This is a genomic window from Undibacterium sp. Di27W, assembly GCF_049340345.1.
GTDB lineage: Bacteria > Pseudomonadota > Gammaproteobacteria > Burkholderiales > Burkholderiaceae_D > Undibacterium.
On the sequence record NZ_JBMPOS010000006.1, the window covers coordinates 230,156 to 345,498 of the forward strand.

The window sequence follows — 115,343 nt, forward strand, 5'->3', positions numbered from 1 at the left end:
ACGTGCACTGTACTGTGCACCTGTGACGATAGTGCCGCTACGGTCAAAAGTCAGGCCATCGAGCATGCGGCCACCGGGCCAGTTGCCATCGCCGTCATAGCGTGCCAGATTCCATTCAGGAATTTTCAGGGTATTGGTTTGCGAATTTTGTGACAGATCAAAACGGAAATAATTGGCCGTCAAATTCAGGTTGCGCACAGGTTTGAATTGCAGCGTCAATTGCCCGCCCTTGCGTTCACGTTCCTCAGTCTTGACATCAAGATTGACCGAAGTCGGCATCATGAAATTGCTATAGTACTTGCCGCTCTGGTCGTAGAAACCAGACTGGCCCCACCATTTGGAATTCAGGCCAGACGCTGCGCCATTGACATCAACGGCGGGATGGGTCTTGTAGTCATCGGCGTACCACTGCCAGTTTTCTGTGCTGGCACCCATGGTGCGGGTAGTGCGTTTTTGCTGGGTATAACCGACCAGCACGCCCAGGCGATTATCTTCATCATGCCAGGCATACTGGCCAGAGAATTGGCCATCGACTTTTTTGCTGGTATCGGCCCAGGTGCCTTCGGCAGAAACAAAGCCGCTATTGGATTTGACTTCCAGCGGGCGGCGTGTGCGCAGTATCACCGTGCCGCCTATGCCGCCTTCGTCGAGACGCGCTTCCGGCGTCTTGTAGAGCTCGGCGCTGGAAAGCATATTCGACGGCATCAACATATAGTTGAATGAGCGTGTCGGGTCGCCGTTGGATTCTGCCGTGGCGATGTAGTTGCCGTTCAACTGGGTCAGCGTCAACTCGGACGACAAACCGCGAACACTGACATTCTTGCCCTCACCACCTTCACGATTAATGATCACGCCCGGCACGCGCTGCAATGCATCTGCGACGTTTTTATCAGGGAACTTGCCGACATCTTCAGCAGTGACGACTTCAACAATGGCATTGGCGGCGCGCTTTTGATCGAGGCTTTTCTCGATCGCATAACGATAGCCGGTCACGATTACCGAGGTGGGCTGGCTGGTGTCTGCCGATTTTTCTGCAGCCTTCTCGGCTGGCTTTGCAGCAGGATTTTCAGCGGTCGCGGTTTGCGCGTGCGCGCTGGAAAAGGCCAGCAGTGCAGCACCCACCGCCATGGCGATGGGCGTCACGCGGCAACGCCGATGGTGTGAAGCGGTATGGGTTCTGAAGCTCATGTATGTCTCCTGGTTGTGCCCAACGACGGGCTTTTTTATATGGCGCTGGCAGGGTTCTCTTCATTCGTGGAACAGACGGGTACCTTCCGCATCTGTTCGCTTTCCCGGTGAGCGTACAACGCAAACCGGTGAGAGTCCCGACGATTTACTAAACGACACAATTTGCATCTGCATGTCGTTGGGCATTGCATCGCACCCAGAGATGTTTATACAAAAGAAAATACGGCACTGAAACAAGATTTCAAAATTAGGCCGAAGTTTAGTTTGATTAGTAAACGCCGATCACATGAGGGGTGTGGTGATTCCGCCACATTTAGCAACCGCAAAAAGCGCGATTGCCTCAGCACAGCCTCGTGCGCATGGACGAGTATCAAGCCAGGACAGGCAATGCGTCATTTAGGAAAAGAAATAGGGAGCCATCGTGACTCTGGTGTCTTACTCGTATGAGCTGCTTAAGACATGTAAATTTGCATCTACCTGTAGCGCACCTGCACAGCGTTAGAAGATATCCCTGCGGGTGAGTTGAGTACTTCGAAAGAGTAGCTTTTTTGTTTAGTGAACTTTATAAACAAACATGCTTTTTGGGGATTCAATTGAAGTAAATAATTTGCCGCGATATAAATATCATCAAGAAAAAAGCCTGATGCAAACACAAAAATGGCAAAAAAACAGCGCCTTTGCGTTTATTAAACCTTGATTAAACAAGGCCATGGAGGCGATGAAGATGCAGCAAAAAAATCGCCTTCTTCATTTTGGTATGCACAAGCACTTCTGGTCCCCGCACATTTATTTTGAATATGAGTCCTTGATGTTATTTCAACATTAAGGTGCCTGTCTTTCAGCTTGATTGGAGTCCCCCATGTCCTACCAGGTTTTTGCAGTTCTGACATTTTGCAGCACTCTCTTCTGTGCCAACTCATTTGCAGTTGAGGCAAAAAAACCAGTTGAGCAAGCAGCTGAGCTAGCCATTATTCCCCAACCGGCCCAACAGCAATGGGGCCAAGGCAGTTTTAGCCTGTCTGCTAAAACCCGCTTGTACGCCAGTGATGCAGCAGCTTTGTCGAATGCAAATCTATTCAACGACAGACTGGAGCAGACGCTGGGGTTCAGGCTGGCCGTGCTGGCAGGACTGCCGGGCAAGGCTGATAGCAACTATTTGCTGTTAAAGACGGAAGCTCCGGTGCAAGGCCAGAAAAACCAGGATGAAGCCTATGCATTGAGTATCAATCCACATGCCATCGCCTTAACTGGTTCGGCAGCCGGGCAATTCTATGGCATGCAAAGCTTGCTGCAAATGCTGCCTGCAAGGGCCAGCCAGCTAGCCCATTTGCGTAGCGTCAACGTACAGGATACGCCTCGCTTTTCCTGGCGAGGCATGCATCTTGATGTGGGGCGGCATATGGTGTCGGTAGAATTTATCAAGAAATTCCTGGACCAGATGGCGTTCTACAAGATGAATACTTTTCACTGGCATCTGACAGAAGACCAGGGATGGCGCATAGAAATAAAAGCTTATCCCAAACTGACCGAGGTCGGTGCCTGGCGCAAGGAAAGCACACTGGGTCGTCATGTAGAACCTTACATAGGCGATGGCAAAGCCTACGGCGGCTTCTACACCCAGGAGCAGATCAGGGAAGTGGTGGCCTATGCGGCAGCCCGCCATATCACGGTAGTGCCAGAAATAGAATTACCCGGCCATGCCCAGGCAGCTCTGGCGGCTTATCCCGAGCTGGCTTGCACACCAGGACCATTTGAGGTGGCGACCAACTGGGGGATATTTGAAGATATTTATTGCCCTAGCGAAGCCACTTTCGGTTTCCTGGAAAAGGTGCTGAGCGAAGTCATGGCTTTATTCCCCGGGCAATACCTGCATATAGGTGGTGATGAAGTCCCCAAGGCACGCTGGAAAAACAGCGCGCTGGCGCAAGATGTCATGCGCCGGGAAGGTCTCAAGAATGAAGAAGAATTGCAAAGCTGGTTTATACGCCGCATAGAAAAATTCATCAACAGCAAGGGCAAGCGTCTGATAGGCTGGGATGAAATCCTGGAAGGCGGCCTGGCACCAGATGCCACCGTCATGTCCTGGCGTGGTGAAGAAGGCGGCATTGCCGCAGCCAGACAAGGCCATGATGTCATCATGAGCCCGACCAGCCACTGCTATTTTGATGCGGGCCAAGGGCCGAAAGAACAAGAGTCATGGCAACTGGGCGGTGAACTCAGCCTGGAAAAAGTGTATACCTACAATCCCGTGCCAGGCATACTCAATGGCCAAGAGCAAAGCCATATCAAGGGCGTGCAAGCCAATATCTGGACTGAATACCTGAGCAAGCCGGAGATGATAGAGTACATGGTCTATCCACGACTGCTGGCGATGGCTGAAGTGGCGTGGACAGCACCAGAAAAAAAAGAATATTCCGGCTTTGAGCAAAGGTTGGTGACCCATTACCCCAGATTGCAGCAAGCCGGGCTAGCATACCGCATCCCCCGGCCCATAGGCTTGCCAGCGCAAGTCAATGCGACAGATAAAACGCATACCCTGAACTTGCATGCACCTGTAGCGGGTAGCAAAATGTATTACACCGTGGATGGTGCAGCACCCGGCACAAGTTCGCCCCAGTATCTGCGCCCGCTGGTGATTACGGTCAAGCCAGGCCAGGACAGCCTGGTGCAAGTGCTGACTGTCACCCCCGATGGCAGACATGGCGCGATACAGCGCAGCGTCATCCATGGTGTGGGCGCTGTGCAGAAATAAGTCGACTGTGACCCTGCCCTGGCCTTCAGTAAGGCCCGCCCCTTTTCACCTGGCGGGCAAGCTTGCGGACGGGCTTATCTCCCTTATCCTTTCATGATCAGGATTTCAATATGAACACGTCGCGATATTCCCTCAGGCGTTTCTTGCTTGCTGCCTCATCCAGCCTGGCCCTGCTCATGCCTGCCGAGGCGGCCAGCACCCGTGTGCAGGAGGTATCCGGCACCTGGACTTTCCGCTTGCTACCCGATGATCCTGCTGCCGCTCAACATACCGGCGCCACGCAATGGCATGCGGCACAAGTGCCTGGCCATGTTCATACTGATTTGCTGGCGCATCACTTGATTGTCGACCCTTATGTTGGCGATGCTGAAGCTGGCTTGCAATGGATAGGCAATGCCGCGTGGGAATACAAACTGGAATTTGATATTGATGAAAAAACCTTCAATGCCAGACATCAGGATCTGGTGTTTGAAGGCATAGATACTTTTGCCGATATCTATTTGAATGGCAAAAAAATTGCAGCAACAGAAAATGCCTTCCGGCGTTGGGTACTACCTGCAAAAAGCCTGCTGAAAAAACGCCAGAATGAGTTGAAAATCATTCTTCATTCGCCCATACAAAGCCTGCTACCACAAGTGCAGGCCATGCACAGCAAGCTGGTGGGTAATTATCCATCGCCATTTGGTGATGAGCCGCGTGATGCCATGACCGGCAATTTCGCCCGCAAGCCTGGTTATCATTATGGCTGGGACTGGGGGCCACGCTATGTGACTGCCGGTATCTGGCGTGCAGTAAAAATCGCCAGCTATGACGATGTCCTGTTGCAGGATTTTCATATTCAGCAAGACCAGCTCAATGCACAAAGCGCGGAATTGCAAGCAAGGTTTGATGTGGAGGCCGATAAAGATGCCCAGATAGATCTGGAGTTGCGCGTCTCTGACCCGGATGGTAAACAGATCAAGTCCCTGAGCTTACATGCCAGCCTCAAGAAAGGTCTGAACCAGTTGACGCTGCCATTGCAAATCGATCATCCGCGTCGCTGGTATCCGCATGGCATGGGTGAGCAAGCCTTGTATAGTTTCGATCTCAGTTTAAAAAAGGGCAGGCAAGTCATCGCCGAACAAAAAAAACGTACGGGCCTGCGCCAGGTGGAGCTGCGCCGCGACAAGGATCAATGGGGGCAGTCATTTGGCTTTGCCATCAATGGCATCCCAGTATTTGCCAAGGGTGCCAACCTGATCCCTTTTGATATGTTCCCCAACCGCGTCAAGCCTGAGCAGATGCGTGCGATTTTGCAGTCAGCAAAAGATGCCAACATGAATATGTTACGGCTATGGGGTGGCGGTTACTATGAAAGCGATGCCTTTTACGACATGGCAGATGAAATGGGTTTGATGCTCTGGCAAGATTTCATGTTTGGTGGTGGCGTAGTCCCCGGCTATGATAAAAAATTCCGTGAGAATGTCGTCGCCGAAGCAAAAGATCAGTTATTACGCTTGCGCTCCCACCCCAGCATCGTACTCTGGTGTGGCAATAATGAAGAAGAAACCGCCTGGAAGGATTGGGGAATAGGCAAAAAACTTACGGAAGAAAACCCGATTTTTGCCGAGCATGTCTGGGCAGGCTATGTCGCCCTGTTTGGCAAGGATTTGCGTGAACAGGTTGCCCGCTATGGTGCAGGTGTCCCCTACTGGTCCAGCTCACCCAGCAATGATCTGGCTGACAAGGCCAATGATAGTAACAATGGCGATAAACATTACTGGGATGTCTGGGCTGGTTCGCAGCCGGTCGAAGCTTATTTGTCCGAGACGCCGCGCTTCATGTCGGAATTTGGCTTGCAAGCCTGGCCAGTGCAAAGCACGGTCGATGCATTCGCACCGCGTAGTGAACAAAAGATAGATGGCCCGCTGATCCGCGCCCACCAAAAGTTCCTGGCGGGGGATGGCAACCAGCGCCTGCTGCTCTACATACGCGCCAATTATCACGAGCCTAAAAGCTTTGCTGATTTTATTTACCTGAGCCAGTTAATGCATGCAGAAGGCATAGAGATGGCATCCCTGCATCACCGCAGCAGCATGCCGCGCACCATGGGTTCGCTGTACTGGCAACTGAATGACGTGTGGCCCGGAGCCTCATGGTCCAGCGTCGACTATTTTGGTCACTGGAAGGCCCTGCATTTTCATGCACGCAGGTTTTTTGCACCGTTGACTGTAGCTGCCTTGCATGACAAAGGCGTCACCCGTCTGAGTGTCATGTCTGATCTGTTGCAAGAACAAAACCTGGCATGGCGGCTACGCATCATGGATGTCGACGGCAAGGTCTTGCGCGATGAAACACAGGCACTGAAGATGCCCGCCAACAGCGCGATGGAACTGGCACAGATCAAGGATGCAGATTTACCCGCAGAGGCAAATCAAAAAACCACATATATCGTGGTCGAGCTGATGAAAGACGGTAAAAGCATAGCGCGCAGCATTGCCTATCTGCAGCCATCCAAACTCATGCAATTGCCTGACCCCGGGCTGGTAACGACCATAGTCGCTGAGGCCGACCATTATCGCCTGGACTTGCACGCGGACAAGCTGGCCCGTGCAGTCTGGCTGGATTTTGGCGAGCATGCTTACCGCTTGTCGGACAACGCCCTGAGCCTGCTCCCTGGTGAAAGTATGTCCCTGCGCCTGGATAGCGAGCAAAGCCTGGCGACTCTGCGTGCCAGCCTGCGCATACGTCATCTGGCCCAACTTCAAGCTGCGCATCCTTAAAGAGAAATTCTATGCGAGGAAAATTGATCAATCTAAAAACTACTTTGTCCATCCTGCTATGCAGCGCCTGCCTGTTGCTGGAGGTGAATCAGGTCTCTGCACAGCCCGTCGTGCAGGCAGGCAAGCTGACATCGTTCACACGCAATGCCGACGGTGTGAGCATAGCCACCGAGCATGCCCAGGTCGCGCTGACGGTGTTTTCATCCGGCGTCATACGTGTGCGCATGGACAAGAAAGCCCTGGGCCCTGATTTCTCATATGCTGTCACAGGTAAGCCAGACAAAACAGATTTCCAGCTCACAGAGCTGGCAGACAAGCTGGTGTTGAAGACGGCCACATTGCAGGTACAGATACAAAAGCAGCCATTTTCTATACGCTTTGAAACCCCGGATGGCGTGCTCATCAACCAGGATGAAGCTGGTTTGTCGAATGCCTGGATAGGCGATGAAGTCAGCAGCTACAAGAGCCTGCAAGAGGGTGAGCGTTTTATCGGGCTGGGTGAAAAGACCGGCAATCTCGACAGGCGTGGCAGTGCCTACACCAACTGGAATACCGATGCGTTTCGCTATAATGGAGACACCGATCCCCTGTATGCCAGCATCCCTTTTTACATAGGCATACATCATGGCCTGAGTTATGGGATATTCTTTGATAACAGCTACCAGACTGATTTCAATTTTGGGGCCAGCAACCGGCGTTTTTCTTCGTTCACTGCCCAGGGTGGTGAACTTAATTATTATTTCATTTTCCAGCCCCGTGTGGCCGACATTATCCGCGTCTATACAGACCTGACCGGGCGCATGCCCTTGCCCCCCTTATGGAGCCTGGGCTATCAGCAAAACCGCTGGTCTTATTATCCAGAGGCAGAAGTGATGCGCATAGCGAACACTTTGCGCGAAAAGAAAATCCCGGCAGACGGCATCACGCTGGATATTCACTATATGGATGGCTACCGGGTATTCAGCTGGGACAAGCAAGCCTTCCCCGACCCCAGGGCCATGACAGACAAACTGGCTGCCCTGGGTTTTAAAACCACAGTGATCGTTGACCCCGGCATCAAGATAGATCCGGCCTATACCACCTATGCAAGGGGCATGCAGCAGGATGTATTTTTGCGCTATGCCGATGGCGCGCCCTATTCTGGTGAAGTATGGCCGGGCTGGGTATATTTCCCTGACTTTACCCGCCCTGCGACCCGTGTCTGGTGGCAGGCTGAAGTCGCCCGTTATGCAAGGCAAGGCGTTGCTGGCATATGGAATGACATGAATGAGATATCCACCTGGGGCCAGAAAATGCCCAATAATATACTCTTCGATTATGATGGACACCCCACCACCCACAAGCAGGGCCGCAATGTCTATGCACTGGAAATGGCCAGGGCCAGCCATGAAGGCATGAAGCAGGCCACAGGTGAGCGCCCCTTCACTTTGTCACGCTCAGGCTATGCGGGCTTGCAGCGCTATGCAGCGATCTGGACGGGTGACAATACTGCCGATGAAGATCATATGCTGCTGGGGGTGCGCCTGCTCAATAGTCTGGGCCTCAGTGGCATGCCATTTACCGGCATGGACATCGGTGGCTTCACCGGCACGCCCACGTCTGGCCTGTATGCGCGCTGGATGCAGATTGGTGCTTTCACCCCCTACTTCCGCAACCATGCTGCCAGTGACAGCCGTTCTTCCGAACCATGGACTTATGGCGAGGACGTGCTCAACATCAGCCGTAACTATATTAATTTACGCTACCAGCTCATGCCTTATCTGTATTCCAGTTTTTACCAGGCCAGCACCACCGGCCTGCCCATCATGCGCTCACTGGCGATAGATTACACCCATGATGAACAAATCTACAGCAGGCATTATCAAAACCAGTATATGTTTGGCGATGCTTTCCTGGTTGCGCCTTTCGCCAGCAACAAGGAATTTGGCCGCCTCTACCTGCCTCAGGGTGACTGGTATGACTTGTATAGCGACCAGCTGGAACATGGCAGGCAAGCCAAAGCCCTGGAGTTGCATCTGGAGCGCTTTCCAGTCTATGTCAAGGCTGGCAGCATCGTCACCATGCAGTCGCTGGTGCAAAGCACGGCGCAACTGCCGGAAGACACTTTGTTCATCCATGTCTATCACGGGCAGCAAGGAAGCAGCGTCAGTTATTACGAAGATGATGGCAAATCCTATGCTTACCAAAATGGTGATTATTACAAGCGCCAGATCAGCTTCCTGCCTGAACGCAAGGAGATACAATTCGATGCCGTCAAAGGCAGGCATGCATCCAAATTCCGCGAGCTGCAAATCATCCTGCACGGTTTTCATGATGTCAGCAGTGTAGAGTTGAATGGCAAGACCCTCCCCTTACAGGCGCATCGTGTCGGTTTTCTCGGCAAGGGGGATAAAGAGTTGAACTTGCCCGCTGTGAAGATAGCCAACAGTGCCGAAAAAATCACGCTCAGGTATAGCGATGACTAGCCTCTTATCAAGCCAGTTGCTGGTCGCTGACGTGGGTGGGACTCATGCCCGCTTTGCACTTGCCAAGCTGAATGCCCATGGTGAAGCTGAACTCAGGGATTATCATGTCTTTGCCTGCGCAGATTATGCCAGTCTGGCTGCGATCATTTGCGCCTATCGCGAAATGACTGGTCAGCAATTCAATCATGCCAGTATCGCCATTGCAGGTGTGATAGAAGAAGACCAGGTGCGCAATAGTAATTTGCCCTGGTCAGTCTCTTGCAAGCAAACCATGCAGGAGAGCGCGCTTGCGCAATTGCGCTTTCTCAATGATTTTGCCGCACTCGCCTGGTCAGTGCCGCTCATCAAACCGGCGGATGCGATTATCCTCAATCAAGGCCATGCGGCAAGGCTTGCTGGTCCTGTGCTGGTGGTGGGACCGGGAACCGGCCTGGGTGCGGCGGTCTGGCTACCGGGGCCACCTAGCTCGGTACTGGCGACAGAAGCTGGGCATGCTGCGCTGGCGGCTGGCAATCCGCGTGAGGCTTTATTGCTGGCGCAATGCTGGAAATCGATGCCCCATGTTGATAATGAAATGTTCTTGTCTGGCCCAGGCTTATTGCGTCTGTATCGTACACTCGCGCTGATGCAGGACAAGGCTGCTCTTCTGCAACAGCCTGCTGAGGTGAGCGCTGCCGCCATCGCCGGGCAAGATGCCATTGCCCAGGAAGCCGTAGAGATATTTTGCGCCATGCTGGGCAGCCTGCTTGGTGACCTGGCGATTTACTATGGGGCGCAGACAGTCTATCTGGCAGGCGGTGTACCCACGCAAATCAGTGAATTGCTGCAAAAAAGTGAATTCAGAAATCGCTTTTTGAATAAGGGTGTAATGCGTGCCGTGGTGGAAAATTGTACTGCCTATCTGATACAGCCTGGCCAGCTTGCCCTGCTGGGTGCGGCGCATTGGTATTTACAAACGGAGAGTTAAAGAATGACAGGCATCATTCTGGAGATCGCTGCGAATTCCATAGAGTCTGCCCTGGCCGCCGAGGCCGGTGGTGCAGACCGTATCGAGCTTTGCGACAATCTGGAACAAGGTGGTACCACGCCTTCCCATGGGACGATTGCCATTGCGAGTGAGCGCTTGCGCATCCCCATCCATGTCTTGATACGACCACGTACTGGCGATTTTTTGTATACCGAGGCAGAACGTGAAGTCATGCTGTATGACATAGAACACTGCGTGCGCCTGGGTTGCGACGCGGTGGTGGTCGGCGCGCTGAATGCAGAAGCCAGAGTGGATACAGAATTTTGCCGCGCCATGTGCGCAGCGGCTGGCAAGATGTCACTGACTTTCCATCGCGCCTTTGATCTTTGTGCTGCGCCTGAGCAAAATCTGGAAGACATTATCGCGCTTGGCTTTGAACGTATCTTGAGTTCAGGTCTAACCGACAGCGCTGAGGCTGGTCAGGCGCAACTCGCCAGTCTGGTAAGGTTGGCTGACAAGCGCATAGGCATCATGGCAGGTGCAGGCATCAGGCCTGAGAATATTGCAGCACTGGTGGCAGCAAGCGGCGTTACCGAGGTCCACGCTTCAGCCAGCTGCCCACAATATAGTGTCATGCAGGAGCAAAGAAAATTGCCTGGGCTTGAGGCGGATTTTCTGGCAACGCAGACTCATCTGGTCAGGGCGTTACGCCAGGTTATCGATCAACTGCATCTCTAATTCACCAGCAGAAAAAAAGAAAGCAGGACCGGGGGCAGCCCTGCTTTTAAGCTTGGTGGAAGCTAGAAATTTTTACTGAGACGCTGATTAAGCATCATTCTTTAAATGGGGGGAGAGTATTTCCCCGTAGGAGCGGCTTCAGCCGCGAACAGTCTGCACAATAATGATCTCTAAATGTTCGCGGCTGAAGCCGCTCCTGTTTATCGTTTATCCAAAGCACCCGGCGGCAGGGCGTGCACACTATTGCCCCAGGACTTGGCCTTGTCATCACTGCTTAAATCCAGGCTGAGTTTGCCGCCAGCCTGTATCTGTTCCCAGGAGAGCCACACTTGCGACAAAGGCTTGCCCTGCCACTGGGCCTGGCGGATATAGCGTATGGGAGTACGCGCGGCCGCCTTGCTGTCTATGCTCAGTGTCTTGCCATTTCCCAGGTCAAGATCGATCCTGGAAAACTTGGGCGCATGCAGCAAGAACTGGCCGCTGCCTGGCATCCATGGGTAAATACCCAGGCTGCTGAAGATATACCAGGCTGACATGGTGCCCAGGTCATCATTGCCAGTCACACCATTGGGAGCATTGCTGAACAGGGTTTCGGCAGCGCGCAGGACGGTGGTGGTTTTCCAGGGCTGGCCTGCCAGGGTATACATCCAGGGTGCATGTAAATCCGGTTCATTATTGGGATTGTAGCGGTACTGGTTGTAGTAACTGTATGGCCCCACGACCCAGTCCTTGCGTACGGCCTGGTAATCGTTTTTTTCAATTTCATCAAAGGCAAAGAAGGCGTCGAGACGTTTGACGGCTGACTCACGTCCACCCATTTCAGCAAACAGGGTTTGGCTATCCTGCGGTACCAGCCATTGATACTGCCAGGCTGTGCCTTCATGAAAACCATGCTCGGCGCGCGGATTGTAATGGCCTTGCAGTTCTGTGTACCAGTCGCCATTTTCGAGACGTGGGCGTGGGAAGCCTTTGAAGCCCAGCTCTTTATCGGTGGCGTCCTTGTCCCACAGCTTGCGCCAGTTCTGGCCACGCTGGCGTAACGCGGCAGCGTCTGCCTTTTCACCGAGCGCCTCTGCCATATAAGACAGCGCAGCATCGGCAGCAGCATATTCCAGGGTTGCCGAGGCACCATGATGCGGGTCTACGTCCATGCCCTTTGCCCTGAAGCCTTTGTCGTATTGCACAAAACCATCGCGCAGGTATTGCGGATTGCCTGCTCGCCCTTCTGAGCGCAGTTTGAAACTGGGTACTTCAAAGGCATTCTGGCGCAAGGCCGCATAGGCAGTTTTTTCCTTGCCAGCCAGCGCACCATAGCGCCACAGGTCAACCAGGAAAGGTGTGACCGGGTCACCCGTCATAACATTCGATTCAAAATTCGCATAACCCCAGCGTGGCAGCCAGCCAGCCTGTTCCTGTATTTTCAGGATGGAGTCGGCAATGTCACGAGCCCTGGCCGGGCGCAGCAAGGCGATGAGCTGATTCTGGGCGCGATAAGTGTCCCACAGCGAAAAGAATTCGTAGTAATTGCCCTTGTCGACTTTGTGGATGACATCATCATAGCCACGGTAACGGCCATCGCTGTCATTGCCTGTCAGTGGCTGCAATAGGGCATGATAAAGCGCAGTGTAGAAGACAGTGCGGTCATCCTGATTGGCAGTTTCTATGCGTATGCTGGAGAGTTCTTTGTTCCACTCATCCTGTGCCTGTTGGCGCATGCTGTCAAAGCTGCGCAGCTTGCCATTGGCCTTGCCTTCTGCCCGCAAATTCTTTCTTGCACCTTCTGCATCGACATGCGAAATGGCGCTGATGGCAGTAACCGCCTTGTTGGTCTTCAAGTCAAAACTGAACCAGGCACCATGCGGCTTGCTGTCGCCTTGCTGGCTCAATTGCATGCTGGCTTCGGTACCGCCAGTTTCATCCCAGATACCATGCGTACGGAAAGCCTGGTCAAACTCCATCCTGAACCAGGTCGTGTATTGCGCTCCACCACAAAAACTGCGCGTGACTATCTTGCCTTCCACCGTATGGTCATCTATTACTTGCAGGTGGCTGCCCACCACGGAGTGGCGCTCATTTGCCTGACCAAGATTGACCAGGATATGACCTGTCGCAGTAGTGTCGTGGAAGGTATAACGCTCGGCCCCGGCGCGTGTCAGTGCGGTGGTCTCGGCAGTGATGCCACCATAATCGGTGAGCCTGACTTTGAAGTAACCTGCATGGCCCACTTCACCATCATGCGCGTAATTGGAACCATAGACTTTCTGGTCAAAACTGCCGGCTTTACTCGTATCAAAATTGCCACCAGCTTTGATGCTGCCAGTCACAGGCAAGACCGAGAGTTGACCACCTTGTTCCCAGCATCCTGCACCAGACAAGAAAGAATGGCCAAAGCCACGGATTTTAGGATCGGTATAGCGCCAGCCTGAATAGTGTTCACCGATAGGGCTGAGTTGTATCATGCCAAAGGGCGCGGCGGCACCAGGAAAGGTATTGCCATCATCCTGGGTACCGATAAAGGTATTCACCGGAAAATTCTTGTCTCGTGCTGTATCTGCATGCGCAATACCGGTAACGCTGCTGCTGGTCAGCAATGCCATCATGCTGGTGACCGCCACGCGCCTGAAGGTGGATAGTGTATTCAATTTGTCTCCTGTTTATTTGCTGCCGCTTTTATCGCGACCAGGTTTATTTATTTGTTTTATTATTTTCTATCTGCTTGAATGGATGCGCCTCTGTGTTAAAAGTGACGACATCAAAATTGATGGTCTTTTTGGGCGCGAACAGTAAATAGAAATATTTGAAGGTTTCGGCAAACACAAAGCTCTCCATCGAGTCTTCGCGGCTGCTATTGCGTACATCCTTGAGTGCGGTAAAACCTGCCTCACTGCGGCAGCATTTGACAAAGTCGAGGAAAAATTCCTTGCCCATGGCGCGGTACTTGCTGTCACCTGTGTAATGGTAGAGGTAATAGGCTGACTCAACGATCTCGGGGCGCAAGGCATATTCTGGCGAAGTGACTTGCATGGTTTGATAATTCAGTGCTTCTGGTTCTATGCCATGCAGACGCCACATTTTCAGATTGGAATCCTGCAGGCGTTTTGCTCTATCCATGTCACCACCCAGGGCCAGCAAGGCTGGCATGAAGGCATCCAGGGCACCATATTGACTGGCTTTGCGGCTACCTGTCTCCATGTCGGCATGGCCATACCAGAGTTCGCCGCGTACCTCGTCGCCCAGATACTGATTGACGCCCGGGATACTGTTGTCCCACATGGTTTTGCAATCCTGGTCGCCAAACAGCTTCCAGCATTTGTACAGGTATTCATAGTAGGAATCGATGCCGCCACCGATGTGGGCATCTTTGTTGACCCAGACACCCGCCTCAACATCAATGGCAGAGCCGACCAGGCCCAGTTTGGAACGCAGCTCATAAGTGGCGACCAGTGCGCGTTTGGCTTTGTCATAAAACACCGGATTGCCAGTTAGCTTGCTGAGCATGCCAAACTCCAGCAGCAAGGTGCCTGTTTCAGCCGGGTTACTGATCTTGCCGCGTACCTTGCCAGTGCGCAGATTGACATGGGTATAAGGCATGCCGGTTGGTGATGCAAACACCGGCAGCAAGCGCTGGCCCAGGTCTGTTGCCAGGTTCAGCAGTCTTGGGTCTTCCGTCATCTGGTAGGCAGACAGCAAGCCACCCAGCAGGCGTATGGTGATTTCAAAATTCTGGACTTCCATGTCCTGGTCGAAAGAGAGCTTGCTGGCAATCAGCTCACGCGCTTCATCTGCCTCTTTTTTCAAGCCCATGATCAGCAGGGTATCGAGTGCATCCACCGGTGTCATCAACAGCGATTGTGGATACCAGTCATGCGCGGATTTGCTCAAGGGCTTTAAGGCATCGTGGCCCCAGGCATAGCGCTTGTAGGATTGCCAGGCATGCTGGGTTTCTTTTTTTACTTGCAACGCCAGATGGGCCGCTTCTTTTTCTGAGATGCTGTCTTGTTTGGCAGCCTGGCTCAGGTTACTGATACCCAGGGCAGCCGCCAGCAATATGCCAGGCAATAATTTGATACGCAATTTGTTCTCCTCAATCACCGATATGACTATTATTTTTTGTCAGGACCGCTATTCAATTATTCAATCATTCCATCACACTGAAAAGTGCCTCTACCTGTTGCAGGCTGGGTGCCTGCGCTCCTGCTGCCAGGCAAGCTGCCGCACCAGCGGCGAGAGCAAAGCGCAGGTGACTGCGCGGCTCTCTGTCAGCATGCATGCTCAGGCTGTAGAGCAAGCCAGCGATGCTGGCGTCACCCGCGCCTATGGTGTCGGCGACTGCCACCTTCAAGGCATCGGCCTGCCATGCCAGTTCACCCATATGCAGCGACGCACCCTGCTCCCCTCGGGTGTACAAGACGGTGGCAGCGGGATTAATGGCGCGCAATTGCGTAAATGCCCAATCAGCATCCTGGCTACGGAACAGGCCACGCAGGTCATCGTCAGACACCTTGATCAGGTCTGCCAGTTGCCCCATTTCATGCAGGATGGGGTCATAGTCAGCATGCATATTGTTACGGAAGTTAGGGTCATAACTAATCCGTACACCTTGCGCCTTTAACTGGCGCGCCAGGCCCAGGAGTTTGCCAGCCAGTGGCTGGCGGGCCAGGCTGATGCCGCCAAAGTGCGCCCATTGCAAGCTTGAACTCCAGCCTGCTGGCAACTGCTCGGGATCAAAATGCAGGTCTGCACTATCACTGCCTATAAAGAAATAACTGGGTGGCGTGCTTTCGCCGACGATTGCCAGTAAGGGTGGGCGATCGTATTGCTGCAGCAGGCGCAGATCCAGCCCGGCATCGGCACTGGCGCGTACCAGTTCCTGCCCAAACAAATCCTGGCTGACTGCACCAGCGAAGCCGGTTGCCAAACCCAGCTTGGCCATGCTGCGGGCGACATTCCAGGTTGAGCCGCCAACCACGCTGCGCCATTGACCATGGCCGCAGGCTATCATGTCGGTCAGAGCTTCACCGGCACTCAGCATGAGGGGAAATTCAGCTGCCATGTTGTGCCTCCTTCAAGACGCGCAGGATTTCATAGCAGGCACCCATGGTGTGATAATCGACTTTGCCAGCCGGGCTTTTTTCATCACTGAGTTTGTGATTTTCACGCGATAAAATTCTGTACCAGGCACCATACTCGTGATCGATCATGTGTTGCCAGCTGTATTGCCACAGATGCTCATAACTATCCCAGTAGCTTTGCTTGCCAGTGCGCTGCGCCAGCAAGGCAGCGGCAGCCATGGATTCTGCCTGCACCCAGAAATATTTATCGCCATCGCAGATGCTGCCATCGGGAGCAAAGCCATAGCAGATGCCGCCGTATTGCTCATCCCAGGCAAATTGCAGGGCTTTCTGGAACAGGGTTTCGGCGGTAGGCAATAGCCATGCATGGTCGTGTTGCAGATGCCGGGCGTGGCTTTCCAGTTGCAGCAATAACTTGGACCATTCAGTAAAATGCCCGGGCTGGAATCCCCAGGGGCGGAACAGATTGGCCTTGTCTTCGAGGTTGTAGTTCCAGTCTATGTTCCAGTTGGCATCGTAGTGTTCCCAGATCATGCCAGCAGCCAGCGCGGCCTGGCGCTGGGTGATGTTATGTGCCACCGTTTCTGCGCGATGCAAGAAGTGCAGCTCACCCGTTGCCTCATAGGCAGCCAGCAAGGCTTCGCAGGCATGCATATTGGCATTCTGGCCGCGATAGCTGTCCAGCTGCTGCCAGTCTGCACTGGCCTGGTCGGCATACAGGCCATGTTGCGGCTCCCAGAAACGACTTTCCATCAAGGCCATGGTTTCATCGAGATAGTCGCGTGCTTCGGCGACGCCAGCCATCAGGGCATGGGCATAGGCCAGCATGACGAAGGCCAGGCCATAGCAGTGATTATCGCCATCGATGATGGTCTTGCTGGCGTTTTCCCAGCGCAATTGCCAGGCATAGCCGCCAGTTACCGGGTCGCGGTGCACCTGGCGCAAGAAATCGACACCATGCCTGACTTGCTGCAGATAGGCCGGATTGTCAAAATGACGGTAAGCCATCGCATACACAAAAACAAAGCGCGTGCTGCTGACCAGATGACGGCTATGGCTATCATAAATACTGCCATTGTCCTTGAAGTAGTGATAAAAGCCGCCACTGTTATCTATGCTGCGCGGATAGTAGAAATTCAGCGTGTCACTGATATGCTCAGTCAGCACAGAAATGGATTTGAAGTCAGGAAAGGGATGCATACGGATATGGGTGGTGGTCAATAAGGGCCAAAAATTTTTACGGATAAACTGTCTTTGCTGTTAATCGTCACAACTGCTTTCACGCACGATCAATTCAACAGCCAGGGTTTTTTCTACGATGTCATCGGTTTGTTTGCGTATCAGCAAATCCACACCGGTAGCGCCGAGTGCTTCCTTGTTTACTCGTATGCTGCTCAGAGGTGGAATCGATTTGGCGGCGGCACTGATGTCATCAAAGCCAACAATGGCAATGTCATGCGGCATTTTCATGCCGAGATCAAGACAGTAGTGCAGCGCAGTCAGGGCGGCGCTATCGTTGTAGCAAAATACGGCGTCTGGCGGACGGCTGAGACTCAGCAGTTCGCGCATGGCTTCGCGTACACCACCTTCAATATCACTGGGATCAGGGATGCTGACTTCCAGGCTGGGGTCTGCCAGGGTCTTGGATTCATACAGCGCCTGACGAAAACCGCGTGCCCGCTCCTGGATACTGAAGTGCGCCATTGATCCCGAGATCATGGCGATGCGCTTGCGACCTGTCTGTATCAAATGACGGGTCGCCAGAAAACCACCGAGCCGGTTGTCAGGATTGATCGAGGTGTAACCACGCAAACGCATGTCCACCAGCACAATGGGCTTGCTGGTATGCAGCAGGGCTTGCAGCAGCTCGGGCTCAAAAAAACCGGCGCACAAGATCGCATCTGGCTGGTGCAGGCGTATCTGCTCCATCACTGGTTCTGAAGGGCCTATCGCTACAAAGGAAAGGGCAATACCCTCCCTGCGGCAGGCTTCTTCAGCGCCATGCAGCACAGGGGAAAAAAACGGGCTGCTGGACAAGGTATTGTGCTGGCGGTGCAAAAGGAAAACGATGCGCCTGATCCTGCCCTGTTTGAGATTGCCAAAGTCATAGCCCAGCTCACGGGCGACTTTGCTGACACGCACACGCGTTTCTTCAGTCAGCCCACCCTGATTCTTCAAGGCGCGTGATACCGTACCTATCGACAGTCCGGTCGCCTGTGCAATATCGCGTATGGTCACACTCATGCCGTGAACTCCTTGCTGGTTAAGTCAGTTTCCATTTCTGGAAAGCGGGCATTTATCTTGTTCATTGCGCCTAATTCTACGAATAGTGCTTGTTACTTTTTTGCGTTTATCAATCCCGCTTAAAATCTCATGCCTGGCGGCTGCTGAGCTATCCTTGATGACAGGTTTAATAAACGGTCAGGCTATTTTTTACACCCCATCATTTACCGGAAAATGCTGTACTTCTCAGAGTAACTCTTTTATACAGGTGGCAAAATTGAGGGTCAATCAACTGCTGGCAAATAGTCTTAGTTTATTAATTTTAGTAAACAAGCTGGGGGAAAGATGGATTATTCGATAGCCACACGCTCTCAGGATGTATGTCGGGCGTCGTATCGCAGCGCACAAAAAAATGGCGCGCCAGGTGGGGCGCGCCATGCAAGTCAAACTTGAAGTTATCAGTGTGCTGCCGCCCCGGTTTTACCCAGTTTGATACCCTGTGCACGCAAGATGCCCTGCACTTTCCAGGCATACAAGGCCAGGTAGGCAAAACAGGCTACCCCCACCATATAACTCATTTGTATGCCGATTTTGTCCGCCACAAATCCTTGCAGCCAGCTGACTATACCGCCGCCCATGATCATCATGATCAGGTAATTACTACCCTGACCTGTGTGCCTGCCCAGGCCGCTGATCGCCAGCGTGAAAATACAGGGCCACAGGGTGCTGCAAAACAAGCCTATGCTGGTGAAGGCATAGATACTGACCATGCCCGTGGTACTCATGCCTATGACTAGGCCTGCGATGCCCAGGAGAGAAAAGATACCCAGCATTTTGGCGGGATTACCCTGGCTCATCATGTCAGCCGCGATCAGGATCAGCACGATGGCGGCATACACATAAAAATGACTGAGTTCATGCTGAGCTATTGCGTTCACCAGCAAAAACACGCTGAAAGCCAGATAAGGTGCCAGGAACTTGAGTAACTTGCTCAGCCCTGCCTGCAAATCAAAGGCCTCGACCGCGCCGGTCCAGCGCCCTATCATCAGGCTGGCCCAGTAAAGCGAAATAAACGGTGCAACATCCTTGGTTTGCAAACCCAGCTTGCTTTCCATATAGGCAGGCAGGTTGCTGGCGGTCGACACTTCCACGCCTACATACACAAAAATAGCCAGCATGCCCATCAGCAGTTGCGGGAATTGCAGTGCCGATTGCCTGCCCGAGGCATGCCCGGCATCTTCATTGCTCTGTATTGCAGGTCTATCTGGCAGGGAGGAAAATTTCAACAGGATAGCCACCAGCAAAAAGGCTGCGCCCAGCATCAGATAAGGAAATTTGACGCTTTCTATACTGAGCTGCCGATTCATGCTGGTCGGTGCACCAAAGATGGCGAAACTGACGATGAGCGGGCCTATGGTCGTACCAAAGTTATTCACCCCACCCGCCAGGGTCAGCCTTTGCGAACCTGTCTCAGATGAACCCAGGGCAATCGCCAGAGGATTGGCGGCAGTCTGCTGCAGTGAGAATCCCAGGCCTACGATAAACAAGCCTGACAGCATCAAAGGGAAAGACCCGCTATTCGCAGCTGGCAAGAACAACAGCGTGCCCGCGGCAGAAATCAGCAAACCCAGCGCCAGCCCATTCTTGTAACCCAGTTTATTGACCAGATCGACACCGATAAAGCGTGAGACCGCCAGATAGATAAGCGAACCCACGGTATATGCTACATAAAAAGCCAGGGAGACCAACTGGCTTTGTTCCTGGCTAAGCTGAAAAGCCTGCTTGAAGACGGGGATGAGAATGTCATTGCTGGCGGCCACGAAGCCCCAGAAGAAGAACACCGTCACCAGTGGTAAAAATTGTCCCCATTGTGTTTTTGTATTTGTCGCATGCATAGTGATATAGGTAGTTTAGGTTTGACTGCACATGTTGCACTTGCCAGTTTTTTGTCTCCCGCTGACTGGGTGGTGGTATCCGAGCACGATGATGGAAATGAGCATCATCGGCACTTTGATTAGGAAACTGCAGTTTGTATATATACCGCTCTATGGGCGGACGTGCAATTCCAGTTTTATATTTGGATGATGTTTATGATTTTTACTAAACTACGATCCAGGCAAGTTTGAAAAGCAGACATAAGAAAAGCAGATGAAGATTGCCTGAATTCAGGTCGGCAAATCTGCGTTGCTGTATGGATGAGGCGGGTCAATTTACAGGGTGTACTGTGCGCACCAGTCTCATTATCAAGATTTTTCAAGCAAAGATGGCTTAGAGGCTGTTGCGAAACTAACCTGGCGTTGTTGCGCCGCCTTGTCGTACTAAAGTACTGCCTGCGTCGGCGACGCCTAGCCATCTTAATTTCGCAACAGCCTCTTAGTACATTAAGGCAGGTGTTCGCGTCGAATATCCCTGAGAGTGCTACGGCTATCATTTCTGCACCCACTCAACAAGATAAATAGAATAGCTTGCAAAATATGCAGCAAACTGATTCAAGTTTCAGTACAAATCAACACACTGCTTCAATCAGGCCCAAACTGATTATTTAATCAATATTTGCGAAATATTTTTTCAAAAAATTAACATTCTTTAATGGAAACCTTTATAATTTCACACCGCAAGTGACATATTTTCACAATTGATCTTTGCCAGTCGCCTGCAGTTCCTGATGATTTCTATAGGGAGGTCATTCAAATGCTGTTACTTTTTACTGCCAAATTATCATCTTTGAAATTTAACAAGCTTTTGTTTGACATTTGTAAATAAGATAATATTACTTAAATTATACTTTTAACCTTTTATTCATACTGAAAATGAAATCTTTTCCTAAACGACTGCAACGCGGCTTTACATTGATAGAGTTGATGATTGTTGTCGCAATTATTGGTATCCTGGCAGCGATCGCTATCCCGCAATACTCTGATTACACATCCCGTACCCGTGCTACTGGTGCAAGGGCTGAGATCGAAAGCACTTTGAAAAGCATGGCTTTGTGCGTTCAAGGTGAGAATGGTGTTTGGGATAATTGTGTAACATCAGGTAGCAATGGTGTTCCTGTCGTTGCAATCAGCAAATTCATGGCTACTGCCCCTACACTTGCTGCTGGCGTAGTAAATTTCACTTCTACAGCAACAGTAAGTACTAGCGATACGACACAATTGGCAGGTGTTCTGACTGCTACTACCGTTGTTAACCAAGCTAACATGGGTTGGGATACTACTGGCACTATCTGTAACGGTAATCGCGGCCTGAAAACTGGTGCTGGCGGTTGCTAATTATTGAGTGTCGCTTTATTGAGTGTCGCTTTAAGTGAAAAATGCCCTTTAGTAAAAAGGGCATTTTTTTGCCTGTGCGTTTTTCAGACTTCTTCTACCCTCAATGACCCTCACGTTCCATCCTTGCTGCATGCCTTAGCGCATACAGTCCCTCCCGCACGTAGCATATGACGAAACAGGGTTTCTACTATAGGCAATTACCGTAGACTCTATGAATCTGGGTACACCGGATAGCAATAGCAATCAAGAGGCCAGCATTTTCCCACCTGCCCAGACCAGGCCTGACCACATGGCCAGCACCAGTACAATCTCAGGCAGATAAGTCCTGAGCGTCCAGCGGCGCCACAGCGATAGCATGGCCGCCAGCACGGGTAAAAGCAGGCATGTCTCTATCAGCAAATTGCGCCAGAATGCGTAACTGATCATGCCCGTATGCGAGGCTCCCGGCAAAAATGCCAGCGGCAAGAAAAACTCTGTAGTCACAAACGGCCATAACAGAGGCAGTGCACGGCCTACCAGCATATCAAGTAATAGATGAGAACCGGCGGCCAAAGACAAGACCCAAAACCCGGGCCGGGTACTAGGCGATGGCCAGCAGCGCCTGGCAAATAGATAGGCCAGGCTACTCAGCAGCAGGCAAAAAAAGATTGAATGGGTGAAACGCTGGACATAGCGCAGATGAAAAAACCAGATACCAAAATAATCAAAGTCAGGCGCAATCGCCAGCATGACTGGCAAAGCCATACTGGCATGCAATCGCCCGGCCTGTTGCTCTCTACGGCAAAAATGCAGCGTCAGGCCAGCGGCGACATGGGCCAGCAGTGAAGACATAGATAAACCTGGCCAGATGGCAGCTAGTGAAGATGTGCCAGCTTAGCCCTGGCGTATGAAGCCAGTATGCGTAGTGTGTGAAGCGGGCGAAAAAATTGACCATGGGATTCAACGGGCGCAAAGGATGTAGTCCGGTGAATGCTATATGGTCCAGGCTGGCCGGACAGGCTGTCAATTTCCCATATTGACATATTTCAAGAGCATCTCATCCATTTCCTGCTCGCGCAGTTCGGCCACGGCTTGCCAGATTTTTTTGGCGAGCTCCGCATGTTGTGCCGCAAATTGCTTGCTCAGTACGACGTAATAATCTTTTTTGGTAAATGCTGGCGTCAACTTGATGATGTCGCCAAAGCGCTCTTGCCTGAGCAGCAAATCACCGACTTTTTCCTGGGCGATGACGGCGGCGACACGCCCCAATTGCATTTTCTGGAAATCGTTGGAGGCCGAGGGTGATTCTTCTGCAGCTATCCCCATTTTCTTCAGATCATCAACGATGGAGTAACCCAGCGGCGTACCTATTGCGCCATACAACTGGGTAAACTTTTGTCCATCCCATAGCAAGGGTGAAGCCCGCATTTTATAGATGGCATATGTGCGGGTATCGAAACGCAGGCTGGAATCGACCTGGCCATTGAGCATGGGATAGGCCGCGTAACCTGCTCTTTCCTGGCTATAGCTGGCGACGACGACATCGGTTTTACCATTTTGCAGGGAGTTCAGGCAGCGCTTCCAGGGCATACGGGCCATGCTGACTTTGAGTTCGGGGATTTTTCTTTCCAGTGCCTGGATAAACTCGGGGATAACGCCAGGCTGTGCCAGGATGGCTTCGCTATTTCCGACGATATAGGGAAAGGCGTTTTTGTCTTCATAACAAGCCTGGAGTGGCACGGCAGCGGCATTGGCCGAGAACAGGGCCAGTGAAGACAGCAATACCGTTTTTACTGAAGACAGCATGAATAGCCCTTGGTTGATCCTGCACCTGATCAAAAAACAGGGAAGCAAACTGCGGAATTGCTTCCTGATCTCCCTTCCTACATCAGTTAGTCCAGACTTCCTACATCCTTTTCACCCAGGCTCATCCATCATACGCGTCATGACACAATTTTAGATAGTCACTTCCATACCAACAACACTTTGCATGAGGCAAAAAATGAATACGCTGACAAATACCAGGAAACCGCACCGCCGTCCGCTAAAAAAACTGCCTCCTGGCAGCATCTTCCTGACGCTGGCACTGGCGGTGTTGACGGTGCATTCATTGATGAAATTGCTGGGCTCGCATTGAATTTAACTGGGGCAGATGCAGTATCAGAGCGACCACTAATCCGCATCTCGCGGACCGGGCAGGTCGCGGCCACTCTGGTGCAAAATCACTCCTTTTACCTTGCCATCTGGCTGACGCTGGAAACTCAGTTGCGCGTCCAGGCCCTTATAGAAAAACTCATCGCGTGCCTGGGCAAACACCGGGTTACGCCCCTGAGCCGTGGCTTGCACATATAACTGCCCAGCTTCCACTGTCACCTGCAGCTTGAAGCCTGGTGCCAGGGTATAGCTGCCCGTGTAAGCCTGAAGCTGCTCGGCTGGCATCTGTATTGCCACCCGCTGGACAGGCTCAGGCACAGTAGCACTCATGCGCGGGGCAGGCATGACACGGCCATCCTGATGCAGGCTCAGTGACTGGATTTTGCCTTGTGCATCACGTTCGAAATGCAGGCTGGCGTCGACGATTTTATAAAAAAATTCATCTTTCCTGCGCTGGAAGACCGGTGCTTGTGACTGTCCTGTCACTTGCGCCAGCAAACCCTCGGGCCCGGCGCTGATATTCAGGCTGACACCGGGGGCGAGTTGATAACGCCCTACATATTCCAGCATTGCTTGCGCTGAGAGGCGAGCTTCGCTGGCTTGGCCAGCTTGGCTGACCTCAGTCTCAGGCGCAGCTGGCAACAATGCAGTCATGCCTATATCGTCGACATTCACACTGGCATTGGCCAGCACTACCACACCACGCTGACCATCTGCGCTAAAGCCGACAAAAGAGGCATAGCCGCCTGTCATACCATTGTGCCAGACCAGGGTTTGCCCGCGCACAGCCTGCACATGCCAGGCCAGCCCTATCTGCAAACCCGGCATGCCCGTGGGACGTTGCGGCTGCTGCACCAGTTGCAGGCCTGCTGGCGTACTAAGAGTTGCCCCTTGCATATGCGCCCTGACATAGCGCAGCATGTCTTGCGCATTCGAGCGCACTGCACCAGCCCCCACCAGCGTGGTGAAATCCCAGTTAGCCACTGATTTACCCTTGCCATCATGGCTGGTCGCCAGCCTGGCTTGCATGGCGGTTGTCAGGCTGATGCCAGTATCTGGCATGCCCAGGGGAGTGGTAATGCGTTCTTGCAGCAATTCACTATACAACTTGCCTGCCCGTACCGACAGGGCATGGCCCAGCAAGCCAAAGCCCAGATTTGAGTACTCATACTTGCTGCCTGGGGCACGTGTCAATTGGTAGCTACGCAAGAAATCACGTAAATTATTTTCGGAATAATCGGCATAGGGATTGTCCACCTGCCTGGGCATGAGATTGGCAGGCAGGCGTGGCAAACCCGAGGTCTGGGTCGCCAAATCCAGCAAGCTGATGGCACGACCCTGGTATTGCGGTATCTCATATCCCGGCAGCAGGCTGGCCACTGTATCATCGAGCTTGAGCTGGCCACGCACCTGCATATCCGCCAGCAATAAAGCAGTGAAGGTTTTACTGACAGAGCCGATTTCAAATACCGTGCTGGCATCTGGTAGATGTGCCGCGGTTTTGCCATTCGAGACCAGGCCGTAGCCTTGTACTGTTTGCTCCTGGCCCGTGATACGGGCCAGCACCAGGCCGGGAATAGCGCCACTGCTGACGCGTGCCTGGGCGATTTTGTCTACTCGTGCTGCCACCTCATCTGCGGCCAGCACCGGCTGCAGCAAGCTCATACTTGATGCCAAAATCAGGATAGAAAATACTTTCATTGCAGGCCTTTATCATTTGAAGCGACTGTAAACTGGCTGCTCGCCATGCTGCGTATAAAAGAAGCCAGGAGATTTATTTCATTGGTTTTTATTCATAATCATATTACAACAACCAGTCTTTGATTGCATAACGCCAACATTGTTCCCTGAGAACATGCTGACGATCTGTAGCCAGCGTCAGCGGGGTCCGGCCAACATAAAACACAGGGCATGAGCCCAGATCGCAGGCAGGTTCTGAAGGAAGCAACAGTAAACTTTGAGCTTGAAACCTGGTAATGGCATACTGCGCCCCTTCCCCAGCTTTTGATCAGGACCAGTTTTGAACCAGCGCCTTATTCACCTCTTGTCAGCTTGCCTGTTGGTCTTATGCTGTCTGCTCACGACAAATGCCAACGCCAGCGGGGTGCGGACTCAGCATGAAATTGATTGGGTCGCCGACACCAGGGCGCAAGTCAATGAAGGGGAAGCCTTGTATCTGGGCCGGCATTTGCGCAGCGAGGTATTTTTTCTGCCCTATTACATTGCAGATGAGGGTTATGTCTTGGGTGTCAAAGGCAGCCGTACTGATTATCATCCCTTGCCGCCCGAGCGAGTGGCAGAATTGCAGGCCAGCGGCATGTTGCCAAACCCGCTGCCTGACTATCACCTCAGGCTGATCGACCTGGCCATAGGCAATGCCTTGTGGCTGCCTATACTCGCTGGTTTTTTATATCTCCTGCTAAGGCAGGCACAGGCACTGCATGCACGCAAGCTGCACTGCGCAGTGACATTTTCTGAAGCAGCCATGGGGCCCTGGCTGGCCAGTTATAAAAAGAACTGGGCACTCAGCACCAAGCATCTGCGACTTTTCATGCTGGCTTGCTTGCCGCTGGGCCTGGGCTGGATCATCAATTCGCTGCCCTTACTCCTGATGGGAATGCTGTTGCAGGCCCCCTTCATATTATTGCTGATCAGTCAGTTTGCTTATCGCATTGATTTGTATGAAAAAGGCATGGTGATACTAGGCCCGCTGGAGGCGGGCTTGCTGTATTTCAGTCCGGCTTCAAGCATACGAGAAATCCATACCTGCTATAGCAGTAACAAGACCGACATATTTTCTGGCAGGCTCAATGACAGCGTGATGGTGGAAGACCTGCAAGACGGCAAAAAGATACAGCTCTGCATCCCCAGCAATATCGCCAACATGCAAGATTTGTTGCAGCGTTTGCGTCACTTGCAAGTCAGCTACTTGTTACCGCATTTCATAGCCCAACACCAGCTTGGTGCTACTCTGGATTTTTCTGGCCTGAAGATACGCAAGTCCCAGCTCATGACGACGAAACAAGTCATCAATGCCACCGATATCGACAGCATAGAATTAAAAAACACCTTGCTGGACGTGCTGCTGGTGATACGACAAAAGCAATCAAAAAAAGACTTTTATCGCGTGCGCATGGCTAACACGACTAACTTTCATGTCTTGCTGGCATTGTTGAACCTGTATTTCAAACCAGAGACAAAGCCAGCGGCAAAATAAGCCCCACCCACCTGAACAAATTTGTCCTGCCAGGCCAGGATACGAGGCCTCGCATTTTTAAAAGAATATCGCCTGCCAGCCCGCTGCCGGCATGACCAGATTATTCTTGGCAGCGACAACATCCCTGGTTGTGAATTTGGCGCAATACACCTTGTTTTTCATCATGTCGGTTTCATTACTGGTCGCTGGCAATTGGCTTTCCTCATTGCCTTTGACCAGTACCGTCTGGTCTTGCGTAGGGTAGCAAATGCCTACGCCATGGATGGTGGGCATGAACAGGCGCAGATACCACGGCACCAGTTCTTTGACAGCCAGGCGGGCAGATTCCAGGCTTTCGCTGATGTCTGCATAGTTGAAAACATCTGGTGGTAACTTGGGTAGCAACATGATGTTGGCATCCATGCTGCCTTTTTTCTGGTTGGTGACAAATTCTGCACCCTCGGCATAGGCCACGGGGTCCAGCGGCACCGTGACATCACCCGCAGCGGATATCTCCAGTTTCTTGCGCTTGTCCTTGCTATCGAGATAAATCGCCAGATTGGGGATAACGGCATGCGTCTTGGCCGCCGTGATGCGGATGATGATCTCAACCTTGTCCTTGCTGGCGGCCTTCACTTTGGTAATCATTTCATAGGCAACTTTATACGGCAGAATGGCCGGGTCTCTGATGGCTTTGACTTCCACACTTTGTGGCTCTTCAGTGGCACTGGCACTGGCGGGAACACTCGTTGTACTACCTGATACAGCGCTCTGAGCCTGAGCCGGCCCGGCGGTCAGACTCAGCGATGCCAGCATGCATCCCAGCACGGCGGCATATCTGACAGGAGTGGAAACAACAGCATGCATACATATCCTTGTTGGGTGATCTTGCCGGACAAGGATGCTCCCTGTCGGTCTGTCCAGGCTGGCAAGCAAGTGCTATCTTTGCACGATCAGGCCTGCAGTCTTGATCCCAGTGTCCTCATTTTCAGCACAAGGTGCTATATTTTTGAGCAAGGTAGCGGATATCTGCACGCAAGGTATCGCTTAACAGGACTTATTATCGATCCCAGGCAAACAAGTCAGGGCTTGCAGTATTACTTTACCTCGATCGCTTCCACCCGTATGACTTCGCAAGCACCTGCCCCGGTATCATCGCGGGTCAGCGAAGAACGCCAGTGCCAGCCGTCGGCTGCCCTGGCTTCTATTAATTGGCCGCGTATCTTGACGACCTGCCCTACCCTTACATCACGCATGATTTTTTCCAGCGCGGGCGTGGTGGGGATCAAATGCATATTGGCACTGTGGGTAGCAATTTCTGATGGTGGTCGCGGTGGTTCTTTTTCCCAGCGATAAAAATAGAAACGGTTGCTCTGCCCTATGGAAAGCTGCTCGATGACCGCCGTGTCCGACATAGAACCCCAGCCCAGCGCCAGATCAACAGGAGCCAGTTGGGCTTCGCGGTCAGAAGAATAAGTTTGCTTGGATAAGACCCGCGCTTCTATCGTGAAATCTGCCAGCGCAGTCAGCTTGTAATTATTTTGCTCATACACCGTGCCATTGCTGAGCATGGTTTGCACCGGTTCATTCGGTGCGATGCTGCCAGGCGGCACTGGCAGCGGACGATTACGCCAGTGTTGTACTGCGAAGATGAGAACGATTGCAACGAATAGCCAACGCCATGAAAACATGTTTGTACCCCGTACCATGAATCTGCAATGACTTGCAGAAAAACAATATCATAGGTCAATTTGTACGGGGTGTAAGCTCTTTATTGCGAGGGGTCCAGACTAAGAAATCTCAAACAGGGGGACATTGGCCGTATTGAACCTGTCATTGAAAATGCCTATCAGGGCAATATCTCCCGCTTGCAAACCTGTCGTGGTTGCATGGCTATACGCATACAGATAAGCGACATTATTATCATAGGCCCAGATATAACCACTGCCGGTATTACCGCTTTGTTCTGCCAGCAGAGGAGCACCCAGGTTGGCCAGCAAGGCGGAGCCATCCAGCACATTGGCCAGCACAGCCTTGTCACCAGCGATGTCAAAGCGTATCACGGCTACATCGGCATTTTTTTGCAAGATAAGGTTAACGCCACCCAGGATTTCTTGCACCTGGGCTTTGCCAGCTATGCCCACGGCGCTGGTCTGGTCAGCATCCAGACGCACATGCAAGACACCCGGGGCCAGCCATGAGTTCACAGTATCGCGGTCTGCCGCGGTGTTGATACCTGGTGTGGAGGCATCATCGGCAAAACTGATTTCCACGGTCTTCAAGCCTGAACCTGGGCTGAAGACACCAAAGACATTGATATTATCTATCCCTTTACCGCCGCGAACAAACAAGCTCCCCTCTACATTCGCAGAGGAATAGAGAAAATCATCACCATCACCCGCATCGACCCGGCTAGTGTTGACGGTCAAATCCCTGAGCGTGATGACATCATTGCCGCTACCGGCAAAAATATCGCCAGCCCATGTATAAATATAATCGTTGCCCGCACCGCCATAGATGACATCGCGCGATTCGCCGCCATAGATAGTGTCATTGCCAGCACCACCAATGATGGTGTCTGACGCTGCCGAGCCCAACACCACAGTATCATTGGCAGTTAATTGCTCGATGTAGGATGGGTTCTGCAGGATTATCGTTTTCAGGCCGGGATTATTGACCTGGTACAAACCGGATGTGCCGCCTGTCAGCACCAAAATCTCAATATTGCCAGCCGTATCTATCGTGCTCAGGCTCTTGCTGCTGATACTGTCACTGATGCTGAGTTTATCTGCACTACCCGCCCCGAGATCAATACGACCACCGGTCAGCATGCTGGTATTGACCGTCAACATATCACTGCCAGCGCTGGCAAACAGTCCATTTGCATTGTAGATGCCCTTGCCTGTGCCGGTATCAAAACCGGCTGAGATAACGCTGAGCACATTGCCCCCAGTGACGGTGGTCAGAGCTGTGCTCATCTCCTGGGCAAAATCCGGCAGGGAGGGGAATGGCTTATGGTCCAGGGCTCCCGAGAAAATATTGCTCACATTATTCAGGGAAGAAAAAATATTGACTGCATCTGCATCAATATTTTTGAGCCAGCTTTTGACTGCATCCACGCTATACGCACGCGAGTAGGCAATAATCGAATCCGCCGTATCGAGCCTGGAGGTAAATACGCTGGCAGCCGCCACTTTATTCAAGAGTGCCTGTTGATCCATGCTCGCTGCGGCGGGCCCGCTCATGATAGCCAATGCAGCTTGCCCCATGGATATGGCGCCGCTCTCCAGCTGTCCTGCCCAATATTTCATGCCCGCTACATCAGCGCTATGCCCAAACAAATTCTGGTAGAGAGCGTTAATGATTTCAGGAGTGGTCTTGTTCAGATAGACAGCTTTATATTCTTGCTGCTCACTGAAAGACTTGGCAATATCCAGTATGTTGATTTGTTTGCTTGCCAGGCGATTCTCCCAATAGTCCAGGCCTGCAGGGTCTGCGGGCCGGCCAAAATAGGCGATATAAAGTTGCTGTAATACTGTAGTGTAAGTACTCATCATCAACCTTAGCAATTTGGAACGCAAAATATATCAGCGATGTATAAAAAAACAAGTGATATTTGTGTGACATAAAACCAGGCGTGCCAGATTGCTTATTTCACAAAATCTCAAACAGCGGCACTCTGGCTGCATTGAACCAGTCATTGAAATGCCTGTCAGGACGATATCAGGGCAATGTCTGTCGCTTGCAAACCTGTTGTGCTTGCGTGACTATACGCATACAGCTACGCAAGATTATTGCCATAGGCCCAGATATAAGTACAACTGGTATTACCACCTGGTCTGCACCACCTGTCCAATACTTCAAGCCTGCAGCATGGGTAGTGTGGGCAGTATGGGCAAACAGTTTTGATACAATGCATAGACAAGGTTGGGCCTGGTCTTGATCAAGACTTTAATTTGGACATCTGATTTGGACATTTGAATACATCAACAACTTGCAGAACTACAACTAGCATTTATATAAACTGAAGCCCAGCATGCCAGACATCTTTTTTTGCGGCGACACCCATGGCAACTTCCAGCACGTGATTGATGCGGTCCTGGAAAAGCGCCCGGCTGCCATCGTTTTTCTGGGGGATGTGCAAGCCAGGCAGCCGCTGGAAGTGGAATTGGCCACCATCCTGGACTTGACCGAGGTCTGGTATATCCATGGCAACCACGACACCGACACCGATGCTGACTACGACCATCTGTTTGGCTCTGCCCTCGCCCATCGCAACCTGCATGGGCGCGTGGTCGACATCGCGGGGTATAAGATTGCAGGCCTGGGTGGCGTGTTCCGTGGCCATATCTGGATACCGCCAGGGCCAAAGAATTTTCATACCCCCAGGGAATACACCGCCAAAGCCGGTAAAGAAAACCGCTGGCGCGCAGGCTTGCCGCGCAAGCATTACAGCTCCATCTTCCCGACTGACTACAATTACCTGGCCAGCCAGCGCGCCGACATCCTGGTCACCCACGAAGCACCCAGTGCCCATCCCCATGGTTTTGCCGCCATAGATGAACTGGCCCAGCGCATGCGCGTGAGCCGCAGTTTCCATGGCCACCACCATGACCGCATCGACTACAGCAAGCAGCACGAACGCCTGGGCTTTAGCGCCTATGGGGTAGGTTTATGCGGCATCAGCGATCTCGATGGCAATGTTGTCGTGGCGGGCAAGCATGATCATGAAGTGCCCTGGGCGACGCTGCACCGGCGCTGAACAACACTGCGCTGCGCAGGAAGCCTACATCTTCCTGTTAGCCATCAAGGCTTCTATCTCTACCACCGTCTTGGGCACGGCATGGCTCAACACTTCGCAAGCGTCCTCAGTGACCAGCACATCGTCTTCTATGCGTATGCCTGTGTTCCAGTATTGTTCAGGCACGCCAGGTGCAGGCAGTATGTAGATGCCGGGTTCTATGGTCAGACACATGCCGGGGCGCAAAATGCGCCAGGGGTTTTCTTTGGCATCTGCGGGTTCCTGGTAAGCACCGACATCATGCACATCCATGCCCAGCCAGTGGCTGGTGCGGCACATGAAAAATTGCCGATAACTGCCGTTGCTGATTACATTGTCAACACTGCCGCATTGCTCACTATCCAGCAGACCACAATCAAGCATGCCTTGTGCCAGCACCCTGATGGCTGCCTGATGCGGGTCCATGAATCTTGCCCCTGGGCGCACTGCTGCAATGGCGGCCATTTGCGCCGCCAGCACAATCTCATACAAAGTCTTTTGCACCGCGCTGAACTTGCCACTGACCGGATAAGTACGGCTAATATCAGAGGCATAGCCCTGGTATTCACAACCCGCATCAATGAGCAGCAACTCACCCGCCTTGATGACGGTGGCACCGGGATTGTGATGCAATACACAGGCATTGGCACCACTGGCAACGATGGCCGGGTAGGCTGGCGCTGCTGCCCCCTGGCGATGGAACTCATGCAGCAATTCAGCCTCCAGCTGGTATTCAGTCTGGCCAGGCCGGGTAAATTGCATGGCGCGTGCATGGGCCACTGCCGATATGCTGGCCGCCTTGCGCATGACAGCAATTTCAGTCTCGTCTTTGATGAGGCGCATCTCATCCAGGATCGCATGCACATCGTGGGTGACGGCTGGCAGGCGTATGCCATTGCGTGCTTGCTGGCGCAGCTTGTGTAACCAGCTTTGCAAGCCCGCATCCAGCCTGGCATTGCTGCCTTGCGCATGATACAAAGCAGGTGCATTCGCCAGCAAACCTGGCATCTGCTCATCCAGAGCAGTCGCAACATAAGCCGCATCAAAACCAAAATGTTCACGCGCCCCTGCGGGGCCATGGCGAAAACCATGCCAGATTGCATGCTCAGGGTCTTGCTCAAGACAAAACAAGATGGACTCACTTTGCGCCCCTGCCACGAGCACGATCACAGCATTGGGCTCACTGAAACCGGACAGATAATAAAAATAACTGTCGTGCCTATAGGGATATTCCACATCGCGGTTACGCATGACTACTGCGGCATTGGCAATGATGGCGACACCACCGCCCAGGGCACGCATATGCGCCATGAGCCTGGCTCTTCTATTCGCGTAAATGTGTGTGGCTACGAGTTCTGACATACTACATCCTCCAGGTTTTACAGCAGGCTGGCTGCATGTTTTTTTGGACGCCAGGTCCAGTTCAGGTTGACGCCCAGGCTGGCCAGCACGATCAGGATCAGCCCCAGTATTTGCACCTGGCTGATGCGCTGGCCATACACCAGATAATCCACCCCAACTGCCGTCGCCGGGTAGATAAAAGTCAGCACGGCAATTGCCGTCGTGGGCATCCTGGGTAAAGCGCCATAGATCAGCACATAGGCCAGCGCCGTGGGCAGCAAACCCAGGCCAGCCAGCCATGCCCATTGCTGTATCTGTATGCCACCGGCAGGCAAGGTGATGAAGCCCACCAGCAAGATCAAACCGACCAGGCAGTGGATCAATGCAATCAAATGCGGCGGCATATTGCGCATGACGCGGGTGCTCAGGGTGACACCAGCATAGGCGCAAGCGCCTGTCAGTGTCAGCAACAAGCCCCCCAGGTATTGCCCGCTAATCTGCATGTCACCTGCCTGCAAGCCACAAGCCAGCACCAGCCCGGCAAAGCCCAGACATACCCAGGCCAGTTTATTGGCAGCGATTTTTTCACGGAACAATACCGCCCCCAGCAGCAGGACGATAAACGGCTGTACATGGAAAACGATGGTGGTGACAGAAATACCGATACGCTGTATGGCGGCAAAAAATGTAACCCAGTTCAGCACCATGAGCACACCGCCAAACATCGCCATCCCAATATTCTTGCGAGAGAAATTGCTGGCGACAAACATCCCCTTGCCAGCACAATACAAGGCCAGCGCGATGGCCGCAAACAGGCAGCGGAAGAATACTGTGGTCACCGCATCGAGGCCAGCTTCATGAATAAATATGCCTAGCGTTGCCAGCATCAGCATGGCGGCGATGTAAGCCAGAGTGGCGTGGCGCTTATATGGAATAGTGACTGGTGATGCAGACATGCTTTGCTCCCTGCTAGGCTATTGCGCTATCATGGGTTTTGTTGATGCATCAGGCAAGCTGATTAAACTGAAGTTATACATTCGAAAAACTGAATCATGAAAAGCCCGGAATTAAACCTCAGCCAATTACGCACCTTTGTCGTGGCGGCAGAACGCCTGAGCTTTATCAACGCCGCTGAAGCCGTGCACAGGTCACAGGCAGCCGTCAGTATGCAGATCAGCAAACTCGAAACCAGCCTGGGCCAGCCCCTGTTTGAACGGCATACCCGGCGCATCGCCCTGACGCTGGCGGGTGAAACCCTGTTGCCGTATGCACGCCAGTTATTGCAGACCGAGCAGGCGGCAATGAATGCATTACGCACGCAACAAGTGGTGGGCAAGGTGGTGCTGGGTTCGCCCGACGATTATGTGTCCTCGCTATTGCCTGCTGTGCTGGAGAGGTTTTCCAGGAGATTCACTGGCGTAGAAATAGAGCTGGTGTGCCTGCAAAGCCTGTTGCTCAGGCCCTTGCTGAAGAAAGGTGCCATCGACCTAGCCTTCGTCACCCGCGATGAAGGCCTCGATGGTGCCTTCATACGCCGCGAACCCATGGTCTGGGTAGGTGCAGAAAAACATGCAGTGTGGAAAAAAAACCCGCTGCCAGTCGCCCTGTACGACAAGGGCTGCGTCGCCCGCGCCCATACCCTCGCGGCACTGGAAAAAAGCGGCCTGCCATATCACTCCACCTACAGCAGCCCCAGCCTGCTGGGCATACTAGCCATGGTAGAAGCAGGCCTGGCAATCGCCGCCCTGGCCGAATGCAGCGTGCCCGCACATCTGGTGCGCCTGGGCAAAGCAGAAGGGCTGAAACCGATAGCGCCGCTGGACATCGTGCTCATCAAGGGCAGGAAGAATAATTCACCTGCGGCGGAGTGTCTGGCGAATGAGATTATGCAGGTATTGAGTGAGCGGCGTGGGGGGTAGTTCAGAGCAAAATAAAGCTATAGCCAAGGACTGTTCTATATTGCGTACCGATTAGTGAACCACGAACGCCGCTGGGCTCCTGCCTGCGCAGGAGCGACGGATTTGAGGTTGTCAGTAAAGTCCCATTATTGTTTGTTCGAGATGAGTATGCTGCGCAATATGATTACCCTAAAAATTCATCAAAACACTGAATACTAATTAAACATAAAAAAACCTCACCACTTCATCTCCCCCTTATTCACCTTCGCACCAATATCCAGAGACAAACCAGGTGGCGCATCAGGATAAGCTTTTTTCATGGCATCAATAAGCTCTGCGCCTGTCTTGGTCGCCGCAGCATTTTTCTCAAATGACAGCAAATAGCCCCGGGTATAAGTGATGGCGCTGATGTCAACAGCTGTGCCAGACTTCATGTGGCCAGGCACGACGATTTTTGGTTGCAGGGCTGCCATTTCATCGAGTTGTGCGACCCAGGCGGCACGTTCTGCCGTGGTCTGAGTGTCTGCTGTCCATACATGCAAGTTACCAAACACGCCTATGTTGCCGACGATGGCTTTGATGGAAGGTATCCAGAAGTAAGGGCGGTGTGCCAGCAAACCCTGGTTGCCGCGGAGCTCGACCACTTCACCATCGACGGTCAGGCTATTGCCACTCAAAGCTTTTGGCAGAATAGGTGTGCGTGGTGCATTCGCACCCATTTTTGCCCCCCAGAAAGCAAGCTTGCCTGCGACTTTGGCAGTGAGTTTTTCCAGCACGGCTGGGGTGGCAACAACATCGGCTTGCGGGAAGATTTCTTTGAGGGTTTCTACACCGAAGTAATAATCAGGATCAGCCTGGCTGACGAGTATGGTTTTGAGTTGCTTGCCACTGTCGAGCACATTGGCGGCGATGCGCAAGGCATCAGCGCGGGTGAAACCGGCATCGATGACCATGGCTTCTTTTTCACCATAGACCAGGGTGGAATTGACGTTAAAGCTATTGCCGTCAGCGTTATAGACTTTGACTTGCAAGGGTGTAGCTGCCTGGGCAGAAGCAAAAGTGAGGGCGAGGGTAGCAGCTAAGATGGTCGTGTGCAGCATGGTGGGCTCCAGTTTTATAACAGTTGATGAACCTTCAGCGATTCAGTGCTTGCAGTGTAATTTCAATTTTTAGTCAGATAAATTGGGTAAAATGCACATAACTGTTTCAAAATTCGAGCAAATGACAGGTGGATCATGGACAGACTGACAGCAATGCGGGTGTTTTGCGAGGTAGCGACCAGTGGCAGCTTTAGTGCAAGCGCTGACAAGCTGGACATGTCGCGTGCCATGGTGACGCGTTATGTGAGCGAGCTGGAAAGCTGGCTGAATGCCCGCCTGCTGCAAAGAACCACGCGCAGCGTGACGCTGACCGATGCCGGTGAACAATGCCTGCGCCGCAGCCAGCAAATGCTGGCATTGATGGAGAATATAGAAGAAGAAACCCGCAGCGATGATGCAGAATTGCGCGGGCAATTGCGCCTGACTTGCAGTACCTCATTTGCCTTTGGTCATCTGGCGCGTGTCATCAGCAAGTTCCTCGCGCAACATCCCTTGCTGAAAATAGACCTGCATGTCGGTGATGGCACGGTCAACCTGGTCGAAGCGCGCATAGACCTGGCGATACGTATCAGCAGCGAACCTGACCCGCTGTTGATAGCGCGGCCACTGGCGATTTGTGAGTCTGTCCTGGTGGCTGCACCGGCCTATGTGCGACAGGCGGGCTTGCCAGCGCATCCACAAGACTTGCCTGCTCATCGCTGTTTAAGCCATGCCAATTATGGCCGCAATACGTGGCGCTTTGTGCGTAGAGATGCGCGCGGGGATGAGCATGTGCAAACTGATATCGCCAGCCACTTCAGTGCCAATGATGCGACTGTATTATTGCAGGCCGTGTTGGCTGGCTCCGGCATCACCCTGCTGCCGACTTACCTGATGGCTGACCACCTCGACAAGGGTGATTTGCAAATCATCTTGCCGGAATGGGCAGCACCGCCTATGACTATCTATGCGCTCTTCCCTTCACGTCGCCACTTGTCGCCAGCAGTGCGTGCCTTGCTGGATTTTTTGGTGGAAGAGTTTGCCAGCCAGCCCTGGTAATTTGATTACTTACGTAGGAGCGGCTTCAGCCGCGAATGGTCAACAATAGTCCGCGACCATTCGCGGCTGAAGCCGCTCCTACATGCCCGTGCACGATTCTACAAGTCCGTGACTATGCCAGCGGTTCTTGCTGCGTCGTGCAATGTATGCCGCCACCGCCTGCTGCTATTGGATCTATGTTCAACTGCACGATACGCCTGCCCGGATACAGGTCAGCCAGTTGTTTTTTTGCGTAGCTGTCTGCTTCTGCATCACCAAACTCTGGCAGGATGACGGCGCCATTGCAGACATAGAAATTAATATAGCCTGCCGCAAAATTCTTGTTTTCAAATTCTGGACGCACTGATCTCGGCACGGGGATAGGGACAACCTGCAAGGCCTGTCCCTGTGCATCACGGCTATTGCGCAAGATGTCGAGATGGCGTTTGGTGACCTGGTATTCTGGCGACGAAGTATCATCATCCAGATTGGCCACTACCACGCCGGGCCGCACAAAGCGCGCATAAAAGTCAGTGTGACCATCGGTGATATCGGCCCCGGCGATGCCAGGCAGCCAGATGACTTTTTTGATGCCGAGTACCCGCAAAAGTTCTTTTTCACATTCTGCTTTTGTCACACCCGGATTGCGGTTGGCATTGAGCACGCAACTCTCAGTGATGATGGCCGTGCCCTTGCCATCGACCTCTATGCCGCCTCCTTCCAGCGTCAGGCTGCTTTGGATGTAGCTGCTGGAGGTCTGCCTGGCCATGGCGGCAGCCACCTGGCGGTCCAGTGCATAAGCCTGTTTTTTGCCCCAGCCATTAAAATTAAAACCCACCCCGGCTTTGGCCCGCTTGCTACCGAGTACAAACACAGCGCCGGTATCACGTAACCACAGGTCATCGATTTCTTGCACGATGAGTTTGATGCGCGGGTCACATTTTTGTTTTGCCAGGGCCAGGTCTTGCTGGCGCACCAGCATATTCACAGGTTCAAAGGCGACAATCGCATTGGCGATGCCTGCCAGGCTGTCACGTACAGGATTAAGCAGGCGGCGGCCCCAGATGGCTTCTGATGCACCAAAGGCCATCCAGGTTGCTGCATGTGGATCAGCTTCATCCGGCATGCGCCAGGCTTCCGCCGTCTGACTTGGTACGCTATTGTTGCCGCCCGTGGGGCTCACAGGCGTATTGGCAACTTCTGAACTGGCTTCGCCACCGCAGGCATACAGCAAGCCAGGGGCAAGCACGATGGCACTGGTGTGTAGGGTCTTGGTCAAAAAATTTCTGCGTTTGGTATTCATCATTTTCTCTGGCTTTCTCATGTTAGCGTCAAGCAGACTGGAAAATACCTGCATTAAAAGCAAGATATCTCAGTGATCTGGGCATGTACAGAATTGTCCTTGACTTTAATCATGATAAAAAGCGATATTATTTGCTCTTATTAATCAAGTTTTCTCATATCTCATCCATGTCAAAACAAAAACTTCCTTCACAGACTTTGCTGGCGGGTTTTGAAGCAGCAGCCCGGCATGGCAATTTTTCAAGAGCGGCAGATGAGTTACACCTTAGCCAATCGGCCATCAGCCATCAAGTACAACAACTGGAAGAACAACTGAAACAGCCGCTGTTCCGCCGCGTAGGCCGTGGGGTGGAATTGAATGTCGCCGGAGAAGTTCTGCTAAAAAGCGTACAGCGCGCGATGACCGTACTAAAAGCCGGGCTGGGGCAGATTGCCACTTATCTCGACCCTGGCCTGGTCGTCGTGACCTGCCCTGCCCACATCGCGCATGGCTGGCTGCAACCCCGCCTGGCCAGTCTGCAAGAGCAGTTGCCTGATCTATGTCTCATGCTCTCCACCGATATGACAGCGCGCTTTGTCGATGAAGTGGATGTCGATATCAGCATCAGTGACCGGCCCTTGCTGCAAGAAGGCTTGACTGAGTTGCCGTGGCTGCAGGATAGCTGGGTAGTGCTTGCCAATAAATCGCTGGCCGATCACATCAATGCATTGCCCGCCAGCGAGCATCACTTGCATACGGGTTTGCTATGCCTGGAACAAAGCCTGAGCAATGAAAAAACTGCGCCGCTATTCTTGCAGGAGCTGGTGCATTTCCGCAAGCTTGCCTTGTTTGATGATGCGCGTCTCTTGCTCGATGCGCTGCAACGGGGGCGTGGTATTGCCTGCCTGTCAAGCCTGCTGGCAAATGAAGCCCTGCAGGATGGCCGCCTGTGCATGCTGGACGGCTACCCGCAAACCGCGGGGCAAACCTGGTACTTGTCTGCCATGGTGACAGCACCCAGGGCCGACATCGTCAAACAAGTGTTTGACTGGTTGCAGGCTGAAGCAAAAAAATAACTCCGATATTAATGGGGGGTGGAGGTGGAGGTGGAGATGCAGGCACAGGAATTATCCTGCATCACACTCCGCACACCCTCAGCCATTCGGTAAAGAACAAACGCGCCTGATGTGCCAGGTCCAGTGCATGGCTAGCGGTCTGCTGGCGCATCTGTGGTATCGATAATTTCTCGTGCGCCATTTCACAGGCATTGCCTACATACCAGGCTTCCAGCCCTGCTGCCGTGACTTCCGGGTGGCATTGAAATGCCAGGCCATGCTTGCCCCAGCTATATGCCTGGTTGTGGCAAGCCTCGCTAGATGCCAGCAATTGCGCGCCCTCAGGCAAATCAAAGGTATCGCCATGCCAGTGGAACATATTGCAATGCCGCGCATCAAAATGCCGCACTGGCGTGTCCTTGCCTTCATTCGTCATCGTCAGCGGATACCAGCCTATCTCTTTGGTAACAGCAGGATAAACACGGGCCCCCAGCGCCCTTGCCATGATTTGCGCCCCCAGGCAAATGCCCAGCGTAGGCAAGTCTGCATGCAGGCGCTGCTGCAGGAAATACACCTCTTGCAGCAAGAAAGGATAGTTATCATCTTCATAGGCACCGATAGGTCCACCCAGCACGATGCAAATATCTGCCGCCAGCGGGTCCAGCGCGGCCCAGCCCTGGGTGCAGGCATTGACTTCCTGAATGGCAAAGTCCTGCTCTTTCAACAGGGCAAGAAAACTGCCAGCATCTTCAAAAGCAACGTGGTGGATGATCAGGGCGGTTTTCATGCCGGAGCAGCTTTCTCAAATAAAACAGTGTCGGGACCATCGTTCTTAGCTTACAAGGACAATATAGTATTGAATGCTGTCATTGACAACCACGCCTGCAGGAGCGGCTTGTGCCGGGCCTCGTAGGTTGACCGTATATTGCGTAGGTTGGGCTACGTTTTACCAGCCCAACACTGGGCGTTTAAATGACGTATACGTTGATTGAGGCCAAGTGTTGGGCTGATGACCCGAAGCCCAACCTACGCTGTTAACCCGACTCAGGTTTACTCCCCCTTCATCCCCATCTTCTCCAGCGTCAAGGTCTCGTCTGCCCGCCCCCAGCAGCCATCGCTGACTTCTTCCACCAGCCTCGTAGGTTGGGCCGGGCCTCGCTAGTATCGTAGGTTGGGCTACGTTTCATCAGCCCAACACTGGGTGTTTAAATGACGTATACGTTGATTGAGGCCAAGTGTTGGGCTGATGACCCGAAGCCCAACCTACGGGTCATCAGCCCACGATATCCCTTCACTCCCCCTTCATCCCCATCTTCTCCAACGTCAGGGTCTCATCCGCCCGCCCCCAGCCACCATCACTGACTTCTTCCACCAGTACCATGGTATAAGGCCGTACGCCTTCGCCGAAATATTCGACAAACATGGCGGTGGTGCGGTGGATGATTTCTTCTTTGCGGCTGGCATCGATGATGCCTTCAGGGAATTTAAAATTGGCAAATGGCATGATTTTTTCCTTTAAATAGGACTTACGCAAAATTGTCCCAGCAAGGCGTAGCGACGAAGACAGTACTTTAGTACGGCTAGGAGCTGCAACGCAGCTGGGGCGGTTTTGCGTAAGTCCCATTAAAAATAAATTAGGCGAAACCGCCGTTAACCCGTAAAACTTGTGAATTGACCCAGGCACCATCCGGGCCAGCCAGGAAGGCAACCGCAGAGGCGATCTCGGCGGGCGTGCCTATGCGCTCCATCGGTGCCATCCTGGCGATGTTGCTGACCTGCTCTTCGGTCTTGCCATGGAAGAATAACTCGGTACCTACCGGGCCGGGGGCGACGGCATTGACCGTGATCTCGCGCCCGCGCAATTCATTGGCTAGCACATGTACCAGGCCTTCTACCCCGGCCTTGCTGGCAATGTAGGGGCCATAGGCAGGAAAGGATTTGGCAATCACGCTGGTCGACAAGGCAATGATGCGCCCGCCTATTTCCACCTGCTGTGCTGCCTGTGCCAGTACCAAAAAGGCACCGCGCAAATTGATGGCGATGAGCTTGTCAAAGGCATCGATGTTGCTGGCATTGATCGTGGTCATGGACATGCTGCCAGCACTGTTGACGACCACGTCTATGCGGCCAAATACTTCTTTGGCGGTAGCAAACAATTGCGCCACATCCTCAGACTTGCTGACATCGCCCTGCACCGCTATCGCCTTGCCACCGGCTGCCTGTATGGCGCTGACGGTCTCCTGCGCCCTGGCGACATTGCCTGCATAATTGACGACGACGGCAAAGCCATCTGCCGCCAGGCGCAGGGAGATGGCCTGGCCTATGCCCCGCGAGCCACCAGTGACGATGGCGGTCTTAGTTATTTCATTACTCATATTTCTCTCCCTGGTGAAGATCATCCAGACTGATATGTCTGCCTGGATTACACTTTAACCATTCAACCCAGCAAGATAAATACTGATAAACTCAGAACATAATTCAACCCAGCTCAACAATCATGGACCGCCTCGACACCCTGCAGCTATTCACCCGCATCGTTGAAACCGGCAGTTTCAGCCGGGCGGCGGATATGCTGGACATCCCCAGAGCCAGCGCCACCCATGCCATCAAGCAGCTGGAAACCCGCCTGGGCACCCGCCTGCTGGAGCGCACCACGCGCCAGGTACGCACCACCCTGGATGGCCAGGCTTTTTACGAGCGCTGCGTACATATCATCAGTGAACTCGATGATGCAGAAGCATCAATGCGGCATGTGGCCGCCAATCCGCGTGGGGTCTTGCGGGTGGACATGCATGGCACGCATGCGACACAAGTCGTGTTGCCACGCATACAGGAATTTCGCGAGCGTTATCCCGGCATAGACCTGGTCGTCAGCAGTGGCGACCGCCTGGTCGATCTGATACGTGAAGGAGTTGATTGCGTGATACGCGGCGGCCACCCGCGTGATTCAACGCTGGTGGCACGCCGGCTGGCTCTGATGCCGCAAGTGCTGTGCGCCAGCCCGGCTTATCTGGCCAGATTTGGCACACCGCACCACCCGGATGATTTGATGATGCACCAGGCCGTCAGGTTTTTTTCCAGCACGACTGCGATAGACTATCCCATCGTCTTGAACATTGATGGCCAGGTGAAAGAGTTTGATGTCGGCGGCTGGATGACAGTCAATGATGCCGAAAACTATGTCACCTGCGCCTTAAGTGGTTGCGGCCTGATACAGCTGCCACGCTTCCACATCGCCGATGCCCTGCGCGATGGCCACCTGGTAGAAGTACTGGCAGACTGGCATAGCCCACCCTTGCCAGTCACCGCCCTCTACCCCTACCGCCGCCAGCTATCACCACGTGTGCGGGTGTTTGTGGATTGGCTGGTGGGGTTGTATGAGCAGAAGTTTGGGGTCTTGCCGCTTGAGGGTAAGATGGGGTAAGGATTATGCAAGAACAAGTATTTTTGTGGAGCACTGGCAGTCTTCGATTTTCGTAGGTTGGGCCGGGCCTCGCTAGGCTGCGGTTCATCAGCCCAACACTGGGCGTTTAAAGGACGTATACGTTTGTTAAGGCCGAGTGTTGGGCTGGTGAAGCGTAGCCCAACCTACAAAACCTAGCCCAGTCACCGCCCTCTACCCCTACCGCCGCCAGCTATCACCACGCGTGCGGGTGTTTGTGGATTGGCTGGTGGGGTTGTATGAGCAGAAGTTTGGGGTCTTGCCTGTGACAATGAAAGGAGAAATAAGCTGATGAAAATTCGTTTACCAGTTCTATGGGGCAGGCTTGCAGATGTTGACTACGGCGCAAAGCAATTAAAACTATCAGAGATCCTGCCAAAGACAGGGCAAACCATTAACGTCTATTTTTCTGAAGATGATAGTCCGGTTTATAAAGAAAACCCGCATGTGCTGTGGAAGCCGCCCTTGACTGAAATGAATGGCTGGTCCGAGCAACCCAGTGACATTTTGCATAGTTACATCGTGACGGGGCAGGTAAAATTTTTACGCCAAGTCCTGCGAAGTAATGACGATGTCACGCCGCTGGAAAAGATGGTAGAGAAAAGCCTGGAATATGAGTTACTCATCACGGATGTACAGCCCTTGCTCAAGATGTGTGATGCGGTGAAAAATATGTCGCCAGAGTTGTGGCAAGAACGCTATGGCAGCAAAACCCTATCAGGTCTCTTGCAAGTTCAGAATAACAGAGAGGCTTTGTTTAACTATATTAATGGCACAGAATGGGCAGAAGTGCGTTGGGCTGGCACAGCAAAGGCAGGTAACTACCTTTACCTGATTTTCAATCGCTATGAAGTTCATTACGAAACCTTGCTTCAACAGGAGGGAGAGCAACTATTTGTCCATTATTTCAGCTTTGCCACCTACCGTCAAAGCGACCGATACATCGCGCGCAAGAAACTCCTGACCAAGGAGAACGAGGGTATCAAATCATTGTTGGCAAGAGCTGCCGAGCTGAAGGATGGCTTTGGTGATTATTTGTTTGTAGATGTCTAGTCTCGTAAATTAGGCAGGGCCTCGTTATCTCGTAGGTTGGGCTACGGGTTATCAGCCCAACACTGGGCGTTTAAAAGACGTATACGTTTGTTAAGGCCGAGTGTTGGGCTGGTAAAGCGTAGCCCAACCTACGACGCCCGGCCCAACCTACAAAATCTAGCCCAATCTACGGTTCAATTTTGCATCCATTCTTCAACAAATCACAACTCCACCAACACCTCAAAGCCACCATAAATCATGCGCTTGCCGTCGCAGGGTAGAAGGTTACTTTCTGAATTCAGGCGCGGGTCTGCCATGACTTTTTCCCATGCGGCGTTGCGCACTTCTTTTGATGGCCAGGTCATCCAGGAAAAGACCACGGTTTCATCTTCCTTGCATTGCACGGCCAGGGGGAAGGATGTCAGCTTGCCGGGAGGCACATCGTCACCCCAGCATTCAACGATATTGAGCACGCCGTATTCTTTGAACACCGGTGATATTTTTTCTGAATACAGGCGGTAGGCTTCGTGGTTGGCATTGGGGACAGCAAGTACAAATCCATCGACATATTTCATGAAAAAACTCCTGGTCAGGCGCGGCTGGATGAAGGAATAAAACTGCTGGATATAAAGGCCATATACAGCGACAAAAATACACAAGCTGACTTGTCGCTTTGGCTGAATTTTAATCTACAATTTTTGATCAGGGTAAAGTTTATTTTTGCATCGATTCAAAAAATATTTTACAAATTTATCCTTTAAAAACATCAACTTACGATAGTACAAGAGCACTCTGGTGCTAGTATGATACAAGCACTGTGCAAGTACTGTACTTGTACTAAACCAGCACCATACTGATCCTGCTGATCCCTGAATCCTGAATCCTGATTATTGATTCCTTAAATCTATATCCCACCGCCAACCGGGCGATGAGGGTGAGATAAAAAAATTTGGCGTTTTTCAAAATTTGCGGCAAGATAGAGGCTGTGAATTTTGTCGTCCCTAGCAAACCCACAGCGGACGCACAAGTAATACCCCAGCAGCACTCCAGCAGCATCCTGCCCACCCCGATTTGAAAGTATCCCATGCGTCTCGCCTATTCCACCTGGCCCGAAATCACGGCTTTTCTGAACACGTCCAAAACCGTCATCATCCCCATAGGTTCGAATGAGCAACACGGCCCCATGGGCTTGCTGGGTACGGACTGGATGTGCCCGGAGATCATCGCCACTGCTGCCGAAAAAATCGCCCAGCAAAACGGCCAGGCCCTGATGCTGGCACCGACCTTCAACATCGGCATGGCGCAGCATCACCTGGGTTTTGCCGGTACGATTTCGCTGCGGCCTTCCACCTTCATGGCTGCGATTGAGGACTGGGTTTTGTCGCTGGCGCGCCATGGTTTTGACCACATTTATTTTTTGAATGGTCACGGCGGCAATATCGCGACCATAGAAGCGGCCTTCTCGCAAATTTATTCGCACTACTCGTACAACAACAAAGCCTGCCCATTGACGCTGAAGCTGAAAAACTGGTGGGACTTGCCCAATGTTGCATCGCTCTGCCATGAGATGTTCCCGGTCGGTCATGGCATGCATGCCACCCCTTCAGAAATCGCTGTCACCTATGCAGCGTACCCCGATCAGGTACGCCAGGTAGAGCTGACACCCAAAATCCCGCCAACCGGCCCTATCCTCGACGCCCTTGACTACCGCGCCCGTTTCCCGGATGGCCGCATAGGTGCAGATTCCAGCCTGGCGACCATAGAGTTAGGGCAGCAAATCATAGACACAGCTGTTGCGGGCTTATTGAGCGATATCCAGGCATATAGCGCCGAGCAAAAGCCAGCCTGAGTTTTTAAATACCCCTATGCGAGTGTTGCATCCGAGGTACTGGCAAAGTAAATACTGCCTTTATATTGTAAAACCGGCGCTCAAAGCCTACTCTGAATGTGTTGTTGCTATAAACCAAAATTGCCAGTCTGGATAAAAACACATAACGGAGACATCATGAGACAGTTTTTCAAAAGCATCCTGCTTGCTTTTTGCTTCGCCTTGTTTGCTCAGGGCGCTGCCCTTGCCGCCGACCATGCCACGGCGCAAGAGGCAACCGACATGATCAAGAAGGTTATCGCCTACTACAAAGCCAATGGTCCTGAGAAAACCTATGCCGCCGTGAATGACCCCAAGGGCCAGTTCATCTACAAGGATTTATATGTCTTTGCCGGCACGGTCAAACCTGGTGGCGTCACCCTGGCGCATGGCGGCAACCCCAAGCTTTTGGGAAAACCTCTGGGTGAAATGCGTGATGGCGATGGCAAATTTTTTGTCAAGGAAATCAATGCTGTTGCAGGCAACAAAGAAGGCAAGGGCTGGGTAGATTATAAATGGGTGAACCCGGTGACCAAGGCACTGGAACCCAAAAGCACTTATGTGGAGCGGGTTGACGATATTTATTTTGCTTGTGGTATCTACAAATAATCTACAAATAAATCTGCTTTTAAGCTTCACTGCATTCAATTTATTTTGTGAATACGATACTGGCTGGTCGTGATTTTTCTGCACGGCCAGCTACCGTAATCAGATTACAACCAAATACCTTCCCCTACCCTGCTATTTCCATCGGCAATCAATGCCGGATAAAAAGCGGTGCGCCATGCGCACCACTCTGGCTATACTGGCTATAACAAAATCACGCTCAACACCAGCATCAGCATGACCCACACAAGACTGCTGCGGCCGGTGATCAGGCTGAGGGCGACAAGCGCTATGCCGAATGTAAATGGATAAAGACTGTGCAGATTGGCTGAGAAGATGGCGCACAAAAAGACTTGAAATACCCGGCTCAGCGTGCCATACAGACGCTTATTGAGTTTGTATTCTTCTGCCGCGGTGTATTCATTGCTTACCGTAGTGGCAGCAACAGGCGGTTTGATTGTGGGCATAGCAGCCGCCTTCTTTTCTTCCTTCACGGCTTTTTTCTCTGCTGCCACTTGCTGCGTGGTTTGTTCCAGCACAGGCGCGGCGGCCTCTCTTACCTGCCACCAGTCCTGGCCATTTGCTCTTTGTGGCGTTTTGCCAGTGGCGACTTGCTGGCGTAGTGTTGGCCTTGCCACAGGTACGGGCGTATGAACTGCATGCTGTGCACGCATAGCCTTAATGCGTTGCAGCCAGGGTTGGCCCTTTACCGGGTTGACCATGCAGACATAGCGCGCATAGCCTTCCAGCGCACCCAGCACGTCGGTATTGCCATTCCAGTGATAGCCAGCCGGGCCATTTTTTTCTACCTGATGCAGGGTGGCGCGGAAGCGGTGCAGGGTCTTGGCATCAATGGTGGGACTGTGATTGACGACGATGCCGGTGACCTCTTGCTTCTGGCTGTGGCGCATGATGTGCTGCTTGTCGGGGTGCAGGGTAAAGCCTTCATCAGCAATGATATGCTTGACGCGCCACAAGAGCTTGCCGACCGGTGGACGTTCTCTTTGTTTGCTGGAAAAAGTCAGGTCATCGGCATAACGGGTGTACACAAAACCCAGCTTGGTCGCTGCGGCATGCAGGCGTTTATCGAGGGTGTGACACAGAATATTCGTGATCATGGGGCTCGATGGTGCACCTTGTGGCAGGCTACGTTTTTTACCTGCGACAAAATATTTTTGGGTATCGACACGTACTTCTTCTGTTGCCTGTTCAGTACACAGCAAACCCAGCAGGGTGGCAATCTGGTCGCCATAGCCCAGAGATTTGAACACACCTTTAACGCGCGGATATTCTATGCCGGGGAAGAAGTCTTTCAAGTCCAGGTTGATGACCACAGCCTGCCTCACATGCGGCAAGGCATTGCTGAGTATGGAATGCTGTGGCAAGAAGCCATGGGCCGCAGGATGGCATGGCACTTTGGCGAGGATATGATCCAGCACCCAATACTGGCAACGCTTGAGGCGCGGCATGGGCGCAGAAATAAAGCGCTGGCCGCCGGTTTTTTTGGGGATAGAGAAGCGTTGGTAATGGCTGACCTGGCTGACCTTGCGCTGGAAACTCATGAAGCGCAATTCTGCCAGCGGTATGCCAATTGCTGTCGCCAGGTCCAGGGATTTTTGCAGCGAGGGTAACTGATAACGTGCCAGCTTGTCGGTATTGGTGCTGCTGTAGTTCAAGCCTGTGGAAACACCCTCTCCCAGATAGCCGATATCGTTCTGGCGTTTTTCTTGCCAGGCCAGCGCCTTGGCGTGACGCAATTGCGCATGTTTTTGCTTGGTCAGCTCACGTTTTTCTTTTGCTGCCGCCATACGCTGCTTGCGCATGTCGCGCAGCGCAGCCTTGGGGTCTTGCACGCGCCGCAATTGAGCCGTCAACTCATACAATTCTTTGCTGAGTGCCGCTTCACGGTTGATAAGTTCATCGGTCACCGATGGTTTGCCACTGTCGGCAGGCCAAAAACCAAGGCGACGCATCTCTTGCAGGACTACGGCATCTTTGGTGGTCGTGCGCAGGTGGGCATACAATTCATCGCGTGTCATCTGTGACAAGGGTCTGTCAGATGCTGCGGCTGTAGTCTGTGCGGCCTGTGGCTGTTGTTGTGTCATGACGCTGGTCTCTGTTTTCTTTTGGCATGCTGAAGCATCAGCAAGTGCAAAAAAGAATTCACGTTTTCCAAATAAAGCAAAAACGGTGAGCCAGACAAAAGAAGGAAAAGCGGCAGGAAGCTCATCGAAGAGCCTTCAGACTGAGAGGCTCCACTCGACGCCGGAAACGCATACCGGCGCGATGGGGTTCACGGAATCCACATCGTCATCGCGCCGGTATGCGTTTCCGGCACAGTGAAGAGAAACTCAGTGATGCATAGCTAAGCAAAAAACATGGATGGCGATACACCATCCGGATTGCAAGAGCCTTCCTGCCTGCAATTATTCTAATCTCCGACTCACCTCCTGTAAATAACTACTATGTAAAAATTATGTAACTACTTTTACTTCAATGGCTTGAACAAAGTCATTGAAAAAGTACAGCGAACTCATTGAAACTACTTTTCCATTCCACATTTACTTCTTAATAGGACTTACGCAAAATTGTCCCAGCAAGGCGCAGCGACGAAGACAGTACTTTAGTACGGCTAGGAGCTGCAACGCAGCTGGGGCGGTTTTGCGTATGTCCTATTTATTGGCTACTTGCCGGATGGCCAGCATGTGCTCGCAAGGCCCACGGAACATGCGGTTGCGCACGTAGTAATCGCAACTGCAATTGCCTTCGACCAGCCTGTCATCATTGTCCAGCCTGATCATGGTCTTGCTGAGTTTCTTGGTATTGGTAAGGCTGGCACTGACGCTGGCCCTCCATTCGATACCGCCTTCGGCAATAACAGAAGACTGCAAATCCAGTAACAGGTTTTTATGAACGAGCTGGGCTGCCAGGGCTTCGCGTTCACTGGCAAAACGCAGGCTGGCGACGTTGATGGGTTCGCGTACCAGATCGCGCCAGCGTGCCACCTGGTCAACTGCGTCATACACCACATGGCCCGCCTGCATGAGGCCAGTCAGGGCCGATGCCACCAGTTTGCTATCGAGCTGTAACTGCTGCGCCAGGCTGGCGGTGCTGGCTGACCATTGCGATGACAAGGCATGTGCCACGGCTTGCGATGTCGTGTCATCGACATCCAGGCGTGGGGCCAGCAAATCAAATTGCCCGGCGCGTGACCAGTCATTGGCTGTCCAGCCGGACAAGCCCAGGGTGTAATTCATGTCTGGCAGATGAGCGATCCAGAAGCTGGGCAAGCCTGTGCCCATGAGCATGACGCTGAACTTGTCAGCAACTGCAATCAGCCTCTCCAGCGTCAGCAAGCGGCGGCGGCCCCAGATCCTGACCTCTGCCGCCTCTTTGCCGGTAAAGACAGAACGCTGGCATACCAGCTTGATGCCCCAGGGTTCAAACAGCATGCAGATAGGCTGGCCAGGCTCCAGGATGAAGCGTATCGAACGCGGCCCTACCCGCTCAGTCTTGCGGCGCAGGATGTGGCAAATGCTGTGCACATCCATGGGGTGTAAATCGAGCTTGTGGGCAGGCAGGGACATGGCAGTGCTGACTTGCAAAAACCCACGCATCCAGCTGTCTGGCAAATCTATCTTTGCTTCATGGTATTGCTCATCATGGCCGGTTTGTACCTGGAAGCCATCTGCCTGGATTTCAAAGCGGGTTTCTTTATAGGCGCGTATCTTTTGGAATTCTGTATACAGGTCTGCCGAATAATCAATATTCGTGGTGCCGCAAGAGAACTCGCCCAGGTGTTTGAAGACATTATGGCGACAGCTCAGGCTGGCATAAGTCGATTCATCGCGGCTGAAGCATTCAAAGAAAACCTTGTCGGGATGCACCGTGATGACCGGGTCAAGCACTATCCACATGTCGCGGTTTTCTTTGTACAGATAATCAAAGTAGGCGCGCTGTGCCGTATAAAAAGGCTTGATCAGTTCTGTTTTTTTGTTTTGCACCTTGGTGAGTTCTGCACGTACAGGGGCGATTTTTTCACGCAACTCTTTTTCCTGCGCCATGAAGTCGGCCAGCAGGCTGGCTTCATTCTCTGCCAGCCAGGCAAAGTAAGCTGTCCTGTCCTTGGGCTGGGTGCGCAGGTCAGACACCACCACATCGTGCATGGCGCTGATGGCTTCGCGGTAAGCCAGTGCCAGCGTGGGTTGCAGGGTGGCGGCAAAATAAGTGGGGGAGCGCAAAGTGTCAGGCGCGAACTGCATGCTGGTGGCATTGGCGCTGTCATTCACCTGGCTATTGCCAAAGTAGCGGTATTCAAACTTCATACAGACTCCGCAGAGATCATGGCTGCATCCTTGTGCATGCGTGGAGCAATCAGTTGCATAGGCCAGTCGGCCGCATCAGCCAGGGCCGGGTAGCTGGCCTGCAATTGTGTCAGACCGAGGATGTATTGCGCCTTGTCCTGGATCGCCACGGTCAATACCTGGCGGGTAAAAATCCGGGCAACAAATTGGGCATGGTCTGCCGACAATAAACCCTGTTCCTGCAAGAAGCGTATCACCCGGTTTTTTACGGTACGGGCCTTGTTCACATGCGACAAGACGCTGAGGAAATAGGGACGCAATTGCTGCAAGTGTTGCAAGGCCGATGGCAAGTCGCCACAGGTCTGCACACTTTGCTCCAGCCACTGGCTGACAAATAATTGCATGCTGGCCGATGGATGTTGACTCAGGCTCAGGACATATTCGGTCGCGTCTTCCACCTTGAAATGGCGGGTGATAAGCTGCCTGCCCAGCCTTTGTATGGGAGCTTGCGAGTGATCACACAGGGCCAGTAACTGGCTCAGGGCCCATTCACTGGTATCAATATTTTTACTGAAATAATCGACTGCAAAATTGCGGGTTTCTGGCCAGCGGGTATCGAGTATGCGCAGGGCATCGGCAAGATTTTGCTTGACTTCAGACAGATGCTGCCTGAAATAAGCTTGTGCCTGTGACCTGACTTGCAGCACTGCATGCCTGCCCAGGTTAGCCCACTGCAAGACCGTGAGACTGGCAGCCAGAGCGCCGTGTTCCTGGTTCAGCAACATGGCACCCAGCTCTTGCGCCCCTTTGCTGCGTGCCTGCAATAAACGCCATTGTACCTCGACAGGCAGGGCCAGCGTGGCTGCCAGCAAAGGGCCGCTGCACCAGTTGATGATATCGGTGTGCACGCTCGCTTCACCATCGGCATTGTCACTGCGGAAAATAACATCGATGAAATGGCTCAACAGCTTTTCTGAAAAGTCTGCATAGGGCGCCAGCTGGCTGATCACCGGTGTCATGGCGGCACGCACGCGGGCATCCAGCGCAGTCGCAAGAGTAGCGACCAGGTCAGGCTGCTGGCGCAATACTTCGGCTGGCAAGGCGGCAAACAAGCGGCTGCCCAGGCTTTGTCTGCCTGCATCAGCGTCTTGCAATAAGTCACGCAAGAGCGTTGGTGCAACATGGGCTATGCCTGCCGGGTGCGCCAGCAAGATATCGGTTGCCAAAGCCTGTTGCCAGAACTGCTTTGCCTGCAGCAAGGCACACCATTCTGCGATTTCCTGGTCAGGCAACAGGGCGACTTGTTTGGCCAGCAGGCTCAGTATCAGCCATTGCAAGTCCTCACGCACAGCATCTGCCTGGTGTGCGGCCATCGTCGTTTGCCTGGCCCAGTCAGACAAGTGGTGCAAGATTTGCTGCCGCGTCGCCACGGTGCTGCTATAGGCCAGCATGCGGCAAGCCGCGCGCACGGCTGATGTTGGGCTGGTGATCATGGCGACGATGAGCGCCGCCTCCTGGGCATACAGCTCTGGTGTTTTACCGATAAAACCCAGGGCAAACTCTGCCGCTGGCGGGTAATCTGCCGTCAGCAAGATCAGCAGCCAGTCCAGCCCTGGTGTTTGTCCGGCAAAGCGCTGTTTGATAATGTGAAAAGCAAATTCCCTGGTCGGCAGATAGGCGCTTTGCAGCAGGCTTTGCAATTGTTGCAGATCAAGCTGCTGGCAATAGAGCTGATTATCGCTCAGTGCCCTTGCAGCAAAGGCATGCACGCCCAGGCAAAGACTATGTTGCAACAGGTAGAACAATTTTTCTGGCGCGGCATCCCAGAGCTTGGGAAAGGCTTCTTGCCGTTTGGTGCGTAGCGGATAATCGAGATCGTCTGTCGTCGCAGGTATCCACCACTTGAGTGCAGTGCGGCTGGTCTTGACATCGCTATCATGCTGATGCACTAGCTGATTGAATACCATCCAGCTGGCATAGGGGCTGAGATAGCGCAATTCTGTCGTATAAGAGCGGCTCTGGTAATTCCAGTTAACCAGTCTTTGTATCTGCGGCTTGCCTGCATGCGCATCGTCGCAAGCCTGCAAGATGCCGGTGGCCATGTTGACGAATTCAGGGCTACCAAGTTCACCAAGACGGCGCAAGATACGCCAGCTGCGGCGGCGCAGGTAATCGCGGGTCAGGCTGGAATAGGCAACCCTGGTATTGGGTTTTTTAACTTCATCGGCATAGCTGACATAGCGCCTTTCCAGGTAGACATAACTGGTATGGGATGTCAGCAAGAACAGGGGCCAGGCTTTTTCAAAGCGCTGATGCAGGATGCCAAACAATTCGGCATCGTCGCAGAATTCTGCCGTCTTGTACAAGTGGCGGAAGGCACGGAATACCTGCACATTCACTGTCAAACTGTTCAACTGCTGTAGCAGCAAGGGGCGCGCCAAAGTCGAGATGCCGGCCCGGGCTATGATATCGAGTTGTTCCAGCCAGTCATCATGACGCCAGCCTTGCCAGCCTTTGGCTGCGGGCAAGAGCAGCAAGACTTCATCCATGCCGGCTTGCAGGCTGGTGGCCAGCTGGGCTTTTTGCCAGGCGGCTTGCAAGTCTGCTGGCCATTGCGCGATCAAGTCATGTGCATACAGTTGTGCTTCTTCTGGTGCTGCCAGTGCCAGCCAGGCTTGCAAGGCCATATGGCGGACATGCGCATCCTGCGAGCGCAGACTCAGTTCCTGCATGGCGATTTTTGCGCCGGCATCGCCGCAACGGCCTATCGCATAGGCGACGCAATAGTCGAGCATGGCATCGGCAGTGCCCAGCAATTCGACCAGGCGTGGCACGGCAGCAGGCAAGCGACGTTCACCTATGCGCCACACTGTGCGCGTGCGCTCGGCCCGCGACAGGCCTGACCAGGCGCGCGGTGGAAGCTTGTCGAGCAGGATTTTTTCTTGTTCAGACAAAGAAGTCGGTTTGCTGATCTTGTGTACCAGGGTTTGCGATGAGTGCCCCCATTGCATGGCATCACCATGCGAAGCGCTGGCAGTATCCGATCCATCCGATCCATCAGATGCACCTGATCCTGACTGCAGCGATGGAATAGAAATAGTGGATGCAGAAGTATCCACAAAACCCTGTTCCAGCTTGCTGGCCAGCACCTGAGCAAACAGACTTTTTGCCTGGCCCAGGTTGACAGGGAAAGGCGTCTTGCTGCTTTCTTGCCATTCGGCATCGGGCTGGCCTTCGCGTACATTGACCAGATAGACAGGTGTTGCCCCTTGAGCCTGAGGTGCCTGTGATAGCTCGATTTCGCAATGTCGCTCCTGGGGCTGCATGCGCACCAGCTTCACCAATTTAATCATGCCTTGCATAGCCATGCTCCGGAAAATATCGCTCGCCGGAACCACAAGAAAATTTCAGCATTTCCGGCATCATAAAGCAGAGCATTATGACATCGTTTATTTTGCCTACAATACATACTTACGTTTAGCTACAAAGATGGATTTTCCAGGTATTTACATACTGTCACATACACAAAAAAGGCACGTGATAAAATGCGTGCAGCAATCATGCAAGCATTTCCCAGAGGAACTTATGCACTATCGTTTAATCAGCCTTAATGAACAAAAAGAAATCGTCAAATCCACCGAAGCAGGTGATGATTTTATGGCGGCAGTCAGCCAGGGTGCACATCTGCGCCATGAATTGAATGCGGCCTATCAAGTCGACCTGATCTCGGTCACCCATGATGGTGAAGAGCACAAGCTGGTGCAACTCGGCGGCTTTGTCTGAAGAAACCAACTATGGCCAACCAGGATACCGTATTGATTTTGCAGGGCGGTGGTGCCCTGGGGGCCTATCAGGCGGGTGTGTATCAGCAATTGCATGAAGCAGATACCCCGCTGGACTGGATCATAGGCACCTCCATCGGTGCCATCAACAGCGCCCTGATTGCGGGCAACCCGCCAGAGAAACGCATTGCGCAAATGCGCGCCTTCTGGGACAGCCTGGCACCCGATGCGGTAAGCCGTAGCAGTTTCTGGCCGACGTTTTCTCCGTGGATGAATCTCACCAATAATTTCAATACCCTGACGGCAATAACGCAGGGCGTCAATGGTTTTTTCAAACCGCGCTTTGGTGCAGCCTGGGATATCAATGCAACGGTGCCGATAGAAGAAGCCGGTTTTTATGACACTTCCCCCCTCAAGACCACGCTGGAAAAATATGTGGACTTTGATTACCTCAACAAGGGGCCGATCAGGGTCAGCATTTGTGCCGTGGATATCGATAGTGGCCAGGGTGTGGTGTTTGACAGCAAGAGAGGCCGCATAGGTCCTGAACACATCATGGCCAGTGGTGCCCTGCCGCCCGGCTTTGCTCCGGTAAAAATCGGCAAGCGGGCTTATTGGGATGGTGGCGTGTATTCGAATACACCTCTTGATGTATTCCTCGATGAAGAAAGACATGCCGACGCCCTGTGCTTCATGATAGATCTGTGGGACCCTACCGAAACCCGGCCTACATCGATCGCTGCTGCCATGACGCGCTATAAAAGCATACAGTATGCAAGCCGTTCTGCAGAGCAATTGCTGATCTATCAGCGCATGCAAGACATGCAGCGCGCCATACGCACACTGAGCGAACGCCTGCCAGTCGCTGAACGCAACAAAGAAGACTTACAACCCCTGATCGCCATGGGTTGCGACCACACCATTAATGTCGTCCACCTCATCATGAAGGCGCTACCGGACGATAATTATTTCAAGGATGTCGATTTCAGCCTGGCAACCATGGAAGCCCGCTGGGCTGCCGGTATCAGTGACTGCAAACGCGCCTTGCGCCACAAGTCCTGGCAAAACCCCTTGCCACCGCATGCCGGGCTGGTGATCCACGAATTGCCGCAAGAGTGAATTGACTGGTTTCCTGAATGAGCAACAGGTTTGATGTTTTCAATTTGTGTTGCACCAAATGATGGAGTCAAGCATGTCAACAAGCAATCGCACTACCTGGAAGCTTCTGGCTGATACCTATTGGTATGTCACTTATCCTGACCTGCCAGCATTGCAGTTTTCAAGCAGCGACAATGTATTGAGCTGGACTGGCGACCAGACTGTCTGGCATATTTCTGGCTATAAGAATGGTTATTTTTGGGGTGTATCCTCAGCCCTGCTATTTGATCCGGAATCAAACGGCAAGACCAGGCCACCTCAACAGCGCAGCATGCTGGGTACAGTGACGGCGAATGGCCAGGTACAAATCAGTTTTATCGGCAATAAGCATTTCCAGGAAACGGTCACCGGTTTTGGCCAGATGAGCAAGGTCGATGAACAATGGGTATTCCAGATGCAGATGGCGACCTCATTCAACGGCAGCCAGACCCTGCACTGGGCCAATATGATGCAAATCACGGAGACTGATCCTGGCTGGGAGAAATTGCCAGGTGTGAATTGCTCAGTAGCAGACATGCTGGAAGGCGCGAGCTACCCGCAATTTGAGAATGCGTAAGCGAGTCGCTCTTTTGGTTTATCTGCTACATCCGGCATAAAAAATCTTGACCACGGGACCGTTGCAGGCGCAGGCGGCTGCTCTGCAAGCGATCCGGGTGTGTATGAGTTTGCTGCTTGTTGATTGTTGATTGTTGCATGCAAAGACAAATCAACTTCCGTTTTTCTTGCTGGAATATCGTTCTAGATGGAGAGCAGATTCAAAGCTACCAGCATAAAACGTGTAAAGAGTCCAATGAGTGTCCAAAGGATAAAAGACCTTCCTGTGAGCTTGGCGATGATGCCGAAGAACAAACCAAAACCAAAGAGTTTCAACAGCGACTTGTTCGCTTGTTTGAGTACATCTTTGTCGCTGCCCACATCCGCAGTGCTGGCAGCAGTGTTTTTTTCAACCGCAGGCTCGGCTGGTGTTGGGAGAGGGATGTTTATTTGAGGCTTGGCAACTGCATCACTGTCGATCAGCCCTTTTTCATTGACACGGCCAGTTTCCAACTCCATACCAGGGTCACATGTCGTGCTCTGCCAGAATTGCGATCCATCACTATGCTTGCAGTAATACGCTTTATCACCAGGGTTTGGATCCGTCGCATGCACGCTTGCCGCGCACGCAAAAAAAAGGCCCGCAAATATTGTGATGCGCGTTACTTGCTGCTGAATGCGTATATAAAAATGCATGGGAGTACGTTAGTCAAAAATAGGAAGTGGCCGAATATACCGGATTTGACATGGCTATACCAGTGGAATACTTGCAATTGTCAGCAGTCTAGCCGTGTATCAGCGTTCAGAAATTCTAAGCAGCCTGCCACGAAATAATGCTCACAGCCCTTTGAACAGATGCAGATACAGGCGGCTGACTTGCAGGCGATCCGGGCAATTGTGCAGATTGAGCATGAGCTTGCCGTTGGCCTCACGCACGGCGCTGGCAATGGCATCACAGCGCACGATGGTGCCCCGATGGATTTGCCAAAAGACTTGCGGGTCCAGCTGGGGTTGCAGTTCGCGCAAGGAAATGCGTATCAGGTGTTCGCGGCTGGCTGTTACTACCCGCACATATTTATCGGCAGCTTCCAGATAAATGATCTCCTCTACCGGCACCATGACGATGGTATTACCCGTCTGGACTTGCAGCATCCGCAAGGCTGGCCCTGGCTGTGGCGCTGCATTGCTGTCTAGCAGGCTGCGCAGTTGCTGCATCAGGTCGGGTACCGCTGGCATTGTCGATACTGCTGGATTTGTGGCTGCCCTCACCCTTTGCTGCAAGGCCACCTGCACCCGGCTACAGGTGTGCGCCATGCGCTGGGGTTGCACGGGTTTGAGCACATAATCAAAAGCCGCGCGCTCAAAAGCCTGCACGGCATATTGGTCATAAGCGGTGACAAACACGATCAGTGGGAAAGCGGCAGCTTCGTCAGGCCAGTCTTCGGCCAGTGCTTGCGCCACTTCCAGTCCTGTCATGCCTGGCATGTGGATATCCAGGAAGAGCACATCCGGCCGTAATGCCAGCGCCTGTTGCAAGGCGGCTGTGCCATGGGTGACATTGACCAGCACCTGCAAGTCTGGCCACAGCTGCGCCAGTTCTGCCTGCAGGTTGGCTGCGAGCAGGGGTTCGTCTTCAGCGATCAGGGCAGTGGCTTTCATAGGCGATAGGCGATCTATTGCTGGTTCGGGCTGGAGTAGTGTAGTGGCAAACGCACGATGGCCAGGCTGCCACCCTCGGCATCATCGACAGTCCTTAGTTCAAGGCTACCCGCCTTGCCATACAGGGCTTGCAGGCGTTCGTGCACTTGTTGCAGGCCAAAGTGGCTGCCTTGCTGTTGCCTGCCCCCTACGCCTACACCTAAGCCTACGCCTACGCCCGTATCCCGCACGCTGAGCAATAAGACATCGGCTTCGCGCCGTGCACTCAGTACGATATGCCCGCCCTCCAGTACCGGGTCCAGCCCGTGTTTGATGGCGTTCTCTACCAGCGGTTGCAATAACAGAGGCGGCACCATCAAGTGCGCAAGTTCAGCTGGCAAATCGAGCTGATGTTGCAGGCGGCTGCCCATGCGTATTTGCATCAGGCCAAGATAGTCGTCGATGCGGGCGAACTCAGCCGCCAGCGTATGGGTATTGTTGCGCGAAGCTTCCAGCGTGGCGCGCAAAAAATCCGTCAGGCGATCCAGCATTTCCTGGGCGCGCGGCGGGTCCAGCCCTATCAGGACACGCAGATTGGCCAGGGTGTTGAACAGCATATGCGGTTCTAATTGAGACTGCAGCAGCTTGAGCTGGTTTTCGGCCGCAGCCCGCAAGGCAATTTGTGTGCGCATTTCCATCAAGGCGATGCGCCCGCGCGTATAAATCAGATACACCAGGCCGGTGGTACTGACCAGCACCACCGACATCACCAGCGTCAGTGTGCGCGCATTGTTCAGGATGTCGCCAGGCTGGCGGTGCTGGCCTGTGAAAAGATTAGCCAGCAAGGTGCCAAAATAAAATCCTGCCACGCCCGAGACAATGATCCACGGCCCCATCCAGATCCAGCCCGGCCAGTTATACTTCGCCGCAGCATGTGCTGGCTGGTATTTACGTAAATACCAGACCATGCCGTGACGGCCAGACTCCAGAAAAACCTGTATCAGCACGCCTATGCACCCGACATACACCAGCGTAATCCCAAAAGGATCGCGAAACATGATGCTGAAATAGCAGGCCGCCCCCAGCATGGCTGGAATACTGATGCGCAATTCACGCCACAGCCAGTGCAGGCGACGGCGTAAATCATGTGTAGGTGTGGACAGAGGTGTAGGCAGAGGCGCAGACATGGTAGGCAGATTATGCGTCAATTATGCGGTGATGGAAACAGGGCTTGCACCGGTTTTTGCTTCTGCTGCTGACTATGCACCTTATTCAGTTGTTGATCCTGCGGCTGATCTTGACCAGCGCCCTGCTCACGCGCCTTCAGCTCCGCCGTGGTATTGCCAGCCCCGTCTGGTACCCAGCCCGGCGGCATCAACAAATAACCAAAGAGCGCCCGCAAGCTACGCACTTTTGCCAGATCGCGCACCAGGTCCCACCATGGGCCAAATTGTATCTTGAACGGGTTATAGCTGGTGACGGGATGTACCAGGCCGTAGCGGCAAGGCAGGTCTTCGCGCTCCGCCACATAAGTCCCGAACAGGCGGTCAAAAATCACCAGCACACCACCAAAATTAGCATCCAGGTAAGCCGTATTGGCGGCATGATGGACCCGGTGTGCAGATGGTGTGTTGATGATGCCTTCCAGCCAGCCCAGCCTGGGTATCCAGCTCGCATGTATCCAGAACTGGTACAGCAAATTCAATGTCAACACAGAAAACACAGTACGGACATCAAAGCCCAGCCAGATCAGCGGAGTAAAAAACAGAGCCGTACCAGACAGCTTGCTGAATATGCCTATGCGCACTGCTGCCGACAAATTCAATTCATTCGGCGTATGGTGCACAGAATGCGTGACCCAGAACCAGCGCACCCTGTGGGCAGCGCGGTGATACCAGTAATAGCAAAATTCCTGCCCCAAAAACAAGAGCAGCAAACCCACACCCGTATTCAACTGTATCGTCGTCAACCTGTTCATATATGCCCAGCTTACCAAAGGCGCGGCTATCGACAGGGGCAAGAGGATATTGACCGCAATCCGGCTCACCAGGTCTAGCGCTGACACAGCAAAGGCCCGCCAGTCATAAGCATGACGACGCGACAGCACAATACCCTCGATTAGAGCCAGCACCAGTACGACAGGTACGGCAACAAAGAGCAGGTAGTAATCTAAAGACTTCATGGCGAGGCTTTCACAAGAATGACATAGACAAAATCGGGGCCCCTGGCCAGCCAGACCTCTGCGCATGCTGTCTTGCAAGTTTCAGCAGAAATGAAGGAAGACCATGAACCGTCCCCTATGTTTGATCAAAGCACCGGCATCTGCCACAGGCATGCGACGAAAAAAGCCGGGCCGGGCGCGAAATGACAGAAATGCGGCGTCAAATTTTGCCGTCAGCAGATACCGTCACAATGAAGCACCAGCTATACGCCCTGTAGGAGCGGCTTCAGCCGCGAAAACCTGTCATGAGCAGAAATAGCCGCCACGGCACAATGTTCGCGGCTAAAGCCGCTCCTACAGAATGAAGGAAGCTTGCCTGTACTATAGTCATACTGAAAGCGCCTGGCCGTTAACACGATGGATTCCTGCCTGCGCAGGAATGACGACATGAGGGGTCAGGTTTATTGGGAGTGTGCCAGCTATTGCGTTTGGCGGACGCGGGAATTACCAGATAGTGGGACTCGTCAGTGCACGTCAACATCCTGGTAGGGTGCGCTACACGTATCATTCGTCGATAGGCGCGGCAAGTTTGTCTGTCATTTTTTCTATGAGTGACAGGCGATATTTAACTGCATGGCCTCAAGTACCTGCTTAAAATAATTCAAAAATCCGCGTTTCCATATATTTTTCAGCCGCGTTAGGATTGCAGCGCTCAAACCATACACTGGCTTGCTGTAAATCTCTGTGCACACCCAAGCCATTCTTGTACAACATACCCAAGCACTTCATGGCTGGGCCATGTCCTTGCTCTGCAGATTTGTGGTACCAGTCGATCGCGATCTTAAAATCATACATTACACCCATGCCCGTCATGTACATGTCGCCCATGCGACATTGGGCCATGGCATCGCCTTGCGCTGCGGCCTTGCCATACCAATACACCAGGGTACTTTCATAGTATTCCCATACATGGGGGAGAGGGAAATCCTCGCTCGGTTTTGGACTTCTGTCGTTGCTGATATTAGCCATCAATAACTGGGCATCGAGGTTACCACCATTTGCAGCCTCCGCCAACGCGGTTTCATCCAAACCATCCAAGTCAGGCCGTTTTATATCCGCCAGCAATGCTATGGCAAGCTCTGACTTCCCTTGCAATGTCAGGATTTTTTCGCGTATCTGACGCACGGAAAAGAAATTTTCCTGATTATTACATCGCACCAACTCCGCCTCATAGGCATGCACATACGCACTCAGTGCCTCAGCATTCTTTCCTTGCAAATGGCAAATATCACCTCTCACCACCTCTACTTTAATCAGATTACATTCTGACCAGACGAGATTATTTTTACTAAATATTGACACCGTTTTCCCGATCAATTCTTCAGCAAATTCAAACTGCTGCATCTCTGCGGACCATAGTGCAAACTGCAATAGTGACAAAACATCTTCTGCGCTAAACTTGGGGCATTCTGCAAAATATTTTATTGCACGTTCAGAAATAACACGAAATGGCTCAAAACGATATTGGACGCGATAGACTCTTGCTAACTCCAGTAAAATTTCTTTGATGCAATCACTCTGAGCTCCATATTTTTCTATATTAGAAAATGCTTGCTCGGCAATATGTTGAGCGTCTGTGATCAGACCAAAATCAAGTAACAAGGATACGAAGACCTTGAGGTTATTACTCAACGCACGACTATCGAAATCTTTATTGTATTTGGCATACAAAAACTCCGTTGTAGTCTTGTACAGTTCTAGAACTTTCGTAATATTGGATTCTTTTAAATAGAGCTTGGCGAGTGGGTCGGGAAAAGGCTTATCACGGTTAAATCCAAGCAAATCTCTTTCAAACTCTATCTCTCTGACTTTGATGAGTTGTTCGAAAAGGCGATCTCCGGGACCATAAGTCACTTGCAAAGGACATCTTACCCAACCATAAAATGCTGGGTTTTCAGTAAAGTTGGCACGCATTTGATAACCAGTTTCTGGATCGTATGGTGCGGGGTTATAGGCGAGTTCGAAGTACAAGTCGCAGTCTTGTTCAAATGGTCTTTGCCCCATAAATTCGTAGGGGAAGGTCCGAAAATACTGTTTACGTGTACTTTCTTCGTGGCCGCCATGACGAAACCACTGGTAAAAAACTTCCAAGTGAAAATAGAGGGCAAAATATCTCTTCTCAGAACAAACGGTATAACGGTCTATCCTTAGTCCATTCAAGAGACGTATTATTCTAGAATTTCCCCATTCGCAAGGTGCTTGCTCAAACAAGGTGAAACGCACGGTTGGATACAAAATCGACAGGGTTTCCAGATAATTTATATGGTAATCATTTTTCCTTTGATAGGTATAGACCAAAGCGTCGTCTTTTTTCCAGCAATTACAGGCACGCTTACGGGCACTATAGTCATAGTGGAGCAAGAGCGAAGGCAGTTCCATCGTATCGTCGATGTTTTCTGCCATGATGATGATATTCTGTTCGAAACCCATATGTATATCAGGAAGGTAAATACTATGATGCAGCCTTGATGTGAACTCGCTGGCCTATTGGGGATTTTAACATTGCAGTCAAATCCCGTGACTGGCTGTTATTCTTAAGGATAAACCTGGTGCCAGCGCATGGCGCTTAACACCATGGATTCCTGCCTGCGCAGGACTACCGACATGCGGGGTCGGGTTTATTGGGGAGTGTGCCAGCTCCTGCATTTGGCGGATTTGGTATACGCGGGAATTTGCAGACAGTGGCACTCGTCCGTGTGCTTCAACATCCCGGTAGGGTGCGCCGTGCGCACCACTCATCGATAGGCGCGGCAAATAAACTGGTGCGCATGGCGCACCCTACAGAATGGTGTTTTTACACTGTACGCTTACGTAAATGATGCAGTGCTAATGCCAATTGCGTACCGACGACGGCATTGTTTTTGACCAGGGCGATATTGGTTTCCAGGCTGCGGCCTTGTGTCATTTGTTTGATGCGATTGAGCAGGAAAGGGGTGATGGCTTTGCCGCTGATGTCCATCTCGTCAGCCAGTTTTAAAGCTTGCTGGGTGATGCTTTCGATTTCTTCTTTGGGCATGGCAGATTCCACTGGCACGGGGTTGGCGATGACGATGCCGCCGTTTAATCCCAGGGTCCATTTGGCGTGAATGAATTCTGCCTGTTGTTCTGCGGTGTCGAGCTGGAAGTCTGCCTTGTAGCCGCTGTCAGTGGTGAAGAAGGCCGGGAAAGCAGCTTGGCCCACACTGACGACGGGCACGCCATGGGTTTCCAGGTATTCCAGCGTCAAGCCTATGTCGAGTATGGATTTGGCACCTGCGCAAACCACGGCAACGGAAGTGCGTGCGAGCTCCTGCAAATCTGCCGAGATATCGAAACTGGTTTCAGCACCGCGATGGACGCCGCCTATGCCACCAGTGACAAACACTTCTATGCCTGCCAGGGCGGCGCAAATCATAGTGGCAGCAACGGTGGTCGCGCCGAGTTTGTTGTTGGTCAGTGCATAGGCCAGGTCACGGCGGCTGACCTTCATGGCCTCGGGTGAGTTGCCCAGTAGCTCGAGTTCTTCGTCACTTAGGCCTATGTGGATTTTGCCATTCATGATGGCGATGGTGGCAGGTACGGCACCGCCATCACGGATGATTTGTTCCAGCTCGCGGGCAGTTTGCACGTTTTGCGGATAAGGCATGCCATGCGAGATGATGGTGGATTCCAGCGCCACCACAGGTTTGGCGGCCAGGCGGGCGGCGCGGACTTCGTCGGATAGAACCAAGTATGATTGCATGATGTTTCCTTTTTTAGAGATACAAGAAATATCCTGTATTAGTCGTGTACTAAGCTTCTTCAAAAATAGTGGGGCTAATTGTTGCAGCCACAGTCGCATCGCTTTCCAGCGTCAATTTTGCCAGTTTCAAGCCATATTCACAGGCCAGGCCCAGGTCATCTGGCTCACGGTATAAAGACCAGGCCACGCCTGCGGCAAATGCGTCGCCTGCCCCGGTGGCATCACGCACTGCGGCAGCGGGTGCTGGCAAATGCCGCATGCCTTGCCCGGCATCACTGCTGGTGTAGCTCACACCGTCCACACCCATGGTGACGATCACATCTTGCACGCCGCGCTGCTGCAATTGCTGGCAAGCTGCAGCCATTTCGGCATCGCTATTAATGCGATGAGCGACGGCAGCTTCGAGTTCCCCCAGGTTCAGCAATAACAGGCGCAAGCCGCGCAAGTCTTGCGGCAGGCGTGCCATCTTGGGTTCTGACACAGCCACCATCATCAGCGGCATGGCTTGTTGATGTGCTTCTTGCAATAACAAGCCTATGCTATCCGTGGGTAAATTCAAGTCGGCGATGGTGAAGGCGGCATGGCCGCGCTGTGGCTGGCGGCTGTGCAGATAATCTGGTGTCAGGGCTTCGCAGCATTCCATATGGGCCAGGGCCAGCACCATGTCGCCCTCATCATTGAGCAAGGCAGTATAGCTGCCGCTATGCATGCCAGCAGCTTGCAGGCATGCCTTGATATCGATGCCGACGGCTTGCGCGTGGGCCAGCAGGCTTTGCCCGGCAGCATCGTCACCGACGGCACACAGCAAACGTGTGGGCAAGCCCAGGCGTGCCAGGTTCTCGGCAATATTGCGGGCAACACCACCAAAGGCTTCATGCTGGCTGACAGGGTTGGAGGTGCCCATCTGCACCGGCCCCAGGGTACGCAGCTTGCGGTCTATATTCGCGCCGCCTATGCACACCACAGGGCGCTGGTCGGGCAAGACATAGGCACGGCCCAGCAGGCGCTTATCGCGGATCAGGGCTGCGATATGCCCGGCCACGGCAGAACGCGACAAACCTAGCTGGTCTGCCAGTTCTTGCTGCGAGATAAAGGGCTGGGCAGCAATGAGCTGGTAAAGCTGTTCTTTTTTGGAGGCGTGCTGTGTCATTTTCTTGCTGGACCATATCGATGCTTAAAACAATTGTTTTTAATAATAAACATTTGTTTTTACAGAGTCAATGAAGAATTTACCGCTAGCCTCAGCAAATCAGCTGCTCAGGGGTAAAATTATTTATTAGCCACTAGAAAAGACCCGATATGGAAGACCTCGAAGCCATACTCTTATTCGAAACCCGTCATGGGCAAGTGAATGACTTGCTGGGCGGCTTGATCAGTTTGCGCTCAGCGTACTGGGCTGAGCAATATCATGCAAAGGTTCCCGATGAAGCTGAAATCAAGCGACTTGAAGAGGAGATGTTGTTTTTTTCAGCCCTGCGTAGCCGTGCACTACTCATGTCCATAGAAGAAATAACGCTGGTGATCGAACAATACAGGCCGCAGTTCAAGGAAGAAGACAGGATAAGAAGAGAGTATGAAGCAGCCAGGGGCGGTACATGAGATCGCCCAACTGCGACCTATTGAGCTAGAAGGCAATGAGCAAATTGCCGCAATAAACCTGGCATGACAGGCAGAGACCGCATCCAAACTGCGGAATGGAAGACTGCCGAGCCTGACACCCAATTGCCCCTGATGCCCGCTGACATCACTCCTCTCACGCATAACTTCTTCCCCTCCAGCAATAAGTGATCTGGCTTTGTCGCATCTGTGCACATGCATGGGCAGACAATCTTTAATTATTAATAAATTTACTAATCTTATTTGCAACTTAAGATAAATAAATGTTAATCTTTACTTGGCAGATCAGGCCTCAGTCCAGGATAGCTCTGCTACTTCAATCTATTGCTTTTCTGCATCTTACTGATGTTGGGCGCAGCATAAACCAGACCAAATCCAAATACGAGGGAACCCATGAACAAGCTCAATTGCCACCAGGCCCTGCCTGGTTGTACCGTGAAAACCGCAAGCGGCTTCGCCTTATTGCTGGCAGCCTGCCTGGCACCGCTGGCACAGGCGCAAGTCTTGCCGACAGATGTCAAGCCTACCTGCACGACGTCCACCCCACCCTCCGCCGGTGCACCGCCTGCGCCAGCTTTTGCGCAATGGTTTGAACCGGCAGGTGTGCGCGTTGATGGGCTGGTCAAACCGGCTGACAGCGTCAATTTCCCGGATGCATCTGCCTGCAGCTTTTATCAATGGTCAGAGCAAATGTTTTTATGGCTGGTGTCGCCTACGCCCAAGAACCTGAGTGGTGGCGACCGGATATTTTTGTCTTCGGCTTTTTATGGGGTATCACCAGAAGTCAGTGTTGGCGGCAAACCCACCCGCACTTTCATTCCGCAAGATCAAAAGCATGCGATGAAATTCAGCCCCATGCTGACGCAACTGGGGCCACATAACTTGCCGATTGGTTTTGACAAGAGCGGCAAGTTAGTTGAAGTGCTGCCACCGCCAGCGGGTAACAAAAGACTGCTGCAACTGCAAACCCAGTTGAAGAATGGCAGCCTGGGAGAAAACGCCGTGCAAAGCATCAAGGCCAATGTCAACGGCGGCTTAAAGTATCAGGATGCTGCTGGCAATGATGTCGACGTCACCATAGGCCAGGCTGGCGGCAATGTGCTGATGGCGCAAAATGGCTCGCTGGTGTATTACTCTATCGTCACCAATGATTTGTACGCATACTTTTTCACGCAAAATGCGGCGGCTGATCCTAGCAAACTGCAATACCCCACCACGGCAGAAGAGTTGGCCAAGGTGGCTGACTATGCCAAAAAATCGAAATTCAAGCCTTTGGCTGCACCAGAAGCCCTGGCCATGGAAATCAAGATGTCATGGATAGAAACCACAGGTTTTGATGATGCCACCAAAAAGAAATTCATCACGATCAAGGCTGAGGTGCCCAAAGTTGATACGAACAATATCAAGTCGGCCAATCTGCAAAACAGCCCAACACGCAAGGTGGAATTAGCCCTGGTCGGCATGCACGTGGTTGGCAGTGCCAAGGGTAACCCTGAACTGATCTGGGCGACCTTTGAACATGATCACAATACGCCGAATGCTGAGTACTCTTATTTCGACGTCAATGGCGCAACCAAGACTGTGCCGCAAGATACCAAGGGCAAATGGTTGTTCAGCCAGGATGGTGCAACTGGCCCTTTTGATCAAAGACTGTATGACACTTCCAGCACCACCATCACCTGTCTTGATAAAAGCAATCCCTGCGTCGTCAAACCCAATAACACCCTGCGCTGGAAACCCTGGGGTGCTGCCGCCAACCAGAATCCCCGCCAGGCCGACCCCACTCATCCTGGTCCTGTAATCACGCCACCAGAGTCGAATACCGATATCATTTCCATCAACCAGAGCATCATCTCGCAACTGGCTGACGGCGATGTCCGCAAAAACTATCGCATGATAGGTTCAACCTGGACCACAGGCGGCAGAGCCCCCGACAAGGCAAGCGCAGGCGCCATCAACCAGGTAGGCACCAGCATGCTGGCCAACACCACCATGGAAACCGTGTTCCAGGGTGTCAATGTCGACTGGCTGGGTGATGTCAGCGGCAATCCCAAATACCCCAGCCTGAACTGCTTTGCCTGCCATTCGACGAATACAGTCAACACCAGTCATCTCTGGACTAAATTGACGCCGTTGCCGACTGCGCACTTAAAAGCCAAGAGCAAATAAAGCTTGCAGGCAGCGCCACGGAACATGCAAGTTCCAGTGGTGCTGTTTTCATGTAAAAGCACGCCTGCAAAAAAACAATTGCCCATCTCCCGGGCAATTGTTTTCATTCTCCGCTCGTGAACAACTGAACCATCCCGACTTGAGCCTGCTTCTGACTTCGCGATTGCTTAACTTCTTCCTTCATCTCTTTTCTTCATCTCTTCCCAGGCTCACCCGTCAAACGCGCATACATGTGCATGGTCGCACCCTGCAATTCTGGCGCCAGCTCAGTCAACATATCTGCCCTATCTTCAAGCGCCGCTTCGAAGGCCAGTATCAGTGGGCGTGCATATTTGTCGTAACCAAGCTTGCGCATTTCATCCAGGACGCGTGTAGCAGATGCTGGGATTTTTAATAGCGACGCAAGATATTTTTCTACAAATTCTGTACTGACCAGGAGATCGATATTTGCCGTCAGGCTTTCGAGCGTTTCTTGTACCCCAGCTATCTCCAGGGTGTTAAAGGCTTGTAATCCGGCAGCCTGTGGCTGGCCAGACTGGGAGGCATAGACGTGTTCGGTCGAGGCCACACCAGGAGCATTTTTTTTCTGAACAAACACACTACCCGCACTACTCTCACTACTCTCTTTCAACTTGGTTCGTAAATCATCCTGGTCATACATGGACTCAAAAAACCTGGCCAGTGACATCACGTTTTGCCGTATGCGCCACGTTGCGCGCATTTGCAACCACAAGCGGAACATTTGTTCGGCGATGCGGTATTGGGTGCGGCCATGGGCGGGGGACTTTTCTACCAGGCCCTCATTTTCCAGTATGCTCAACTGGGCAGAGATGCTGGTGGTGGGCAGATCGGTATAATTTGCGATTTCTGCCGCGGTATGGCCAAAGCGCAAACCCAGTTTGGCATCGTGTACGGCCAGGGCATGCATGATGACCTGGGCTTGTTCTGACAAGTCTTCTATACGGGCCTTGTAGTAAGGCGTGGTGATGTCCATCAGGCGTTCAAAGTCTTCTACTGCGCGGCTATTGGGGCCACTACGCAGCAGCTCAAATATCAAGCCGAGTGCGCGTGGATTGCCGCCCGTCAGTTCAAACAGGGCTTCTACACGGGCTGGATTGCTGTGCAGGCGTTCTTTGACTTCTGGCTGGTGTTGCGCATCCGCCAGATGTTCCAGCACGCTGCGTACTTCAACCAGGCTAAGCTTGCCCAGGCGCTTGGGTAAAAAGAAATCATAGAAAGCCTTGTCGTAGTCGATAAAGGCATCAGACAGGCGCACCGAGCCACCGATGACGATGGGGGAGGTACTGGTGGAGAGTGTTTCGCGCAAGGCCCAGTAAGCGGGGGAATGCGGGTCTTTGAGTTTGCGACCAGATTTGTCGATGCGATCAAACACCATGTCGAGATTATCGACCAGCATCACAGGGCGCTTTTGCAGCCTGGCACAAGTGTCTTGCAATAGCTGGAAGCCAGCATCGGCAGCCAGCGTATTTTTGTCAATATGCGCTCGCGCCTGCGCTATGGCTTGCTCAAGTTTTTCTGCTTCATGGTCTTGTTCAAGATGGTCGAGTTCATCAACCAGGGCATCACAGGCTGCCCACCAAAAGTCTGCCAGGTTTTTAACCTGGTATAACTCTTCTGGAAATGACAGGGCGATCAGGTGATCACGCAAGTCCGGGTCACGCCGTATGGCGATGGCCAGGCGTTTTAATAAAGTGGTCTTGCCTGCGCCACGCACGCCCACCAGCAAATAGTGCTGGACACTGCCCACCAGCGGTGCCCGGGCCAGTTCTGCGCGCATGAAAGCAAAGTCGTTCTGGCGCGCCACAAAGCTGGCCAGCAAGGCTTCTTCTGTGAGCCAGTCGGGATTGTAGTGGTGGTTCATCATAGCGAGCTCATTACAGCGTGTTCCTCCTGATCCACCAGCGCCTCAGGGGTTCAAGATGAAAGCGATAACGTTTATTGTCCGAGCTTTCATCTGGCCACCAGTAAGCATCTCTTTGCAGGATGTCGCGCAGATTGATAAAGACTTCTCTTTGTTTTTCCGCACTGTCGTTAGGCATGCGGCCCTGCAAATGGCTCAGCAAATTTTCTGGGCGGGCACCACTGGCATCTTGTGCCGCCAGACCCAGCAAGGCAATCGCATGTGCGGCGTCACTGCTGCTCAATTGTTGCACCAGTCTATGTTCCCAGTGATGAAAATCATTGTCCGACCCTGGCTGCACCATGTCATTGATGGCGGGCTCTATCTGGCTGGCGATATCGACATCAGCATTGCTGCTGACGCGCTGGCGCAGATAGTGAAAGGCTTTTTGCAAATAATAAGGTTGCGCCCATTGCACGGCAGCCACCAGCTTGGCGGCAGAGTCCTGGTCAAGTGCCAGTTGATAGCGGTCTGCCAGTTTGAACAGCATGGCAATCGCCACCTCAGCTGTAAAGGCGGCCAGGTTCTGGTGATTCAGGCTATTGATGGTATCGGCCATGCCATGTTGCTGGACCAGGGTATCGAGCCCGACCGAACCCGATACCAGCCATCTGACTGAATGGGAGTCTGGCAGTGCCCGCACATCATTGCGAAACCAGTCCAGGAAGCGGCGCACCCGCTTGACGCCGGTCGCCGTGTCATTGCGTATCATATTGAAGAGCATGATGGGCAGCTCATCGATATAGATCAGCCAGTGCTGATTGGCTTGCACCAGCAGGCGCAAGACTTCATTGCCGACGGCTATCCAGTCTTCTGCGGCACTCTCAGCCAGGTCGACACTGGCGGTGCCTGCACCGGGGATAGGTATCTTGATGGACTTGATGCGGGCGCTGATGGCATCGAAGGTGGCGATGAAGCCATCTTTGATCTTGCTGCTGAGGGAAGCCATTTCTGGTGCCAGGGCGGTATGTAGTTTTTCGAGGAAAGCCAGCTCGTCCTGGCAGGACGCCACATTGATTTCTATCGCATGCCAGCTTTTTGACCTGACATGCGCCATGACGGCACGACAGATGGATGTCTTGCCTATGCGACGCGGACCCAGCAAGAGTATGTCATCATTGTCAAGAATCTCGGCCAGCCGCACCACTTCTGCACTGCGGCCAAAGAAGTTTTCACCTTCTACCGGTGTTCCTGCAATGTTGTCCATGGAGTTTGCCTTTCATTTGCAATGGGTTTGCAAGTATTTACAAGAACGGATCAAATACTAAGAAAATTTAGTGATAAATAATCTTAGTACTAAAATATCTTAGTGTAAAGGCATATTTTTTAACGCCTTATTGCAATATTCACTGCAATGAGCAAAAAAGCCGCAAACCCTGGCAGGCTTGCGGCTTTTCTTGATCTTCTTTAATCCACTTCTTCACATTCCTCAAACGCATCAACTTGCCGCTGCTGATGAGGGTGAATCGAATGTCGACATTCACTTTGTATTACCGGTATAGCTAATATAAACCTGAAAAATTTTGCCGTATGTTCGTCAGCGTACCGATGCTTCAATTAAATAAGCGCATGCTTTATTTGTATCGCGTATTTGTAATAGCGGTGCATGCAGCATCAGCATCGGTATTGAACTATTTCACTATTCCACTGAAATCAAAAAAGGCTATCCCCATGAAATTATCCATACTCACTTTGGCAATTGCTACTGCACTGGCAACCAGCGCCTGCGATCGCAAACCTGCTCCACCAACTGAAGTCGCCGTGCCTGTTGCAGTGCCAGTGCCGGTTGCAGTCCCAGGCCCAACTGTTGTTGTGGTCCCTGACCCTGCCGCAGCGTCTGCCGCCAGCGCGCCAGCAAGTACTTCAGCAAGTACGCCGGCTTCCACTAGTGATTCCATGCCTCCAGCACAAAAGTAATAAGCACTGATTTTTAAGGCAAGAAAACAGGCAGCCGCGACGTATACCTGCCTGTTCTTTCACTCTAACTCTTTAAAGAAAGTTTATATGATCCAGCTCATCAACCTCATTATCTACCTTGTGGTATTTGGCCTGGTGTGGTGGCTGGTAGGCTTTTTGCCTTTACCTGCGCCGGTGGCACAGGTCGTGCGCGTGCTGTTCATCGTCCTGCTGATTGTGATCGTCCTGGCTGCTTTTGGCATCGTGCCTGGCATACATATGCCGCAGTTACGCTGGTAATTTCTGGTCGCAACACTGGTCGCAATATAGTGGCAAGACTCGCTCCAGCCGAACCAATACTGGGGAATATCAGTGAAAGTCATTGCGGGGAATTTATGACGGCAAATTATTTTTTGCCAGAAAATTTTTCCCGCTGCCATTCAAGCAGCACTGCCACCACAAAAAAACCTAAGCTCACTAGCAGCAACTTGAGCATGATCTCCACATCAAACTGCTTGCTGCGATAAGACGCCGCAGCAGCGATCAAGCCAGCAGCACAAAGTATGCGCATCCCTTGCCGCTTGTAGGCTGCACGGCATAAAGACAGGAATTTGTTGTCTGTGTCGCTACTCATAAAATTGTCGATGCGTTCCGAAAAAAACTCATTTTAACAGCACAGTGGAACAAGGTAGTGCACGTGCTCCCAACTCCTCTGTGATTGTGATCGTGCTGCCAGCTAGTGACAAGCAGATATCGTGAAACCTTAGCCTGCAGCCAACTTGTATATACTGCGCCTTGTTGCGCTTATCTTTGCCAGACTGGCAGGGACGCAAAGACTAAGGATAACAAGATGGGATTTCTCTTACCCTGGGGAAAATTGCCCGGCTGGCTACTTGGCTTGCTACTGGCAATATTCGGTGCCTATCTGCTACTACAGGTCGATGCCGATTCCTGGCAACAGGCATTCAGGGTCTTGATGATATTTGTCGGCTTGCTGAAAGTCATCCAGGGAATATGGAATTTTTTCAATGATAACGCAGCAGACGCGAACCTGAAACGACCCCGTAAGCTGAAAGACTCAGGCGATGGCCCCGACTTCAATAGCTACAATGAAGCACAGCTGACACAAATTCTTGGTCGCATTGATGCCGAACACTATCCCGACAGAGTCAAGATCATACAGACCAGGTTGGCAGAACTTTTACATCAGGATAAAGGCGCAGAACGGCAATAGCTTGCTCAAGGTGAGTGACCATCATCATGCTGCTACAACCTGCAAAGCATGCACAGGCGGTGCCTTCTCAGTGCTCACATTGTCCACACTGGCCACATTCACCAAGGCTGCATCAAACTGATAAGTACTTGCCTCATGCAGCTTCCATGCGCCATCACCGAGCAAGTGCAGCACATGGGTATGGTGCTTCAGTACGGCAGGCCTATGGGCGATACTGATCAGTGTCACGCCGCTTTCACGCAGGCGTGCATACAGGGCTGATTCATTGGCACTGTCCAGCGCGCTGGTTGCTTCATCGAGAATGACAATGCTGGGCGTATGAACCAGGATGCGGGCAAATGCCATGCGCTGCTGCTCGCCCACGGACAATAGCTTCTCCCAATCATGCACCGCAGACAAACCGCCTACACGTTCGGCCAGTTGCGGCAAATACACCTGATCCAGTATCTCCAGTAACTGCTCGTCACTAAGTTCTGAGTCTGCACTAGGGTAGATCAACTGGCTGCGCAGTGAACCCGTCTGCAGATAAGGCTGCTGCGGCAAAAAGAAGAAATTCTCTAGCGGCGGATGATGGATGAGACCACTGCCGGTGTGCCACAATCCGGCAATCGCGCGCAATAGCGAGCTTTTGCCGCAGCCGCTGTCGCCGGTAATGAGCAGCGCCTCGCCTTCTTGCAATGCAAGGCTCAGGTCCTTGATCAGCACACGTTGCGATTGCGGTGGATGCAGTGTCACTGACTCCAGCGCAAACTGATTACCTGGGCGCAGCTGGATGCGTGCGGTCTCGACTTCAGTTGCCGCTTCAGTTGCTGGCTCTGCTGCGGTCTTGGGCAATACCAGGTCGGACAATGCCTGCAGCCGGCCTACACCTGCCACGAAGCGGCTCAGGCTTTCAAAGTTTTCCACGATCACACCCACCGCGCCGAGTACGGCAGAAAATGCCCCTATCGCCTGCGTTGCACGCCCTACTTCCAGCTCACCTGACAAGACTTGCTGGGCAAGTATCGCCACTGGCAACACCAAAGTCAACTGACTGAACGTGCGCTGATAGAGGTTAAGAGAACGCTGTTTCTTGATCAGCTTGTCATAGTTCTGGATGGCCCGGTGCAGCTTGCTGTCTATGTGCGCGCGCTCCTGCGCTTCACCGCGATAGAAGGCGATCGATTCGGCATTTTCACGCACCCGCATCAGGCTGTAACGGAAATCGGCCTCGCGCCGCAGTTGCCAAAAATTCAGGTGTATCAAAGGGTTGCCGAAGGCATACAGCGCAGCACCAGTGCCAATGACGGCGTACACCACCAGTACGCCAACCAGCAAATGAGAAATCGACCATAGCACAGCGCTGAACGCCACCAGCTGCATGGCAGATCCCAAAAAAATCAGCAGGAAGTTGATAGACCTGCCAGTAAAAGTATTAATGTCTTCGCTGATACGCTGGTCAGGGTTGTCGAGGGTGCTGTCGGCACCCAGTGCATAGTATTTACGATCTTTCAGATAGCCGTCGAGAAAGCGCCCGCTGAGCCAGCGTCGCCACTGGTTGGCGAACAAGTCGCGCATGTAATAGTAGAACGCATAAGTAGGCACTGCAAAGAGCAGCACCATCAGACAGGTGCGCACGGATGTCCAAAAGCGGTCGCCCTCTTTTGCTGCCAGTGCCGACGTCATTTCTCCAGCCTGATCATTCATCATGACGGCGAACTTGGTTTCAAACAGCATTAACACGATCAGTAAAACCAGGAGTATCCAGGCTCTCTTCCATTCTTCGCCCAGCCAGTAAGGTTTGGCGACAGCAATGAATTGCCGCCATGCAGAGAGCGACAAGAACGCAGTGCGGCGCCTTTTGGGTGGTGGTGGTACACCATCAGTGTCCACATTGGGGTGCATGTCGCTTGAGATAGTCATGATCAGATTCGGTAGAGTTTTTTTCTTGCGGACAGGTTTTTATTCAGTATGAGATCTGGCGCGATATTGTTCTGTGCGGAAACGGACATAGTCCTGCATGACAAGATGAAAAAACTGGGAAATTGACGATGCCCGGTACCGATCTGTACTATGCGCCTACGCGCGCTGTGAAGCTGGGGCCAGTGCCCGGAAGCCATGAGCCATGAGCCATGAGCCATGATCAAAAAGTAAAGCAATTCACTACAATGGCTACAATGGCTACAATGGCGCTAATGCTGATCTATACCTCCTATGGAAAATACATGAAACGGAATACCTTGATCTTGTCAGGAATTTCTGTACTGCTCCTGTCCTTGCCCCTTGCGGCACAACAAATGCCTGGCTCAATTTTTATCCACAAAGACTGGCAACTGGTGTGTGACAACACCAGAACATGTAGTGCGGCTGGTAATCCTGCAGCAGAAGATGAACTGGGCATCTCTCTGGTATTGACGCGCAAGGCAGGTAAAAATCAGAATGTCACTGGCGATATACAACTGGCCAGGAATGAACATCTGGGCTTGCTTAAAAAATTGCCTGCCCGATTTGCCCTTAACATGCGTGTCAATGGCATCGACGCAGGCAGGCTGACGATCGACCAGAAAAAGAATCTGCAAGCCGACCTGTCTGAGCAGCAAGTCGCCTTGCTCATAAAAAGCCTGGCAAGCGATAGTCAGATAGAGTTTGTGATTGGCGACCTGCGCTGGCATATCTCAGACCAGGGAGCTGCTGCTGTTTTTATAAAAATGGATGAAAGCCAGGGCCGCCTGGGTACCAGAACTGCACTGATCAAAAAAGGGGACAAGGATGAAGATACTGTCTTGCCAGCCCTCCCAATCCCGGTCGTCTATGCTGCATCTGTCAACCTGCCGCAGGCCGGTGACGACAAGTTCATCGCCACATCGTACAAGGCCTTGCACAAAGAGTTATTGAGTACACTGAAGGCTGACAACTATTGCGCAGACATGCAAGAAAGCAGCACGGGAAAAACAAAATTCGCAGTCACACGTCTCTCTGCCGATAAATTACTGATCAATACCAGATGCAGTGCTGGTGCCTACAATACCAGCGACGCTTATTGGGTGGTGAATGAGAAGCCGCCATTTCAGCCTGCCTTGATCACTGTTGCTGCGACTGAATATAAGGATGGCATTATCTCAGCCACACAACTGGGCAGTAGTGTAGGGCATTGCTGGTTTGCTGATCAATGGACATGGGATGGCAAAAAGTTTGTACATACCGCTGCATTTTCCAGCTCTATGTGTAGCCCTGGACCAGGCAGCGACAGAGTGCTGGCGACTTTTGTCAGTGAAGTGCGTCGGGCCGGACGCTAAACAGCGAGGACAGGGCTATTATGTACAATGCCAGCACCATGCCTCTCGTGAAAAAAATCACCCGGCGGCCATGACCGAATTACTCAACATTCACTCTTTCGCGAGGAATGATTTTGATTCACCCAGCATGGTTCTGGTGTTGATTGCTGCATCCCAGCCACCTTGTGCAATTGCCCGGTACTGCACGCCTTTTGCGAGTTGCCCACACCCCAATTTAGTCAGGTCAAAAACCAAATTCAATTCCTTGTGTGGCTCCAGGGTATATCCAACGGTGTGACACTTTGCCAGACAAGGGCAAGAAATGTCATAGGCGAGTAAGCCCCATTTGCTGTTGTCCAGCTGTTCAATAGATACGGTCAAAAATTGAACCGTATTATTTGTTGAGTTTTTCACATTTACCCTGATTATTTCTTTTCCATCAGATAAATTCCTGCTTAGTTTTACATCCAAAGGCATGCCTGCACTAGCAAAAAAAGGGATGGCGATTAATACTGCGAAAACGAATTTTTTCATTTTTCCCTTGCAAAGCAATACGCTATTGCAAACCTTTGATGTATGTTGAGCCAGCGTGCGGGGATACATTCCCTGCTGTAGGCTTGGTGCGCCAGCATACGCTGTGTAGCGCGGCCTCTATCACTATGTACTCCGCTTGAGTAAAGTCACTGACGTATTATTCTCTCATCCTGATATCATCGGGCAACCTGCATAGATCGTCAACATGCTGTAAATGCTGATCTGGCGAAATCGGAGTAACCCAAGTTTTTCAAGTCGGCTGGCTACAGGTAAGGCATTCATGCCCGCAAAAGGCATCCCCCTCCCCTCAATAAGAGGCGAATATGGACATAATGTATTTGCCTTTCTGATCTACTTGTCTAGTTATCCAGCAAGCAAAAGCCCTGACTTTGGATAAGCCGCCAGCAGTTCAGGCCTGCCTGAATGCCATGCTTCATTTGACAAGCCTCAGGGACGGCCCCACAATCAGCGCGCTTTGATATATTTGAAGAGAAATGATGATTTAAATAGCAATTTTTCCTGATAAACCATTCTGGTGCAATGCAGCAAACCCTCACTCTGCAAATACCAGCAAAAGAGACAACAAAGAATAATCAAACCATGGTTGCCAGTCTGCCGCGATTTTGCACAATTTTTGACCAAAAAATCAGATTGCGCTTGACGTTAAACAGGCTCCATAGTTAAATACGAAATCGATTGCGCAAACGATTGCGCAACAACTTTTTACCGAGAATAGCATCATGAAGCCACGCATCACTGTAGTCGGCAGCGTCAATATGGATCTGGTTTTTCGCACGCCGCGCATGCCAGCGGTAGGAGAAACCCTGCATGGCCATGAATTTTGTCAAATTCCGGGTGGCAAAGGAGCCAATCAAGCCGTTGCTGCGGCCCGTCAGGGTGCCCAGGTCAGCTTTATCGGTGCAGTAGGCGACGATGGTTTTGGCAGTTTTTCCCGCGATTGCCTGGCAGCTGAAGGCATGGAGCTGACGCATCTGGCCCGCGTAGCAGGTGTAGCAACAGGCGTAGCTGGTATTCTGGTGGATGACAGTGGCAGCAACAGTATCGTGCTGGCGGCAGGCGCAAATGCCACACTGACAGCGGCACAGGTAGATGCCGCCACAGCCACCATCGCTGGTGCGCAATTGCTGGTTTGCCAGCTTGAAACCCCCTTGGCTACAGTCACCCGCGCGATAGAAATCGCCCGCGCCCAGGGTGTCAAAGTGATTTTGAACCCGGCCCCGGCACAAGACCTGACAGATGCCTTGCTGGCCCAGGTGGATTACCTGATCCTGAATGAAACTGAAGCCTCGCAACTGAGCGGCGTGACCGTCGTAGACCAGGACAGCGCCAAAGCAGCATCGGCACAAATCCTGCAACGCGGCACGGGCACAGTCTTGCTGACCATGGGTGAGCACGGTGCACTGATTACAGATGAGGCTGGCAGCCAGTTCATCCCTGCTGTCAAGGTGGATGTGGTGGACACGACCGCTGCGGGCGACACCTTTGTCGGCGCTTTTGCCGTTGGTATTGCGAATGGCCTGAGCATCATCGATGCCAGCCGCGAAGCGCAATATACAGCAGCACTGACTGTCACCAAGCTGGGTGCACAGACATCCATACCGCAGCGCCAGCAAGTGCTGGATTTCATGGCGGTCAGGAAAGCAGCTTAATCCCCGGCTAATTACCTGAAAACACAGCAGCAGAAAATTGAGCATGGGCGATAAATCACGCCCGGCCCACCAGTAGCGATACTGTTTTTGATAAAATTTCGCCCGCGTGGCTGAAACGAAATGTCTGCACCATGTTAGTCTTGCACAGGCTTTCAAGACTGGCTCTGGTTTTTATACAGACCGGGCTGTGGGCGGCAAAAACATGGTTTTTAAATTTGGGCGCTGCCTGCTCCTCATGAGCACAACAGCACAACGACATCTGATGAAGGAAATTTCATGAAACTCAAGCAAATCTGCCTGTCCCTGGCGACCCTGATGGCTGTCGGCGGCGCGGCCAGTGCTTATGCTGCCGACCTTAAATTTGCAGTGATCTATGATGCAGGCGGCAAGTTTGACAAGTCCTTCAACCAGTCAGCATCGGAAGGCGCAGAGCGTTTCAAGAAAGAAACCAAACTCAACTTTATCGAAGTCCAAGTCGCCAGCGATACCCAGACTGAACAAGTCTTGCGCAACCTGGCCCGCAAGAATGTAGACCTGATCGCCGCGATCGGCTTTGCCCAGGCGCAGGCTGTGCAGAATATTGCCAAGGAATTCCCAAAAACCAAGTTTGTCCTGATCGACGGCGTTGCTACTGGTGACAATGTCAGCTCCGTCTTGTTCAAGGAACAGGAAGGCTCTTACCTGGTGGGCGTAGCAGCGGCGATTGCCAGCAAATCCAAGAAGGTGGGCTTTGTCGGTGGCATGGATATCCCTCTGATACGCAATTTTGCCTGCGGCTATGCACAAGGTGCCAAAGCCACGGAAGCCAAGATTGATGTAGTACAAAACATGGTAGGCACGACTACCGCCGCCTGGAATGATCCATCCAAGGGTGGTGAACTGGCACGCGCTCAGTTTGAACGCGGCGTTGATGTGATTTTTGCAGCAGCCGGTGGCAGTGGCATGGGCACTTTGCAAGCCGTCAAGGAAAAAGGCAAGCTGGGCATAGGCGTGGATTCCAATCAGAACTACATGCACCCGGGCAGCATGCTGACCTCCATGGTCAAACGTGTAGACCAGGCTATCTATGACAGTTTCATGCAGTTGAAAAACGGTAACTGGAAAAACGGCACCCAATACAAGGGCCTGAAAGAAGGCGGCGTTGACTGGGCACTGGACAAGGATAACCGCGCTGTCGTCAGCGCTGACATGGAAAAACGTGTCAATGCAGCCAAGCAGGACATCATCAATGGCAAGATCAAGGTTGTTGATGTCCGTGAAGGCAGTAAGTGCCCGGTCTGATGCTAGGTAGCATTTAACCAAGAGTTAACTATAAAGATTGACGATAAGTCACTATAGGGGCGCAAGTGTCCGCAATGGATACGATGCGCCCTGATTGATGTATAAGCCCTTGCACACCGCCATTTAAAGAAACGCTAAAGTATGCAGCCAGCAGTCGAATTTCAACAGATCTCCAAACGTTTTGGCGCGGTACAGGCCAATCGTGATGTGAGCTTTTCCATTGCGCCGGGTTCCATCCATGGCGTGATCGGTGAAAACGGCGCAGGCAAGTCCACGCTGATGAGCATACTGTATGGCTATTACCGCGCGGACAGCGGCAAGCTGCTCATCAATGGCGCAGAACAGCATATCCGCAACAGCCAGGAAGCCATCAACCTGGGCATAGGCATGGTGCACCAGCATTTCATGCTGGTCGAGAACATGACAGTGCTCGATAACGTCATGCTGGGTACCGAAGGCGGCTTTCGCCTGAAGCCCAAACGCCATGAAGTTGAAGCCAAGCTGCGCGAAATTTGTAAACGCTATTCCCTGGATGTAGATCCACTGGCGACGATACAGGACTTGTCCGTCGGTGTGCAGCAAAGGGTGGAGATTCTCAAGCAGATTTACCGTAGCGCCAACATCCTGATTCTGGATGAGCCTACTGCCGTCTTGACGGTGCAAGAGGCAGCCTCCTTATTTGAAGTGCTGCGCCTGTTCAAGGAACAGGGCAAGACCATCATCCTGATTACCCACAAGCTGCAAGAGATACAAGAGATTACCGACCAGGTCACCGTCATGCGCGGTGGCACTGTCATCGGTTCGGTCGCGACCAAGGACACCACGACGGCACAAATGGCCGAAATGATGGTGGGCCGCCCTATAGTCACCCACTTGCCACGTGCTGCCTATGCGCCGGGCGAGACGGTGCTGGAAGTCAAGGACCTGAACCTGGTGAACTCGCAAAAAGTCAGCCTGTTGAAGAATGTCAGTTTCAATATCCGCGCTGGTGAAATAGTCGCGATTGCGGGTGTCTCTGGCAATGGCCAGAGTGAGTTGCTGGAAATCTTGAGCGGCATGCGCCTGCCCACCAGCGGCAAACTGCAAATGCAGGGCAAGGACTTGCCCTTTGCTGGCCGCAAGGATGCCGATGGTTTGCCAGCGACTTTCCGTGACCTGGGCATAGCCCATGTTCCAGAAGACCGTTTGCGCGATGCCGTCGTCAAGAATTTCTCGGTGATGATGAACAGCTTTCTGGGTTACCAGAAAAAACTCGGCAAGTCCTTTGGTTTGCTGGATTACAAAAGTATTTTGAAGAATTGCACAGACTTGCTGGCCAAGTTTGATGTGCGCCCGGCTGACCCGCATTTGCGTATCGCCCTGCTGTCTGGTGGTAACCAGCAAAAAGTGGTGATGGCGCGCGAGATTGCCGCCAACCCAAAACTGATGCTGGTCGGCCAGCCTACCCGTGGTGTTGACATAGGCACGATAGAAAGCCTGCATACCCGTCTGCTGGCGATGCGTGATGCCGGCATTGCGATTTTGCTGGTATCGGTAGAACTGGAAGAAGTACGCGCCCTGGCTGACCGCATCCTGGTCATCTCTGGTGGTGCGATCACGGGTGAATTGAAGGCAGAAGAATTTGATGCAACCGAGATAGGTTGCCTCATGGGTGGTATACATACTCACTGAAGTGCATAGATATGCATGAAGGTGCATACAGCCCGATTGAGCCGTAACTAGATTATTGCAAGAACAAGCAAATACAGACAAGCACAGACAAGCGACCAAACAAAGATGAATCAAGCCGACCTCCCACGCTGGGCCACCGCATTTGCCCTGCCGCTGTTAAACCTGTTCTCCGCCTTACTGGTCGCGGCGGGTGTGATTTATTTGCTGGGCGAAAGCCCGATAGAATCCCTGAGCATACTCATCAATGCCGCCGTGCTGAACCCTGAAGGTCTGGGTTACACCCTGTTTTATGCTGCGACCTTTATCTTCACTGGTTTGTCGGTGTCGGTGGCCATGCAGGCCGGTTTGTTCAATATCGGTAGTGAAGGCCAGATGTATGTAGGCGGCCTGGGCCTGACCCTGGTCTTGCTGTGGCTGGACTCATCCCTACCGGGCTGGTTGCTGATACCTCTGGCGATGCTGGGTGCTGCTGTATTTGGTGCGGCCTGGGCTTTTTTGCCGGGTTATTTGCAAGCCAAACGCGGCAGCCATGTGGTGGTGACCACCATCATGTTCAACTTCATCGCTGCCAGTCTGATGAATTATGCGATCGTCAGCTTTCTGATCCCCGCGGGCCAGCAAAATACAGCCAGCCGCGTGTTTGCCGATGCATCCTGGTTGCCCAAGCTGAATGGCATCTTGCCTGTGCTGGGTGAAACACCGCTTAACATCAGCTTTGTACTGGCCCTGGTGGCACTGGTGATTTATGGTGTTGTGGTCTGGCGCACGACCTGGGGTTACCAGTTGCGAGCCACTGGCCTGAACCAGCATGCGGCGCATTATGCTGGTATTTCCATCAGCAAGACGATCATCGTGACGATGATGATCTCTGGTGCACTGGCTGGCCTGGCTGCCGTCAATTCTGTCATGGGTTCTACCCACTACCTGAACCTGAACTTCCCTGCCGGTGCCGGTTTTATCGGTATCGCGATTGCCCTGATGGGGCGTCAGCATCCTGTGGGTATTTTGTTGTCGTCGATTTTGTTTGGCGCGCTGATACAGGGTGGTTTTGATCTGTCGCTGGAAAAAGCCAATATTCCGCCAGAGACGTTTATCTTTATCCAGGGTTTGATTATCCTGTTCTGTGGTGCCATGGAAAACCTGTATGCCCCTGCCCTGTCTGCCCTGCTCAAGCGTAAGGAAAAATGATGTTTGATGATTTTCAATTTTCCAGCATCCTGGTATCAACCATACGCAATGCGCCAGTATTGATGTTTGCTGCCATGGCTGGCCTGTTTGCAGAACGCAGCGGCGTGGTTGATCTGGCACTGGAAGGCAAGATGCTGGCCGCCGCCTTTGTCTCTGCTGCCGTAGCTTTTGTGACCAAGAACCCCTGGCTGGGCATCATGGCAGGCGTGGGTATCTCGGTTGCTATCGCCCTGTTGCAAGGTTTTGTCAGCATCACGCAAAAAGGTAACCAGCTCGTCGCCGGTATTGCCCTCAATATTGCACTCAGCGGTTTAACCTTTGTCGTCGCCCAGTATTTTTTCCAGCAAGGTGGCCGCACGCCTGATCTTGGTGACGCACGTCTGTTTGATATCGTGCTGCCTGGTTCTGAAGCCGTTGCCGGTATCCCCTTTATAGGCTGGGTATATACCAAGCTCATCGGTGGTCATAGTGCCCTGGTGTATCTGGCCTTTGCCCTGATCCCTGTCGTACACTGGGTCTTGTACCACACCCGCTTTGGCCTGCGCCTGCGTGCTGTCGGCGAGAACCCGCATGCAGCAGACGCCGCTGGTATCAATGTAGAACGCACCCGCTTCATGGCCATGCTGTGCGCTGGCGTGCTGTGCTCTTTCTCTGGCGCTTATCTGTCCATCGTGCAAAGCGGCTTCTTTTTGCGTGACATGTCAGCCGGTAATGGTTACTTGGCGTTGACAGCGCTGGTATTCGGCAACTGGCGTCCACTGCACACAGCACTTGGTTGCCTGATGTTCGGTTTCTTTGCTGCCCTGCAAGTCCAGATCGAAGGCGTAGTCTTCCCTGGCATAGGCAAGGTACCGGGCTCTTTGATACAAATGATACCTTACGTCGTGACCGTGATCGTTCTGGCAGGCTTGATGGCAAAGTCCGTCGCCCCGAAAGCGATAGGCCAGCCGTTTGTGAAGTCACGTTGATTTATTGAATTAAGACCTTTCAACACAGAGACACAGAGACACAGAGGGGCACAGAGAAAGGCGAGTGAAGAGCAACGAGGGTTGGGCTAATTGTAGGTTGGGCTACGGTTTACCAGCCCAACACTCGGCGTTTCTATAACGTATTCGTTGATTGTAGGCTAAGTGTTGGGCTGATGAAGCGTAGCCCAACCTACGTATTTGCAACCTACATGACTCTCCCGCTTTTCTCTGTGCCCCCTCTGTGTCTCCGTGCCTCTGTGGTGAGCTTTTCGGTCTAAGATTTTAAAACATAATTTCGACCTCCTTGAACCGGGTCAACTGCAACAATTCACATCGCGACTGGGTTCTGCCCAATGGCCAGCCGGTGTAATTTTGGAGAGCATACACATGTCAACAACAGCAAAACATAAAGTCATTTTTGATACGGATCCAGGCGTCGATGATGCAATGGCCTTGTACTTCGCGCTGGCGCATCCTGATATTGATGTGGTTGGTATCACGACTACTTTTGGTAATGTCCATGTTGAGCAAGCCACCATCAATGCGCTGTACCTGACGCGTATTGCTGGCCGCAATATCCCTGTGGCCCAGGGTGTGCCTGTACCTTTCGCCAAAGCGCCTGGCATGCCGCCAGATTTCATCCACGGTGCTGATGGTTTGGGTAACCTGAACAGCCGTATTGAAGTCGGTGGCAAGGCAGAAGTAGAAAGCGCGGCAGAATTCATCGTCAAGATGGCACGCCAGCATCCGGGTGAAATCACCCTGGTCGCCGTTGGCCCATTGGGTAACCTGGGCCTGGCCCTGAAGATGGAACCACAATTGCCAAAACTGCTGAAGCAAGTCGTGCTGATGGCAGGTACGGTTGATGAGCCAGGCAATGTCTCACCAGTGGCAGAAGCCAATGTCTGGAATGATCCTGATGCAGCTGACCTGGTCTTCACCGCAGGCTGGGATTTGACCATGGTAGGTCTGGATGTCACCCATCGCGTGGTCTTGCCTTCGACCTTCTTTGCGCGTCTGGCTGAACAGCATAAACACGTGGCGATGGATACCCTGTCACACGCAGTCAACTTCTATGCCAACTTCTACCAAAGCATACGCCCGGACCTGGGCCATGCCTGCTATGGTCATGACGTGCTGGCATTTGTCTGGCTGGTGGCACCACAGATTTTCGAAACCAGCTCTGGCCGTGTACGCGTTGCCAAAGAAGGTATAGGCAATGGCCAGACCATGATGGCAAAACTGCCCATCCCTTATCCACAGGCAGGTTGGGAAGCCAGCAAACCAGAAACACGTGTTTGCATGAAAGTCGATGCAGAGGCATGTAAACAATTGATCGATACCACCCTGGCATCCAGCTGGCTGCAAGCTCCATTGTCGAAATAAGGAGGCCATCATGTTTATCGAACCAGTTGATTATCGCGCACCCGATGCCGCGAAAAAATTCACTGAAAGTCTGCACCGCACCGGCTTTGGTGTATTGACCAATCACCCGCTGTCGCAAAGTACACTGGAAACCATCTACAAGGAATGGTATGAGTTTTTCCAGACCGATGCGAAGAACAAGTATGATTTCGACCGCGAAAAAATGGATGGCTATTTTTCGCCCAGCATTTCCGAGACTGCCAAGGGCCAGACCAAGCGTGACCTGAAAGAGTTTTATCATATCTACCCTACTGGCCGTTATCCAGCAGAAGTGTCGGATGCTGCGCGCCAGTATTATGACGATGGTGCCAAGCTGGCAGCAGAGTTGTTGCAATGGGTGGAAGATCACTCGCCTGCTGATGTAAAGGCCAGGTATTCCATGCCCCTGTCAGACATGATCACCGACAGCGACCTGACCCTGCTGCGCGTTCTGCATTACCCGCCGCTGCGTGGCGATGAAGAACCAGATGCAGTGCGCGCCGCTGCCCATGGCGACATCAACCTGCTGACACTCTTGCCAGCAGCAACCCAGGCCGGTTTGCAAGTGCAGGGCAAGGATGACGCATGGCATGACGTACCCTGCGACTTTGGCATGCTGATCGTGAACATCGGCGATATGCTCGATGAAGCGTCTGCCGGTTACTACCCATCGACTATCCACCGCGTACTGAACCCGACTGGTGAAGAAGCGAAAAAATCCCGCATCTCTCTGCCACTGTTTTTGCATCCACGTGCAGACGTGGTGTTGTCCGAGCGTCATACTTCTGGCAGTTATCTGCAAGAACGTTTGCGTGAACTGGGTGTGAAGAAGTAAGTTTTTTGTAGCTTGGTTTTACAAGGCCATCTGCAAGTGAAAAGCCCGTAACAGGAAATCTGTTGCGGGCTTTTTTTATCTTGTTATATCCCTTGACCTTCTTTGACGTACTGCTCAATGCACGGGAATATCACCGACAGCAATTAGCCTCCCAGTCGTCATGCCAGACTCAATCTGGCATCCAGTGTCGTTAAGCCGTATTGCTTGCGTGACCGTGCACACAGAAGAGCTGTGATTTTGCAGACTACCTGTGAACAGCCGCATGAGTATGCAAACAACGCCGCTGGATGCCGGATCAAGTCCGGCATGACGGGTTTGCGGGCGTGCAATTTAGTAACGGTGTCAGTATTCGCAGGGAACAAAATACCCTACGCAAACCCCAACATCGCTTTCCCCAGCTCCTCATGCAAAAGCTGGAACACCGCCTTGACGCGGGTAGTCTCACGCAAGTCAGGATGGATCAGCAACCACAGTGCCGCCGCACATTCGGGTATAGGCTCTCCCACCCGCTGCAAGGCATCTGAAGCGTCCCCCAGTATGCAAGGCAAAATCGCCAGCCCCATGCCTTGCAGGCAAGCTTGCTGGACCAGGCCAAAGCTGCTGCTGCGATAACCAACTTCATCCAGTGGCAGAATATCACTAAGCCAGCGCAGGCTGCGGTGACCGCTGTAGGCATCATCGAGTGCTATCCATTCATGCTGACCCAGCGGCAGGTCTGCATGCAAGGCAAGATAAGACTTAGCAGCATAGATACAAAATTCCAGCGGGGCGATGTGCTTGCCTATCAGGTAGTCTGGCGGTGTGGTCGTCGGGCGCACGGCAATGTCAGCATCTCGCTTGGACAGATTGGCAGACTTGTTATCGACTTCCAGCGTCAGCCTGATTTGGGGATAGCGCCGGCGGCACAAGGCCAGTATCGGTGGCAACAGTGTTAACGCCAGGCTGTCGGTGGTGGAGATGCGTACCAGGCCGCTGGGTCGCAAATCTGCCCCCGCCACCCGCAGCATGGCGCTGGTGGCAATCGCATCCAGCTCAGCACCGGCACGCATGAGTTCTTCACCTGCTGCCGTTGCATGGTAGCGGCCGGCATTGCGTTCAAACAGGCGCACACCTGTCTCGGCCTCAAGCTGGTTCAGACGGCGGAATACGGTTGCATGATTCAAGCCCAGTCGACGGGCAGCACCTGCCAGCGAACCAGTCTCGGCTATCCAGGCAACCAGCCGTAAATCATTGAGGTTTTCTACGCTTTGCATTTTCGCAAATAATTATGTCATTGATTGCTAATTGTATTGCATAAATGTAGTGACTACACTGCATACATCAACTACAGAGGAGAACAAGATGAAACGTACAGCTTTAGCAGTCATGACGGGTTTGCTGTTTGCAACAGTTGCACAAGCATCACAAGCCGCAGAACCTATCTGGGATGGCAACAAGGTCGAGATGGTCAGCGAGAAACTGGGCGATGGTGTGTATGCCTACTATGCCAATAACGCCAAAGAACTCAATGCCAAGGGCGGCGCTGCTGCCACCAGTGGCGGCCTGATTGTCGGCAGCAAGGGTGCCTTGTTGATAGAAACCATGCTCAACAAGCGTTTGAATTCACAGGTGATGGCACTGAGCCAAAAGCTGGGCCACAAACCTATTCTGTATGCAGTCAACACCAGTTCACACGGTGACCATGCCTACGGCAATATGTATATGCCCGCCAGCACCAGGATCATCCAGCATGCCCAGACCAGTACTTATATCCACGCGCATCTGGATGATGACAAGGCTTTCATGATCAAGAACTTTGGCACTGGCCGCGGCATAGAAGAAATCAAGGCGCGCACTGGCGATGTATTGGTCGCACCGGGTAGTACCTTGAAACTGGACCTGGGTGGCAAGGTGGTGGAGATCATGGACTTTGGTTTTGCCCAGACCGGCGGCGACTTGTGGGTGTGGGAACCAGAAAGCAAGGTCATGTGGAGTGGCAACCCCATCATCGCTGGCAAACCCGCCCTGCCCTGGTTGCTGGATGGCCATCTGATCGCCACACTGGAAACCTTGCGCCGCGTTGATGCCTTCTTGCCAGCAGATGCCCGCATCGTCCCCGGCCATGGCGTCGCCATAGGCAAGGAAGACTTGAAATGGCAAATCGCTTATCTGGAAACTGTACGCAGCCAGGTACAGACAGCCATCAACCAGGGCTTGAATCTGGAGCAAACCGTGAAGCAGGTCAGCATGCCAGACTATGGGGGTTATGCATTATTTGGCTGGGTACACCCGGGCTTGAATGTGCCTGCTGCTTATAAGGACTTGGGTGGAAAGTAAGTACCTGCTGCCACAATATCAGCTGTAGTTAATGCTTCCCGGTAGGGTGCGCCGTGCGCGCCATGTTTTAAGGATATGAGCAAGCAGCGGCGGTGCAGGCAGCGCACCGCTTATAAAACATATCAAACATCTCAGTAAGCGAAATGGTGCGCACGGCGCACCCTGCCAGGGATACCGGGATTCAGCTCAGGCTGCTTTCTGCGTCGATGTTGTAGCTGGTTTTGCCAGGGTCACGGTATCACCACTAGGTATGCCATCCGATTTCCAGCGTGCAAATTCTGTACGTATGGCTTCCAGGGTTTGCTTGCTGATGTCTGGCAGACTGCCACCCAGAATATCCGAAGCTTCTTTAAAACCTTGTTCCACTGCAGCAGATATCTTGTCGAGCTTGGCGGGATCATCGCCGATGGCGGCCTTGGCAAAACTGAGTATACGCTCTGCGGTTTTTTCTACACTGAACTCACCACCATCAGCTACAGCTGCCTGGGCAGCTTTGATGGCTTCAGGGCTGGCAGAGATTTTTTGCTGGCCACTGGCAACTTTGGAGATGTCCAGGCCCTGCTGCTCAACTAAGGGCTTGATGAGATTGATAATTTCCTGCGCCTTGCGGTCAGACTCTTCCAGCAGAGCTTGCAAATCGGGCGCGGCTGTCTTGTTCAAACGCGGGTCGGTATAAACGACAGCGTTGTCTTTGCCACTATCGAGCGTAACCTTGGCGCTGTCATTCGACGCAGGTTTGCTGCCGTCTTCCACAGTCTGGTCACCAGATTTGGGAGCCTTGGTTTGCGCAGTCTGATAAGTGCGCACATACAGGTCTTGAGAGGATATGTTTATGCTCATAATATTACTCCAGAGTAAATGGAGAAATTTATCCCCATACTACTTTATGGAGCACAAACACGGAAATTTCAATGGTAAAAATAACTTATCTGCTTATTGGCTACTCATTAACTCCTCAACCAAGCCTCAAATCAGTAGCAGTTTTTGCGTTTTTACCTGATGTTGCCGAAAATCATCACTCCAGATAAGCAAGATCGTGCGTATTCCAGCAAAGTCTGGGATATTCATCTTCCTATTCCTGTATGAATACCCAAGAATACACTCCGAGACCAAGGCCAGGACTCATCCATGTCGATGAACTTAATTAAATAACAACAGGAGAAAACGTATGAATTTTGGTGACAAGTTAAAACAAATCCGGACCGAAAAAAATTGGACACAACCACAAATGGCAGAGGTTTTGCAAATAGAGCAATCATATTTATCAAAACTGGAGAATGATAAATGCCTGCCTTCAGCAGAAATGTTTCAAAGTATCTTGCATAAGCTCAGTGTCTCAAGTGCCGAGTTTTTGGCCGACCTGGATAAATCCTTGCTACAAAATGAGTTAAAACTGATACCCGATGTGGCCGCATATTTGAGCCAGTCACAAAAATCGCGTATGAAGATCATCAAGACTTACTTGTTTGCCTCTGCCCTGATTTGCCTGCTGGGCTTAAGTACCATCTATGCAGCAAAGCGTGAGATATTTTTTAGTAATTACGTCTATCTGTATGAATCGCTGGGCGTGATCCAGGATGGCGAGCCAGAGAATATCTACGAAAAATTCCGTACTGTGAACAACATGAAACTCGCTGCCGGCATTGTCACGAGCGAGCAATTAAGCGCAGAAATTTATGAATTTGAAAGCAAGCGCTTACGTCCTGAAAAATTTGAATCAGACAGGGATTTGGGCAACCAGTTTGAGCGCAAGCTGGATAAAGGTCATCGCAAATTTGAACTCAACAATACCCGTGCCAGGCTCAGTGCAGTCGACAGTAATCGCTATCTGGAGTTCTTTGGCGCGATATTGCTCGCCTGTGGCTTGCTGGGCTTTGTCATTGAATGGCGCCTGCGCAAATTGCATCTGGCTTGAAACCAGCTGCTGTGAGGCTGGCAGGACAAGAAAGCACCCTGCCAGCTTCATGATGGCTATGCACGAGAACCATGAGATAGCACCTGGCAAATTACACTAAGCCGCCTCATCGGTGACAACATCAAACATGACACGGTTACGGCCCGCATGTTTGGCCGAATACAGCAATTGATCAGCGCGGGTGCGTACCATGTCGGGGGTGATTTCGCCGCCCTGGTACTCAGTAATACCTATGCTGCTGGTGACAAAGACCTGGGCTAGCGAAGTCTGGATGGGATGTTGTTCAAGGCGCAAACGTAGCCTTTCCATGGCAGCCGATGCCTCTCTGGCATCGGACTCAGGGAAGAGTATGGCAAATTCATCACCACCCAGGCGCGCAGCCTTGTCTATACCGCGTATGTTAGCCTGCATGAGGCTGGCAAAGTGAGTGAGTACTTCATCACCGGCTTGGTGACCATAGATATCATTGACAGTTTTAAAGTGATCGATGTCGAGCAGGGCCAGGGCATAGGGGCGGCCCATGCGGGCGGCGCGCTGATGTTCTTCTGCCAGCATGGGCAAGAAGGCGGCGCGATTGATCAAACCAGTCAGCGCATCCACCTCAGCCGCCTGCTGCCACTCCTGCCTGGCAGCTTCTATTCTCAGCAACTGATAGTTATGCAAGGCTACAGCCAGGATAGTGAACGTGGTCGTGCACACAAAACACACCAGCATGAAATTGGCTTCCACCAGATTACGACTCTGGAAGGGCCCCAGTTGCTGCCCCGTGATGGCGATAATTGCCACCATGCTGACAGCCAGGATCAACGTCACCAGGTTCAGGCTGACATAAAAAGTCAGCAACAGCAGCACTGGCAGGATGAAGTAGATAAAACCGGGCTGACCACGAAATGCCAGGTACAGCAAGACGCCCACGCCCAGACTGGTCAGCACCAGTCTTTGCACTTCAATATGACGCAGTTGCCGATCATTAGTCCATGCCTGGTAAAGCGGATAGATCAGCAGGATACCCAGACTATCTGCTAGCACCAGCATGCGAAAAAAATTGCCTGCTTCATCCCATTGTATGTAGCCACCCACCGCCAGGTTAAGGCTGAGAATGAGGCTGCTGAGCATGGTAGGTATCAAACAGACTTTGATGCCAAAATGTAAAAGATCAGTCGATTTACGCAAACCTTCTGGCAAGGACAAGCGCATCATCAGCATGGCCACCATGCCCGCCAGACCATCAGCGGTAGCAGAAATCAGGGTATATAACACCGGGTTCGCCAGATGGGTATCTGCCATGCCGGGATAATTCGCGCAAAAACTGACAAACATGATCAGCGGCAGGGCCAGCAAGCCATGCCGCATGCACATCACCATGCCTATGCCAGAAGCCAGCCACAAGAGCGTGATATTGCTGGGTTTTAATGCAAACAATTGCATGCCCGTGCGAGCCGCCAGATAGTACAGAGCCATGGCAAACAAAGCCCAGGCCAGTTCTCGCAGTTTCTTCCTGAAACCGGGCTGCGCCTGTCCACCCTGCCCGCCTAAGCCGGGAGCGGAGGATTTAAGCGGATTCACCATATTTGACATGGTTTGATAATACAATGTCGCCTATACCAACGAAAGACGAACATGTTTAACAAAAGTGAACTATTGCAAGCTGCCAATACAGCCCGTGAATCCGCTTATGCGCCCTACTCCAAATTCAAGGTCGGCGCAGCCGTTTTGACCAAGGATGGCAAGACTTTTCATGGCTGTAATGTAGAAAATGCCTCTTATGGTTTGTGCAACTGTGCTGAACGCACTGCCCTGTTTTCTGCCATTGCTGCTGGTTACCGCCCTGGCGATTTTGCCGCCATCGCCGTCACTGGCGATACCGAAGGCCCAATCGCTCCTTGCGGTGCCTGCCGCCAGGTCATCATCGAACTGGGTGGGCCAGAATTGCCAGTGCTGCTGACTAACCTTAAAGGGGATGTCAAGACCACCACCGCAGGCGATCAATTGCCAGATGCGTTTTACCTGAAACCAGAATAAGCTTCCACCATCCCGCACAGCATGACAATATCCTGTGCGGGATTTTCCACCTCTCTATCATCTCCTGCATGAGCAAATCCATACTGATCATCGAAGATGAAGTCAGCATTGCCGACACCCTGGCCTACGCCCTGAAAACCGACGGCTTCATACCACAACACCTGAGCCTGGGCCAGCAAGCACTGGAACTACTGCGCACGACGACCACACCACCTGCCCTGATCGTGCTCGACATAGGTTTGCCTGACATCAGCGGCTTTGATGTCTGCCGCCAGTTGCGCCAGTTCTCGGATACACCCGTGCTGTTTTTGACCGCACGCAATGATGAAATAGACCGCATCGTTGGCCTGGAAATCGGCGCTGACGATTATGTCAGCAAACCCTTTTCACCACGCGAAGTAGTAGCCCGCATACGTGCGATTTTGCGGCGTCAGCAAGGCAAGGTGCAAACCGCGGCAGACATTGCCGCACCCCGTTTTGAATTGAAACCGCAAGAAGCGCGCATCATCGCCTTTGGCCAGACGCTGAACCTGACCCGTTATGAATACCTGCTGCTCAAGACGCTCATGGAGAGCCCCGGTCATTTATTCTCGCGTGCGCAGCTCATGGATATCGTCTGGACCAATGCGCCAGATACCCTGGAGCGTACTGTCGATGCCCACGTCAAATGCCTGCGCGCCAAACTGCGCCAGGCCAGGCTCAGCAGCACAGGCATCGCTGATGATGCCGAAGCAAATGATGAAGGCATCATCACCCACCGCGGCATGGGCTATAGCTGGTCACCGACATGAAGATAGGCCTGCGCATATTGCTGGGTTATTTCTTGATACTGGGCCTGAGTGCCTGGCTGATCCTGAATGTAGTCGTCGAAGAAATCAAGCCCGGCGTGCGCGCCACGCTGGAAGACACCCTCATCGATACGGCCCAAATGCTGGCCACCCTGGTGGCAGACGATGTGGCGACAGGCAAAGTCACTGACAATGATTTGATGAAACGCCTGCAAAACTATGCCCAACGCAGTATCGATGCCAACATCAGCGGCATACGCAAGACCAGTCTTGACTACCGCATCTATATTACCGACATCAAGGGCATCGTCATCTTTGACAGCGATGGCAAAGATGTGGGCCAGGATTACTCACGCTGGAATGACGTCAATCGCACCCTGCAGGGCAAATACGGTGCACGCAGTACCCGCAGCAAGGCCGCAGATGAAGGTAGTAGTGTCATGCATGTGGCCGCACCCATCCTCGATCATGGTCGCATCATCGGTTCATTGACAGTCGCCAAACCCATCGCCACCATCAACCCGTTTATCTGGCGCAGCCAGCGTAAAATACTGCAACGCAGTGCCTGGCTGTGGCTGGGCTCTCTGCTGATAGGCCTGGGATTTTCTTGGTGGCTGAACCGCACTTTGCGCAAACTGCAAACCTATGCCGCCAGCGTAGAAAATGGCGAAAAAACCAGCCTGCCTGAACTCGGCAATAATGAAATCGGCAGCCTCGGCCGCGCCCTCGAGGCCATGCGCGACAAGCTCGAAGGCAAGCAATATGCAGAACAACTCATGCACACCATGGCGCATGAGTTGAAGAGCCCCATCGCCTCGATACAAGGCTCGGCCGAACTCATGCGTGAAGACTTGCCTGCCGCAGACAGGCAGCATTTTTTGAATAACATCCTTGAACAGAATGCCCGCCAGCGGCAATTGATCGACAAATTGCTGGCCCTGGTCAAGCTGGAAAAACAGCAAAGCCTGACCCATGTGCAATTGGTCAACATCCCTCGCCTGCTGGCGCTGGTGGTGGAAGATGCCCAGCCCAGATTGCACGCCAGGTCACTGCAATTGCAGCAAGACATGGACGCAGGCATCAGCAGCATCAGCGGTGATGAATTGCTCTTGCGCCAGGCGCTGGGCAATTTACTCGACAATGCCATCGCCTTTGCCCCTGCTGGCAGCCGCATCAGCATCGCAGCCCACCTCATCAATCAGCCTGATGGCACAGCATCCCTGCAAATCAGCATCAGCGACCAGGGGCCGGGTATCCCCGACTATGCCCTCGATAAAATCTTTGACCGTTTCTACTCCCTGCCACGCCCAGATGCCGCCAAAAGCACAGGACTGGGTTTGCCATTTGTGCGTGAGGTGGCGCTGCTGCATGGGGGGAGTATCAGCGTGGAAAATCAGGCTGATGGCGGCGTGCGGGTTATTTTGAGTCTGGGAGTATAAATAAACGTAGGTTGGGCCGGGCCTCGCTAGGCTGCGGGGTATCAGCCCAACACTGGGCCTCAATAAACGTATACGTTATTTAAACGCCGAGTGTTGGGCTGATGAGGCGTAGCCCAACCTACGATACTAGTGGCATTCGCCAATCAACATCAAACTCTTGAACTGGCTAACGTTTCCAACAACAAAGAAACACCCCACTTCACACAAACCACATCATCCCCGCACATTACTTTTTTACATTACAAGCTTCGCCATTACCGGAGCATGTCATGCAAAGAAGTCTGTTGTTCAAAATCGCCATCGTCGGCTTGCTGGCCATCTTGTTGTTTGTGCCGCTGGGCATGATACAAGCCACTATCTCGGAACGCATACATTACCGCGAAGAGGCAGTACGCAGTATCACGGCGGACTCTGTCAGTGAGCAGCTTATCGTCGGGCCAGTGCTGGTCGTGCCCTATACCGAAACCTGGGAAGATGAGAGCTTTGATGCAACGCTCAATAAAACCGTGCGTCGGCAGTTGTCGGCCAATAGAAAGCACTACATCTACCCGAATGACATGCAGGTCATGGGTAATATCGACACTGACCAGCGTTATCGCGGCATCCATAAAGTACTGGTTTATACCGGTCACCATAAAATAGCAGGTGACTTTATGCTGCCTGAATTGTCCAGCATGATACAGAAAGATAACCCCAAAGCCATCATCACCCTGACAGAAAAGCCTTATATTTCCATGGGCCTTAGCGATACCCGTGGCCTGCAAAATTTCCCCACGCTCAAATGGGGTGAGCAGGCCATAGAATTCAAACAGGGTAGCGGTCTCAGTGCTTTCCAGCGCGGCATCCATGCGAGCCTGGACGACGTTGAGCTGGCGAGCGCAAAACAAGTCAAGTTCAAGATAGACCTGGATGTCGATGGCATAGAAAAACTGAGCTTTGCGCCACTGGCAAAAAACAATCAGGTCAAGCTGTCTTCGAACTGGCAGCATGTGCAATACAGTGGCCGCTTCCTGCCTTCACCCAAGGGCAGGACCAATGATGACAAGGGTGTCAGCGCCACCTGGAATATTTCTTCGCTATCCAGCAATGCACAATTGCAAATGACCAAGCTGGAAAATGCGGGTGCAGCAGTCAACATGCGCGCAGGCAATCCGTCCGAAATAGGTAATCCCGAATCAGCAGCATCACCTATCGATGTCTTCAGTGTATCTTTCATTGAGCCTGTGAATATCTATAGTCAGGCTGACCGCGCCGTCAAATATGGCCTGATGTTCATCGCCCTGACCTTCGCCGCCTTCTTCTTGTTCGAAGTCTTGAAGCAATTGCCTATCCACCCTGTGCAATACACCCTGGTGGGTCTGGCGCTGGTGATTTTCTTCTTGCTGCTGGTCAGCCTGTCAGAAAAAATCAGCTTCGTGCTAGCCTACCTGACGGCCAGCGCAGCCTGTATTTTGCTCATCGGTATCTATCTGGCGAATGTGCTGCATAACTGGAAACGCGGCCTGGGCTTTGCTGGCGCGCTGACGATCTTATACGGCATTTTGTTTGGTTTATTAAGTTCAGAAAACAATGCCATGATGATGGGTAGCCTGCTGCTGTTTGCTGTTTTGTCTGGCATCATGCTGGCGACCCGCAAAGTCGATTGGTACAGCCTGGGCCAGCCTGTCACGGACAGCGCTTACGACCAGGTCTGATAAGTAGATTCAGCTCACGGTATAACCTCCAGAACCTGGCAGGCAGCATATGCAAGGTTCTGGCTTTTTTCTTCATGCATGGTCTATTGTCAGCCCTGCGTTGATCTCTGCCAGGCTGCGCATCAGGGTTTCGGAATAATGCAGGCCAGCGCCGGACGTGACATAGATCAGCCTCAGCAGGATGAAATATTCGCCTACACAAAAACTCGCCACAGCAGGCAATTTGCTCTTGACCTGCTCAATAAAGTCCAGCAATTGCGCCTCTTCTGCTAACCAGTTTGGCAAATTTGAGCCTGTCTGTACGTCTGCTGCATATTCCACCAGGCCTGTACACCATTGCCTGGTCCCGCCATGATTGGCTGGCGTCTCTGCACCTGCCAGATTGATCGTCACCTGTGCATCCAAGCCCCAGCGCTTGAGCGTCTTGCTGTTATTGAAGGTGCGGGATACCGCACCATCAAGTTCCTGCTCATCCGCCGCCAGGGCAAACCTGTCGGCATCAAATTCTTCTCCCCCTACTTCTACATAAAAACGCAATAATTTCATTCTTGCCCCCGTGTTCAGGATGTAAAAATGCGATGTCGTGTATTTTGCTATAGACCTGGTGGCTGGATACACCAGCCAGGCCATTTTATTCTAGTCGCAATTAAATTTTTTGCAATTTTAATCAACAAAGAGTGAGAAGACATGCTAGCCTGGATGCTCAACTGTCAATTTGCCTGACAGGACTGGAAACGCAAATCCTCAGTCTTGATCAGGCTGGCAAACAAGCCATTCAAAGTCATATTGTGATGCGCAATGATGGTACTGGCAGGAAGCAGCTCGGTGTCATTGCAGCTATGAGCATCTTCCACCAGAATGGCCTTGAAACCCAGCTCGCTGGCGGCGCGGCAATTGGTATCGATGCAGTACTGGGTTTTCAGGCCGCAAATGATGAGTTCCTGGATGTCTTGAGCACGCAATTGCTGCAATAAATCTGTCCCCTCAAAACAACTGGGCCTGGTTTTCTCAAATAAAGTGTCCCGCGCCAAATCAATTTCCAGTGAAGGCATGATTTGCCAGTTGGCACTGCCTGCTTCTATGGGTGAGCCTTGCGGGCCTGTGTGGCGCACAGCAAATACCGGCACCCCAGCAGCATGTGCCTTGGCCAGCACAAAATTAACGCTTTCCAGCAATTGTTCGGCTGCATGGATAGTGCGCCCGCCCTGAAACAGGCCCACCTGCATATCAATGACCAGCACGGCAGGGTTTGTATATGATTGTTGTTCCATCTTCATGACTCCTTTTTTTATCGTCAGATTGCCAGCGTGCAGGCAAGAAAAAACCCCGCTCATCGCTGGCGGGGTTTGCTGTATCAGGTAGCTTGCTCACTACCAGTGATGTCTCAATCAAGCATACACCAGCTAACCCCGCTACTACCTGTGGTAGTCGTGGTGGTGAAGCCGGTCGTGGTGATCAATTGAAATTTCATGCGAAGAGTGTAGTTTTTGCAAAAGCAATCGTCAAGCACAGGACATTTATTTTTTCAGGAATTGCGGATAGGTATTGATCTTGGCCTGCAAGCGCTGCGCCAGCCCAATATCCGCGATCAGCAATTCATCATGGATAATTTGCGCTTCATCGCGATAAGCCAGTATTTTTTCATTGCCCCAATAATGCGGCGGGTGATACAGATTGGTGATACGGTCCGCCATCTTGACCATCCAGATCTCTGCAGGTTGTTGCCGTATGCGATTGAGGCTGTCGCGCATCTGCTCGGCCTTGCTGGGCAATGCGGTATTCTTGGACAAGGCTTGCACCCCATCGGCCACGGCATGGCCAAACTCTGCCTTTAATTGCTCATAACTGGCGCTGGTATCTTCTATGGTGTCATGCAAGAGTGCACATTGCACGGCCAGGGCACCATCTGCCGTGGTATTGCCTTGCAAGGCCCAGATCACTTCCATGGCGACGCTGGCAATGTGATTGATATATTCGACCCGCTCACCCTCGACCTTACCACCATAGGTTTGCCCGCTATGCTGGCGCGACGAAAATGCCCAAGCTTTTTCATAGATATCAGGGGTCCAGTTATTCATGTGCATCCTTTTCACACTCGATTACATTTTCCAGTTTCACTGTTGATAGACTTCGTATTGCCTGGTTTGAACCAGAAATTTATCAAAATTTGAGTGAAATCAGTTAAGAACAAGAATGTCATGCCTGCTATCAGGCGCAACATACAGGTAAAGGAAGGGGCTGGTGAGGAGTAAATCAGCCCGGTTTTGATCGCTGCTGCCGGACGTATTTTACTACGTCTTTTTGATTGAAAAATCACAAAGTCACAAAATCCCGCATAAAAATCTAACCCTGTCGCAAAGATATCGCTTGCTGCAAATTTAATCAGGAAATGGGCTAGGCAAACAAAGCTTGGCTCATTAGAATGGCCGACCTTTCCAGACATGGGGCTGAAATTTGGCTGGTTCATATAGAAGCTGTTGCGAGACAACTCATGACTGCCGGTTTGCTTGTGACGAACATCATCAGAAAATCATATCAACAAAGGAGAGGACAGCACATGCATGACTATCGCTATAGCTATCTGAAATGTACCGGTTGTGGTGACACTTTTGATTTTCATATAGGCAAAAATACGGTCACATATACAGCCTGCGAAAGTTACAAAACTGCTTTTTCTGCCGAGCTTTACCATCAATCAGATAATCACTTTGAAACCGCAGACTCTGCGCAAGTGCCACCACTATTACTGTCGCCATGCTGGTGCCTGCATTGTGATTCAGCGACCTTGATAGAACGCATCCCTGATCTTGACGATTACATGAAAGCTGCAGCCTTGCGCAGGCTGCCAGAAGACAAGCGCGACCATCAGATCTGCGATAGATTGCTGGAGCTTGATGAGAGTGATTTTTTATTACACTATCAATGACGTCTGAACCGTAATACGCCAGCAAAATGCTTGCGCTGTGGCCACAGCTCATACCTGCCTATAGACGAGAGCAAGCGTGACACGGGCATTACGCATGAGGCATGCTGGAATAGTCCCATTCATTGTCATATGTCGCCCATAAGCTCCTGCAATTATGGCTGGCGGACTTGCTGTCATTACGATCTTGAGGGGAACCTTGTTGTCGTGGATCTAGTCACGCGCGATGAAAAAAATCAGAAAAGAGCAATACTTTTTTCGGCCCTGGAACGCAATGAATACCAGCAACCCCTGATCAAGGCAGCCTACGCCGTTTTTCTGAATCAAAGCCATCTGGCGATAGATTTACTAAAGCCGCTGGCAGATGCAGCAATACCTGAAGCCATGTGCATGCTGGGCGCAGTGTATCAGGCAGGGGCAGGCATAAACACTGATGCCGAGCTGGCGCTCAACTATTTGCTGCAAGCGCTTGAAGCTGGCAATGGCGTGGCCGCACACAACCTCTTCAATCTTTACCACAAAGGTATTGAGGGTATACCGGCCAACGAAGAAACCTGCCTGTATTACTTAGGCCAGGCGCGACAAATGGGCATGTATCACAGTTGACCAGTACGTCTATCAATTTGAGAAATCGGTTTTAGGGTCATCGTATTGTTGCATCAACACCAGGGAGATTGAACAATGGAAAGCTGCTATAACAGTTATTTGGAATGTACAGGATGCACTTCAAGGTTTCATTTCGAGCATCCGGGACAATCCCATTTTTACACAAACAGCAATACGAATGTACAGGCGTTCTCTAAGGAGAATTATCCCAGGAGTGACATCACAGGCCTGTTCACTTATTGTGACTCAAGCGCCGTATTTGTAAGTACATCAACCTGCTGGTGTCGGCATTGCAAATACGCAAGTCTGGTCGAGTACCTTCCTGATGCTGAGGTATACATCAAGGCGAAGGACTTGCGCAAGCTGCACAGCAGAGAGAAGCAAGACTGGTACTACCGCAATCTGCTCACCAAAGGTGATGAAGAATTTGCATTTCACTCTCAGCAAATGATGGCACGAACAGCTCCTCCAAAGTGTATCCGTTGTGGTTATAGTGATTACGTACTGATAGAAGAAGGCGAAAGAAACACCGGCATCGTGAATGCTTGCTGCGAGAACAGTTCTATAGAATATTATCCTCCACCTAATTTTGGTTCTGCGATTAGCCCGCCAGACATAGATTGCTATCACGCTTTGACAGGCGAGCTGAATTGGCTGCACATACATCAAAGAGCGGTCATTTCCTGCATGACTGATGACCCGTGTAAAGTTGATTTGCGTGCAGCAGCATGCGCTATCGTACGTCATAGGGAAAAGAAGGCCTTTGACATTCTTGAGACACTTTCAAAAGAAAACAGAACCCCTGCCATGACTGCTCTTGGTACTCTTTACTTGTTTGGTATTGGTGTTGAAGCCGATGGCGAACTGGCTATCCACTACCTCAGCAAGGCACTTGAGGCAGGCGACGGTCTGGCTGCAATGAACCTGAGCAGGATGTACTGGGCAGACATGGCGGGCATCAAGGCTGATGAAGAAAAGACCAAGTCTTTCCTGAGCACAGCTAGGAAGATGGGTATATATATTCGTTAGATGTTACTCGTGCCAAACAGCATTGCGTCCATTTTTTTGCCCTATTGCCGCACTGGATAGGCAAAATGAATTAGCACCAAGACGCAAACAGAACCGTGATATCAATGGAGAATACGTCTATGCTCAACTATCTTGGTAGTATTCTTAAATGCACTGGATGCGATCAGCAATTTAATTTTGATGCAGCTAATTGTTACGGTTACTACAGCAATCATTCCAGTAATCTGACTACGTTTTCCGACATTAATAATCCCCTGGATGATGTTACCGGGCTTCGTCATTATTGCGAGGTGGACAGTATCCCTCTGTTAATGTCGCCATGCTGGTGTTTGCACTGCAATACGGCGACATTTATAGAACGCTTACCTGATATTGAGCAGTACATGAAAGCATCAGCCTTGCGACGTCTGCCCCCAAAAAAAGCAAGAAATCATCATATCTATGACAGCCTACTCGAATTGGAAGATACCACCTTTGCTTTACATTATCAGTGGCGACTACAGCGCATTACAGCACCAAAATGTCTGCGCTGCGGTAACAGTGCATATATTGCCATAGACGAAAATAAAAAAGACACTGGCATTACGCATGAGGAATGCTGGAACAGCCCTATCGAATGCGTCTCCTCACCATGGTTTTCTATGGGACACATCCGTACATCTTGTTACTATGCTTTGGACGGAAAGCTGAACTGGCTGCATTTGGATGGCAGTGCCGTCATATCTTGTATGACAGATCATCCATGCCAAGCCGATTTGCGCGAGGCCGCCTATGCGATCATCCGGAAAGATACTGCGCCCGCACTGGACGTTTTGCAGTCCCTTGCCAGGGAGGGTATCTCTGCAGCGATAACAGGTTTGGGCGGGCTTTACCAGACTGGCATGGGTGTAGAGCCAGATGGCAAGCTGGCGCTGCATTATCTAAGCAAAGGGCTGGCAGCAGGAGACGGTATTGCCGCAGTTAATCTGGCCGGGCTATACCGGTTTGGTGCGACCGGTGTCGACAAGAATGAAGAAATTTCATGGTCATATGCACGCATTGCCAGAAAAATGGGGATATTCTTATATTAGGGCGTATTGACATATCTTTTAGCTATAGACCACATAAAAATCTTCGTCAGTTTGCGTGCATGGCTTACTTAAGGCGCGGTGCCTGATCGTCCTCAGGCGTCATGGCGCCGGGATCGATATTCCCAAAGAAAATGGACAAGTCAGCCGTCGGTTTGAAATTCAGCAGGCGCAGCTGTAATTTTGTCGGCGATATGCGCTTGAAGTCCCCCGGGAAGCACAGGGTAATCAATTCCTGTGGATCTTCCTTGTTCAGGTTCAGGGTGAAGTCTTCTATGCCATTTTTCCAGGTATTGCCAGTCTTGAGTATGTAATCCACCACGGTATTGGTGACGCGCACATTGTCCTTGTCGGTAGCATGCAATTTGCGCCAGGAGTCGAGATAGGTTTTATCTGCACAATACGGTTTGACCTGCTTGTCCATGGAACCTGATTCTGAGGGGCCACCAGATCGGAAAGGCGCATAATCATGGTGTACACGAATGATTTTTCCTGCCGGGAATTTCTGCTGCCACTGATAGGCGATGCGCACTGTCCAGCCAGGTACAGGCTCACCCATATCTTTCAGGTAGCCTTTCTTTTGCAATTGCGCCATTTGCTTAGTGCTCAACTGCTTGACCTTGACATTGAAAGGGCTTTCTCGTGGGAAGTAGGCAATCTGTTCGTCGCTCAAGCCTATCTTCCTGAGTTCGCCACTTATGTCCTCAGTACTTTTTGCTGATTCAAATGCCTGTATGATGGTTTTATACCCTACGGTTTTACCATCGACACTGATGGTAAAACCACTAGGTTGCCCGGCGTGACGAGGCGAGGGATCTACCTCATAATCCGGCAAGGGAAAGAATATGGTTTCCGTAATGTCCGCATCTGATTCGTTGAGAAACTCATAGTCGACCGATATTTTTTTCCAACTGACATTGAGCACCTCTTTCTTCATGGCGATAGCTTCAGTTTTTCTGAACACGATACCACCTATACCGAGTGATCCTATGCCATCGTTTGCCATGACATGGAATGAAGAGAGTAAGAGCAAAGGCAGTATCCAGATTTTTTTCATATCATTTTCATTCAATTCAAATTCATAACAAAAACATCAAAGCCGCCACCGCCGTCGGCGGCAAAGCCCCCAGCAGCAAACCCAGCGCGCCTATGGACTCATCATTGAAACCACGCTTCAATAAAGCCACACCTGCAGGATTGGGCGCATTCGCAATCACGGTCAAACCGCCACCGGCAACAGCGCCCGCCACCAGCAAGTATTTGGCTTGTTCACTCAGGCCAGCAATCAGTGAGCCCAGGTAAGTCAGCGCAGCATTATCTGTAATCGCCGTCAGGCTGATCGCAGCAAAAAACAGGGTATGCGGTGCCAGGCCAGAGACGATGGGTTGCAACCACCATTGCTGCATACCGCCCAGCACCACCAGCCCCGCCAGGAAGAAACCTACCAGCAAACCTTCTTTCAAGATCAGGGGGCTTTGATAACGTTCATACGCCTGGGTATAGCCCATGAAAAACAGGAACAGGCCAAGAAAAAATACTGGATGATGCGCGAACAAAACCACGCCCGCCAAAAATGCCAGATGGATGAGGCTGACGATGAGGGGTACAGGCTCAACTATTACCGACTCTGCACTCGCTGCAGCAGCAATATGCTTGCGCAAAACCAGGGTCACGACAGTCGCATTGAACAACACGGCTGCCAGGGCTTTCCAGCCAAAAGTCGCCAGCATGAAAGCGCTATCCCATTGCCAGGCCGCTGCCACCATCAACACCGGCGGTGCGGCGTAAGAAGTCAGCGTACCACCGATAGAGACATTGACGAACAGCACGCCCAGGGCAGCATACTTCAGCCACTCTGGCATACCCTGGCGGAAGATTCTTGGAGCCAGCATCAGGGCAGCCAGGGTCATTGCGGCAGGTTCGGTGATCAGTGAGCCCAGCAGTGGCACCACGGCCAGCCCGAACCAGACCAGGGCGATGGCATCTGGCACAGGCGTCCAGGCAGCCAGGCCCTTGAGCACGCGCCCGACTATCTCCAGCACTGGCCGTGAAGCGGCCACCACCATGACGACGAAGACAAACAAGGGTTCGGTATATTGGCGTGATTCGGCATAGTTCACAGCAGCTTCACCACCCGCAACCAGGGCCATGACCACGATGAGTACAAAGGCCCAGAAACCAAACACGACCTCCACTTCACCGAGCAAATGAAACAGGCCCGCATGGGTCACATTTTTATGTGCCAACACTTCAAAAAACTTGGCGCTGAAAGTGTGCAGCAGGGCCAGACCAAAGGTCACGGCACCTAATGTTTCCATTAAAGTCATTACTGTTTTCTTTCCTCGAATATGGATACATATCTTACACGAGCTTACTCTGACTTACGACAAAAACCGGTGTAAGATGGTTTGCTATTCATCTTCCTGTCGTACGTCTTTTAAGCGCAAGAAAAGACTGTTTTTTGCCTGCTCCATGCCGCCTTATACCCGCTTGATTGCTATTTTCATTTTCATGATTTTTCTGCTCTCCCACGTAAATCTATGCAAAGAACTGGTCGTACATCGCATTGCAGAAAAAAGGAAATGAATCTGAATTTAAAAGAAATTAAAAAGAAATTAGAAAGAAATTAAAAAGAACAATAGCGAGATTAGATTGCCACCAGCAGCAATTTTGAAACAACAATATGCGCTTCAAATATTTATCAATCAGTGTTCTCAGTTGTGATTCAATTTAAATTCAATGCAACTTCAATGAAAACAATAATCAGGCCCAAAAAACCAACTTTCTATGCACAATTTTAGTCTCCCTTGTTCTCTCTTGTTCTTGACCACACTGCTCTCTGCTAATGCCATGGCAGGGTGCAAAGATGATTTACTCAGTGACTTTGCCCGCGAAAAAAATGGTCTCGCCATTATCAGGGTGGAGAAAGTGCATGGCGAACTTGCTTATCGCATGCCATCTGGTGCACAGCAATGGGATGCAAATTTTGGCAAGAGTGACTTCGTGCCGCCAGAAAAGCTGTCCCAACTACTCAGCGATGCAAGCCTGTTGAAAGCCTCGTGCGGCATGCGGGTGGACGGCGGTGTCTTGATGAAACTGCCCGCGGGCGCCTCGATAAAGGTCAGCTCACCTACCCAAAAATCATACATGCCCCAGAAGCTTGCTACAGGCTATGTGTATTACATCATGCAAGGTTTCATGCTGGAGGCCATAGACTTATACCCGGTCGCTGCTAAAGGTATCTCCCCTCCCGCACCAGAGCCACTCAAGAAAAGGCCAGAAGGCAAAGAGGTGCCGGATACCGCTGTATGCCCCGGCAACAAGCTGCCTGACATTACGCAAGCAGCTTATAACAGCCTGGGGGACGGCACCAGGACCTGGTTCAAGGAGCGTTCACCACAAACCCAGTTGGAATACCTGTGCGGACAATGGTTGTCATCTGAAATGATCCGGTTTCCTAACATGGGAGCTGAGGGAGAAAAAGCCAGGGCAGCGATTCTTCATAATTTTAAAGAACTCTTACTCGCCGGACAGGTGCCGCGTGATGAGAAAGGCGATGCGCAATGGCTGAGGGCCGGCAGTGGCCTGCTCAGGGGCAATGACAGCAGGAATGCAGTCTTGCCATTGCAAAAAGAATTTTATGATTTGTTCGAACAAACTGTTTTCCCACATCTGACAGCGCCTATGCCGTATGAGAATGGCTATGCCAATACGGAGTTGCTCAAACACACACAATCCATGCCAGCAGAACTAGGCTTGCGTGTTCTGAAAAAATTCAATGAGCAAGAATTCCTGGCATATCCACATGAAAAACGGGAAAAAAAATCAGGGATACCAGACTGGGCTTCACCAACCGTCGCCCTGGAGTTATTGCAGCACTACCTTGATATCGGCAAAGCCGACCCTGCCATCTTTGATTTCTTGCTGGCACAGGCAGAGCCTGGTGCGATCAATGACGGCACACTCATGAACTATGCCATTGATAGCAAAAACCTGGCAGCAGTGCAGCGTTTGCTCGATAACGGTGCCACCCCTCTTCGTGATGGCGTCTTGTCACGTGCATGGGGCAAGCCAGCTTATACCTTGCTCTTGCCTGCGGCAAAGAAAAGGTATAAAGCCAGGACAATATTGCCACCCACAGAGGCAGACGCAATCCTTGCCATTGTATTGAATACCACAGAGAAGAAAGTGGATTGGCAAGAAGTTGATTTTCTTATCAGCGCAGGTGCCGATATCAATCTTATGTTTGCGCAACAAAAGCCCACTAATATAGGTGTCTTTGCCCATTACTATCCAGAGAAGACGATGGAGCTGATTGCCCGCGGCCTGCGCCTCGACAAGTATTATGAATACTCAAATGGACAGGAGAAAATTTCTGGTGAATTATTGATGCTGTATTTGCGCTTTATTGGCGACACTCCGCACCGCGAAGACCTGATACGCGTCATGCTCAAGAAATACAATAATGCAAACACCTCTGGGGTATGCCACGCTTGTGGTCTGAGCTACCCCCTGGATTATGCAGCAGAATCTGACCGCGCCGACCTGGTCAAGACCTTCATTGAGTTTGGTGCCAATCCCAATAATGTATTGCCGGATGGCTCTTTAAGCTACTGGCAAGCCGTCATCAAAAACAAGCCCGAACTACTGGACCTGATGGCAGCATCAAAATTCAAATTAAATCTGAATGCCAAAGATAAAAATGGCGTAACAGCACTGGCCTGGGCTCATTGTCTGAAAGCCGATGCAGCTGCCGCATGGTTGAGCAAGAATGGTGCGATAGAAGCTGGACGTGAGATTTGTACAAAGCCTAAATAATTTTATTGCAGAAAACCTTGATGCGGTATGGACAATCAGCGCCCACCTAAAGTTGTAGGAGCAGCTTTAGCCGCGAACATTTCACCGTATCACTCATTGTGACTGCATCAGACATTCGCGACTGAAGTCGCTCCTACAGAAGTAAAATTAAGAAAGAGTTTCATCACAGCTTCTTTAAGCTTGCACTGCATGGCATAGCCAGTCCTTGAACTGGCGTGCCTCTTCCTTCAACAAAACGACGGAGGGATACACCAGGTAATAGGCGATACCCGTCTTGACGCTGGCTTTGAAGGGCAGGATCAATTCCCGGTTTTTCAATTCTTCCCTGACCAGGGTTTTTCTGGCCAGGGCCATGCCAAGGCCGCGCCTGGCAGCTTCCAGCGCGCCATTGGAATCGGCAAACACGGGGCCGCTATCCCAGTCCACTTGCTGTGCTGCAGTTGCTTGCAGCCACATGCGCCAATCTTGCCTGTGCTCATCATGCAACAGGGTGAAGGCGCTTAATTCATCGACAGATTTCAACTGCTTGCGGCCTTTCAATAAACGTGGGCTGCAGACTGCCTGCAGGGGATCGTCTATCAGCATTTCTGCTTCCAGCCCAGGATAATTGCCCAGGCCATGCCTGACGGCGAAATCGACATCATCGCTGGCAAAATCTGCCAGGCGGTTAGTCGTGCTGATCCTGACATCAATGGAAGGATGCGCCTGATGAAACTGCGGCAAGCGCGGCATCAGCCATTGCATGGTAAAGCCGGTCGTGCAACTGACGGTGATCCTGGCGGGTCTGCGCTGTTCTTGCAAGCGCCTGGTAGCTTCTTCTATTTGCCGGAAAGCCGTGCGTATGCCCATGAAATAATGCTCCCCTTCCACCGTCAGGGCAATACCACGCTGGTCCTTTTTGAACAAGGCGATCTGCAGGATATCAGCCAGCTTGCCGAGTTGCTGGCTGACCGCGGCCGGTGTCACATGCAATTCTTCCGCCGCATGCTTGACGCTCAGATGGCGGCTGGCGCATTCAAAATATTGCAAGGCTTTCAAGGGTGGAAGGCGGCTCATGATGATGTAGATTTTCTAAACAATGGCAAGAAATAATGAATTGTAGTGAGTATGACCTCAATGATTTAATTCAGGTAATGAGATATTGAAGCAAAAGAATATCTTAAGCATATCCAGAACACAAAATTATTCACTCGCCATCTGCTCAATAGAGGATCACTTGAAAACCACAGACATCCTGAGACTCATCAGCCTCGCTGCAATTTGGGGAGCAAGCTTTTTATTCATGCGCATGATAGTGCCGACGCTGGGTGCCATGCCTACGGCTTTTTTCCGTGTACTTTTCGGCGCTGGCGGCCTGGCGCTGATCTTGTTGCTGATGCGTGTGCGTTGGGATTTCAAGCAAAAACTAGGCGCAGCCATGATGCTGGGCGTGATCAATTCTGGCATCCCTTTTGTCATGTTCAGCCTGGCGGCCAAGGTATTGCCAGCGGGTTACTCAGCCATTTTGAATGCCACCACCCCGCTCATGGGTGTCATCATCGGTGCCCTGTTGTTTGCCGAACGACCCGGCCTCAACAAGATCCTGGGTGTTTTATTAGGCATTGCCGGTGTTGCGGTGCTGACCTCGACCGGACCTGTAGAGTTCAATGCAACATTATTGATCGCTGCGGCAGAATGCATGGTGGCGACGGCTTGCTATGGCCTGGCCAGTTTTTTGACCAAGAAATGGATCTCCGCCAAAGGTGGGCTCGATAGCAAACTGGTCGCTTTTGGCAGCCAGCTGGGGGCTGTCAGCTTGCTGTTGCCATTTTTTTGCTATGGCACGCTAACCCAGCCACCCGCATCCTGGGGCAATAACACGTTGTGGCTGACATTGGCAGCACTGGGCCTGATCTGTACAGCGCTGGCCTATATCCTGTATTTCCGCCTGATTGCTGACATAGGCCCGGTGAAGTCACTGACCGTGACCTTTTTGATCCCGCTCTTTGGCGTCTTGTGGGGCGCCGTATTCCTGCATGAAAGCATCACGCTCGCCCATCTCACAGGCGGCAGCTTGATAGGCCTGGCAGTATGGCTGGTCTTGCGCCCTGAAAAAACAGCGCATGCTGTGAAGTGAAAACAATCTTCACAAGCCCATGTTAATTTAAATATAATTTCTTTATGCTATTATTTGCTGAGCACTATTTCAGTGTGGAAGCAGTCAACGCGCCCCGGCAAAAGGAAATCATGAAATCTATGCACTTGGCAATTCTGCCTTTGTTCTACCTCATGGTGACTGCCCCAGCCCATGCAGAAGTCTTGTGCGCCGACATGGGCACTACCCAAAAAGAAACACTGTGCATGACAGGCGAAGTGGACAAGGCCAACAAGAAACTGGCCAGCTACCTGCAAACCGCCAAATCACGCCTACAAAAGGAAGGCCAAAACAAGATCAATCTGGAGTCTACACAAAAAGCCTGGGAAGACTACCGCTCCGCTCATTGCGGCGATGTCTATACATTTTGGGCGGGTGGCAGCATACGTCACCGCCAGATGGCACAATGCCAGCTAGACCTGACACTCAGCCGCACCCGCGATGTCTGGCAAGCATATCTGACGTTTGCGGACAGTACACCTCCATTACTGCCTGCGCCTTGAGCACCAGGGCGTGACAAGTAAGTTCTCTGAATCGGTTGTACAATTCACTGCTGTTTCATACTACGTTTCACTTCAGCAAGTACGCCCACGAAGAAAACTTACAGGAGAACACCATGCAGCATCGCGAAGACTTTAATAGCCTGGTTGGCAGCACAGAAGACAATACGACGGTCAATCGTCGCAGTTTTATACAGACTGCGGTTGGAGTCGGCTTTGCCGCAGCAGTTGCACCGGTATGCGCGCAAACCATGATCAAGACTGATCGTGCAGGTTTGACAGATGGTGTCGCCAAGCTGACTGTAGCGGGTGCAGAAGTGCCGCTGTATTTTGCCAAACCTGAAGGCAAGAGCAATTTGCCGGTGATCCTGGTAATTTCCGAGATTTTTGGTGTACATGAACATATTGCTGACGTCGCACGCCGTTTTGCCAAACAGGGTTATCTGGCCATCGCGCCTGAACTGTTTGTACGCCAGGGTGACGCCAAAAATGCCGCCAGTGTGGCCGAGCTGATCAAAGAAATCATTTCCAAGGTGCCTGATGCGCAAGTCATGGGCGATCTGGATGCTGCGGTGGCATGGGCAGGTGGCAATGGTGGCGACACCAAGCGCCTGGGTATCACTGGTTTTTGCTGGGGTGGCCGCATTACCTGGCTGTATTCTGCCCACAACCCCACTGTCAAGGCTGGCGTAGCCTGGTATGGCAAGCTGGTGGGCGACGCCACTGCACTGACACCCAGGAACCCTATCGACATTGCTGCTGGCCTGAAAACGCCAGTGCTGGGCTTGTATGGGGCGAAAGACCAGGGCATTCCTGTAGAAACCGTCTCCAGGATGGAAGTCGAACTCAAAAAAGGCAATAGCAAATCAGAATTCAAGGTCTATGAAAACTCTGGCCACGCCTTTAACGCCGATTATCGCCCCAGTTATAATGAAGCCGATGCCAAGGATGGCTGGAACCGCGCCCTGGCCTGGTTCAAGGTCAATGGCGTAGCCTGATTCATTTCCCCAGCCTGCCCCTGACAAATCCGGTGCAAGCCGGATTTACTTTATCTACCAAACTACCTACTCACTTCATTCATTCTCACCCTAGGAAACACAGCATGCACACTTATGACTATGATTTATTCACGATAGGTGCAGGCTCTGGTGGCGTGCGGGCCAGCCGCTTTGCCGCACAGTATGGTGCCCGCGTGGCCGTGGCAGAAGCCGGGCCTTTGGGGGGCACTTGTGTGAATGCCGGTTGCATACCGAAAAAACTGATGTCCTATGCAGCCCATTACCATGAGGATTTTGCCGATGCCGCCGGCTTTGGCTGGAGTATGGGTGAACAGCAGTTTGACTGGGCCACACTGATCGCCAACAAGGACAAGGAAATCGCCAGGCTCAATGGCATCTACGCCCAGATACTGACAAATGCCAAGGTGGATATCATCGCCGGTCATGCCCAGATCATTGATGCACATACTGTCGCCGTCAATGGCAAACACTATCGCGCCAGGCATATCCTGATTGCCACCGGCGGCCACCCTATACGGCCAGAATTGCCAGGCAGTGAACTGGGCATTACTTCAGATGAATTCTTTCACCTGCCTGCCTTGCCACGCCGTGCCGTGGTGCAAGGCGGCGGCTATATCGCCGTAGAGCTGGCATCGATACTCAATGGCCTGGGTTGCCAGGTGACCCTGGTGCAACGCGGCAACCAGATCTTGCGCAGCATGGATGCCGACCTTGGCCATTTCCTGATTGCCGAGATGCGCAAGAAAGGTGTGGAGATTGCCCTTGATACCAAGATAGATTCCATTACCGCCAGCGGCGAGAGCAAGCACGTGACGCTCAGCGATGGCCGCACGCTCGATAGTGATTGCATTCTGTTTGCCACTGGCCGCAAGCCAAATGTCAGAGGCCTGGGTCTGGAGAATGCCGGTGTACTGGTCAGCGAAAATGGCGCCATCATCGTCGATGAACACTTCACCACCAATGTTGACAGCATCTATGCCATAGGCGATGTCATCGACCGCGTGGCATTGACGCCAGTAGCCCTGGCCGAAGGCATGATCGTTGCTGCCAACCTGTTCCAGCATGGCCGCAAGCTGATGTCGTATGAAAACATCGCCACTGCCGTATTCAGCCACCCGAATGTCGCGACGCTAGGCATGACAGAAGCCAGAGCAAGAGAAAAACATGAACACGTAAAAATCTTCAAAAGCGAATTCAAGGCCCTCAAGCACACACTGTCAGGCTCAACCGAACGCTGTCTCATGAAGATGATAGTCGACACCAACACCGACCGTGTACTAGGCATGCACATGGTAGGCGCAGACGCAGGTGAAATCATCCAGGGCTTTGCCGTCGCCATGCAATGCGGCGTGACCAAGGCGCAAGTTGATGCCACCATAGGCGTGCACCCAACAATGGCAGAAGAGTTTGTCACGATGAGGACGGCGGTGGTGTAGTTTGAAGAATCTGTCCGTGCAAAGAAATACTGCCAGGATTTCTTTGCACGTTGAGCAATTCGTACCGTTACGCTGTATCAGTCGCACCTGCACTCGCTATTATCACCAAGATCGGTGCGTTACAACGCACCCTACTGCTAGCCGTACTGAAGTACTGTCTTCGTCGCTACGGTGTTTTGGGGTTTCAGGCAGCATGCTGCCTGCCAGCGTAACGAGCCACCCATGCAAGGGTGGTTTCATAAAAGCCTTAGCCTTGCTGGGACAATTTTGCATAAGTCCTACAATTGCTAATTTTCATCATCGCACCACCCGACAATTTATGCCTCAAATCCATCCACACGTACTATTACTTGCAGAATTTCTTTCTAAAAATCCAGGCTATAGCGATGACACTATCAATGTATATCTCAACTCTGCAGGCTTGAACGATCAAGAGATTTTTGCCATAACAATGTGCGTCCAGGCGGCTTGGGGTCAACGAGCGGTGTCACATACAGGTGCAAAATCAAGTAATGAGTACGTGTTCGCAAATGGTGCTGGTGAGATATTGAGACGTGGCAGTTTTAAGAATGATGCATATTTCAATAGTGCACTGGAATTGTATGATCGCTACTCGCCGTATGAAGGCTGCATTCGATTCGCCAGAGAGTCAGCAGCATATAATACCGTTCAAAATTCAATCGCCAGTGGACACGATGTTTCCACCTCTACACCGCTTCCTCAAATTGCGTTTGTTGATGAATTTACTGCTGAAGGTCTTGTAAAGATCATAGAAAAACTCCGCGTGCAAACATCTGCACCCACCGTTAAAGCCAAGGCTTGGTGGAAGTTTTGGTAAAACATATTTCAACGCCATCATACGTTCAACCAGGTAGGGTGCATTACAACGCACCGGCTGTGATGGCAAACAGGGCAGCAACGATGCAAAATCGGTGCGTTAAAACGCGCCCTACAGGCTAATCGAGTCTACGGACTATAGAGACTGGTAGGCTGCATTTTTTTTGCCATCCAGCCGTTTATGAGCATTAATTTTCCTCATCGTACTTTTCCCACAAATTGGCATGTGCCTTGAAATATTTCAATAAGGCCGTGCGTCGGATATCATCATCGCGATATATATCGTCCACCGATTTATAAGCGCGTTCTGCTGCATCATCGTCATCAGGAGCAAGTCTGCATGACTGTAAAGCAGCACTTAAGGCAGCGGCTTCACTATCGAATCCTAGATACTGGTAAGCAGCGATAACGACTGGCAATTCGTCTTCACCTGCATTGGTGAGCGCTGTCCAGCCATTGACGTCGTAATCATCTTCCAGCCTGAAAATGGCATACGCAAGTTTAAATCCTATAGGTATGGCATTAAAATGCGCGTCTGCCAACTCATAAAAATTTGCGGATAAGTTAGTTAGAAAACCGAAGAACAAGTCATCATCTTCAATAGCCCAAAAATCCAGACGAAAATCGTGGACACCAGGTTCTCTTGAGTAAATTTTACGTACATAGCGCTCCAGATTAATTAAAGAGCGCTCTAGCAAAGGTGGTCGGCAATATGTAAATACAGGATTTTTTCCTTTATATTGTTGACCTGATTTCAGGCATTTTTCACATGCATCATGTGGGTAATTATGCTGCGCTAAATCGCATCTTCACGCTTCATTTCATCGGTCTCTTGCGCTCGCCTAATTTTATCTACGGCAAAGACCTGCGCATTTCATCAACGGGATTTTTTGTATGCATTTTTCTGATAGGCATTGTGGGTACTGCACTACATGAGCGGCTTCAGCGGCGAACTGCCAGCATACTGAATTGCCGTCATCTCCCAAGATCAAGCAGTTAAGTTGCGCAGCCACGGCTGCTCCTACCCAACTTATCTCTGGCTTCGATTCAGCAACATTACCCTGTCGACGATGAGGACAGGATCACACTAATTTATACCCTCCCTTTGCACTCCATTTGGTGGTGGATATAGATCGTCATTTCAACCAGGCTGTTACACCTGCTTACAACATCAGTAAAACCCTATGCCATCAAGCGGCAACTTTACGACACTATTGCAGGTATTTTTTTTAATAATACTGGTCATTAAAAGAAAAACTTGCCCCTGATCATCAAACTGGTGACGATTCACTACTTCGCAGGTATGATCCCTTTGATTTTAATATCGTCCATAGATATTAAGTTTGAATAGTGTCCATCAACATTTTTTGATCTTCGCTAGCATTCTCCTTGCCAATGTAGCTTTTTTTTTGGACCACGTTGATGTGGTTCCGTTTTTATTGAGTTGTTAAAATTTATGAAACAAATACTGCTTGAAAACGTCATTAAGACCTATCGTTTCTATGCTCCCTTATATGATTTCCTATTTGGTCGAGTGCTGGAACCTGGTCGTAAAGAATTACTAAAGACTGTCGCAGAAATCAATCCTGCTCACATACTTGAAGTGGGTGTAGGTACCGGTTTGACGATAGAGCGTTATCCTCATTCTTCTCATTTTGTTGGTGTCGATGTGTCTGCTGCAATGCTAGAAATTGCGCAGGGCAGAGCCGACAAACTCACTGGACGAAACATCCGTCTGGAGAAAATGGATGGTGAACACATGAATTTCCCGGATGGCAGTTTTGACTGTATCGCCGTACCCTATGTGCTATCTGTCACACCGGACACCGACAAGTTTGTCGCAGAAATCCGCAGGGTCTGCCGTAAAGGCGGCACGATATTAATACTGAATCACTTCAGTGGAAGTCGCTTTTGGTGGTTGCTTGAAACACTAGTTCGTTCACTCGCTAACCGTATTGGCTTTCGCTCAGACTTCAGCTATGAAGAACAAATCGCCAGGCATGACTGGGAAGTATTGTCTGTAAAGGAAGTAAACTTACTCGGCCTTTCTAAACTTGTTACGATCAGGAACACTTGAAAATGCTGTTGACCAAAATCGCCAGTCGATTGCTCTGCGATATTTTGCTCTGGCTAGCTGGCCCACTGGTTTTCCTGTATTGCTATATCACGCTGTTTTTCATGCCTGCCACAGCAATTGCACCGCATTTGCATCTGGTTACGCTGGCCTTCTTGTTGTTGATTGCCCTCAGGTTGAGTTTGGTCAGCCTTTTTGGTAACAAAAAAATTGTTCATTTCGGCACCGCTGTTTTATTAAGTGGCATGCTGTCCTCCATGTGGATTTATTACGCCGCAGTTTTAGGGGGCTTGCAATCATGGGGGCATGTCATTTCATGGGAATTAATTACCAGTTATGTGCATCAGTTACCTGCACTGATGTCGGTCCTGGAAATGCCTTTCATACCTGTACTAGTGGCAGCGATCATCGTTTATCTGCTATTCGCAATGGCGGTCTGGTATTACCTGATCAAATTCGACTGGATACATTTGCTTCCACCGGTCTTCAATGCAAAAATGCGTGTTGTGCTTACCGTCTTCACATTTAGTCTGGTATCACTGCAAATTTTCTCCTATTTCAATGATCCACCTGTAAAACTCTCTGAGCCAGTTAGCCGCACACTTTTTCCAGGTTTTGCAGCCATGGCCTTACAGGAAAACAAAATAGATAGACAAAAATCTGAGCAATTAGATCAAGTTGAAATGCTTGCGAGAAAAGAGTATCAGATCAGTGCGAGCGCAAAGCCCAAGAATGTTTTTCTCATCGTCGTCGACGCTTTACGGACCGATAAGATGGGAGTATTTAATTACTCGCGTGAGACTACCCCTTATTTAAGCCAGTTAAAAAAACAAGGGCATGTTAATTTAGTTCAGGATATGCGGGCCGTGTGCACCGAATCCTCATGTGGCTTGCTTGGCATTTCCGCTTCTAAATATGTGCACCAGTTTTCAATGCAACCTATTTCCTTGCAAGAAATATTGAAACTCCACGGTTACAGCATACACATGCTACTTAGCGGCGACCACACCAATTTTTATGGCCTAAAGAAAGTCTATGGCAACATAGATTCTTTTTTTGATGGCTCCATGGCGCAGGGAAGATACCCCAATGATGACGACCTGGTTATAGAGAAGATTGCTCAGTTACCCAATTGGGACAAGAAACCCCTCATGTTGCAAATGCACTTGATGTCCTCTCATGTCATCAGCAAAACTCATCGCAAACAGGTGTTTCAGCCATCATCCAGTTATCTCCTGTCCAAAAATCAGCAACCAGAGAAAGATGGTACAGCGAACCAGGCTGCAATCAATTTTTATGATAACGGCGTACTTGGCACCGACGAGGTCATACAAAGCATTTTGGAGCTACTCAAACGCAAATCTTATCTAGAGGATAGCATTGTTATCATTACCGCTGATCACGGTGAGTTATTGGGAGAACATGGCTTATATACTCACTCCAAGACTCCTTTTGAGCCAGCATTGCGTATTCCTTTCGTCATGGCCACATTTGGCTTTGAAGCTAAACCCTGGTCATCTGCACATCCATCTCCATCT

General features: G+C 51.8%; 97 protein-coding genes and 1 pseudogene (2 of these 98 running past the window's edge). 51 read left to right on the forward strand and 47 right to left on the reverse strand.

The window, feature by feature from the left end; translation table 11 throughout:
• Window positions 1-1,188, reverse strand: the start of a protein-coding gene (locus ACO0LF_RS14470; protein ID WP_423015050.1) for a TonB-dependent receptor. Its footprint begins 1,947 nt before the window's first position; only the first 1,188 of its 3,135 coding nucleotides appear in the window; its start codon is at window positions 1,186-1,188; its stop codon lies beyond the left edge, outside the window.
• An 859-nt stretch (window positions 1,189-2,047) separates the two neighbouring features.
• Between ACO0LF_RS14470 and ACO0LF_RS14475 the strand changes: the two genes are divergently transcribed.
• The 5 genes from ACO0LF_RS14475 (at window position 2,048) to ACO0LF_RS14495 (ending at window position 10,872) form a co-directional block, all read left to right on the forward strand.
• Window positions 2,048-3,940: a beta-N-acetylhexosaminidase gene (locus tag ACO0LF_RS14475; protein WP_423015052.1), complete on the forward strand. Its 1,893-nt coding sequence runs from the start codon at window positions 2,048-2,050 to the stop codon at window positions 3,938-3,940.
• A 110-nt stretch (window positions 3,941-4,050) separates the two neighbouring features.
• On the forward strand, window positions 4,051-6,702 hold the full coding sequence (locus ACO0LF_RS14480; protein WP_423015054.1) for a beta-mannosidase: 2,652 nt from the start codon (window positions 4,051-4,053) through the stop codon (window positions 6,700-6,702).
• 11 nt (window positions 6,703-6,713) lie between these two features.
• The gene (locus ACO0LF_RS14485; protein ID WP_423015056.1) at window positions 6,714-9,167 is read left to right on the forward strand and encodes a glycoside hydrolase family 31 protein; all 2,454 of its coding nucleotides are present in this window, start codon (window positions 6,714-6,716) and stop codon (window positions 9,165-9,167) included.
• Window positions 9,160-10,134, forward strand: a complete 975-nt coding sequence (locus ACO0LF_RS14490; protein ID WP_423015058.1) for a glucokinase — start codon at window positions 9,160-9,162, stop codon at window positions 10,132-10,134. Before ACO0LF_RS14485 ends, ACO0LF_RS14490 begins: the two co-directional genes overlap by 8 nt.
• Window positions 10,135-10,137: 3 nt before the next feature.
• Window positions 10,138-10,872, forward strand: a complete 735-nt coding sequence (locus tag ACO0LF_RS14495) for a copper homeostasis protein CutC (protein WP_423015060.1) — start codon at window positions 10,138-10,140, stop codon at window positions 10,870-10,872.
• Window positions 10,873-11,072: 200 nt separating this feature from the next.
• Here the strand turns inward: ACO0LF_RS14495 and ACO0LF_RS14500 are convergent, their stop codons facing one another.
• The 6 genes from ACO0LF_RS14500 to ACO0LF_RS14525 all read right to left on the reverse strand — a co-directional run bounded on the left by ACO0LF_RS14500 (window position 11,073) and on the right by ACO0LF_RS14525 (window position 20,062).
• Window positions 11,073-13,514 (reverse strand): GH92 family glycosyl hydrolase, encoded by a 2,442-nt coding sequence (locus tag ACO0LF_RS14500; RefSeq protein WP_423015062.1) that lies wholly within the window; start codon window positions 13,512-13,514, stop codon window positions 11,073-11,075.
• A gap of 43 nt (window positions 13,515-13,557) precedes the next feature.
• Window positions 13,558-14,946 (reverse strand): glycoside hydrolase family 47 protein, encoded by a 1,389-nt coding sequence (locus tag ACO0LF_RS14505; protein WP_423015064.1) that lies wholly within the window; start codon window positions 14,944-14,946, stop codon window positions 13,558-13,560.
• Window positions 14,947-15,010: 64 nt separating this feature from the next.
• Window positions 15,011-15,925, reverse strand: a complete 915-nt coding sequence (locus tag ACO0LF_RS14510) for a carbohydrate kinase family protein (RefSeq protein ID WP_423015066.1) — start codon at window positions 15,923-15,925, stop codon at window positions 15,011-15,013.
• The gene (locus tag ACO0LF_RS14515) at window positions 15,915-17,144 is read right to left on the reverse strand and encodes an AGE family epimerase/isomerase (RefSeq protein ID WP_423015068.1); all 1,230 of its coding nucleotides are present in this window, start codon (window positions 17,142-17,144) and stop codon (window positions 15,915-15,917) included. Before ACO0LF_RS14515 ends, ACO0LF_RS14510 begins: the two co-directional genes overlap by 11 nt.
• A gap of 60 nt (window positions 17,145-17,204) precedes the next feature.
• A complete protein-coding gene (locus ACO0LF_RS14520; protein ID WP_423015070.1) occupies window positions 17,205-18,188 on the reverse strand; it encodes a LacI family DNA-binding transcriptional regulator in 984 nt (327 codons plus the stop codon).
• A gap of 437 nt (window positions 18,189-18,625) precedes the next feature.
• Window positions 18,626-20,062 (reverse strand): MFS transporter, encoded by a 1,437-nt coding sequence (locus ACO0LF_RS14525; RefSeq protein WP_423015072.1) that lies wholly within the window; start codon window positions 20,060-20,062, stop codon window positions 18,626-18,628.
• A 915-nt stretch (window positions 20,063-20,977) separates the two neighbouring features.
• Between ACO0LF_RS14525 and ACO0LF_RS14530 the strand changes: the two genes are divergently transcribed.
• Window positions 20,978-21,439, forward strand: coding sequence for a pilin (locus ACO0LF_RS14530; protein ID WP_423015074.1), 462 nt, complete (start codon window positions 20,978-20,980; stop codon window positions 21,437-21,439).
• A 243-nt stretch (window positions 21,440-21,682) separates the two neighbouring features.
• On the opposite strand, the gene ACO0LF_RS14535 is transcribed toward ACO0LF_RS14530, so the two are convergent.
• Together ACO0LF_RS14535 and ACO0LF_RS14540 are read right to left on the reverse strand one after the other, a co-directional pair.
• Window positions 21,683-22,270: a metal-dependent hydrolase gene (locus tag ACO0LF_RS14535; protein WP_423015076.1), complete on the reverse strand. Its 588-nt coding sequence runs from the start codon at window positions 22,268-22,270 to the stop codon at window positions 21,683-21,685.
• A 171-nt stretch (window positions 22,271-22,441) separates the two neighbouring features.
• The gene (locus tag ACO0LF_RS14540) at window positions 22,442-23,224 is read right to left on the reverse strand and encodes a substrate-binding periplasmic protein (protein WP_423015078.1); all 783 of its coding nucleotides are present in this window, start codon (window positions 23,222-23,224) and stop codon (window positions 22,442-22,444) included.
• A 196-nt stretch (window positions 23,225-23,420) separates the two neighbouring features.
• On the opposite strand from ACO0LF_RS14540, the gene ACO0LF_RS14545 reads away from it, so the two are divergent.
• Window positions 23,421-23,555 carry a hypothetical protein gene (locus ACO0LF_RS14545; RefSeq protein ID WP_423015080.1) on the forward strand — a complete coding sequence of 45 codons (135 nt, stop codon included), beginning with the start codon at window positions 23,421-23,423 and terminating at the stop codon, window positions 23,553-23,555.
• Between the two features lie 35 nt (window positions 23,556-23,590).
• Here ACO0LF_RS14545 and ACO0LF_RS14550 read toward each other — a convergent pair whose 3' ends face one another.
• The gene (locus ACO0LF_RS14550; protein WP_423015082.1) at window positions 23,591-25,237 is read right to left on the reverse strand and encodes a serine hydrolase; all 1,647 of its coding nucleotides are present in this window, start codon (window positions 25,235-25,237) and stop codon (window positions 23,591-23,593) included.
• Between the two features lie 355 nt (window positions 25,238-25,592).
• Between ACO0LF_RS14550 and ACO0LF_RS14555 the strand changes: the two genes are divergently transcribed.
• Window positions 25,593-26,789: a DUF6585 family protein gene (locus tag ACO0LF_RS14555; protein WP_423015083.1), complete on the forward strand. Its 1,197-nt coding sequence runs from the start codon at window positions 25,593-25,595 to the stop codon at window positions 26,787-26,789.
• A gap of 57 nt (window positions 26,790-26,846) precedes the next feature.
• On the opposite strand, the gene ACO0LF_RS14560 is transcribed toward ACO0LF_RS14555, so the two are convergent.
• The 3 genes from ACO0LF_RS14560 to ACO0LF_RS14570 all read right to left on the reverse strand — a co-directional run bounded on the left by ACO0LF_RS14560 (window position 26,847) and on the right by ACO0LF_RS14570 (window position 30,325).
• Window positions 26,847-27,635 (reverse strand): hypothetical protein, encoded by a 789-nt coding sequence (locus ACO0LF_RS14560; RefSeq protein ID WP_423015085.1) that lies wholly within the window; start codon window positions 27,633-27,635, stop codon window positions 26,847-26,849.
• A 230-nt stretch (window positions 27,636-27,865) separates the two neighbouring features.
• A complete protein-coding gene (locus ACO0LF_RS14565; RefSeq protein WP_423015087.1) occupies window positions 27,866-28,459 on the reverse strand; it encodes a hypothetical protein in 594 nt (197 codons plus the stop codon).
• Between the two features lie 99 nt (window positions 28,460-28,558).
• Entirely contained in the window at window positions 28,559-30,325 is a 1,767-nt protein-coding gene (locus ACO0LF_RS14570) for a DUF4214 domain-containing protein (RefSeq protein ID WP_423015089.1), read from the reverse strand.
• Window positions 30,326-30,804: 479 nt separating this feature from the next.
• Between ACO0LF_RS14570 and ACO0LF_RS14575 the strand changes: the two genes are divergently transcribed.
• Window positions 30,805-31,530, forward strand: coding sequence for a metallophosphoesterase family protein (locus tag ACO0LF_RS14575; protein ID WP_423015091.1), 726 nt, complete (start codon window positions 30,805-30,807; stop codon window positions 31,528-31,530).
• 24 nt (window positions 31,531-31,554) lie between these two features.
• Here the strand turns inward: ACO0LF_RS14575 and ACO0LF_RS14580 are convergent, their stop codons facing one another.
• Both ACO0LF_RS14580 and ACO0LF_RS14585 read right to left on the reverse strand, forming a co-directional pair.
• Window positions 31,555-32,910 carry an aminopeptidase P N-terminal domain-containing protein gene (locus ACO0LF_RS14580; protein WP_423015093.1) on the reverse strand — a complete coding sequence of 452 codons (1,356 nt, stop codon included), beginning with the start codon at window positions 32,908-32,910 and terminating at the stop codon, window positions 31,555-31,557.
• Between the two features lie 17 nt (window positions 32,911-32,927).
• On the reverse strand, window positions 32,928-33,845 hold the full coding sequence (locus tag ACO0LF_RS14585; RefSeq protein WP_423015095.1) for a DMT family transporter: 918 nt from the start codon (window positions 33,843-33,845) through the stop codon (window positions 32,928-32,930).
• A gap of 96 nt (window positions 33,846-33,941) precedes the next feature.
• On the opposite strand from ACO0LF_RS14585, the gene ACO0LF_RS14590 reads away from it, so the two are divergent.
• Window positions 33,942-34,808 (forward strand): LysR family transcriptional regulator, encoded by an 867-nt coding sequence (locus ACO0LF_RS14590; RefSeq protein WP_423015097.1) that lies wholly within the window; start codon window positions 33,942-33,944, stop codon window positions 34,806-34,808.
• A 215-nt stretch (window positions 34,809-35,023) separates the two neighbouring features.
• On the opposite strand, the gene ACO0LF_RS14595 is transcribed toward ACO0LF_RS14590, so the two are convergent.
• Complete coding sequence (locus ACO0LF_RS14595) at window positions 35,024-35,887, reverse strand: MBL fold metallo-hydrolase (RefSeq protein ID WP_423015099.1); 864 nt, start codon at window positions 35,885-35,887, stop codon at window positions 35,024-35,026.
• Window positions 35,888-36,022: 135 nt separating this feature from the next.
• On the opposite strand from ACO0LF_RS14595, the gene ACO0LF_RS14600 reads away from it, so the two are divergent.
• A complete protein-coding gene (locus ACO0LF_RS14600; protein ID WP_423015101.1) occupies window positions 36,023-36,925 on the forward strand; it encodes a LysR family transcriptional regulator in 903 nt (300 codons plus the stop codon).
• 112 nt (window positions 36,926-37,037) lie between these two features.
• Here the strand turns inward: ACO0LF_RS14600 and ACO0LF_RS14605 are convergent, their stop codons facing one another.
• Window positions 37,038-38,210 (reverse strand): agmatine deiminase family protein, encoded by a 1,173-nt coding sequence (locus ACO0LF_RS14605; protein WP_423015103.1) that lies wholly within the window; start codon window positions 38,208-38,210, stop codon window positions 37,038-37,040.
• Between the two features lie 164 nt (window positions 38,211-38,374).
• On the opposite strand from ACO0LF_RS14605, the gene ACO0LF_RS14610 reads away from it, so the two are divergent.
• Window positions 38,375-39,262: a LysR family transcriptional regulator gene (locus ACO0LF_RS14610; protein WP_423015105.1), complete on the forward strand. Its 888-nt coding sequence runs from the start codon at window positions 38,375-38,377 to the stop codon at window positions 39,260-39,262.
• Window positions 39,263-39,323: 61 nt separating this feature from the next.
• Here the strand turns inward: ACO0LF_RS14610 and ACO0LF_RS14615 are convergent, their stop codons facing one another.
• From ACO0LF_RS14615 to ACO0LF_RS14625, 3 genes are all read right to left on the reverse strand, one after another.
• Window positions 39,324-40,028, reverse strand: coding sequence for a glutamine amidotransferase (locus ACO0LF_RS14615; RefSeq protein ID WP_423015107.1), 705 nt, complete (start codon window positions 40,026-40,028; stop codon window positions 39,324-39,326).
• Window positions 40,029-40,532: 504 nt separating this feature from the next.
• Window positions 40,533-40,745 carry a tautomerase family protein gene (locus ACO0LF_RS14620; RefSeq protein WP_423015109.1) on the reverse strand — a complete coding sequence of 71 codons (213 nt, stop codon included), beginning with the start codon at window positions 40,743-40,745 and terminating at the stop codon, window positions 40,533-40,535.
• Window positions 40,746-40,875: 130 nt separating this feature from the next.
• A complete protein-coding gene (locus ACO0LF_RS14625; protein WP_423015111.1) occupies window positions 40,876-41,616 on the reverse strand; it encodes an SDR family oxidoreductase in 741 nt (246 codons plus the stop codon).
• Window positions 41,617-41,738: 122 nt separating this feature from the next.
• Between ACO0LF_RS14625 and ACO0LF_RS14630 the strand changes: the two genes are divergently transcribed.
• Together ACO0LF_RS14630 and ACO0LF_RS14635 are read left to right on the forward strand one after the other, a co-directional pair.
• The gene (locus ACO0LF_RS14630) at window positions 41,739-42,665 is read left to right on the forward strand and encodes a LysR family transcriptional regulator (RefSeq protein ID WP_423015113.1); all 927 of its coding nucleotides are present in this window, start codon (window positions 41,739-41,741) and stop codon (window positions 42,663-42,665) included.
• A 309-nt stretch (window positions 42,666-42,974) separates the two neighbouring features.
• Window positions 42,975-43,736, forward strand: a complete 762-nt coding sequence (locus tag ACO0LF_RS14635) for a hypothetical protein (protein ID WP_423015115.1) — start codon at window positions 42,975-42,977, stop codon at window positions 43,734-43,736.
• A gap of 200 nt (window positions 43,737-43,936) precedes the next feature.
• Here ACO0LF_RS14635 and ACO0LF_RS14640 read toward each other — a convergent pair whose 3' ends face one another.
• Window positions 43,937-44,290, reverse strand: a complete 354-nt coding sequence (locus tag ACO0LF_RS14640) for a DUF1428 domain-containing protein (RefSeq protein ID WP_423015117.1) — start codon at window positions 44,288-44,290, stop codon at window positions 43,937-43,939.
• 509 nt (window positions 44,291-44,799) lie between these two features.
• Between ACO0LF_RS14640 and ACO0LF_RS14645 the strand changes: the two genes are divergently transcribed.
• Together ACO0LF_RS14645 and ACO0LF_RS14650 are read left to right on the forward strand one after the other, a co-directional pair.
• The gene (locus tag ACO0LF_RS14645; RefSeq protein WP_423015119.1) at window positions 44,800-45,564 is read left to right on the forward strand and encodes a creatininase family protein; all 765 of its coding nucleotides are present in this window, start codon (window positions 44,800-44,802) and stop codon (window positions 45,562-45,564) included.
• A gap of 156 nt (window positions 45,565-45,720) precedes the next feature.
• Entirely contained in the window at window positions 45,721-46,191 is a 471-nt protein-coding gene (locus ACO0LF_RS14650; protein WP_423015121.1) for a cache domain-containing protein, read from the forward strand.
• 200 nt (window positions 46,192-46,391) lie between these two features.
• Here ACO0LF_RS14650 and ACO0LF_RS14655 read toward each other — a convergent pair whose 3' ends face one another.
• A complete protein-coding gene (locus ACO0LF_RS14655; RefSeq protein WP_423015123.1) occupies window positions 46,392-48,293 on the reverse strand; it encodes a reverse transcriptase family protein in 1,902 nt (633 codons plus the stop codon).
• On the opposite strand from ACO0LF_RS14655, the gene ACO0LF_RS14660 reads away from it, so the two are divergent.
• On the forward strand, window positions 48,292-48,531 hold the full coding sequence (locus ACO0LF_RS14660; protein WP_423015125.1) for a hypothetical protein: 240 nt from the start codon (window positions 48,292-48,294) through the stop codon (window positions 48,529-48,531). The genes ACO0LF_RS14655 and ACO0LF_RS14660 overlap by 2 nt on opposite strands.
• Window positions 48,532-48,860: 329 nt before the next feature.
• Here ACO0LF_RS14660 and ACO0LF_RS14665 read toward each other — a convergent pair whose 3' ends face one another.
• Both ACO0LF_RS14665 and ACO0LF_RS14670 read right to left on the reverse strand, forming a co-directional pair.
• Window positions 48,861-50,513 (reverse strand): SWIM zinc finger family protein, encoded by a 1,653-nt coding sequence (locus tag ACO0LF_RS14665; protein ID WP_423015127.1) that lies wholly within the window; start codon window positions 50,511-50,513, stop codon window positions 48,861-48,863.
• On the reverse strand, window positions 50,510-53,854 hold the full coding sequence (locus tag ACO0LF_RS14670) for a hypothetical protein (RefSeq protein ID WP_423015129.1): 3,345 nt from the start codon (window positions 53,852-53,854) through the stop codon (window positions 50,510-50,512). Before ACO0LF_RS14670 ends, ACO0LF_RS14665 begins: the two co-directional genes overlap by 4 nt.
• A 223-nt stretch (window positions 53,855-54,077) precedes the next feature.
• Here ACO0LF_RS14670 and ACO0LF_RS14675 point away from each other — a divergent pair, with 223 nt between their 5' ends.
• From ACO0LF_RS14675 to ACO0LF_RS14685, 3 genes are all read left to right on the forward strand, one after another.
• On the forward strand, window positions 54,078-54,275 hold the full coding sequence (locus ACO0LF_RS14675) for a hypothetical protein (RefSeq protein ID WP_423015131.1): 198 nt from the start codon (window positions 54,078-54,080) through the stop codon (window positions 54,273-54,275).
• A gap of 11 nt (window positions 54,276-54,286) precedes the next feature.
• Window positions 54,287-55,393 carry a patatin-like phospholipase family protein gene (locus ACO0LF_RS14680; protein WP_423015133.1) on the forward strand — a complete coding sequence of 369 codons (1,107 nt, stop codon included), beginning with the start codon at window positions 54,287-54,289 and terminating at the stop codon, window positions 55,391-55,393.
• Window positions 55,394-55,466: 73 nt separating this feature from the next.
• Entirely contained in the window at window positions 55,467-55,988 is a 522-nt protein-coding gene (locus tag ACO0LF_RS14685; protein ID WP_423015135.1) for a hypothetical protein, read from the forward strand.
• A 182-nt stretch (window positions 55,989-56,170) separates the two neighbouring features.
• Here the strand turns inward: ACO0LF_RS14685 and ACO0LF_RS14690 are convergent, their stop codons facing one another.
• The 7 genes from ACO0LF_RS14690 to ACO0LF_RS14720 all read right to left on the reverse strand — a co-directional run bounded on the left by ACO0LF_RS14690 (window position 56,171) and on the right by ACO0LF_RS14720 (window position 64,696).
• Window positions 56,171-56,662: a hypothetical protein gene (locus ACO0LF_RS14690; protein WP_423015137.1), complete on the reverse strand. Its 492-nt coding sequence runs from the start codon at window positions 56,660-56,662 to the stop codon at window positions 56,171-56,173.
• A 141-nt stretch (window positions 56,663-56,803) separates the two neighbouring features.
• Complete coding sequence (locus tag ACO0LF_RS14695) at window positions 56,804-57,625, reverse strand: LytR/AlgR family response regulator transcription factor (RefSeq protein WP_423015139.1); 822 nt, start codon at window positions 57,623-57,625, stop codon at window positions 56,804-56,806.
• Window positions 57,626-57,639: 14 nt separating this feature from the next.
• Entirely contained in the window at window positions 57,640-58,791 is a 1,152-nt protein-coding gene (locus ACO0LF_RS14700) for a sensor histidine kinase (RefSeq protein ID WP_423015141.1), read from the reverse strand.
• Window positions 58,792-58,808: 17 nt separating this feature from the next.
• Window positions 58,809-59,786, reverse strand: coding sequence for a sterol desaturase family protein (locus tag ACO0LF_RS14705; protein WP_423015143.1), 978 nt, complete (start codon window positions 59,784-59,786; stop codon window positions 58,809-58,811).
• A 630-nt stretch (window positions 59,787-60,416) separates the two neighbouring features.
• Entirely contained in the window at window positions 60,417-62,255 is a 1,839-nt protein-coding gene (locus ACO0LF_RS14710) for a tetratricopeptide repeat protein (RefSeq protein WP_423015145.1), read from the reverse strand.
• A 364-nt stretch (window positions 62,256-62,619) separates the two neighbouring features.
• Complete coding sequence (locus tag ACO0LF_RS14715; protein WP_423015147.1) at window positions 62,620-63,546, reverse strand: pseudouridine-5'-phosphate glycosidase; 927 nt, start codon at window positions 63,544-63,546, stop codon at window positions 62,620-62,622.
• 49 nt (window positions 63,547-63,595) lie between these two features.
• Window positions 63,596-64,696 carry a PfkB family carbohydrate kinase gene (locus ACO0LF_RS14720; protein ID WP_423015149.1) on the reverse strand — a complete coding sequence of 367 codons (1,101 nt, stop codon included), beginning with the start codon at window positions 64,694-64,696 and terminating at the stop codon, window positions 63,596-63,598.
• A gap of 149 nt (window positions 64,697-64,845) precedes the next feature.
• Between ACO0LF_RS14720 and ACO0LF_RS14725 the strand changes: the two genes are divergently transcribed.
• Both ACO0LF_RS14725 and ACO0LF_RS14730 read left to right on the forward strand, forming a co-directional pair.
• On the forward strand, window positions 64,846-65,145 hold the full coding sequence (locus ACO0LF_RS14725) for a hypothetical protein (RefSeq protein ID WP_423015151.1): 300 nt from the start codon (window positions 64,846-64,848) through the stop codon (window positions 65,143-65,145).
• A gap of 411 nt (window positions 65,146-65,556) precedes the next feature.
• Entirely contained in the window at window positions 65,557-67,332 is a 1,776-nt protein-coding gene (locus tag ACO0LF_RS14730) for a hypothetical protein (RefSeq protein WP_423015153.1), read from the forward strand.
• A 193-nt stretch (window positions 67,333-67,525) separates the two neighbouring features.
• Here the strand turns inward: ACO0LF_RS14730 and ACO0LF_RS14735 are convergent, their stop codons facing one another.
• Together ACO0LF_RS14735 and ACO0LF_RS14740 are read right to left on the reverse strand one after the other, a co-directional pair.
• Complete coding sequence (locus ACO0LF_RS14735; RefSeq protein WP_423015154.1) at window positions 67,526-69,217, reverse strand: hypothetical protein; 1,692 nt, start codon at window positions 69,215-69,217, stop codon at window positions 67,526-67,528.
• 10 nt (window positions 69,218-69,227) lie between these two features.
• Window positions 69,228-70,460 carry an ATP-binding protein gene (locus ACO0LF_RS14740; RefSeq protein ID WP_423015156.1) on the reverse strand — a complete coding sequence of 411 codons (1,233 nt, stop codon included), beginning with the start codon at window positions 70,458-70,460 and terminating at the stop codon, window positions 69,228-69,230.
• Between the two features lie 464 nt (window positions 70,461-70,924).
• On the opposite strand from ACO0LF_RS14740, the gene ACO0LF_RS14745 reads away from it, so the two are divergent.
• Window positions 70,925-71,170: a hypothetical protein gene (locus tag ACO0LF_RS14745; protein WP_423015158.1), complete on the forward strand. Its 246-nt coding sequence runs from the start codon at window positions 70,925-70,927 to the stop codon at window positions 71,168-71,170.
• Between the two features lie 87 nt (window positions 71,171-71,257).
• Window positions 71,258-71,449: a Thivi_2564 family membrane protein gene (locus ACO0LF_RS14750; protein WP_423015160.1), complete on the forward strand. Its 192-nt coding sequence runs from the start codon at window positions 71,258-71,260 to the stop codon at window positions 71,447-71,449.
• A 106-nt stretch (window positions 71,450-71,555) separates the two neighbouring features.
• Here ACO0LF_RS14750 and ACO0LF_RS14755 read toward each other — a convergent pair whose 3' ends face one another.
• A complete protein-coding gene (locus tag ACO0LF_RS14755; RefSeq protein WP_423015162.1) occupies window positions 71,556-71,783 on the reverse strand; it encodes a hypothetical protein in 228 nt (75 codons plus the stop codon).
• Between the two features lie 216 nt (window positions 71,784-71,999).
• On the opposite strand from ACO0LF_RS14755, the gene ACO0LF_RS14760 reads away from it, so the two are divergent.
• On the forward strand, window positions 72,000-72,383 hold the full coding sequence (locus ACO0LF_RS14760; RefSeq protein WP_423015164.1) for a hypothetical protein: 384 nt from the start codon (window positions 72,000-72,002) through the stop codon (window positions 72,381-72,383).
• A gap of 24 nt (window positions 72,384-72,407) precedes the next feature.
• Here ACO0LF_RS14760 and ACO0LF_RS14765 read toward each other — a convergent pair whose 3' ends face one another.
• On the reverse strand, window positions 72,408-74,285 hold the full coding sequence (locus ACO0LF_RS14765; protein ID WP_423015166.1) for an ABC transporter ATP-binding protein/permease: 1,878 nt from the start codon (window positions 74,283-74,285) through the stop codon (window positions 72,408-72,410).
• A 302-nt stretch (window positions 74,286-74,587) separates the two neighbouring features.
• Here ACO0LF_RS14765 and ACO0LF_RS14770 point away from each other — a divergent pair, with 302 nt between their 5' ends.
• Window positions 74,588-75,658: a DUF1176 domain-containing protein gene (locus ACO0LF_RS14770; protein ID WP_423015168.1), complete on the forward strand. Its 1,071-nt coding sequence runs from the start codon at window positions 74,588-74,590 to the stop codon at window positions 75,656-75,658.
• Window positions 75,659-75,748: 90 nt separating this feature from the next.
• On the opposite strand, the gene ACO0LF_RS14775 is transcribed toward ACO0LF_RS14770, so the two are convergent.
• Window positions 75,749-76,171, reverse strand: a complete 423-nt coding sequence (locus ACO0LF_RS14775; protein WP_423015170.1) for a hypothetical protein — start codon at window positions 76,169-76,171, stop codon at window positions 75,749-75,751.
• A 740-nt stretch (window positions 76,172-76,911) separates the two neighbouring features.
• Between ACO0LF_RS14775 and rbsK the strand changes: the two genes are divergently transcribed.
• From rbsK to ACO0LF_RS14810, 7 genes are all read left to right on the forward strand, one after another.
• Window positions 76,912-77,841, forward strand: coding sequence for a ribokinase (rbsK, locus tag ACO0LF_RS14780; protein ID WP_423015172.1), 930 nt, complete (start codon window positions 76,912-76,914; stop codon window positions 77,839-77,841).
• A gap of 276 nt (window positions 77,842-78,117) precedes the next feature.
• Window positions 78,118-79,122 carry a BMP family lipoprotein gene (locus tag ACO0LF_RS14785; RefSeq protein ID WP_423015174.1) on the forward strand — a complete coding sequence of 335 codons (1,005 nt, stop codon included), beginning with the start codon at window positions 78,118-78,120 and terminating at the stop codon, window positions 79,120-79,122.
• A gap of 141 nt (window positions 79,123-79,263) precedes the next feature.
• Entirely contained in the window at window positions 79,264-80,793 is a 1,530-nt protein-coding gene (locus ACO0LF_RS14790) for an ABC transporter ATP-binding protein (protein WP_423015176.1), read from the forward strand.
• Between the two features lie 105 nt (window positions 80,794-80,898).
• Window positions 80,899-81,981: an ABC transporter permease gene (locus ACO0LF_RS14795; protein ID WP_423015178.1), complete on the forward strand. Its 1,083-nt coding sequence runs from the start codon at window positions 80,899-80,901 to the stop codon at window positions 81,979-81,981.
• Window positions 81,978-82,949, forward strand: a complete 972-nt coding sequence (locus ACO0LF_RS14800; RefSeq protein ID WP_423015180.1) for an ABC transporter permease — start codon at window positions 81,978-81,980, stop codon at window positions 82,947-82,949. Before ACO0LF_RS14795 ends, ACO0LF_RS14800 begins: the two co-directional genes overlap by 4 nt.
• A gap of 387 nt (window positions 82,950-83,336) precedes the next feature.
• A complete protein-coding gene (locus ACO0LF_RS14805; protein WP_423015182.1) occupies window positions 83,337-84,335 on the forward strand; it encodes a nucleoside hydrolase in 999 nt (332 codons plus the stop codon).
• Between the two features lie 10 nt (window positions 84,336-84,345).
• Window positions 84,346-85,188 carry a 2OG-Fe(II) oxygenase family protein gene (locus tag ACO0LF_RS14810; RefSeq protein WP_423015184.1) on the forward strand — a complete coding sequence of 281 codons (843 nt, stop codon included), beginning with the start codon at window positions 84,346-84,348 and terminating at the stop codon, window positions 85,186-85,188.
• 368 nt (window positions 85,189-85,556) lie between these two features.
• Here the strand turns inward: ACO0LF_RS14810 and ACO0LF_RS14815 are convergent, their stop codons facing one another.
• On the reverse strand, window positions 85,557-86,441 hold the full coding sequence (locus tag ACO0LF_RS14815; protein WP_423015186.1) for a LysR family transcriptional regulator: 885 nt from the start codon (window positions 86,439-86,441) through the stop codon (window positions 85,557-85,559).
• Window positions 86,442-86,529: 88 nt separating this feature from the next.
• Between ACO0LF_RS14815 and ACO0LF_RS14820 the strand changes: the two genes are divergently transcribed.
• Window positions 86,530-87,504, forward strand: coding sequence for an MBL fold metallo-hydrolase (locus ACO0LF_RS14820; RefSeq protein WP_423015188.1), 975 nt, complete (start codon window positions 86,530-86,532; stop codon window positions 87,502-87,504).
• A gap of 186 nt (window positions 87,505-87,690) precedes the next feature.
• Here ACO0LF_RS14820 and ACO0LF_RS14825 read toward each other — a convergent pair whose 3' ends face one another.
• Window positions 87,691-88,344 (reverse strand): DUF5610 domain-containing protein, encoded by a 654-nt coding sequence (locus tag ACO0LF_RS14825; protein WP_423015190.1) that lies wholly within the window; start codon window positions 88,342-88,344, stop codon window positions 87,691-87,693.
• A gap of 328 nt (window positions 88,345-88,672) precedes the next feature.
• On the opposite strand from ACO0LF_RS14825, the gene ACO0LF_RS14830 reads away from it, so the two are divergent.
• On the forward strand, window positions 88,673-89,419 hold the full coding sequence (locus tag ACO0LF_RS14830; protein WP_423015192.1) for a helix-turn-helix domain-containing protein: 747 nt from the start codon (window positions 88,673-88,675) through the stop codon (window positions 89,417-89,419).
• A 96-nt stretch (window positions 89,420-89,515) separates the two neighbouring features.
• Here ACO0LF_RS14830 and ACO0LF_RS14835 read toward each other — a convergent pair whose 3' ends face one another.
• Window positions 89,516-90,997: a diguanylate cyclase gene (locus ACO0LF_RS14835; protein ID WP_423015194.1), complete on the reverse strand. Its 1,482-nt coding sequence runs from the start codon at window positions 90,995-90,997 to the stop codon at window positions 89,516-89,518.
• Window positions 90,998-91,039: 42 nt separating this feature from the next.
• Between ACO0LF_RS14835 and cdd the strand changes: the two genes are divergently transcribed.
• The 4 genes from cdd (at window position 91,040) to creD (ending at window position 95,362) form a co-directional block, all read left to right on the forward strand.
• The gene (gene cdd / locus ACO0LF_RS14840; RefSeq protein ID WP_162039640.1) at window positions 91,040-91,441 is read left to right on the forward strand and encodes a cytidine deaminase; all 402 of its coding nucleotides are present in this window, start codon (window positions 91,040-91,042) and stop codon (window positions 91,439-91,441) included.
• A gap of 68 nt (window positions 91,442-91,509) precedes the next feature.
• The gene (creB, locus tag ACO0LF_RS14845; protein ID WP_423015196.1) at window positions 91,510-92,232 is read left to right on the forward strand and encodes a two-component system response regulator CreB; all 723 of its coding nucleotides are present in this window, start codon (window positions 91,510-91,512) and stop codon (window positions 92,230-92,232) included.
• Window positions 92,229-93,668, forward strand: a complete 1,440-nt coding sequence (gene creC, locus ACO0LF_RS14850; protein ID WP_423015198.1) for a two-component system sensor histidine kinase CreC — start codon at window positions 92,229-92,231, stop codon at window positions 93,666-93,668. The genes creB and creC overlap by 4 nt, the downstream gene beginning before the upstream one ends.
• Window positions 93,669-93,937: 269 nt before the next feature.
• Window positions 93,938-95,362, forward strand: a complete 1,425-nt coding sequence (creD, locus tag ACO0LF_RS14855) for a cell envelope integrity protein CreD (protein ID WP_423015200.1) — start codon at window positions 93,938-93,940, stop codon at window positions 95,360-95,362.
• Window positions 95,363-95,434: 72 nt separating this feature from the next.
• Here the strand turns inward: creD and ACO0LF_RS14860 are convergent, their stop codons facing one another.
• From ACO0LF_RS14860 to ACO0LF_RS14875, 4 genes and pseudogenes are all read right to left on the reverse strand, one after another.
• The gene (locus ACO0LF_RS14860; RefSeq protein ID WP_423015202.1) at window positions 95,435-95,908 is read right to left on the reverse strand and encodes a hypothetical protein; all 474 of its coding nucleotides are present in this window, start codon (window positions 95,906-95,908) and stop codon (window positions 95,435-95,437) included.
• A gap of 287 nt (window positions 95,909-96,195) precedes the next feature.
• Window positions 96,196-96,696, reverse strand: a pseudogene (locus tag ACO0LF_RS14865) (cysteine hydrolase family protein); the annotation flags it as partial.
• 183 nt (window positions 96,697-96,879) lie between these two features.
• Entirely contained in the window at window positions 96,880-97,440 is a 561-nt protein-coding gene (locus tag ACO0LF_RS14870) for an HD domain-containing protein (protein ID WP_423015204.1), read from the reverse strand.
• A gap of 11 nt (window positions 97,441-97,451) precedes the next feature.
• Window positions 97,452-97,829, reverse strand: coding sequence for a hypothetical protein (locus ACO0LF_RS14875; protein WP_423015206.1), 378 nt, complete (start codon window positions 97,827-97,829; stop codon window positions 97,452-97,454).
• 90 nt (window positions 97,830-97,919) lie between these two features.
• On the opposite strand from ACO0LF_RS14875, the gene ACO0LF_RS14880 reads away from it, so the two are divergent.
• From ACO0LF_RS14880 to ACO0LF_RS14895, 4 genes are all read left to right on the forward strand, one after another.
• Window positions 97,920-98,288: a hypothetical protein gene (locus tag ACO0LF_RS14880; RefSeq protein ID WP_423015208.1), complete on the forward strand. Its 369-nt coding sequence runs from the start codon at window positions 97,920-97,922 to the stop codon at window positions 98,286-98,288.
• A gap of 204 nt (window positions 98,289-98,492) precedes the next feature.
• Window positions 98,493-98,891 carry a hypothetical protein gene (locus ACO0LF_RS14885; protein ID WP_423015210.1) on the forward strand — a complete coding sequence of 133 codons (399 nt, stop codon included), beginning with the start codon at window positions 98,493-98,495 and terminating at the stop codon, window positions 98,889-98,891.
• Window positions 98,892-99,245: 354 nt separating this feature from the next.
• Entirely contained in the window at window positions 99,246-99,920 is a 675-nt protein-coding gene (locus ACO0LF_RS14890) for a tetratricopeptide repeat protein (protein WP_423015212.1), read from the forward strand.
• Between the two features lie 119 nt (window positions 99,921-100,039).
• A complete protein-coding gene (locus ACO0LF_RS14895) occupies window positions 100,040-100,990 on the forward strand; it encodes a tetratricopeptide repeat protein (RefSeq protein WP_423015214.1) in 951 nt (316 codons plus the stop codon).
• Between the two features lie 64 nt (window positions 100,991-101,054).
• On the opposite strand, the gene ACO0LF_RS14900 is transcribed toward ACO0LF_RS14895, so the two are convergent.
• Window positions 101,055-102,044: a DUF4424 family protein gene (locus ACO0LF_RS14900; RefSeq protein ID WP_423015216.1), complete on the reverse strand. Its 990-nt coding sequence runs from the start codon at window positions 102,042-102,044 to the stop codon at window positions 101,055-101,057.
• 22 nt (window positions 102,045-102,066) lie between these two features.
• Complete coding sequence (locus ACO0LF_RS14905; protein WP_423015218.1) at window positions 102,067-103,314, reverse strand: putative Na+/H+ antiporter; 1,248 nt, start codon at window positions 103,312-103,314, stop codon at window positions 102,067-102,069.
• A gap of 523 nt (window positions 103,315-103,837) precedes the next feature.
• On the opposite strand from ACO0LF_RS14905, the gene ACO0LF_RS14910 reads away from it, so the two are divergent.
• A complete protein-coding gene (locus ACO0LF_RS14910) occupies window positions 103,838-105,805 on the forward strand; it encodes a hypothetical protein (protein ID WP_423015220.1) in 1,968 nt (655 codons plus the stop codon).
• Window positions 105,806-105,979: 174 nt separating this feature from the next.
• On the opposite strand, the gene gcvA is transcribed toward ACO0LF_RS14910, so the two are convergent.
• Window positions 105,980-106,861, reverse strand: a complete 882-nt coding sequence (gene gcvA / locus ACO0LF_RS14915; protein ID WP_423015222.1) for a transcriptional regulator GcvA — start codon at window positions 106,859-106,861, stop codon at window positions 105,980-105,982.
• A gap of 160 nt (window positions 106,862-107,021) precedes the next feature.
• On the opposite strand from gcvA, the gene ACO0LF_RS14920 reads away from it, so the two are divergent.
• The 5 genes from ACO0LF_RS14920 (at window position 107,022) to ACO0LF_RS14940 (ending at window position 111,732) form a co-directional block, all read left to right on the forward strand.
• Window positions 107,022-107,921, forward strand: coding sequence for a DMT family transporter (locus tag ACO0LF_RS14920; RefSeq protein WP_423015224.1), 900 nt, complete (start codon window positions 107,022-107,024; stop codon window positions 107,919-107,921).
• A 110-nt stretch (window positions 107,922-108,031) separates the two neighbouring features.
• Complete coding sequence (locus ACO0LF_RS14925; protein WP_423015226.1) at window positions 108,032-108,442, forward strand: lysozyme inhibitor LprI family protein; 411 nt, start codon at window positions 108,032-108,034, stop codon at window positions 108,440-108,442.
• Between the two features lie 113 nt (window positions 108,443-108,555).
• Window positions 108,556-109,437, forward strand: coding sequence for a dienelactone hydrolase family protein (locus tag ACO0LF_RS14930; RefSeq protein WP_423015228.1), 882 nt, complete (start codon window positions 108,556-108,558; stop codon window positions 109,435-109,437).
• 104 nt (window positions 109,438-109,541) lie between these two features.
• Entirely contained in the window at window positions 109,542-110,894 is a 1,353-nt protein-coding gene (gor, locus tag ACO0LF_RS14935) for a glutathione-disulfide reductase (protein WP_423015230.1), read from the forward strand.
• Between the two features lie 193 nt (window positions 110,895-111,087).
• On the forward strand, window positions 111,088-111,732 hold the full coding sequence (locus ACO0LF_RS14940; RefSeq protein ID WP_423015232.1) for a hypothetical protein: 645 nt from the start codon (window positions 111,088-111,090) through the stop codon (window positions 111,730-111,732).
• 187 nt (window positions 111,733-111,919) lie between these two features.
• On the opposite strand, the gene ACO0LF_RS14945 is transcribed toward ACO0LF_RS14940, so the two are convergent.
• On the reverse strand, window positions 111,920-112,429 hold the full coding sequence (locus tag ACO0LF_RS14945) for a DMP19 family protein (RefSeq protein WP_423015234.1): 510 nt from the start codon (window positions 112,427-112,429) through the stop codon (window positions 111,920-111,922).
• A gap of 758 nt (window positions 112,430-113,187) precedes the next feature.
• Here ACO0LF_RS14945 and ACO0LF_RS14950 point away from each other — a divergent pair.
• Together ACO0LF_RS14950 and ACO0LF_RS14955 are read left to right on the forward strand one after the other, a co-directional pair.
• Window positions 113,188-113,808, forward strand: coding sequence for a class I SAM-dependent methyltransferase (locus tag ACO0LF_RS14950; RefSeq protein ID WP_423015236.1), 621 nt, complete (start codon window positions 113,188-113,190; stop codon window positions 113,806-113,808).
• Window positions 113,809-113,810: 2 nt separating this feature from the next.
• On the forward strand, window positions 113,811-115,343 hold the 5' portion of the coding sequence (locus tag ACO0LF_RS14955; protein WP_423015239.1) for a sulfatase-like hydrolase/transferase. The gene runs 300 nt beyond the window's last position; 1,533 of the gene's 1,833 nt are visible here — the first part of the coding sequence; it begins with the start codon at window positions 113,811-113,813; the stop codon falls past the right edge of the window.

Excerpts from the sequence above, each read along its gene's own strand:
- ACO0LF_RS14695 (WP_423015139.1), bottom strand. The coding sequence starts at position 57,625 with ATGAAAGCCACTGCCCTGATCGCTGAAGACGAACCCCTGCTCGCAGCC.
- ACO0LF_RS14750 (WP_423015160.1), top strand. The coding sequence starts at position 71,258 with ATGATCCAGCTCATCAACCTCATTATCTACCTTGTGGTATTTGGCCTG.
- ACO0LF_RS14515 (WP_423015068.1), bottom strand. The coding sequence starts at position 17,144 with ATGCATCCCTTTCCTGACTTCAAATCCATTTCTGTGCTGACTGAGCAT.
- ACO0LF_RS14580 (WP_423015093.1), bottom strand. The coding sequence starts at position 32,910 with ATGTCAGAACTCGTAGCCACACACATTTACGCGAATAGAAGAGCCAGG.
- ACO0LF_RS14680 (WP_423015133.1), top strand. The coding sequence starts at position 54,287 with ATGGCCAACCAGGATACCGTATTGATTTTGCAGGGCGGTGGTGCCCTG.
- ACO0LF_RS14525 (WP_423015072.1), bottom strand. The coding sequence starts at position 20,062 with ATGCATGCGACAAATACAAAAACACAATGGGGACAATTTTTACCACTG.
- ACO0LF_RS14720 (WP_423015149.1), bottom strand. The coding sequence starts at position 64,696 with ATGACACAGCACGCCTCCAAAAAAGAACAGCTTTACCAGCTCATTGCT.
- ACO0LF_RS14585 (WP_423015095.1), bottom strand. The coding sequence starts at position 33,845 with ATGTCTGCATCACCAGTCACTATTCCATATAAGCGCCACGCCACTCTG.
- ACO0LF_RS14715 (WP_423015147.1), bottom strand. The coding sequence starts at position 63,546 with ATGCAATCATACTTGGTTCTATCCGACGAAGTCCGCGCCGCCCGCCTG.
- ACO0LF_RS14835 (WP_423015194.1), bottom strand. The coding sequence starts at position 90,997 with ATGTCAAATATGGTGAATCCGCTTAAATCCTCCGCTCCCGGCTTAGGC.
- gor (WP_423015230.1), top strand. The coding sequence starts at position 109,542 with ATGCACACTTATGACTATGATTTATTCACGATAGGTGCAGGCTCTGGT.
- ACO0LF_RS14895 (WP_423015214.1), top strand. The coding sequence starts at position 100,040 with ATGCTCAACTATCTTGGTAGTATTCTTAAATGCACTGGATGCGATCAG.
- ACO0LF_RS14675 (WP_423015131.1), top strand. The coding sequence starts at position 54,078 with ATGCACTATCGTTTAATCAGCCTTAATGAACAAAAAGAAATCGTCAAA.
- creC (WP_423015198.1), top strand. The coding sequence starts at position 92,229 with ATGAAGATAGGCCTGCGCATATTGCTGGGTTATTTCTTGATACTGGGC.
- ACO0LF_RS14685 (WP_423015135.1), top strand. The coding sequence starts at position 55,467 with ATGTCAACAAGCAATCGCACTACCTGGAAGCTTCTGGCTGATACCTAT.
- ACO0LF_RS14820 (WP_423015188.1), top strand. The coding sequence starts at position 86,530 with ATGAAACGTACAGCTTTAGCAGTCATGACGGGTTTGCTGTTTGCAACA.
- ACO0LF_RS14900 (WP_423015216.1), bottom strand. The coding sequence starts at position 102,044 with ATGAAAAAAATCTGGATACTGCCTTTGCTCTTACTCTCTTCATTCCAT.
- ACO0LF_RS14760 (WP_423015164.1), top strand. The coding sequence starts at position 72,000 with ATGGGATTTCTCTTACCCTGGGGAAAATTGCCCGGCTGGCTACTTGGC.
- ACO0LF_RS14630 (WP_423015113.1), top strand. The coding sequence starts at position 41,739 with ATGGACCGCCTCGACACCCTGCAGCTATTCACCCGCATCGTTGAAACC.
- ACO0LF_RS14930 (WP_423015228.1), top strand. The coding sequence starts at position 108,556 with ATGCAGCATCGCGAAGACTTTAATAGCCTGGTTGGCAGCACAGAAGAC.
- ACO0LF_RS14545 (WP_423015080.1), top strand. The coding sequence starts at position 23,421 with ATGAATACGCTGACAAATACCAGGAAACCGCACCGCCGTCCGCTAAAA.
- ACO0LF_RS14805 (WP_423015182.1), top strand. The coding sequence starts at position 83,337 with ATGTCAACAACAGCAAAACATAAAGTCATTTTTGATACGGATCCAGGC.
- ACO0LF_RS14530 (WP_423015074.1), top strand. The coding sequence starts at position 20,978 with ATGAAATCTTTTCCTAAACGACTGCAACGCGGCTTTACATTGATAGAG.
- ACO0LF_RS14495 (WP_423015060.1), top strand. The coding sequence starts at position 10,138 with ATGACAGGCATCATTCTGGAGATCGCTGCGAATTCCATAGAGTCTGCC.
- rbsK (WP_423015172.1), top strand. The coding sequence starts at position 76,912 with ATGAAGCCACGCATCACTGTAGTCGGCAGCGTCAATATGGATCTGGTT.
- ACO0LF_RS14490 (WP_423015058.1), top strand. The coding sequence starts at position 9,160 with ATGACTAGCCTCTTATCAAGCCAGTTGCTGGTCGCTGACGTGGGTGGG.
- ACO0LF_RS14825 (WP_423015190.1), bottom strand. The coding sequence starts at position 88,344 with ATGAGCATAAACATATCCTCTCAAGACCTGTATGTGCGCACTTATCAG.
- ACO0LF_RS14565 (WP_423015087.1), bottom strand. The coding sequence starts at position 28,459 with ATGTTTTCATGGCGTTGGCTATTCGTTGCAATCGTTCTCATCTTCGCA.
- ACO0LF_RS14870 (WP_423015204.1), bottom strand. The coding sequence starts at position 97,440 with ATGAATAACTGGACCCCTGATATCTATGAAAAAGCTTGGGCATTTTCG.
- ACO0LF_RS14690 (WP_423015137.1), bottom strand. The coding sequence starts at position 56,662 with ATGCATTTTTATATACGCATTCAGCAGCAAGTAACGCGCATCACAATA.
- ACO0LF_RS14610 (WP_423015105.1), top strand. The coding sequence starts at position 38,375 with ATGTCAAAACAAAAACTTCCTTCACAGACTTTGCTGGCGGGTTTTGAA.
- ACO0LF_RS14510 (WP_423015066.1), bottom strand. The coding sequence starts at position 15,925 with ATGGCAGCTGAATTTCCCCTCATGCTGAGTGCCGGTGAAGCTCTGACC.
- ACO0LF_RS14880 (WP_423015208.1), top strand. The coding sequence starts at position 97,920 with ATGCATGACTATCGCTATAGCTATCTGAAATGTACCGGTTGTGGTGAC.
- ACO0LF_RS14710 (WP_423015145.1), bottom strand. The coding sequence starts at position 62,255 with ATGGGTTTCGAACAGAATATCATCATCATGGCAGAAAACATCGACGAT.
- ACO0LF_RS14925 (WP_423015226.1), top strand. The coding sequence starts at position 108,032 with ATGAAATCTATGCACTTGGCAATTCTGCCTTTGTTCTACCTCATGGTG.
- ACO0LF_RS14625 (WP_423015111.1), bottom strand. The coding sequence starts at position 41,616 with ATGAGTAATGAAATAACTAAGACCGCCATCGTCACTGGTGGCTCGCGG.
- ACO0LF_RS14795 (WP_423015178.1), top strand. The coding sequence starts at position 80,899 with ATGAATCAAGCCGACCTCCCACGCTGGGCCACCGCATTTGCCCTGCCG.
- ACO0LF_RS14650 (WP_423015121.1), top strand. The coding sequence starts at position 45,721 with ATGAGACAGTTTTTCAAAAGCATCCTGCTTGCTTTTTGCTTCGCCTTG.
- ACO0LF_RS14620 (WP_423015109.1), bottom strand. The coding sequence starts at position 40,745 with ATGCCATTTGCCAATTTTAAATTCCCTGAAGGCATCATCGATGCCAGC.
- ACO0LF_RS14830 (WP_423015192.1), top strand. The coding sequence starts at position 88,673 with ATGAATTTTGGTGACAAGTTAAAACAAATCCGGACCGAAAAAAATTGG.
- ACO0LF_RS14790 (WP_423015176.1), top strand. The coding sequence starts at position 79,264 with ATGCAGCCAGCAGTCGAATTTCAACAGATCTCCAAACGTTTTGGCGCG.
- ACO0LF_RS14730 (WP_423015153.1), top strand. The coding sequence starts at position 65,557 with ATGAACAAGCTCAATTGCCACCAGGCCCTGCCTGGTTGTACCGTGAAA.
- ACO0LF_RS14645 (WP_423015119.1), top strand. The coding sequence starts at position 44,800 with ATGCGTCTCGCCTATTCCACCTGGCCCGAAATCACGGCTTTTCTGAAC.
- creB (WP_423015196.1), top strand. The coding sequence starts at position 91,510 with ATGAGCAAATCCATACTGATCATCGAAGATGAAGTCAGCATTGCCGAC.
- ACO0LF_RS14655 (WP_423015123.1), bottom strand. The coding sequence starts at position 48,293 with ATGACACAACAACAGCCACAGGCCGCACAGACTACAGCCGCAGCATCT.
- ACO0LF_RS14615 (WP_423015107.1), bottom strand. The coding sequence starts at position 40,028 with ATGAAAACCGCCCTGATCATCCACCACGTTGCTTTTGAAGATGCTGGC.
- ACO0LF_RS14735 (WP_423015154.1), bottom strand. The coding sequence starts at position 69,217 with ATGATGAACCACCACTACAATCCCGACTGGCTCACAGAAGAAGCCTTG.
- ACO0LF_RS14905 (WP_423015218.1), bottom strand. The coding sequence starts at position 103,314 with ATGACTTTAATGGAAACATTAGGTGCCGTGACCTTTGGTCTGGCCCTG.
- ACO0LF_RS14570 (WP_423015089.1), bottom strand. The coding sequence starts at position 30,325 with ATGATGAGTACTTACACTACAGTATTACAGCAACTTTATATCGCCTAT.
- ACO0LF_RS14740 (WP_423015156.1), bottom strand. The coding sequence starts at position 70,460 with ATGGACAACATTGCAGGAACACCGGTAGAAGGTGAAAACTTCTTTGGC.
- ACO0LF_RS14770 (WP_423015168.1), top strand. The coding sequence starts at position 74,588 with ATGAAACGGAATACCTTGATCTTGTCAGGAATTTCTGTACTGCTCCTG.
- ACO0LF_RS14480 (WP_423015054.1), top strand. The coding sequence starts at position 4,051 with ATGAACACGTCGCGATATTCCCTCAGGCGTTTCTTGCTTGCTGCCTCA.
- ACO0LF_RS14520 (WP_423015070.1), bottom strand. The coding sequence starts at position 18,188 with ATGAGTGTGACCATACGCGATATTGCACAGGCGACCGGACTGTCGATA.
- ACO0LF_RS14575 (WP_423015091.1), top strand. The coding sequence starts at position 30,805 with ATGCCAGACATCTTTTTTTGCGGCGACACCCATGGCAACTTCCAGCAC.
- ACO0LF_RS14785 (WP_423015174.1), top strand. The coding sequence starts at position 78,118 with ATGAAACTCAAGCAAATCTGCCTGTCCCTGGCGACCCTGATGGCTGTC.
- ACO0LF_RS14815 (WP_423015186.1), bottom strand. The coding sequence starts at position 86,441 with ATGCAAAGCGTAGAAAACCTCAATGATTTACGGCTGGTTGCCTGGATA.
- ACO0LF_RS14595 (WP_423015099.1), bottom strand. The coding sequence starts at position 35,887 with ATGCTGCACACGACCATCTTAGCTGCTACCCTCGCCCTCACTTTTGCT.
- ACO0LF_RS14755 (WP_423015162.1), bottom strand. The coding sequence starts at position 71,783 with ATGAGTAGCGACACAGACAACAAATTCCTGTCTTTATGCCGTGCAGCC.
- ACO0LF_RS14810 (WP_423015184.1), top strand. The coding sequence starts at position 84,346 with ATGTTTATCGAACCAGTTGATTATCGCGCACCCGATGCCGCGAAAAAA.
- ACO0LF_RS14540 (WP_423015078.1), bottom strand. The coding sequence starts at position 23,224 with ATGCTGTCTTCAGTAAAAACGGTATTGCTGTCTTCACTGGCCCTGTTC.
- ACO0LF_RS14590 (WP_423015097.1), top strand. The coding sequence starts at position 33,942 with ATGAAAAGCCCGGAATTAAACCTCAGCCAATTACGCACCTTTGTCGTG.
- ACO0LF_RS14950 (WP_423015236.1), top strand. The coding sequence starts at position 113,188 with ATGAAACAAATACTGCTTGAAAACGTCATTAAGACCTATCGTTTCTAT.
- ACO0LF_RS14775 (WP_423015170.1), bottom strand. The coding sequence starts at position 76,171 with ATGAAAAAATTCGTTTTCGCAGTATTAATCGCCATCCCTTTTTTTGCT.
- ACO0LF_RS14765 (WP_423015166.1), bottom strand. The coding sequence starts at position 74,285 with ATGACTATCTCAAGCGACATGCACCCCAATGTGGACACTGATGGTGTA.
- ACO0LF_RS14665 (WP_423015127.1), bottom strand. The coding sequence starts at position 50,513 with ATGAAGTTTGAATACCGCTACTTTGGCAATAGCCAGGTGAATGACAGC.
- ACO0LF_RS14640 (WP_423015117.1), bottom strand. The coding sequence starts at position 44,290 with ATGAAATATGTCGATGGATTTGTACTTGCTGTCCCCAATGCCAACCAC.
- cdd (WP_162039640.1), top strand. The coding sequence starts at position 91,040 with ATGTTTAACAAAAGTGAACTATTGCAAGCTGCCAATACAGCCCGTGAA.
- ACO0LF_RS14705 (WP_423015143.1), bottom strand. The coding sequence starts at position 59,786 with ATGAAGTCTTTAGATTACTACCTGCTCTTTGTTGCCGTACCTGTCGTA.
- ACO0LF_RS14860 (WP_423015202.1), bottom strand. The coding sequence starts at position 95,908 with ATGAAATTATTGCGTTTTTATGTAGAAGTAGGGGGAGAAGAATTTGAT.
- ACO0LF_RS14940 (WP_423015232.1), top strand. The coding sequence starts at position 111,088 with ATGCTGCCTGCCAGCGTAACGAGCCACCCATGCAAGGGTGGTTTCATA.
- ACO0LF_RS14700 (WP_423015141.1), bottom strand. The coding sequence starts at position 58,791 with ATGTCTGCGCCTCTGCCTACACCTCTGTCCACACCTACACATGATTTA.
- ACO0LF_RS14800 (WP_423015180.1), top strand. The coding sequence starts at position 81,978 with ATGATGTTTGATGATTTTCAATTTTCCAGCATCCTGGTATCAACCATA.
- ACO0LF_RS14745 (WP_423015158.1), top strand. The coding sequence starts at position 70,925 with ATGAAATTATCCATACTCACTTTGGCAATTGCTACTGCACTGGCAACC.
- ACO0LF_RS14535 (WP_423015076.1), bottom strand. The coding sequence starts at position 22,270 with ATGTCTTCACTGCTGGCCCATGTCGCCGCTGGCCTGACGCTGCATTTT.
- ACO0LF_RS14475 (WP_423015052.1), top strand. The coding sequence starts at position 2,048 with ATGTCCTACCAGGTTTTTGCAGTTCTGACATTTTGCAGCACTCTCTTC.
- ACO0LF_RS14910 (WP_423015220.1), top strand. The coding sequence starts at position 103,838 with ATGGCAGGGTGCAAAGATGATTTACTCAGTGACTTTGCCCGCGAAAAA.
- ACO0LF_RS14550 (WP_423015082.1), bottom strand. The coding sequence starts at position 25,237 with ATGAGCTTGCTGCAGCCGGTGCTGGCCGCAGATGAGGTGGCAGCACGA.
- ACO0LF_RS14635 (WP_423015115.1), top strand. The coding sequence starts at position 42,975 with ATGAAAATTCGTTTACCAGTTCTATGGGGCAGGCTTGCAGATGTTGAC.
- creD (WP_423015200.1), top strand. The coding sequence starts at position 93,938 with ATGCAAAGAAGTCTGTTGTTCAAAATCGCCATCGTCGGCTTGCTGGCC.
- ACO0LF_RS14875 (WP_423015206.1), bottom strand. The coding sequence starts at position 97,829 with ATGAACCAGCCAAATTTCAGCCCCATGTCTGGAAAGGTCGGCCATTCT.
- ACO0LF_RS14600 (WP_423015101.1), top strand. The coding sequence starts at position 36,023 with ATGGACAGACTGACAGCAATGCGGGTGTTTTGCGAGGTAGCGACCAGT.
- ACO0LF_RS14725 (WP_423015151.1), top strand. The coding sequence starts at position 64,846 with ATGGAAGACCTCGAAGCCATACTCTTATTCGAAACCCGTCATGGGCAA.
- ACO0LF_RS14670 (WP_423015129.1), bottom strand. The coding sequence starts at position 53,854 with ATGCAAGGCATGATTAAATTGGTGAAGCTGGTGCGCATGCAGCCCCAG.
- ACO0LF_RS14605 (WP_423015103.1), bottom strand. The coding sequence starts at position 38,210 with ATGATGAATACCAAACGCAGAAATTTTTTGACCAAGACCCTACACACC.
- ACO0LF_RS14485 (WP_423015056.1), top strand. The coding sequence starts at position 6,714 with ATGCGAGGAAAATTGATCAATCTAAAAACTACTTTGTCCATCCTGCTA.
- ACO0LF_RS14660 (WP_423015125.1), top strand. The coding sequence starts at position 48,292 with ATGACGCTGGTCTCTGTTTTCTTTTGGCATGCTGAAGCATCAGCAAGT.
- ACO0LF_RS14560 (WP_423015085.1), bottom strand. The coding sequence starts at position 27,635 with ATGCATGCTGTTGTTTCCACTCCTGTCAGATATGCCGCCGTGCTGGGA.
- gcvA (WP_423015222.1), bottom strand. The coding sequence starts at position 106,861 with ATGAGCCGCCTTCCACCCTTGAAAGCCTTGCAATATTTTGAATGCGCC.